Annotated in this window: 115 protein-coding genes (2 of these 115 only partly in view); 70 read left to right on the plus strand and 45 right to left on the minus strand. The window is 66.4% G+C overall.

The window, feature by feature from the left end:
* The 20 genes from DJ029_RS14730 to DJ029_RS14825 form a co-directional block, all read left to right on the plus strand.
* Positions 1 to 349, plus strand: the 3' portion of a protein-coding gene (locus DJ029_RS14730) for a hypothetical protein (protein ID WP_157966390.1). It extends 98 nt beyond the left edge of the window; the window shows 349 of its 447 coding nt (coding positions 99-447); its start codon lies beyond the left edge, outside the window; the stop codon is at positions 347 to 349.
* 1 nt (position 350) lies between these two features.
* Positions 351 to 1397: an NADH-quinone oxidoreductase subunit NuoE gene (gene nuoE, locus DJ029_RS14735; protein ID WP_112323232.1), complete on the plus strand. Its 1047-nt coding sequence runs from the start codon at positions 351 to 353 to the stop codon at positions 1395 to 1397.
* Between the two features lie 50 nt (positions 1398 to 1447).
* Positions 1448 to 2107 carry an NADH:ubiquinone oxidoreductase gene (locus tag DJ029_RS22150; protein WP_232823091.1) on the plus strand — a complete coding sequence of 220 codons (660 nt, stop codon included), beginning with the start codon at positions 1448 to 1450 and terminating at the stop codon, positions 2105 to 2107.
* Positions 2108 to 2233: 126 nt separating this feature from the next.
* Complete coding sequence (locus tag DJ029_RS14745) at positions 2234 to 2473, plus strand: DUF5337 domain-containing protein (RefSeq protein WP_157966391.1); 240 nt, start codon at positions 2234 to 2236, stop codon at positions 2471 to 2473.
* Between the two features lie 3 nt (positions 2474 to 2476).
* Positions 2477 to 3772 (plus strand): NADH-quinone oxidoreductase subunit NuoF, encoded by a 1296-nt coding sequence (nuoF, locus tag DJ029_RS14750; protein ID WP_112323233.1) that lies wholly within the window; start codon positions 2477 to 2479, stop codon positions 3770 to 3772.
* A gap of 109 nt (positions 3773 to 3881) precedes the next feature.
* The gene (locus DJ029_RS14755; protein WP_157966392.1) at positions 3882 to 4289 is read left to right on the plus strand and encodes a DUF5333 family protein; all 408 of its coding nucleotides are present in this window, start codon (positions 3882 to 3884) and stop codon (positions 4287 to 4289) included.
* 158 nt (positions 4290 to 4447) lie between these two features.
* Positions 4448 to 6472: an NADH-quinone oxidoreductase subunit NuoG gene (nuoG, locus tag DJ029_RS14760; RefSeq protein WP_112323235.1), complete on the plus strand. Its 2025-nt coding sequence runs from the start codon at positions 4448 to 4450 to the stop codon at positions 6470 to 6472.
* A gap of 3 nt (positions 6473 to 6475) precedes the next feature.
* Complete coding sequence (nuoH, locus tag DJ029_RS14765; RefSeq protein WP_112323236.1) at positions 6476 to 7543, plus strand: NADH-quinone oxidoreductase subunit NuoH; 1068 nt, start codon at positions 6476 to 6478, stop codon at positions 7541 to 7543.
* Complete coding sequence (locus tag DJ029_RS14770; protein ID WP_157966393.1) at positions 7540 to 7950, plus strand: hypothetical protein; 411 nt, start codon at positions 7540 to 7542, stop codon at positions 7948 to 7950. The genes nuoH and DJ029_RS14770 overlap by 4 nt, the downstream gene beginning before the upstream one ends.
* Positions 7944 to 8486, plus strand: coding sequence for a hypothetical protein (locus tag DJ029_RS14775; RefSeq protein WP_112323238.1), 543 nt, complete (start codon positions 7944 to 7946; stop codon positions 8484 to 8486). Before DJ029_RS14770 ends, DJ029_RS14775 begins: the two co-directional genes overlap by 7 nt.
* Positions 8483 to 8977: an NADH-quinone oxidoreductase subunit NuoI gene (gene nuoI, locus DJ029_RS14780; protein WP_112323239.1), complete on the plus strand. Its 495-nt coding sequence runs from the start codon at positions 8483 to 8485 to the stop codon at positions 8975 to 8977. The genes DJ029_RS14775 and nuoI overlap by 4 nt, the downstream gene beginning before the upstream one ends.
* A gap of 148 nt (positions 8978 to 9125) precedes the next feature.
* A complete protein-coding gene (locus tag DJ029_RS14785) occupies positions 9126 to 9740 on the plus strand; it encodes an NADH-quinone oxidoreductase subunit J (protein WP_112323240.1) in 615 nt (204 codons plus the stop codon).
* Positions 9740 to 10186 (plus strand): hypothetical protein, encoded by a 447-nt coding sequence (locus tag DJ029_RS14790; RefSeq protein ID WP_112323241.1) that lies wholly within the window; start codon positions 9740 to 9742, stop codon positions 10184 to 10186. Before DJ029_RS14785 ends, DJ029_RS14790 begins: the two co-directional genes overlap by 1 nt.
* Entirely contained in the window at positions 10183 to 10488 is a 306-nt protein-coding gene (gene nuoK / locus DJ029_RS14795; RefSeq protein WP_112323242.1) for an NADH-quinone oxidoreductase subunit NuoK, read from the plus strand. Before DJ029_RS14790 ends, nuoK begins: the two co-directional genes overlap by 4 nt.
* A 6-nt stretch (positions 10489 to 10494) precedes the next feature.
* Positions 10495 to 12612, plus strand: coding sequence for an NADH-quinone oxidoreductase subunit L (gene nuoL, locus DJ029_RS14800; protein WP_112323243.1), 2118 nt, complete (start codon positions 10495 to 10497; stop codon positions 12610 to 12612).
* A complete protein-coding gene (locus DJ029_RS14805) occupies positions 12612 to 14147 on the plus strand; it encodes an NADH-quinone oxidoreductase subunit M (protein ID WP_112323244.1) in 1536 nt (511 codons plus the stop codon). Before nuoL ends, DJ029_RS14805 begins: the two co-directional genes overlap by 1 nt.
* A 13-nt stretch (positions 14148 to 14160) precedes the next feature.
* Entirely contained in the window at positions 14161 to 15606 is a 1446-nt protein-coding gene (gene nuoN / locus DJ029_RS14810; RefSeq protein WP_112323245.1) for an NADH-quinone oxidoreductase subunit NuoN, read from the plus strand.
* Positions 15603 to 16355, plus strand: a complete 753-nt coding sequence (locus DJ029_RS14815) for a biotin--[acetyl-CoA-carboxylase] ligase (RefSeq protein WP_112323246.1) — start codon at positions 15603 to 15605, stop codon at positions 16353 to 16355. Before nuoN ends, DJ029_RS14815 begins: the two co-directional genes overlap by 4 nt.
* 12 nt (positions 16356 to 16367) lie before the next feature.
* Complete coding sequence (locus tag DJ029_RS14820) at positions 16368 to 17141, plus strand: type III pantothenate kinase (RefSeq protein WP_112323247.1); 774 nt, start codon at positions 16368 to 16370, stop codon at positions 17139 to 17141.
* Between the two features lie 4 nt (positions 17142 to 17145).
* Positions 17146 to 18813 (plus strand): ribonuclease J, encoded by a 1668-nt coding sequence (locus tag DJ029_RS14825; protein ID WP_112323248.1) that lies wholly within the window; start codon positions 17146 to 17148, stop codon positions 18811 to 18813.
* A gap of 113 nt (positions 18814 to 18926) precedes the next feature.
* Here DJ029_RS14825 and DJ029_RS14830 read toward each other — a convergent pair whose 3' ends face one another.
* Entirely contained in the window at positions 18927 to 21071 is a 2145-nt protein-coding gene (locus tag DJ029_RS14830; RefSeq protein WP_112323249.1) for a DEAD/DEAH box helicase, read from the minus strand.
* Between the two features lie 219 nt (positions 21072 to 21290).
* Here DJ029_RS14830 and DJ029_RS14835 point away from each other — a divergent pair, with 219 nt between their 5' ends.
* Complete coding sequence (locus DJ029_RS14835; RefSeq protein WP_112323250.1) at positions 21291 to 22082, plus strand: ferredoxin--NADP reductase; 792 nt, start codon at positions 21291 to 21293, stop codon at positions 22080 to 22082.
* Between the two features lie 47 nt (positions 22083 to 22129).
* Here the strand turns inward: DJ029_RS14835 and DJ029_RS14840 are convergent, their stop codons facing one another.
* From DJ029_RS14840 to DJ029_RS14850, 3 genes are all read right to left on the minus strand, one after another.
* Positions 22130 to 23167 carry a calcium-binding protein gene (locus DJ029_RS14840; RefSeq protein WP_112323251.1) on the minus strand — a complete coding sequence of 346 codons (1038 nt, stop codon included), beginning with the start codon at positions 23165 to 23167 and terminating at the stop codon, positions 22130 to 22132.
* 64 nt (positions 23168 to 23231) lie between these two features.
* Positions 23232 to 23699, minus strand: coding sequence for a DUF6869 domain-containing protein (locus DJ029_RS22520; protein WP_368854694.1), 468 nt, complete (start codon positions 23697 to 23699; stop codon positions 23232 to 23234).
* Positions 23700 to 23715: 16 nt separating this feature from the next.
* Positions 23716 to 25323: a peptide chain release factor 3 gene (locus DJ029_RS14850; RefSeq protein ID WP_112323253.1), complete on the minus strand. Its 1608-nt coding sequence runs from the start codon at positions 25321 to 25323 to the stop codon at positions 23716 to 23718.
* Positions 25324 to 25730: 407 nt separating this feature from the next.
* Between DJ029_RS14850 and DJ029_RS14855 the strand changes: the two genes are divergently transcribed.
* The 8 genes from DJ029_RS14855 to DJ029_RS14890 all read left to right on the plus strand — a co-directional run bounded on the left by DJ029_RS14855 (position 25731) and on the right by DJ029_RS14890 (position 31546).
* Positions 25731 to 26246, plus strand: a complete 516-nt coding sequence (locus tag DJ029_RS14855; protein ID WP_112323254.1) for a hypothetical protein — start codon at positions 25731 to 25733, stop codon at positions 26244 to 26246.
* A 105-nt stretch (positions 26247 to 26351) separates the two neighbouring features.
* Positions 26352 to 27134: an SDR family oxidoreductase gene (locus DJ029_RS14860; RefSeq protein WP_112323255.1), complete on the plus strand. Its 783-nt coding sequence runs from the start codon at positions 26352 to 26354 to the stop codon at positions 27132 to 27134.
* Positions 27135 to 27243: 109 nt separating this feature from the next.
* Entirely contained in the window at positions 27244 to 28359 is a 1116-nt protein-coding gene (locus tag DJ029_RS14865; protein ID WP_232823092.1) for an ABC transporter ATP-binding protein, read from the plus strand.
* A 253-nt stretch (positions 28360 to 28612) separates the two neighbouring features.
* Positions 28613 to 28840 (plus strand): twin-arginine translocase TatA/TatE family subunit, encoded by a 228-nt coding sequence (locus tag DJ029_RS14870; RefSeq protein ID WP_112323256.1) that lies wholly within the window; start codon positions 28613 to 28615, stop codon positions 28838 to 28840.
* A gap of 48 nt (positions 28841 to 28888) precedes the next feature.
* The gene (gene tatB / locus DJ029_RS14875) at positions 28889 to 29287 is read left to right on the plus strand and encodes a Sec-independent protein translocase protein TatB (protein ID WP_112323257.1); all 399 of its coding nucleotides are present in this window, start codon (positions 28889 to 28891) and stop codon (positions 29285 to 29287) included.
* Positions 29288 to 30214, plus strand: a complete 927-nt coding sequence (tatC, locus tag DJ029_RS14880) for a twin-arginine translocase subunit TatC (protein ID WP_112323258.1) — start codon at positions 29288 to 29290, stop codon at positions 30212 to 30214.
* The gene (locus DJ029_RS14885) at positions 30211 to 31056 is read left to right on the plus strand and encodes an ATP-binding protein (protein ID WP_112323259.1); all 846 of its coding nucleotides are present in this window, start codon (positions 30211 to 30213) and stop codon (positions 31054 to 31056) included. Before tatC ends, DJ029_RS14885 begins: the two co-directional genes overlap by 4 nt.
* Before the next feature lie 73 nt (positions 31057 to 31129).
* The gene (locus DJ029_RS14890; protein WP_112323260.1) at positions 31130 to 31546 is read left to right on the plus strand and encodes a hypothetical protein; all 417 of its coding nucleotides are present in this window, start codon (positions 31130 to 31132) and stop codon (positions 31544 to 31546) included.
* 16 nt (positions 31547 to 31562) lie between these two features.
* Here DJ029_RS14890 and DJ029_RS14895 read toward each other — a convergent pair whose 3' ends face one another.
* From DJ029_RS14895 to serS, 4 genes are all read right to left on the minus strand, one after another.
* Positions 31563 to 32792: a M23 family metallopeptidase gene (locus tag DJ029_RS14895; protein ID WP_112323261.1), complete on the minus strand. Its 1230-nt coding sequence runs from the start codon at positions 32790 to 32792 to the stop codon at positions 31563 to 31565.
* An 80-nt stretch (positions 32793 to 32872) separates the two neighbouring features.
* Positions 32873 to 33520, minus strand: a complete 648-nt coding sequence (locus tag DJ029_RS14900; RefSeq protein ID WP_112323262.1) for a protein-L-isoaspartate(D-aspartate) O-methyltransferase — start codon at positions 33518 to 33520, stop codon at positions 32873 to 32875.
* Positions 33517 to 34305, minus strand: a complete 789-nt coding sequence (gene surE / locus DJ029_RS14905; protein WP_112323263.1) for a 5'/3'-nucleotidase SurE — start codon at positions 34303 to 34305, stop codon at positions 33517 to 33519. Before surE ends, DJ029_RS14900 begins: the two co-directional genes overlap by 4 nt.
* A 125-nt stretch (positions 34306 to 34430) precedes the next feature.
* Positions 34431 to 35723 carry a serine--tRNA ligase gene (gene serS, locus DJ029_RS14910; protein WP_112323264.1) on the minus strand — a complete coding sequence of 431 codons (1293 nt, stop codon included), beginning with the start codon at positions 35721 to 35723 and terminating at the stop codon, positions 34431 to 34433.
* 272 nt (positions 35724 to 35995) lie between these two features.
* Here serS and yajC point away from each other — a divergent pair, with 272 nt between their 5' ends.
* From yajC to rarD, 6 genes are all read left to right on the plus strand, one after another.
* A complete protein-coding gene (gene yajC, locus DJ029_RS14915; RefSeq protein WP_112323265.1) occupies positions 35996 to 36334 on the plus strand; it encodes a preprotein translocase subunit YajC in 339 nt (112 codons plus the stop codon).
* Positions 36335 to 36343: 9 nt separating this feature from the next.
* Complete coding sequence (secD, locus tag DJ029_RS14920; RefSeq protein WP_112323266.1) at positions 36344 to 38005, plus strand: protein translocase subunit SecD; 1662 nt, start codon at positions 36344 to 36346, stop codon at positions 38003 to 38005.
* Between the two features lie 2 nt (positions 38006 to 38007).
* Entirely contained in the window at positions 38008 to 38973 is a 966-nt protein-coding gene (gene secF, locus DJ029_RS14925) for a protein translocase subunit SecF (protein ID WP_112323267.1), read from the plus strand.
* Positions 38973 to 39329, plus strand: coding sequence for an Mth938-like domain-containing protein (locus DJ029_RS14930; RefSeq protein ID WP_112323268.1), 357 nt, complete (start codon positions 38973 to 38975; stop codon positions 39327 to 39329). The genes secF and DJ029_RS14930 overlap by 1 nt, the downstream gene beginning before the upstream one ends.
* A gap of 98 nt (positions 39330 to 39427) precedes the next feature.
* Entirely contained in the window at positions 39428 to 40033 is a 606-nt protein-coding gene (locus DJ029_RS14935) for a superoxide dismutase (protein WP_112323269.1), read from the plus strand.
* Positions 40034 to 40147: 114 nt separating this feature from the next.
* Positions 40148 to 41041, plus strand: a complete 894-nt coding sequence (gene rarD / locus DJ029_RS14940) for an EamA family transporter RarD (RefSeq protein ID WP_112323270.1) — start codon at positions 40148 to 40150, stop codon at positions 41039 to 41041.
* On the opposite strand, the gene DJ029_RS14945 is transcribed toward rarD, so the two are convergent.
* Positions 41025 to 41513 (minus strand): LOG family protein, encoded by a 489-nt coding sequence (locus DJ029_RS14945; RefSeq protein ID WP_232823097.1) that lies wholly within the window; start codon positions 41511 to 41513, stop codon positions 41025 to 41027. The genes rarD and DJ029_RS14945 overlap by 17 nt on opposite strands.
* A gap of 201 nt (positions 41514 to 41714) precedes the next feature.
* On the opposite strand from DJ029_RS14945, the gene DJ029_RS14950 reads away from it, so the two are divergent.
* The gene (locus tag DJ029_RS14950; RefSeq protein WP_112323271.1) at positions 41715 to 43292 is read left to right on the plus strand and encodes a LysM peptidoglycan-binding domain-containing protein; all 1578 of its coding nucleotides are present in this window, start codon (positions 41715 to 41717) and stop codon (positions 43290 to 43292) included.
* Positions 43293 to 43347: 55 nt separating this feature from the next.
* Complete coding sequence (locus tag DJ029_RS14955) at positions 43348 to 45174, plus strand: ABCB family ABC transporter ATP-binding protein/permease (protein WP_112323272.1); 1827 nt, start codon at positions 43348 to 43350, stop codon at positions 45172 to 45174.
* Positions 45175 to 45402: 228 nt separating this feature from the next.
* On the opposite strand, the gene DJ029_RS14960 is transcribed toward DJ029_RS14955, so the two are convergent.
* Both DJ029_RS14960 and DJ029_RS14965 read right to left on the minus strand, forming a co-directional pair.
* Positions 45403 to 48894 carry an efflux RND transporter permease subunit gene (locus DJ029_RS14960; protein ID WP_112323273.1) on the minus strand — a complete coding sequence of 1164 codons (3492 nt, stop codon included), beginning with the start codon at positions 48892 to 48894 and terminating at the stop codon, positions 45403 to 45405.
* The gene (locus tag DJ029_RS14965; RefSeq protein ID WP_112323274.1) at positions 48891 to 49985 is read right to left on the minus strand and encodes an efflux RND transporter periplasmic adaptor subunit; all 1095 of its coding nucleotides are present in this window, start codon (positions 49983 to 49985) and stop codon (positions 48891 to 48893) included. The genes DJ029_RS14960 and DJ029_RS14965 overlap by 4 nt, the downstream gene beginning before the upstream one ends.
* A gap of 276 nt (positions 49986 to 50261) precedes the next feature.
* Here DJ029_RS14965 and DJ029_RS14970 point away from each other — a divergent pair, with 276 nt between their 5' ends.
* Genes DJ029_RS14970 through der form a run of 3 tightly spaced genes read left to right on the plus strand, consistent with a single transcriptional unit; the run spans position 50262 to position 53750 of the window.
* Positions 50262 to 50930 carry a tetratricopeptide repeat protein gene (locus tag DJ029_RS14970; protein WP_112323275.1) on the plus strand — a complete coding sequence of 223 codons (669 nt, stop codon included), beginning with the start codon at positions 50262 to 50264 and terminating at the stop codon, positions 50928 to 50930.
* A gap of 1 nt (position 50931) precedes the next feature.
* A complete protein-coding gene (locus DJ029_RS14975) occupies positions 50932 to 52239 on the plus strand; it encodes an outer membrane protein assembly factor BamB family protein (protein ID WP_112323276.1) in 1308 nt (435 codons plus the stop codon).
* Between the two features lie 50 nt (positions 52240 to 52289).
* The gene (gene der, locus DJ029_RS14980; protein ID WP_112323277.1) at positions 52290 to 53750 is read left to right on the plus strand and encodes a ribosome biogenesis GTPase Der; all 1461 of its coding nucleotides are present in this window, start codon (positions 52290 to 52292) and stop codon (positions 53748 to 53750) included.
* A 115-nt stretch (positions 53751 to 53865) separates the two neighbouring features.
* Here der and DJ029_RS14985 read toward each other — a convergent pair whose 3' ends face one another.
* The 13 genes from DJ029_RS14985 to rpsF form a co-directional block, all read right to left on the minus strand.
* Positions 53866 to 54525 (minus strand): SDR family NAD(P)-dependent oxidoreductase, encoded by a 660-nt coding sequence (locus DJ029_RS14985; protein ID WP_112323278.1) that lies wholly within the window; start codon positions 54523 to 54525, stop codon positions 53866 to 53868.
* Positions 54522 to 55991 (minus strand): amidophosphoribosyltransferase, encoded by a 1470-nt coding sequence (gene purF / locus DJ029_RS14990; protein WP_112323373.1) that lies wholly within the window; start codon positions 55989 to 55991, stop codon positions 54522 to 54524. The genes DJ029_RS14985 and purF overlap by 4 nt, the downstream gene beginning before the upstream one ends.
* A 115-nt stretch (positions 55992 to 56106) precedes the next feature.
* Positions 56107 to 56736, minus strand: a complete 630-nt coding sequence (locus DJ029_RS14995) for a CvpA family protein (RefSeq protein WP_112323279.1) — start codon at positions 56734 to 56736, stop codon at positions 56107 to 56109.
* Positions 56737 to 58119, minus strand: a complete 1383-nt coding sequence (gene radA, locus DJ029_RS15000; protein WP_112323280.1) for a DNA repair protein RadA — start codon at positions 58117 to 58119, stop codon at positions 56737 to 56739. It lies immediately after the preceding gene.
* A 41-nt stretch (positions 58120 to 58160) separates the two neighbouring features.
* Positions 58161 to 58478, minus strand: coding sequence for a hypothetical protein (locus DJ029_RS15005; protein ID WP_112323281.1), 318 nt, complete (start codon positions 58476 to 58478; stop codon positions 58161 to 58163).
* Positions 58475 to 58930, minus strand: coding sequence for a paraquat-inducible protein A (locus tag DJ029_RS15010; RefSeq protein WP_112323282.1), 456 nt, complete (start codon positions 58928 to 58930; stop codon positions 58475 to 58477). The genes DJ029_RS15005 and DJ029_RS15010 overlap by 4 nt, the downstream gene beginning before the upstream one ends.
* Positions 58927 to 59679: an ABC transporter ATP-binding protein gene (locus DJ029_RS15015; RefSeq protein WP_112323283.1), complete on the minus strand. Its 753-nt coding sequence runs from the start codon at positions 59677 to 59679 to the stop codon at positions 58927 to 58929. The genes DJ029_RS15010 and DJ029_RS15015 overlap by 4 nt, the downstream gene beginning before the upstream one ends.
* Positions 59676 to 60470: an MlaE family ABC transporter permease gene (locus DJ029_RS15020; RefSeq protein WP_112323284.1), complete on the minus strand. Its 795-nt coding sequence runs from the start codon at positions 60468 to 60470 to the stop codon at positions 59676 to 59678. The genes DJ029_RS15015 and DJ029_RS15020 overlap by 4 nt, the downstream gene beginning before the upstream one ends.
* A 24-nt stretch (positions 60471 to 60494) precedes the next feature.
* Positions 60495 to 61529 carry an alanine racemase gene (alr, locus tag DJ029_RS15025; protein ID WP_112323374.1) on the minus strand — a complete coding sequence of 345 codons (1035 nt, stop codon included), beginning with the start codon at positions 61527 to 61529 and terminating at the stop codon, positions 60495 to 60497.
* A gap of 65 nt (positions 61530 to 61594) precedes the next feature.
* On the minus strand, positions 61595 to 63070 hold the full coding sequence (locus tag DJ029_RS15030) for a replicative DNA helicase (RefSeq protein WP_112323285.1): 1476 nt from the start codon (positions 63068 to 63070) through the stop codon (positions 61595 to 61597).
* Positions 63071 to 63282: 212 nt separating this feature from the next.
* Entirely contained in the window at positions 63283 to 63909 is a 627-nt protein-coding gene (rplI, locus tag DJ029_RS15035) for a 50S ribosomal protein L9 (protein ID WP_112323286.1), read from the minus strand.
* 11 nt (positions 63910 to 63920) lie between these two features.
* Positions 63921 to 64148, minus strand: coding sequence for a 30S ribosomal protein S18 (rpsR, locus tag DJ029_RS15040; protein ID WP_112323287.1), 228 nt, complete (start codon positions 64146 to 64148; stop codon positions 63921 to 63923).
* Between the two features lie 15 nt (positions 64149 to 64163).
* Entirely contained in the window at positions 64164 to 64553 is a 390-nt protein-coding gene (gene rpsF / locus DJ029_RS15045; RefSeq protein ID WP_112323288.1) for a 30S ribosomal protein S6, read from the minus strand.
* A 258-nt stretch (positions 64554 to 64811) separates the two neighbouring features.
* Between rpsF and fabD the strand changes: the two genes are divergently transcribed.
* The 9 genes from fabD (at position 64812) to DJ029_RS15095 (ending at position 73385) form a co-directional block, all read left to right on the plus strand.
* Positions 64812 to 65747: an ACP S-malonyltransferase gene (fabD, locus tag DJ029_RS15050; RefSeq protein WP_112323375.1), complete on the plus strand. Its 936-nt coding sequence runs from the start codon at positions 64812 to 64814 to the stop codon at positions 65745 to 65747.
* Positions 65747 to 66484 (plus strand): 3-oxoacyl-ACP reductase FabG, encoded by a 738-nt coding sequence (fabG, locus tag DJ029_RS15055; protein ID WP_112323289.1) that lies wholly within the window; start codon positions 65747 to 65749, stop codon positions 66482 to 66484. The genes fabD and fabG overlap by 1 nt, the downstream gene beginning before the upstream one ends.
* Before the next feature lie 198 nt (positions 66485 to 66682).
* Positions 66683 to 66916, plus strand: coding sequence for an acyl carrier protein (locus tag DJ029_RS15060; protein ID WP_112323290.1), 234 nt, complete (start codon positions 66683 to 66685; stop codon positions 66914 to 66916).
* Positions 66917 to 67106: 190 nt separating this feature from the next.
* The gene (gene fabF, locus DJ029_RS15065; protein ID WP_112323291.1) at positions 67107 to 68363 is read left to right on the plus strand and encodes a beta-ketoacyl-ACP synthase II; all 1257 of its coding nucleotides are present in this window, start codon (positions 67107 to 67109) and stop codon (positions 68361 to 68363) included.
* Positions 68364 to 68382: 19 nt separating this feature from the next.
* Complete coding sequence (gene mltG / locus DJ029_RS15070; protein ID WP_112323292.1) at positions 68383 to 69543, plus strand: endolytic transglycosylase MltG; 1161 nt, start codon at positions 68383 to 68385, stop codon at positions 69541 to 69543.
* Positions 69544 to 69973: 430 nt separating this feature from the next.
* Positions 69974 to 71320, plus strand: coding sequence for a DNA-packaging protein (locus DJ029_RS15080; protein ID WP_370445248.1), 1347 nt, complete (start codon positions 69974 to 69976; stop codon positions 71318 to 71320).
* Positions 71321 to 71404: 84 nt separating this feature from the next.
* Positions 71405 to 72583: a phage portal protein gene (locus DJ029_RS15085; protein ID WP_112323377.1), complete on the plus strand. Its 1179-nt coding sequence runs from the start codon at positions 71405 to 71407 to the stop codon at positions 72581 to 72583.
* Positions 72580 to 72825 (plus strand): GTA head formation protein, RCAP_rcc01685 family, encoded by a 246-nt coding sequence (locus DJ029_RS15090; RefSeq protein WP_112323294.1) that lies wholly within the window; start codon positions 72580 to 72582, stop codon positions 72823 to 72825. The genes DJ029_RS15085 and DJ029_RS15090 overlap by 4 nt, the downstream gene beginning before the upstream one ends.
* Positions 72826 to 72836: 11 nt before the next feature.
* Positions 72837 to 73385, plus strand: coding sequence for an HK97 family phage prohead protease (locus tag DJ029_RS15095; RefSeq protein ID WP_112323295.1), 549 nt, complete (start codon positions 72837 to 72839; stop codon positions 73383 to 73385).
* A gap of 14 nt (positions 73386 to 73399) precedes the next feature.
* Here DJ029_RS15095 and DJ029_RS22155 read toward each other — a convergent pair whose 3' ends face one another.
* Positions 73400 to 73579 (minus strand): hypothetical protein, encoded by a 180-nt coding sequence (locus DJ029_RS22155; protein ID WP_232823100.1) that lies wholly within the window; start codon positions 73577 to 73579, stop codon positions 73400 to 73402.
* A gap of 9 nt (positions 73580 to 73588) precedes the next feature.
* Here DJ029_RS22155 and DJ029_RS15100 point away from each other — a divergent pair, with 9 nt between their 5' ends.
* From DJ029_RS15100 to DJ029_RS15165, 14 genes are all read left to right on the plus strand, one after another.
* A complete protein-coding gene (locus DJ029_RS15100) occupies positions 73589 to 74629 on the plus strand; it encodes a phage major capsid protein (protein WP_370445249.1) in 1041 nt (346 codons plus the stop codon).
* A gap of 76 nt (positions 74630 to 74705) precedes the next feature.
* A complete protein-coding gene (locus DJ029_RS15105; RefSeq protein ID WP_112323296.1) occupies positions 74706 to 74996 on the plus strand; it encodes a phage fiber-tail adaptor protein in 291 nt (96 codons plus the stop codon).
* 16 nt (positions 74997 to 75012) lie between these two features.
* Positions 75013 to 75603, plus strand: coding sequence for a head-tail connector protein (locus DJ029_RS15110; RefSeq protein WP_112323297.1), 591 nt, complete (start codon positions 75013 to 75015; stop codon positions 75601 to 75603).
* Positions 75600 to 75935, plus strand: a complete 336-nt coding sequence (locus tag DJ029_RS15115; RefSeq protein ID WP_112323298.1) for a head-tail adaptor protein — start codon at positions 75600 to 75602, stop codon at positions 75933 to 75935. The genes DJ029_RS15110 and DJ029_RS15115 overlap by 4 nt, the downstream gene beginning before the upstream one ends.
* Positions 75932 to 76354, plus strand: coding sequence for a DUF3168 domain-containing protein (locus DJ029_RS15120; protein ID WP_112323299.1), 423 nt, complete (start codon positions 75932 to 75934; stop codon positions 76352 to 76354). Before DJ029_RS15115 ends, DJ029_RS15120 begins: the two co-directional genes overlap by 4 nt.
* Before the next feature lie 21 nt (positions 76355 to 76375).
* Positions 76376 to 76789, plus strand: a complete 414-nt coding sequence (locus DJ029_RS15125) for a phage major tail protein, TP901-1 family (RefSeq protein ID WP_112323300.1) — start codon at positions 76376 to 76378, stop codon at positions 76787 to 76789.
* 2 nt (positions 76790 to 76791) lie between these two features.
* Positions 76792 to 77103, plus strand: a complete 312-nt coding sequence (locus DJ029_RS15130) for a GTA-gp10 family protein (protein ID WP_112323379.1) — start codon at positions 76792 to 76794, stop codon at positions 77101 to 77103.
* Complete coding sequence (locus DJ029_RS15135; protein WP_370445245.1) at positions 77100 to 77312, plus strand: rcc01693 family protein; 213 nt, start codon at positions 77100 to 77102, stop codon at positions 77310 to 77312. Before DJ029_RS15130 ends, DJ029_RS15135 begins: the two co-directional genes overlap by 4 nt.
* On the plus strand, positions 77305 to 77952 hold the full coding sequence (locus DJ029_RS15140; RefSeq protein ID WP_112323301.1) for a phage tail tape measure protein: 648 nt from the start codon (positions 77305 to 77307) through the stop codon (positions 77950 to 77952). The genes DJ029_RS15135 and DJ029_RS15140 overlap by 8 nt, the downstream gene beginning before the upstream one ends.
* A 9-nt stretch (positions 77953 to 77961) precedes the next feature.
* Positions 77962 to 78594: a DUF2460 domain-containing protein gene (locus DJ029_RS15145; RefSeq protein ID WP_112323302.1), complete on the plus strand. Its 633-nt coding sequence runs from the start codon at positions 77962 to 77964 to the stop codon at positions 78592 to 78594.
* Positions 78591 to 79499 (plus strand): DUF2163 domain-containing protein, encoded by a 909-nt coding sequence (locus tag DJ029_RS15150; RefSeq protein ID WP_112323303.1) that lies wholly within the window; start codon positions 78591 to 78593, stop codon positions 79497 to 79499. The genes DJ029_RS15145 and DJ029_RS15150 overlap by 4 nt, the downstream gene beginning before the upstream one ends.
* Positions 79489 to 79914: an NlpC/P60 family protein gene (locus DJ029_RS15155; RefSeq protein ID WP_112323304.1), complete on the plus strand. Its 426-nt coding sequence runs from the start codon at positions 79489 to 79491 to the stop codon at positions 79912 to 79914. Before DJ029_RS15150 ends, DJ029_RS15155 begins: the two co-directional genes overlap by 11 nt.
* A 12-nt stretch (positions 79915 to 79926) precedes the next feature.
* Positions 79927 to 83823, plus strand: a complete 3897-nt coding sequence (locus DJ029_RS15160; protein ID WP_112323305.1) for a baseplate multidomain protein megatron — start codon at positions 79927 to 79929, stop codon at positions 83821 to 83823.
* Positions 83820 to 84527 carry a DUF2793 domain-containing protein gene (locus DJ029_RS15165; RefSeq protein WP_112323306.1) on the plus strand — a complete coding sequence of 236 codons (708 nt, stop codon included), beginning with the start codon at positions 83820 to 83822 and terminating at the stop codon, positions 84525 to 84527. The genes DJ029_RS15160 and DJ029_RS15165 overlap by 4 nt, the downstream gene beginning before the upstream one ends.
* Before the next feature lie 99 nt (positions 84528 to 84626).
* Here DJ029_RS15165 and DJ029_RS15170 read toward each other — a convergent pair whose 3' ends face one another.
* Entirely contained in the window at positions 84627 to 84965 is a 339-nt protein-coding gene (locus DJ029_RS15170; RefSeq protein WP_112323307.1) for a TraR/DksA family transcriptional regulator, read from the minus strand.
* 90 nt (positions 84966 to 85055) lie between these two features.
* Here DJ029_RS15170 and cysE point away from each other — a divergent pair, with 90 nt between their 5' ends.
* Both cysE and DJ029_RS15180 read left to right on the plus strand, forming a co-directional pair.
* Positions 85056 to 85874, plus strand: coding sequence for a serine O-acetyltransferase (gene cysE / locus DJ029_RS15175; RefSeq protein ID WP_112323308.1), 819 nt, complete (start codon positions 85056 to 85058; stop codon positions 85872 to 85874).
* A gap of 178 nt (positions 85875 to 86052) precedes the next feature.
* Complete coding sequence (locus tag DJ029_RS15180) at positions 86053 to 87504, plus strand: DUF2125 domain-containing protein (protein WP_157966394.1); 1452 nt, start codon at positions 86053 to 86055, stop codon at positions 87502 to 87504.
* A 72-nt stretch (positions 87505 to 87576) separates the two neighbouring features.
* Here the strand turns inward: DJ029_RS15180 and DJ029_RS15185 are convergent, their stop codons facing one another.
* The 9 genes from DJ029_RS15185 to tkt form a co-directional block, all read right to left on the minus strand.
* Positions 87577 to 88917, minus strand: coding sequence for a pyruvate dehydrogenase complex dihydrolipoamide acetyltransferase (locus DJ029_RS15185; protein ID WP_112323310.1), 1341 nt, complete (start codon positions 88915 to 88917; stop codon positions 87577 to 87579).
* Between the two features lie 10 nt (positions 88918 to 88927).
* Positions 88928 to 90325: a pyruvate dehydrogenase complex E1 component subunit beta gene (locus tag DJ029_RS15190; RefSeq protein WP_112323311.1), complete on the minus strand. Its 1398-nt coding sequence runs from the start codon at positions 90323 to 90325 to the stop codon at positions 88928 to 88930.
* Between the two features lie 12 nt (positions 90326 to 90337).
* Positions 90338 to 91339, minus strand: a complete 1002-nt coding sequence (gene pdhA / locus DJ029_RS15195; RefSeq protein WP_112323312.1) for a pyruvate dehydrogenase (acetyl-transferring) E1 component subunit alpha — start codon at positions 91337 to 91339, stop codon at positions 90338 to 90340.
* A gap of 85 nt (positions 91340 to 91424) precedes the next feature.
* Positions 91425 to 91877 (minus strand): PaaI family thioesterase, encoded by a 453-nt coding sequence (locus tag DJ029_RS15200; protein ID WP_112323313.1) that lies wholly within the window; start codon positions 91875 to 91877, stop codon positions 91425 to 91427.
* 42 nt (positions 91878 to 91919) lie between these two features.
* Positions 91920 to 92225 (minus strand): FtsB family cell division protein, encoded by a 306-nt coding sequence (locus DJ029_RS22160; RefSeq protein WP_370445246.1) that lies wholly within the window; start codon positions 92223 to 92225, stop codon positions 91920 to 91922.
* Between the two features lie 198 nt (positions 92226 to 92423).
* Complete coding sequence (locus tag DJ029_RS15210) at positions 92424 to 93353, minus strand: class I fructose-bisphosphate aldolase (RefSeq protein WP_112323315.1); 930 nt, start codon at positions 93351 to 93353, stop codon at positions 92424 to 92426.
* A gap of 89 nt (positions 93354 to 93442) precedes the next feature.
* Positions 93443 to 94636: a phosphoglycerate kinase gene (locus DJ029_RS15215; RefSeq protein ID WP_112323316.1), complete on the minus strand. Its 1194-nt coding sequence runs from the start codon at positions 94634 to 94636 to the stop codon at positions 93443 to 93445.
* A gap of 18 nt (positions 94637 to 94654) precedes the next feature.
* On the minus strand, positions 94655 to 94798 hold the full coding sequence (locus DJ029_RS15220; protein ID WP_112323317.1) for a glyceraldehyde-3-phosphate dehydrogenase: 144 nt from the start codon (positions 94796 to 94798) through the stop codon (positions 94655 to 94657).
* A gap of 21 nt (positions 94799 to 94819) precedes the next feature.
* Positions 94820 to 96838, minus strand: a complete 2019-nt coding sequence (tkt, locus tag DJ029_RS15225; protein WP_112323318.1) for a transketolase — start codon at positions 96836 to 96838, stop codon at positions 94820 to 94822.
* A 211-nt stretch (positions 96839 to 97049) separates the two neighbouring features.
* On the opposite strand from tkt, the gene DJ029_RS15230 reads away from it, so the two are divergent.
* Both DJ029_RS15230 and DJ029_RS15235 read left to right on the plus strand, forming a co-directional pair.
* Positions 97050 to 97268, plus strand: coding sequence for a hypothetical protein (locus tag DJ029_RS15230; RefSeq protein WP_112323319.1), 219 nt, complete (start codon positions 97050 to 97052; stop codon positions 97266 to 97268).
* On the plus strand, positions 97268 to 97654 hold the full coding sequence (locus DJ029_RS15235) for a cell division protein ZapA (RefSeq protein ID WP_112323320.1): 387 nt from the start codon (positions 97268 to 97270) through the stop codon (positions 97652 to 97654). The genes DJ029_RS15230 and DJ029_RS15235 overlap by 1 nt, the downstream gene beginning before the upstream one ends.
* A 77-nt stretch (positions 97655 to 97731) precedes the next feature.
* Here DJ029_RS15235 and grxD read toward each other — a convergent pair whose 3' ends face one another.
* The 6 genes from grxD to DJ029_RS15265 form a co-directional block, all read right to left on the minus strand.
* On the minus strand, positions 97732 to 98103 hold the full coding sequence (gene grxD / locus DJ029_RS15240; RefSeq protein WP_112323321.1) for a Grx4 family monothiol glutaredoxin: 372 nt from the start codon (positions 98101 to 98103) through the stop codon (positions 97732 to 97734).
* Positions 98100 to 98294 carry a hypothetical protein gene (locus tag DJ029_RS15245; protein ID WP_112323322.1) on the minus strand — a complete coding sequence of 65 codons (195 nt, stop codon included), beginning with the start codon at positions 98292 to 98294 and terminating at the stop codon, positions 98100 to 98102. Before DJ029_RS15245 ends, grxD begins: the two co-directional genes overlap by 4 nt.
* Positions 98295 to 98537, minus strand: a complete 243-nt coding sequence (locus DJ029_RS15250; protein ID WP_112323323.1) for a BolA family protein — start codon at positions 98535 to 98537, stop codon at positions 98295 to 98297. It abuts the gene before it with no gap.
* Positions 98538 to 98609: 72 nt separating this feature from the next.
* Positions 98610 to 100778, minus strand: coding sequence for a phosphoribosylformylglycinamidine synthase subunit PurL (purL, locus tag DJ029_RS15255; RefSeq protein ID WP_112323324.1), 2169 nt, complete (start codon positions 100776 to 100778; stop codon positions 98610 to 98612).
* 109 nt (positions 100779 to 100887) lie between these two features.
* Positions 100888 to 103092 (minus strand): glycosyltransferase family 92 protein, encoded by a 2205-nt coding sequence (locus DJ029_RS15260; RefSeq protein WP_157966395.1) that lies wholly within the window; start codon positions 103090 to 103092, stop codon positions 100888 to 100890.
* A 197-nt stretch (positions 103093 to 103289) separates the two neighbouring features.
* Entirely contained in the window at positions 103290 to 104201 is a 912-nt protein-coding gene (locus tag DJ029_RS15265) for a LysR family transcriptional regulator (RefSeq protein WP_112323326.1), read from the minus strand.
* 219 nt (positions 104202 to 104420) lie between these two features.
* On the opposite strand from DJ029_RS15265, the gene DJ029_RS15270 reads away from it, so the two are divergent.
* Together DJ029_RS15270 and trhA are read left to right on the plus strand one after the other, a co-directional pair.
* Positions 104421 to 107837: an indolepyruvate ferredoxin oxidoreductase family protein gene (locus tag DJ029_RS15270; RefSeq protein WP_112323327.1), complete on the plus strand. Its 3417-nt coding sequence runs from the start codon at positions 104421 to 104423 to the stop codon at positions 107835 to 107837.
* A gap of 90 nt (positions 107838 to 107927) precedes the next feature.
* Entirely contained in the window at positions 107928 to 108578 is a 651-nt protein-coding gene (gene trhA, locus DJ029_RS15275; RefSeq protein ID WP_112323328.1) for a PAQR family membrane homeostasis protein TrhA, read from the plus strand.
* Positions 108579 to 108584: 6 nt separating this feature from the next.
* On the opposite strand, the gene DJ029_RS15280 is transcribed toward trhA, so the two are convergent.
* The gene (locus DJ029_RS15280; RefSeq protein ID WP_112323381.1) at positions 108585 to 108815 is read right to left on the minus strand and encodes a sulfurtransferase TusA family protein; all 231 of its coding nucleotides are present in this window, start codon (positions 108813 to 108815) and stop codon (positions 108585 to 108587) included.
* Positions 108816 to 108929: 114 nt separating this feature from the next.
* Here DJ029_RS15280 and DJ029_RS15285 point away from each other — a divergent pair, with 114 nt between their 5' ends.
* A complete protein-coding gene (locus DJ029_RS15285; protein ID WP_112323329.1) occupies positions 108930 to 109682 on the plus strand; it encodes a cytochrome c biogenesis CcdA family protein in 753 nt (250 codons plus the stop codon).
* On the opposite strand, the gene DJ029_RS15290 is transcribed toward DJ029_RS15285, so the two are convergent.
* From DJ029_RS15290 to fumC, 3 genes are all read right to left on the minus strand, one after another.
* Positions 109679 to 109915 (minus strand): ribbon-helix-helix domain-containing protein, encoded by a 237-nt coding sequence (locus DJ029_RS15290; protein ID WP_112323330.1) that lies wholly within the window; start codon positions 109913 to 109915, stop codon positions 109679 to 109681. The two genes, DJ029_RS15285 and DJ029_RS15290, sit on opposite strands and share 4 nt — an antisense overlap.
* Positions 109905 to 110069: a DUF4169 domain-containing protein gene (locus DJ029_RS15295; protein WP_112323331.1), complete on the minus strand. Its 165-nt coding sequence runs from the start codon at positions 110067 to 110069 to the stop codon at positions 109905 to 109907. The genes DJ029_RS15290 and DJ029_RS15295 overlap by 11 nt, the downstream gene beginning before the upstream one ends.
* 88 nt (positions 110070 to 110157) lie before the next feature.
* A protein-coding gene (gene fumC, locus DJ029_RS15300; RefSeq protein WP_112323332.1) for a class II fumarate hydratase crosses the window boundary here: on the minus strand, positions 110158 to 110917 show its 3' portion. It continues 635 nt past the right edge of the window; only the last 760 of its 1395 coding nucleotides appear in the window; the start codon falls outside the window, past its right edge; its stop codon occupies positions 110158 to 110160.

A 110917-nucleotide genomic window follows, 5' to 3' on the forward strand; every position in this document is an offset into this window, starting at 1 on the left:
ACCGACGCTTGCGCAGGACGTGGGCCAGATGATGGCCTGCCGCCAGCTTGCCCTGGGCTTCGAGAAGCTTGAGGAAGCGCTGGACATGCCGCCGCCGCGAGGGCCGGGGCAGGTGCGGGGCACGCGGCTTGGCTTTTTCAGCCGCTATCTTGAGACCTACGAAGAAAATCCAGGCCCCGCCGCGGCCGGCGTGTTCGAACAGGCCGGTATCGGCCCGCGCGCGCTCTACGAGGCGGTGGAAGCCTGTGTGACGGACCAGAACTGCGACGAGGATGTGACCGCGCCGCTGCAGACGATAAACGCGAGCTTGCAGGACGCCTGCATGATCGACATGCGAGGAGACAACTGACGTGCTGAGACGTCTTCACCCCGAGCAACCGGAGAGCTTTGCCTTCACCCCGGCCAACCAGGCCTGGGCGGAAGCGCAGATGAAGAAATACCCCGAGGGGCGCCAGGCCAGCGCGGTGATCCCGCTGCTGTGGCGCGCCCAGGAGCAGGAAGGCTGGGTCACCAAACCCGCCATCGAGGCGATCGCCGAGATGCTGGGCCTGGCCTATATCCGGGTGCTGGAAGTGGCCTCGTTCTACTTCATGTTCCAGCTGCAACCCGTTGGCTCCGTGGCCAATATCCAGGTGTGTGGCACCACGTCCTGCATGATCTGCGGGGCCGAGGACCTGATCGCTGTCTGCCGCGAAAAGATCGCGCCGAACCCCCATGAGCTTTCCGCCGATGGCAAGCTGAGCTGGGAAGAGGTGGAATGCCTCGGGGCCTGCGCCAACGCGCCGATGGCGCAGATCGGCAAGGATTATTACGAGGATCTGACCGCCGAAAGCTTCGCGGGCATCATCGATACGCTCGCCAAGGGCGAGGTGCCGCGCCCCGGCTCCTACAACGGGCGCTTCGCGTCCGAGCCGAAAGGCGGGCTGACCTCCCTGACCGAATTCACGGGCGAGGCCGAGAACGCCTCGGTCGCGCGGGCGTTGGAATGGGGCGACACCATCAAGCGCATCACCGGCGACGAAACCCCGGTGCAGGGCGGCAAGGCCAAGCGGCCCAAGGCCCCGAAGGACGATGCGCCGAAAGCGAAGTCCCCCGCGCCGGACCCCGAGGAAAAGATCGCCCGCCCGCCGTCAAGCGGTGACGCGGCGCGCCCCGAGGGGCTGGAAGGCCCGCGCGACGGCAAGGCCGACGACCTGAAGAAGATTTCCGGTGTCGGGCCGAAGCTGGAGTCAGTGCTGCATTCCATGGGCTATTTCCACTTCGACCAGATCGCCGCCTGGACCGAGGCGGAGATCGCCTGGGTCGACGAGAATCTGGAAGGGTTCAAGGGCAGGGTAACTCGTGATAAATGGGTTGAGCAGGCCAATGAACTTGCAGCTGGCAAATCGGAGGTCTGAATAAAAAGCCCCGGCGGCGTTTGGGGTAAGATCCAATGGAGGAGACCCCGATGAGTGACAAGACTTCCCCGGTTCCCCGCACCACGGCCCTGTTTGCGGTCTGGATCATAGCGGGCCTCGCATCTGCGATGTTCGTTGCCATGATGATTTTCTTCGGCGATTTCGGTTACACGGGCCCGGTTTTTCTTGGCCTGTTGATCTGGGGGGGCCTTGGCTTAGTGCTGATGAAGGGCATGGTTGACCTTCCCGCTCCGCCGCCCGTCGGCGCGTTCGACGTGAAGGGCGGCAAGTCCGCCGAGGCGCCCGCGCCGAAAGCCGGTGAGGCGACCAGCGCGGCGGAAAAGGCCGGCCATGCGGTCGGACACGCCGGGGCCGTGGTGAAGGAAAAGGCCGCCGAGTTGGAGGCCAAGGTCGAGGAAGTGGCCCACGCCGCGAAGGCCGCCGTCACCGGGGCCAACGCGGACGAGCCGGGCAAGCCGAAACTGCTGTCCGCCGCCCGTGGTGGCAAGCCGGACGACCTGAAGAAGATAAAGGGCGTCGGCCCGAAGCTGGAGCAGGTGCTGAACGGTCTGGGCGTCTATCACTTCGACCAGATCGCAAGCTGGTCCGACGACGAGGTCGCCTGGGTGGACGAGAACATCGAGGGCTTCAAGGGCCGCGTCACCCGGGACGGCTGGGTCGCGCAGGCCAGCGAACTGGACAAGGGCTGAGGCCCGCACGCTAACGCCGCTGCCCCGGTGGGGCGGCGGATGCATTGACGGGGCCGGCGGCGGCCCTTTTTGGAACACACCCCCAGCGCGGCTGTCGTGCCGGGGCAGAGAGAGACGGGACATCGCGTGCCAGACACGACGAAAGACAGGTCCGACACCGCCGCGCAGAAGGGGCAGGTGCGCCTTGCCACGGTGGTGATCGTGGTGGCTTTCGTGGCGTGGATGGCCGCGTCCGCCATCGGCGGGGCGCTGGGTCTGCCGGCGCGTTTCGCGTTTCTCCTCGATCTTGCCTGCATGGCCGCGCTCATCTGGGCGCTGGTCGTGCTCTACCGGGTCTGGCGTCTTCGTCAGAACAATGGAGTTTAGTCGATGCTTGACGACAAGGACCGTATCTTTACCAACCTCTACGGGATGCATGACCGCAGCCTGAAGGGCGCGAAGGCGCGTGGCCACTGGGATGGCACGGCGGATATCCTGAAGCTGGGCCGCGATACCATCGTGGAGAAGATGAAAGCCTCCGGCCTGCGCGGGCGCGGCGGGGCGGGCTTCCCGACCGGTCTGAAGTGGTCCTTCATGCCCAAGGAAAGCGACGGCCGCCCCTCCTACCTGGTGGTCAACGCGGATGAATCCGAGCCCGGCACCTGCAAGGACCGGGAGATCATGCGCCACGATCCGCACACGCTGATCGAAGGCTGCCTGATCGCCAGCTTCGCCATGGGTGCGCATGCCTGCTACATCTACCTGCGCGGCGAATATATCCGCGAGCGCGAGGCGCTTCAGGCGGCGATCGACGAGTGCTACGACGCGGGCCTTCTGGGCAAGAATGCCGCGAAATCCGGCTGGGATTTCGACCTGTACCTGCACCACGGTGCCGGGGCCTACATCTGCGGCGAGGAAACCGCGCTGCTCGAAAGCCTTGAGGGGCGCAAGGGCATGCCGCGCCTGAAGCCGCCGTTCCCCGCCGGTGTGGGCCTTTACGGCTGCCCGACCACGGTGAACAACGTGGAATCCATCGCCGTCGTGCCGACGATCCTGCGCCGCGGGCCGGACTGGTTTTCCAGCTTCGGGCGGCCGAACAACGTCGGCACCAAGATCTTCGCGATCTCGGGCCATGTGAACAACCCCTGCGTGGTGGAAGAGGCCATGTCGATCCCCTTCGAGGAGCTGATCGACAGGCATTGCGGTGGCATCCGGGGCGGCTGGTACAACCTGAAGGCCATCATCCCCGGCGGCTCGTCCGTGCCGCTTCTGCCGGCGGATATCGCCAAGGAAGCGATCATGGACTTCGACTGGCTTCGCGAGCAACGCTCCGGCCTTGGCACGGCGGCGGTGATCGTGATGGATCAAAGCACCGACGTCATCAAGGCGATCTGGCGGCTGGCCTCCTTCTACAAGCACGAGAGCTGCGGCCAGTGCACGCCCTGCCGCGAGGGCACGGGCTGGATGATGCGCGTGATGGACCGCCTGGTGAAGGGCGACGCGGAGCCCGAGGAAATCGACATGCTGCTGGACGTGACCAAGCAGGTCGAAGGGCACACGATCTGTGCGCTCGGCGATGCGGCGGCCTGGCCGATCCAGGGCCTGATCCGTCACTTCCGTGACGAGATCGAGGACCGGATCAAGGCCAAGCGCACGGGCCGCATCAGCGCGGTCGCGGCGGAGTGATCGGCGATGCCTGGCGCCATGGACGCCTTCGCGGGTGCATGGCGACGGGCGGAATGCTTTGGCAGGCCGGGCACTGTGCGCCGGTAGCTGCGGAATAGGGGACAGAACGATGGGTATTTCCAGGACTGCTTTTCTCTTGCTCGCGGGGGCCACGCTGGGGGCGTGCACGCTGTCCGGCCAGGGCGGGCCGGACCAGGCGCTGGTGGACGTGATCGGCGACAACGCCATCGCCGCCACCGCTGAGCAGCTTTGCGAGGGCAAGACCTATGACAAGGCGGCCGGTACGGCGTCTTACGAGACCGTCTTCGCGGCGATGGAAGGGCGGGGCGCAAACCGCGCGGAAATCTCGGCCCAGTTCGAGCAGGTGCGCAGCGAGCAAAGCGGCGTTGCCAACCGGCTGGCGGGTTTCCGGACCAAGCATGACGTCGGCACTGACGACACCGACGCCTTCTGCGCCGGGATCGATGCGGAAATCGCCGAGGGCAGCCGGATCGGCTCGCTCGTGACGGCGGGATAAAGGGCGGACCACGGCCCCGCGCCTGCGATGAAACCGCCCGGTACCGGGCATTCGCGGTTGCAGCACGGGGCGGTTCGCGGCAATACGGAGCGCGAGGCCGGATCACGGCCCCGCAAGGGATTGAACGGCAGCCATGCGGCGCTGCTGCGGAGAGAGAAATGACAGATCTGCGCACGATCAAGATCGACGGTCAGGAGATTGCCGTCGATCCGCGACTGACCATCCTGCAGGCTTGCGAGGAAGCCGGCGTGGAAATACCGCGCTTTTGTTACCATGAGCGCCTGTCCATCGCCGGGAACTGCCGCATGTGCCTGGTGGAAGTCGTGGGCGGCCCGCCGAAGCCCGCCGCCTCCTGTGCGATGCAGGTCAAGGACCTTCGCCCCGGCCCCGAGGGTGCGCCGCCGGAAATCCGCACCACCTCGCCCATGGTCAAGAAGGCCCGCGAAGGGGTGATGGAATTCCTGCTGATCAACCACCCGCTGGATTGCCCGATCTGCGACCAGGGCGGCGAGTGTGATTTGCAAGACCAGGCAATGGCTTACGGCGTGGACTTCAGCCGCTACCGTGAACCCAAGCGCGCCGCGATCGACCCGGACCTGGGCCCGCTGGTCGGCACGCAGATGACCCGCTGCATCAGCTGCACGCGCTGCGTGCGCTTCATCACCGAAGTCGCCGGCGTGCCCGAGATGGGCCAGACCGGCCGCGGCGAGGACAGCGAGATCACCAGCTACCTGGGACAGATGCTGACCAGCGAACTGCAGGGCAACGTGGTGGACCTGTGCCCGGTGGGCGCTCTGACCTCGAAGCCTTACGCCTTCACTGCTCGCCCGTGGGAGTTGAAGAAGACAGAGAGCATCGACGTGATGGACGCGCTCGGCTGCTCCATCCGGGTGGACACGAAGGGGCGCGAAGTGATGCGCATCCTGCCGCGCAACCACGACGGCACCAACGAGGAATGGCTGGCAGACCGCAGCCGCTACATCTGGGACGGTCTGCGCCGCCAGCGGCTGGACAAGCCCTACGTGCGCCGCGACGGCAAGCTGAAGCCCGCCACCTGGGGCGAGGCTTTAGCCGTGGTCGCCGACGCGATGCGGGGCAAGAAGGTGGCGGCACTTGCCGGTGACCTGGCCCCGACCGAGGCGATCTACGCGCTGCGCGAGCTGGTCTCGACGCTGGGCGGTACGACGGAGTGCCGCACCGACGGTGCGAAACTGCCCATCGGCAACCGCGCCGCTTACGTTGGCACCGCGACGGTCGAGGATATCGACTCCGCCGAGCGGATCCTGCTGATCGGCACCAACCCGCGCAACGAAGCGCCGGTGCTGAACGCCCGCATTCGCAAGGCCTGGACCCAGGGCGCGGAAGTGGCGCTGGTGGGCCCGGCCGTCGACCTGACCTATACCTACCACCACGTGGGCGATGACCGCGCCGCCCTGTCCGGAATCGCCGGGATGGAGCAGGACGACGAATTGCGCGCGCGCCCCTCTCTCGTGATCGTGGGGCAGGGTGCGCTGAGCGGGCCTGACGGCGCCGCTGTGCTGGCGACGGCTCAGGAAATCTGCCGGAACACCGACAGCGGCCTGCTGGTGTTGCACACCGCTGCCGCGCGCGTTGGCGCGATGGACCTGGGCTTTGCGACCGAGGGCGGCATGGACGCGGCCCTGGACGGGGCCGAGGTGGTCTACAACCTCGGCACGGACGAGGTCGACGTGCCCGCCGGGCCCTTCGTGATCTACCAGGGCAGCCATGGCGACCGGGGCGCGCATCGCGCCGACGTGATCCTGCCGGGCGCTGCCTATACCGAAGAATCGGGGATCTTCGTGAACACCGAGGGCCGCCCGCAGATGACCTTCCGCGCCGGTTTCCCGCCGGGCGAGGCGAAGGAAAACTGGGCGATCCTGCGCGCGCTGAGCGCGGAGCTGGGCGCGACGCTGCCGTTCAACTCCCTCGCGGAGTTGCGCGCGGCGATGTTCGAGGCGGCGCCGCACCTGGCCCGGATCGACGAGGTGCCCGCGAATACCTCTGACGACGCGCTTCTGCCTGGCGAGCTGGGCGAGGGTGCGTTGCGACATGCCGAACTTTCCCATTACCTCGGCAATCCGATCGCCCGCGCGTCCAGCGTGATGGGCGAGTTGACGAAACTGGCGGCCGAGCGGCATCAGCCGCTGGCGGCGGCGGAGTAAGACATGGCCGAGTTTCTTTCCACACCCTTCGGGATCTTCGTGCTGATCCTTGCGCAGTGCCTTCTGGTGATCGTGTCGATCCTGGTGGCGCTGGCCTTCCTGATGTACGCCGACCGCAAGGTCTGGGCCGCGGTGCAGATGCGCAAGGGCCCCAACGTGGTGGGGGCCTTCGGGCTGCTGCAATCCTTCGCGGATTTCATCAAGTACATCGTCAAGGAAGTCGTGGTGCCCGCGGGCGCGGACAAGCCCGTGTTCTTCCTTGCGCCGATGATCACCTTCGTGCTGGCGGTCGTCGCCTGGGCGGTGATCCCCTTCAACGAGGGTTGGGTCGTCGCGAACCTGAACGTGGGCATCCTCTATATCTTCGCCATCTCCTCGCTTGAGGTGTACGGCGTGATCATGGGGGGCTGGGCGTCGAACTCGAAGTACCCGTTCCTCGGCTCTCTGCGCTCTGCGGCGCAGATGATTTCCTACGAGGTGTCGATCGGCTTCATCATCGTGGGCGTTCTGATTTCCACCGGCTCGCTGAACCTGAGCGCCATCGTGGCGGCGCAGGCGGGCGACTGGGGCTTCCTGTCCTGGTACTGGCTGCCGCATCTGCCGATGGTGGTGCTGTTCTTCGTCTCCGCCCTGGCGGAAACCAACCGCCCGCCGTTCGATCTGCCCGAGGCGGAGGCCGAGCTGGTCGCCGGCTACCAGGTCGAATACTCCTCGACCCCGTTCCTGCTGTTCATGATCGGCGAACTGATGGCCGTGGTGCTGATGTGCGCCCTGATCAGCCTGCTGTTCTTCGGTGGCTGGTTGTCGCCGATCCCCGGCGTGGCGGATGTGCCGATCCTGGGTGACGGGCTGCACTGGATGGTGCTGAAGATGGGGTTCTTCTTCTTCCTCTTCGCCATGGTGAAGGCGATCGTGCCGCGCTACCGCTACGACCAGCTAATGCGCCTGGGCTGGAAGGTGTTCCTGCCGCTGTCGCTCGGCTGGGTGGTGATCGTCGCCGGGCTGGCGATGTACGACGGCGATGCCGGGAACCTCGGTGGCCTCTGGGCCCGGTGGACGCCGGCGGGGTGATTGCGCGCGCGGCATATGTGGCGGCGATGCTGCTGGCGGCCCCCGCGGGGGCGCAGGACCTGGACGTGATCGGGGGCTGCGCCGCTGCGCCCATCGGCGCGCCCACCTGCGACGGTGAGGCGCTGGCCGAAAACCTCGGGCTTCTGGGCGCGGGGGACGTCAAGGTCTTCTCCAGCTACGGGGTGGAGAGTTTCGCCTTGCTGACGGCCCTGCGCCACGGCGCATCGGCGATCTTCCTCGCCGCGGAAGGCGAGGGCTGTTTCGCCGAGGAGGAGCGCACCGCCGCGCTTGAGATCTGGTCGATCTGGGTCTCGCCCCCGCGCGAGGCGCCCCGGCTGGTCAGCGAGCGCTACGCCATGTTCGAAGACGTGATGGATAACATCGTCGCATTGGAGGTCACATGCTGAAGACAACGCTTGCAACCCTGGCGCTTGGCTTGGCGGCGACGGCTCCGCTTCATGCCCAGGTCAGCCAGGACGAGGACGCCGCCTACAAGCCGCGGCTGAACGCCTGCCTGGTGGACGAGGATTACGCCTGCGCGGTGGACACGCTGATCGAGTTCGGGCGCAGCACGCCGCTGGGTATTGTCGTGAGCCAGGGAAAACCGACGGTTCTGGGCATCCAGCTGTTCGGCTCCATCGACATGGCAAGCCAGAATCTGTCGCCCGCCGAAACGCGGGACCTGGCGGAACGTGCGCTGAACTTCGTCCTCGACAAGCAGCCGGATTCCGGCACCGCCCCGGCGCCCTTCGTGCTGCTGATGGGCGAAGCCTGCCTTGCGCAGGGCGATCTCGACTGCGTGCGCACTGCGATCCAGCCGCTGCAGATGTGGATGGGCGCGGGGCAGATGTACATCAAGACCAGCGCGGAGGGGACAGGCAAGCCCGACACCCAGACGCGCATCATTGAACTTTCCAAAGGTTTTCGGGAGGCAGGCGGATGACCGCTATCGACTGGACACGTGCGACCAGGTATTTCCTGCTCGCCGACATGCTGGGCGGCTTCAAGCTGGGGCTGAAGTATTTCTTCCGCCCCAAGGCGACGCTGAACTACCCGCATGAAAAGGGCCCGCTGAGCCCGCGCTTCCGCGGGGAGCACGCGCTGCGCCGCTATCCCAACGGTGAGGAACGCTGCATCGCCTGCAAACTGTGCGAGGCGATCTGCCCCGCGCAGGCGATCACCATCGACGCGGAACCCCGCGACGACGGTAGCCGCCGCACGACGCGCTATGACATCGACATGACCAAGTGCATCTATTGCGGTTTCTGCCAGGAAGCCTGCCCGGTGGATGCCATCGTGGAGGGGCCGAACTTCGAGTTCAGCACCGAAACCCGCGAGGAACTGTACTACAACAAGGAAAAACTGCTGGCCAACGGCGACCGCTGGGAAGCCGAGATCGCCCGCAACCTAGAGATCGACGCGCCCTACCGCTGAGGCGGGCGCGCGGGCGACGAACAACTTCCGCCGTGGGGCGGGCAAGGAACTATCCGCCTGGCGGGCACGCTTGAGTTGCCGTCGCCGGGCGGATAGGGAACGGACCAAGACCGGCAGGTGATGCGCCGGCAGGAGATAGGGACACACCATGGGCTTTGCTGCCTTCGCCTTCTACATGTTTGCGATCACCGCCGTCGTTTCGGGCGGGCTGGTGGTTCTGTCCAAGAACCCGGTCCACTCGGTGCTGTGGCTGATTTTGACGTTCTTTTCCTCGGCCGGGCTGTTCGTGCTGCTCGGGGCGGAATTCGTCGCGATGCTGCTGGTCATCGTCTATGTCGGCGCGGTCGCGGTGCTGTTCCTGTTCGTCGTGATGATGCTGGACGTGGACTTCGCCGAGCTGCGGGGCGAATTGTCCCGCTACACGCCGATCGGTCTGATGATCGGGCTGGTGATCCTGATGCAGCTGGGCTTTGCCTTCGGCGCCTGGGAAGTGACCGATCTGGCGGCGTCCAACCGTGCTGCGGTGACGCCGGATATCGACACGACGCAGAACACCGTGGCGCTGGGGCAGCTGCTGTATTCCAAGTACATCTTCCTGTTCCAGGCGGCGGGACTGGTGCTGTTCGTGGCCATGATCGGGGCCATCGTGCTGACGCTGCGCCACCGCCAGGACATCAAGCGGCAGGACATCCTGGCGCAGATGTACCGGGATCCGGCGAAGGCGATGGAACTGAAAGACGTGAAACCGGGGCAGGGCATCTGATGGCGCGACGGGCCGCATATGTCCTTGGATTCGGCGCGGCGCTGACGCTGCTGGCCTGCGCTCCAGCGCTGACGGCCGCCGATTGCGCCGGCGCGGGGCTTGCCCCGGTGGACGCCAAGGCCGGGGTGATCGCGCGCGACAGCCACCTGGCAGGGACCGGGCGGCGCGAGATCCGGCGCGACTTCATCGACTGCGCCAGCGGCGCGGGCATCCGCACCACGATTGAGGCGTCCGACGGGCGCGAGACGACTGTAAACCTGATCAGCGAGGTGAACGCGCTGACCGCCAGCGTCCCCGAGGGGCCACGCCTGGCGCAACTGCAAGAAGGGCTGGGCCTGATGGGCATCGCTTTCTCAAGAACAAGCTATGGGGCGGAGACCTGCGGCTGCGCAGTCTTCTATCCGGAACTGCGCGGCGCGAAGCCGGGCTTTAAGGCAAGCACATGATCGGACTTTCCCATTACCTGACCGTGGCGGCGATCCTGTTCGTCACCGGCATCTTCGGTATCTTCCTCAACCGCAAGAACGTGATCGTCATCCTGATGTCGATCGAGCTGATGCTGCTCGCGGTGAACATCAACTTCGTCGCCTTCTCGGCGTACCTGAACGACCTCGCGGGGCAGGTGTTTACCCTGTTCGTGCTGACGGTCGCGGCGGCAGAGGCGGCGATCGGCCTTGCGATCCTGGTCTGCTTCTTCCGCAACCGTGGCTCGATCCGGGTCGAAGACGTCAACGTGATGAAGGGGTAAGGGACCATGGAAACCATCATCCTTTTTGCCCCGCTCGTCGGGGCGCTGATCTGCGGCTTCGGCTGGAAGTTCATCGGTGAAAAATCGGCCACCAACACCGCCACGGGCCTGCTGTTCCTGGCCGCCTTCCTGTCCTGGATCGTCTTCCTAGGCCATTCCGGGGACGAGGTCCGCTCGATCCCGATCCTGCGCTGGATCGATTCCGGTTCGATGAGCGTTGACTGGGCGATCCGCCTGGACACGCTGACGGCCGTCATGCTGGTCGTCGTCACCTCCGTCTCGGCCTTGGTGCACCTTTATTCGCAGGGCTACATGGCCCATGACGAGAACTGGAAGAAGGGCGAAAGCTACAAGCCGCGCTTCTTTGCCTACCTGTCGTTCTTCACATTCGCGATGCTGATGCTGGTGACGGCGGACAACTTGTTGCAGCTGTTCTTCGGCTGGGAAGGGGTTGGCGTCGCGTCCTACCTGCTGATCGGCTTCTACTACCGCAAGCCGAGCGCGAACGCCGCCGCGATGAAGGCCTTCATCGTCAACCGCGTGGGCGACTTCGGCTTCATGCTGGGCATCTTCGCCGTCTTCGTGCTGGTGGACAGCATCCAGTTCGACGTAATCTTCGACTCCGCGCCCGACCTGGCGGCGCAGTCGGTCAGCTTCCTGTGGATGAACGTCAACGCGGCCGAGCTTATCGCCGTTCTGCTGTTCATCGGCGCGATGGGGAAATCCGCGCAGCTGTTCCTGCACACCTGGCTGCCGGACGCGATGGAAGGCCCGACGCCGGTTTCCGCGCTGATCCACGCCGCGACCATGGTCACGGCGGGTGTCTTCCTGGTCTGCCGCATGTCGCCGGTGATGGAATTCGCGCCCGGCGCGCTGACCTTCATCACCGTGATCGGGGCCACCACGGCGTTCTTCGCCGCCACGGTGGGCCTGGTGCAGAACGACATCAAGCGCGTGATCGCCTATTCGACCTGTAGCCAGCTCGGCTACATGTTCGCGGCGGCGGGTGTCGGCTTCTACCAGGCGGCGATGTTCCACCTGTTCACCCACGCCGCCTTCAAGGCGATGCTGTTCCTTGGCGCCGGCTCGGTCATCCACGCGATGCACCACGAGCAGGACATGCGCAACTACGGTGGCCTGCGCCACAAGATCCCGACCACCTTCTGGGCGATGATCATCGGCACGCTGGCGATCACCGGCGTCGGCATTCCGCTGAGCTACGACCTGATCGGCCTGCCCATCGGCTTTGCCGGGTTCGTGTCCAAGGACGCGATCATCGAGGGCGTCTTCGCGGGCGGCTCGGGCTATGCGTTCTGGATGCTGACCATCGCGGCGCTGTTCACCAGCTTCTATTCCTGGCGGCTGATCTTCATGACCTTCTACGGCACCCCGCGCGGCGACGCCCATGCCCATGAGCATGCGCATGAAAGCCCGCGCAACATGACCACGCCGCTGATCGTGCTGGCTGTCGGCTCGATCCTGCTGGGCATGGTCTATTACAGCGGGTTCGTGGGCAAGAAGTCGGAAACCTTCTTCGGCTCGTCCGTGTTCAACTACGCGGCTCAGGCCGAGCATGGGGCCGACGAGGGCCATGGCGACGCGGCTGCTGTTGAAGCTGCTCCGGCGGAAACCACCACGGCCGAAACTGCGGACGCCCATGGCGAAGCGGCCGACACCGCCGATCTGGCGCACCTGGAAGGGCGGCCCTGGGTTCTGCACGAGTATCACTACGTGCCGACCTGGGTGAAGCTCGCGCCGTTCATAGCGATGCTGCTGGGGCTGGGAACCGCGTGGCTGTTCTACATCCGCGACACCTCGCTGCCGCGCCGCCTGGCCGAGGCGAACCCGGGCCTGTACCAATTCCTGCTGAACAAGTGGTACTTCGACGAGGTTTATGATGTCGTCTTCGTGCGCGGGGCCAAGGCCCTTGGCCGCTTCCTGTGGAAAAAGGGTGACGGGGCAACCATCGACGGCGGGATCAACGGGCTGGCGTTGGGGATCATCCCCTTCTTCACCCGGATCGCCGGCAAGGTGCAGTCGGGTTACGTCTTCCACTATGCTTTCGCGATGTTTGTCGGACTGGCGCTTCTGCTGACCTGGGCGCTGCTTGGAGGGTTGGGCTGATGCAAAACCTGCTTTCACTGATCACCTTCCTGCCGCTGATCGGGGCCTTCGTCCTGATGGTCTTCCTGCGGGGCGAGGATGAGGCCGCCAACCTGAACGCCAAGCGCCTGGCGCTGTTCACCACGGTCGCGACCTTCGCGCTGTCGATCCCGCTGATGCTGGGCTTCGATCCGAGCAACCCGGACTTCCAGTTCGTCGAGGAAAACGCCTGGCTGGGCGGCCTGACCTACAAGATGGGGGTCGACGGGATCTCTGTCCTGTTCGTGATGCTGACCACCTTCCTGATGCCGCTGGTGATCGCCGCCTCCTGGGGTGTCGAGCATCGGGTGAAGGAATACATGATCGCGTTCCTCGCACTGGAAACGCTGATGATCGGCGTGTTCTGCGCGCTTGACCTGATCCTGTTCTACTTCTTCTTCGAAGCGGGCCTGATCCCGATGTTCCTGATCATCGGCATCTGGGGCGGCAAGGAGCGGATCTACGCTTCGTTCAAGTTCTTCCTCTACACGCTGCTGGGCAGCCTGCTGATGCTGGTGGCGATGCTGGCCATGTACATGGATGCGCAGACCACCGACATCGTCGCGCTGCTGCGCCATGACTTCGGGACCGAGACGATCAGCCTCATGGGCTTCCAGGTTGTCGGCGGCATGCAGACCATGCTGTGGCTGGCCTTCTTCGCCAGCTTCGCGGTGAAGATGCCGATGTGGCCGGTGCACACGTGGCTGCCGGATGCGCACGTGCAGGCGCCGACCGCAGGGTCGGTCGTGCTGGCGGCGATCCTGCTGAAGATGGGCGGCTACGGCTTCCTGCGCTTCAGCCTGCCGATGTTCCCGGTCGCGTCCGACCTGATGGCGAACTTCGTCTTCACGCTGAGCGTGATCGCGATCATCTACACCTCGCTCGTGGCGATGATGCAGGAGGACATGAAGAAGCTGATCGCCTATTCGTCCGTGGCGCACATGGGCTTCGTGACCATGGGCATCTTTGCAGCCAACCAGCAGGGCGTGGACGGGGCCATCTTCCAGATGCTGAGCCACGGCTTCATCTCTGGCGCGCTGTTTTTGACCGTTGGCGTGATCTATGACCGGATGCATACCCGCGACATCGACGCCTATGGCGGCCTGGTGATCCGTATGCCGGCCTTCGCGCTGATCTTCATGCTGTTCACCATGGGCAACGTGGGCCTGCCGGGGACGTCCGGGTTCGTGGGCGAATTCCTGACCATGTCGGGGGCCTTCCAGGCCAACACCTGGGTTGCCTTCTTCGCCGCCACCGGCGTGATCCTCAGCGCGGCCTATGCGCTGTGGCTGTACCGCCGGGTCGTCTTTGGCGACCTGATCAAGGAAAGCCTGAAGCAGATCAACGACATGACCCGGAACGAGAAGCTGATTTTCGCGCCGCTGGTGGTGATGACGCTGCTGCTGGGGATCTATCCCGCACTGGTGCTGGACGTGATCGGCCCGTCGGTCGAGGCGTTGTTGGATAATTACGAGCTTGCGCTGGCGGAAGCCCAGACGCAGCTGGCAGAGAATTGAGGGGACGGGCACGATGTTTGCCGATGATCTGAATGTGGTGCTGCCCGAGGTGATCCTTGCGGGCTACGCCATGGCGGCCCTGATGTTCGGGGCCTTCTCTCGCAACCACGACGCGGCCTCGCGGATGGTGCTCTGGGTGACGATCGGGGTGATGGCCCTGCTCGGGGTCTGGATCGGCATGGCGCCGGACGACGGGGCGCGCGCGGCCTTTGGCGGCAGTTTCGTGGATGACGACTTCTCGCGCTTTGCCAAGGTGACGATGCTCTGGGGCGGGGCGGTGCTGCTGCTTCTGTCCGACACCTACCTGACGCGCCACGGGCTGATGAAGTTCGAGTACCCGGTGCTGGTCGCGCTGGCGAGCGTGGGCATGATGACCATGGTCTCGGCCCATGACCTGATGGTGCTCTACATGGGGCTGGAGTTGCAGTCGCTGGCGCTTTACGTGATCGCCTCGTTCCGCCGCGACAGCTTGCGCTCGACCGAGGCGGGGCTGAAGTACTTCGTGCTTGGCGCGCTCAGCTCGGGCCTGCTGCTCTACGGCTGTTCGCTGGTCTATGGCACCGCCGGGACGACGAACTTCGCCGGCATCACCGAGGTGATCCGCGCGGGCGAAATGTCCATCGGGATGCTGTTCGGCCTGGTCTTCCTGTGCGCTGGCATGGCGTTCAAGGTCTCAGCTGCACCGTTCCACATGTGGACGCCCGACGTCTACGAAGGTGCGCCGACCCCGGTGACGGGCCTGTTCGCGACCGCGCCGAAGGTGGCCGCGGCGGCGATGTTCGCCCGTGTCGTGCATGACGGCTTCGGTGCGGCTGTACCGGACTGGCAGCAGATCCTGGCGTTCCTGTCGGTCGTTTCCATGTTCCTCGGCGCGATCGCGGCGATCGGGCAGACCAACATCAAGCGCCTGATGGCCTATTCCTCGATCTCCCACATGGGGTTCGTGCTGATGGGCCTGGCGGCGGGCACCACCCAGGGGGTGGAGGCGATGCTGATCTACCTGGCCATCTATGTCACGATGAACGTCGGCGTCTTCGCCTTCATCCTGAACATGAGCCGCGACGGCACGGCGATGCTGGAAATCTCGTCCCTCGGGCTTTACAGCCGCGTGGAACCGGCGCGCGCGCTGTGCCTGGCGATTCTGATGTTCTCGCTGGCCGGTTTGCCGCCGCTGGTGGGCTTCTGGGGCAAGTTCTTCGTGCTGACGGCGGCGGTCGAGGCGGGGCTGACATGGCTTGCCGTGGCCGGTGTGGTGGCGTCCGTGATCGGGGCCTTCTACTACCTGCGCATCATCTACCTGATGTACTTCGGCGAAGCGTCGGACAAGCTGAACGGCGCGATGCCCGCGACCCACTGGGCGGTGCTGGGGGTTTCCAGCGCGGCCATGGTGCTGGGCATCATCAACCTGTTCGGGGTTGAGGCGCTGGCGGCGGCGGCTGCGATCAGCCTCGTCAATTGAGCGACTGGCCGCCGGGCACCGGGCGCCTTGCGCTTGCTACGGTGGACAGCACCAACGCCGAGGCGCTGCGCGGGTTAAGCGCGGGCGCCCCGGCTGCCCCCTTCTGGGTGCAGGCCGACAGCCAGAGCGCGGGCCGCGCCCGGCGCGGGCGGGCCTGGCAGGGACTGTCGGGCAACTTCTTCGCAAGCTACGCGCTCGACCTTGCCGCCACCCCCCCGGGGGAGGCGGCGCTGCGCTCCTTCACGGCCGCGCTGGCGCTGGACGAGGCGTTGCAGGCCGCGGGCGTACCCGCCCACCGCCTGGCGCTGAAATGGCCCAACGACGTGCTGCTGGACGAGCGCAAGCTGGCCGGCATCCTTCTGGAAAGCACCTTGCGCGAGGGGCGCATGGGCCTTGTCGTCGGGATCGGTGTGAACCTGGCCGCCGCGCCGGACCCGGCCACGCTTGAGCCGGGCGCGGTGCACCCGGTCGCCCTTGCGGGCGTGGGGATCAGGATCACCCCCGCGGCCTTCCTGGAGCTTCTGGCGCCGCCCATGGCGCGGTGGGAAGCGTGCTTGCAGGCCGAGGGCTTCGCCCCCGTGCGCGCCGCCTGGCTGGCCCGCGCCGCGCGCCTCGGGCAGGTCATCACGGCGAAACTGCCGACGGAGACGTTCGAGGGCCGCTTCGAGACGGTGGACGCGACCGGGGCAGTCGTTCTAAAGACCGCTACGGGGCGGCGCGCGTTGCCCGCTGGCGAAATCTTCTTCTGAAGGGGGGACGCAATGCTGCTCGCGATCGATGTCGGAAACACGAACTGCGTATTCGCGCTGCATGACGGCGTGCGCGAGCTGGCGTCTTTCCGATGTCGCACTGAACACGCGCGCACGGCGGATGAATACTTCGTCTGGCTGGAGCAGTTGATCCGCCATCAGGACCTGCCGCTGGATATCTCGGATGTCATCATCTCCTCCGTCGTGCCGCAGGTTGTCTTCAACCTCCGGGTGCTGTCGGACAAGTATTTCCACACCCGCCCCATGGTGGTCGGCAAGCCCGAGGTGGCGCTCGGCATCCCCGTCCGGGTCGATGCCGACACCCAGGTCGGCGCGGACCGGCTGGTGAACACCGTGGGCGCTTATGATCGCTACGGCGGGGACCTGGTGGTTGTGGATTTCGGAACAGCCACCACATTCGATGTGGTGGACAGCGACGGCGCCTATATCGGCGGCGTGATCGCCCCCGGCGTGAACCTGTCGCTGAAGGCCCTATCCCAGGCGGCGGCCGCACTGCCTCACATAGACGTCACCCGGCCCGAGCACGTGGTCGGCACCAACACGCGCGCCTGCATGCAGTCAGGCGTTTTCTGGGGATACATCAGCCTGATCGAGGGCATTTGCGCGCGCATCGCGGATGAGCGCGACCGCCCGATGAAAGTGATCGGCACCGGAGGACTTTCCACCCTGTTCGACCAGGGGACGGACGTCTTCGACCATATCGACACCCATTTGACCATTCACGGGCTGGTCTTGATTCATGCCCGAAACAAGGAAGAAAACTGAGTATATGAGCAAAAACGAAAAGCTGACCTTCGTCGCCCTTGGCGGCGCGGGGGAAATCGGGATGAACATGTACCTCTACGGCTACGGGCCGGTAGGGGACCAACGCTTCATCCTCGTGGACGTGGGGCTGACGTTCCCCGACATGGACACGACGCCCGGCGTCGACCTGATCATGGCGGACCCCAGCTTCATCGAGGCGCGGGCCGACCGGCTGGAAGCGATCATCATCACCCATGCGCACGAAGACCACGTCGGCGCGCTGGGGCTGTTGTATCCCAAGCTCCAGGCCCCGGTGATCGCGCGCAACTTCACCGCGCTGATCGCCCGCCAGAAGCTGGAGCGTTCGGGCCTGGACCCGAAGGTGGTGCAGACCGCCCCCGTCTGGCCCGAAACCATGACCTTCGGTCCCTTCACTGTCGGCTTCGTGCCGGTCAGCCATTCGATCCCCGAGGCGAGCGGCCTGGTGATCGACACGCCGGCGGGGCGGATCTTTCACACCGGCGATTTCAAGCTGGACCCCGATCCCCAGGTGGGTGAGCCCTTTGACGAGGAGATGTTCCGCGAGATCGGCGCCTCCGGCGTCAAGGCGCTGGTCTGTGACAGCACCAACGTGTTCTCGCCCCGTCCGGGCCGCTCCGAGGCGGATATCGTCGACCCGATCCGCAGCCTGATGCGCGATGCGAAGGGGCTGGTCGTGGCGACCACCTTCGCCTCCAACATCGCGCGGCTGAAGACGCTGGCCCAGGCCGCCCATGACGAGGGCCGTTCGGTCGTCGTGCTGGGGCGGGCGATGAACACGATGATCCAGAACGGCTTTGCCAGCGGCGTGCTGAAGAACTTCCCGCCCACGGTGGACGTGAAGGAAAGCGACGGCATCGCGCGTGAGAACCTGTTCATGCTGGCCACCGGCTCACAAGGCGAACGCCGCGCGGCGACCGCGCAGCTCGCCAGCCAGAGCTACATGGGTTTCCGCCTGAAAGAGGGGGACACGTTCCTGTTCTCTTCCAAGACGATTCCGGGCAACGAAACCTCCGTCGGGCGAATCCTGAACCTGATGAGCGAGACGGGCGTGACGGTGATCGAGGATGACGACACCTATCACGTGTCCGGCCACGCGAACCGCCCGGACCTGGAGCGGGTGCACGAGCTGCTGAAACCCGCCAATCTGATCCCGATGCACGGCGAGCATCGCCACCTGCGCGAGCATGTGAACATCGCCAACGCCAAGGGTATCAACGCGGTTCTGGCGCCGAACGGTACCATCGTCGACCTGACCGGGGACACCGCGCAGGTCGTCGATCACATCGAAACCGGACGCACCTACCTGGACGGCAAGGTGTTGATCGGGGCGATGGACGGCGTCGTGCGTGAGCGGATCCGCATGGCGACGCGCGGGCATGTGGTCGTCTCCGTCATGATGGAGGCCGACGGCACCCCCGCCGATCGCCCCTGGGTGGATTGCGAAGGGCTGCCCGACCCCCAAAAGGGCGTGCTGTCCGAGTTGCTTGAGGCCGAGATCGACGAGGCGCTGGAGCGTGCGAAGCGCAGCACCTTGAAGGACGACGAGGCGTTGGAAAACCTGGTGGTGAAGGCGGTCCGCATGGAATCCGACCGGCTGATCGGCAAGAAGCCGGTCGTGACCGTGATGATCAATCGCTTCGACGAGGGCTGACAGCCCGCCACCCTGTGGAAAGAAAACGGGCTGCGCCAGGAATGGCGCAGCCCGTTTGCGTTTGGTGAGGGACACGTTGGCGGCCCGCAAGGCAGGCCGCCCGATGCCGAGGATCAGTCCTCGGTGGTTGTTTCTGCGTTTGCAAGGTTTTCGACGACGTCCTCGATCACCTTGGCGGCAGAGGCGCGGGCGCGGGGCTTGCGCACGCGCTTGGGCTTTTCCGCCGGGGCCAGTTCAGGCGTCTCACTTGCCGTCGCCTCGGCCGGGGCCGCGGGCGCCGGGCTTTCGGCGGGCTTTTCCGCGGGGGCGTCGCTTGAGGCGTCACCTTCTGCGGGCGCGGCGTCGGCCTTGGGGGCGTCTGCTTCCGCGTCGGCTTTTGCCGCCTTGGCCTTGGTGGCGCGGGGCTTGCGGGTCCGGGGCTTGGCCTTCTTGGCTTCCGGGGCGGGGGTTTCATCCGCCTCGGGGGCTTTCGCCGCCTCTTGCGTCACATCCTCAGCCGAGGGGGGGGTGTCTGCCTCAGCTTTGGGCTCAGACTCAGCTTCAACCTTGGGCTCAGCCTCAGTCTCGGCCACCGTTTCGGGGGTGGCTTCGGGCTGCGGTGCGTCCTCGGTCTTCTTCTTGCGCCGGCTGCGGGTCTTCTTCGGCTTTGGCGTTTCCTCTGCCGGGGTCGCCTCGGGAGTGTCGATCTCAGTGACCGCGTCTTCCTCCTCCGGCTCTTCCTCTTCCTCGTACTGGGACTTGGCGCGGCTGGCCGCCGCCTGTTCAAGCGAGGGACGCAGATCGCGGGTCAGGAAGGCGGGCACATGATCGCCCATGCCGACGACGCCACCGCGCCCGCCACCGCCACCACCGCCGGAGCGGCCACGGCCACGCCCGCCGCTGCGAGAGGTGTCGCGCTGATCCCTACGGCTGCCCGAGTCGGGCTGACGCTCGGGCTCGGCGGGTTGGGGTGCGGGGGCGGCTTCGGGCTGTTGCGCCTCGGCTGCCTGGTCCGCGCCTGCCTGCTGCTCCTCCGGCTTGCCCTTGGAGGACGAGCGGCTGCGCGAGCGGGAGCGTTTGGGCTTGTCGCCCTGGTCACTGTCCTCGACCTCGGGCGCGGCGGCGGTGTTGCCAAGCGGGCTCGGGATCACGGGAATCGTCTTGCCGACCAGCTCCTCGATCTTTTCGAGGTACTTGTCGTCCGCGGGCAGCGCGAGCGAGATCGCCTTGCCCGAGCGTCCGGCCCGCCCGGTTCGACCGATGCGGTGGACGTAATCCTCGGAATGGATCGGGATGTCGAAGTTGAACACATGGCTCACGGCCGGGATGTCCAGGCCCCGCGCGGCCACGTCGGAGGCGATGAGCAGGCGCAACTCGTTGTTGCGGAAGCCGTCCAGCGTGCGCGTGCGCACCGACTGGTCCAGGTCGCCATGGATCGGACCGGCGTCATAGCCGTGCTTCTTCAGCGACTTGGCGACCACGTCCACGTCCCGCTTGCGGTTGCAGAAGATGATGCCGTTGGTCAGCTTGTCGCCCTCGGCGTCGATCAGGCGGCGCAGGACCTCGCGCTTTTCGCTGTCGGAGCGGTCCCGGCGCGAGGGGCGGTGCTTGCAGACCACCTGCTCGATGGTTTCCGCCGTGGTCGCCTGGCGGGCGACTTCCACCCGCACGGGGTTGGACAGGAATTCATTGGTGATGCGCGTGATTTCCGGCGCCATGGTGGCGGAATAGAACATCGTCTGGCGCGTGAAGGGGGTCAGCTTGAAGATCCGCTCGATATCCGGGATGAAGCCCATGTCGAGCATCCGGTCGGCCTCGTCCACGACCATGATCTCGATACCCGTAAGCATCAGCTTGCCACGCTCGAAATGGTCGAGCAGGCGCCCCGGGGTGGCGATCAGCACGTCCACGCCGCGATCGATCAGCTTGTCCTGGTCCTTGAAGCTGACGCCGCCGATCAGCAGCGCCATGTTCAGCTTCATGTGCTTGGAATAGGTTTCGAAGTTCTCGGCCACCTGCGCGGCGAGTTCGCGCGTGGGCGCCAGCACCAGCGTGCGCGGCATCCGGGCGCGGGCGCGGCCCTTGGCCAGCAGCGTCAGCATCGGCAGCGTGAAGGACGCCGTCTTGCCGGTGCCGGTCTGCGCGATGCCAAGCACGTCACGGCCCTGAAGCGCGTGGGGAATGGCCTGTTCCTGGATTGGGGTAGGGGATTCATATCCCGCCTCGCTGATGGCTTTCAGCACGCGGGGGTCGAGATCAAGCTCGGAAAAAGTCGTCATATGGGCTCTCTGCCTTGTTGCGGCGTTCTGGGCCGCAAAGGTCAGCGCGGCCGGGCCCCCGTATTGGGGCCGCTCGTTTCTGTCGTTTTGTTAGTGCATTGCACCATGAGCGTCAATTGCCGCGTGCGATGTCTGCGCCCGGATGCCACATCCGGGCCGGTTGGACGCGGCGTTTGCGCGGCGCTATACGTGGGGCGGAACAGATAGACAGTGAGCGTGATGGACGTCGTTACACCCAAGGCCCTTCGGGGCGTCGCCAGTCTGAAGGTGGGCGCGGTGCGCCACTGGACGGACAAGACCTTTTCCTTCACCTGTGAGCGCCCGGCGAGTTTCCGGTTCCGCTCAGGCGAATTCGTGATGATCGGGCTGCTGGACGGGGAAAAGCCGCTGCTGCGTGCGTATTCCATTGCCTCGCCCAGTTGGGACGACACGCTGGAGTTCTACTCCATCAAGGTCCAGGACGGGCCGCTGACGTCGCGCTTGCAGCATCTCGAGGCGGGCGATCATATCCTGATGCGCCCCAAGCCCGTGGGCACGCTGGTGCATGACGCGCTGCTGCCGGGAAAGCGGTTGTTCCTGTTTTCCACCGGCACCGGGATCGCGCCCTTCGCCAGCGTGATCCGCGACCCCGAGACCTATGAGAAATTCGACCAGGTGATCCTGACCCACACCTGCCGCGAGCGGGGCGAGCTGGATTACGGCCTGGAGCTGGTGGCGGGGATTCGCAGCAACGAGTTGTTGTCGGAGATCGTGGGCGACAAGCTGACCCACATCCCCACCACCACGCGCGAGAAAAGTGCCCAGATGGGCCGCATGACCGACTGGATTCGCGACGGTCGGCTGGCGGCGGCCACCGGCGGCCCGCTGAACCCGGAGACGGACCGCGTGATGATCTGCGGATCGATGGACATGCTCCAGGACCACAAGGCCCTTTGCGACGCGGCGGGCATGACCGAGGGCGCGAACTCCGAGCCCGGTCATTTCGTGATCGAAAAGGCTTTCGTGGACTGATCTGGCGCTTTGGCGTTTCGGAGGCGCGGCTCTTCCGGGCGGGCCGGTCAGGCGAAGAACTCGTAGGTGTCCTCGGAATAGTCCTGAAGATAGACCTTCGCCCGGTCGATCTCGTCCAGGCCGACGCCCCTGATGATCACCCGCTCGTCATAGCTGCGCCCCGCGCTGTCGGTGCCGGTGCGAATGATCACCGCGTCACCCGCGGCGTTTTCGCGGAAGCGGTGCAGCACGCCATCCTCTGTGAAATTGGCCAGCGTGGACAGGTCGCCCGCGCCGAACATGTCCGCCAGGCTGGTGCGGACCGGCGCGTCGCCGAAGGTCATCGTGTCGTCGATGCTGGCGAAGATCAGCTCGTCCTCGCCGCTGATGAAGTCGCGGATCACGCCGCGCGCTGCCTCGGCAGGGGCAGGGCGGATGGCGTTGAAATCCCAGAATCCGTTGTCGAAGATGAAGTCGTCGTTGCCGTTGCCGCCGAACAGCCGTGCGGTGCCGAACTCGAGCACGATGGTGTCGTTGCCGTTCTGGCCCTTCACGGTCGCGACATTGACCGCGGCTTTCAGGATATCGCGCCCGCCGCCGCCAAAGGCGAAGTTGCGCTCATCGCCGTCGAACTGGGGCAGCAGGTATTCCAGCTCGATCTTGTCCGAGCCGCCGCGTCCGAGGAAACGGCCCTCTCCGATCATCTCCTCGCGGAAGCCGAAGCCCACGATCACGTTGCCAACGTCGTAGCTGATGTAATCGGGGTTGTTCCCGGCGAGCCCCTCGATCGCCGCTTCGAGGTCATAGCCGCCGGTAATGTCGAGGATGCTGGCCATGGAGAACTGGTAGACGATCTGCGGGCCCGATCCGGGCGCGATGTCATCGTCGATCAGCGTGAATACGGTGGTGCCGAGCAAGTAATCGGTCGTCACCTCAAGCGTCAGGGAGCTGTCGCCGCCGTAGGAGGCATATGTCGTCGTGTTGCCAACCAGTTGCTGGAACAGGTACAGGTCCTGGCTGCTGGTCACATCGCCCGAAGTCAGCGCGTCGATGGTGATGAGTTCGATGCGGAATTCAGAGGGATAGTTGAACGTAAACAGCGACATGGTGTGATTCCTCTACATATGAAGAAGAGGCTAACACGAATTTGGGACGGAAAGATGGCCCGCGTCAGCCGTCGGCAGGGGGCTGGGGCGCCCCCTTTTCCATGTCGGGGCCGGGGGCGCGGGCGGCGAGGACACGTGCCCAGGTGGGCTGGTCGATGTCCGACGCCCAGACGCCGCTGAGCAGGTAGCGCATCCGGGCCGAGCGGGCGGCGGTGTCCTCGATGCGTGCGATCACCGCGGGGCCGTGCAGGTTCAGCAGGTCTTCCAGAAACCCGGCGGCGATGGCGCCGGCCTGTTGCTGCGTCTGCGCCACCTTGGCCGCCGTAAGCACGAAGCGCCAGCCTAGCTCGGGGCTGGCCTCGACCAGGGCCGTAGCGCAGTCAGAGGCCCAAAGCCCTGGAATCTCGGCATCGCCGGGAGAGGCGGCAAGCGCGTCGGAAAAAGCCAGGTAGGTGCGGGCGACATGCTCCAGGTCCAGGTCCCGCCCGCGCCGGCAGGGGAAGTCGAGATCCCCGTGGTGCAGTCGGAACAGACCGGGAGCGGGTCGCTCACACCATCATTTCCTTCGTCGCGGTCAGCTTGATGTCGGGGTAATCCCGTTCCACGCGGTCGATATCCCATTGCAGGCGGGTCATGTAGACCGGGTCGCCGTCATGGTCGTTGGCCAGCTGGCCCTTGTTCGCCTTGACGAAGGCATCCACCTTGTCCTGCGGGCCGGAGACCCAGCGCGCGGAGGTGTATTGCGTCGGCTCGAAGCGCACGGGAATGCCGTATTCCAGCTCGATCCGGCTGGCGAGCACCTCGAACTGAAGCTGGCCGACGACGCCCACGATCCAGCCCGAGCCGATGACGGGCTTGAACAGCTTGCTCGCGCCTTCCTCGGCGAACTGGGTCAGCGCCTTTTCCAGGTGCTTGGCCTTCATCGGGTCGGTGGCGCGCACCGATTGCAGCAGTTCGGGGGCGAAGCTGGGGATGCCGGCGAAGCGGATCGACTCGCCCTCGGTCAGCGCGTCGCCGATCCTGAGCTGGCCGTGGTTCGGGATGCCGATGATATCGCCGGCCCAGGCGTCCTCGGCCAGTTCGCGTTCGTTGGCGAGGAACAGCACCGGGTTGGAGATCGCCATCGGCTTGCCCGCGCGAACGTGGGTCAGCTTCATGCCGCGCTTGAAATGCCCGGAGCAGAGCCGCACGAAAGCCACGCGGTCGCGGTGCTTGGGGTCCATGTTGGCCTGCACCTTGAAGACGAAGCCGCTGACCTTGGCCTCGTCGGGGGAAACCTGGCGCTTGTCGGCGGGGCGCACCTGCGGCGCGGGGCCGAAATCGCCGATGCCGTTCATCAGTTCCTGCACCCCAAAGGAGTTGATCGCCGAGCCGAACCAGATCGGCGTCAGCGTGCCGTCAAGGAACGCCTGGCGGTCGAATTCGGGCAGCAGCTCGCGGGCCATCTCCACCTCTTCGCGCAGCTGTTCGAGCAGGTGGGCGGGGACGTGTTTCTCGATCTCCGGATCGTCGAGGCCGTTGATCTTGATACTCTCGGCCTTCTTGTTGCGATCCGACCGGTCCATCAGTTCCAGCCGGTCGTTCAGCAGGTCGTAGGCCCCGAGGAACTCGCGCCCCATGCCGATGGGCCAGCTTGCCGGGGTCACGTCGATCGCCAGGTTTTCCTGGATCTCGTCGATGATCTCGAACACCTCGCGGCTTTCACGGTCCATCTTGTTGCAGAAGGTCAGGATCGGCAGGTCACGCAGGCGGCAGACCTCGAACAGTTTCTGGGTCTGGCTTTCCACGCCTTTAGCGCCGTCGATCACCATGATCGCGGCGTCCACCGCCGTCAGGGTGCGGTAGGTGTCCTCGGAGAAGTCCGAGTGGCCCGGCGTGTCGACCAGGTTGAACCAGTAGTCGCGGAACTCGAAGCTCATGGCCGAGGCGGAGACCGAGATCCCCCGGTCCTTTTCCATCTGCATGAAGTCCGAGCGGGAGCGGCGCGCCTCGCCCTTGGCGCGGACCTGCCCGGCCATCTGGATCGCGCCACCGTAAAGCAGGAACTTCTCTGTCAGCGTGGTCTTGCCCGCATCCGGGTGCGAGATGATGGCAAAGGTCCTCCTCCGGGCAATCTCCGGGGGCAGGGGGGCGGCGTTGTGGGTACGGTCAAGCATGGGCGCGATATAGCGATGCAGCGCGGGAAGGGGAAGGGCGGACGTTCGGGCTTTGCGTGCGCGGAATCAAGGGGCGTCAGCCCCGCCGCGCATCGCCGGCGCGCCCCCTCGCGCTGGCGATTGGGTGAGGTTGGGTGCGGAGGTGGGCGTTTTTCGGGAGGACGGGGATAAACTGCGTTGACCCGGCGTCGGATCGCCACCGCGCGCGCCGGTGATGCCCGGCTTATCTCCCGGTATGCCTGCCCTTCCTGCTCCATGCGCGGAATCAAGGGGCGTCAGCCCCACCGCCTCGACAGGCCGGGTTTGGCGGGCTACCTCTGCTGCTGTCCCTGAACCAACCCGGGAGGTGCGCCTTGATCCGACGACAGTTCCTCTGCCTTGGGGCCGCGAGTCTCGCGGCCTGCACCATGCCTCCGCCACCGGGCACGCCGCCGGAACCGGGGCGGATCGCGGCGCTGTCCAAGGATATCGCGGCGCTGGACCCGGTCATCGACGGGGGCGAGGCCGCGCGGGCGGCGAATGTCGCCTTTCACACCACCTCGAGCCTGGCGGTGGCCTACCAGATCACCGATCCGCCGCTGATCCACAACACGAAGGTGAACCTCGGCCTGCGCCCGCGGGGGCTGTGCTGGCACTGGGCGGACGACATGGAATCGGCGCTGGCGGCGGAAGGTTTCGACAGCCTGGCCCTGCACCGGGCGATCGCGAATGCGGACAACCCGTTTCGTATCGAGCACTCGACCGTGATCATCAGCGCCCGTGGCGCGACGATGTGGCAGGGGATCGTCCTGGATCCCTGGCGCAAGGGCGGTGTGCTGACCTTCGTGCCCACGGGCGCGGACCCGGATTATCGCTGGCAGGAACGCGACCTGGTGTTCGAGGCGAAGGCCCGCGCGCGGGCCCGCCGGGCGGGGCTCGGCTGAGCTGACAGGCACTGAGGGACCGGCGCGACTTGACAGTCGCCCCCTGGCAAGGTCCCTTCCCGGTGACGCCGCGCCTGTCGCGCCAATCGAAGAGTGGAGTATCTGATGGATCTTGGGATCGCCGGCCGGACGGCCATTGTTTGCGCCTCCTCCAAGGGGCTGGGGCTGGGGTGTGCACGGGCGCTGGCCGGGGCGGGTGTCGACCTGGTGATGAACGCGCGGGGCGCGGACGCGCTCGAAGCGGCGGCGGAGGAGATCCGCGCGGGCTTCGGGGTGTCGGTCACCACCGTGGCGGGCGACATAACGGAGCCCCGGTCCCGCGCGGCACTGCTGGATGCGGTGGGCGGGCAGGTCGACATCCTGGTGAACAACGCCGGCGGGCCGCCCCCGGGCCTGTGGTCGGACTGGGAGCGCGAGGACTTCATCAAGGCGCTGGACGCGAACATGCTGACGCCGATCAGCCTGATGAAGGCGGTTCTGCCGGGCATGATCGCGCAGCGCTGGGGCCGCGTCATCAACATCACCAGCCAGTCGGTGAAGGCGCCGATCCCGCAACTGGGCCTATCCAACAGCGCCCGCGCTGGTCTGACCGGCTATGTCGCGGGAACCTCGCGCCAGGTGGCCGAGCACGGGGTGACGATCAACAACCTGCTGCCGGGGATCCACGCCACCGCCCGCGCCCAGAGCCTGGACGAGGCGGACAGCAGCGCGCAGGGTATCTCGATCCACGACGCCCGCAGCCGCCGGGAGGAGAAGATCCCCGCGCGCCGCTATGGCACGATCGACGAGTTCGGCGCGGCCTGCGCGTTCCTCGCCTCGACCCATGCGGGTTTCATCGTCGGCCAGAACATCCTGCTGGACGGCGGGGCGACGAACGCCACGATCTGACAAGCCCTTGATCCCCGCCCCTTTTGCCCCGTCCCGCGCGATCAGGGTTGCGGGGCGGCTTCGGGATTGTTAAGTCCGCAATACCCGAGCAAAACCATCGGATGTTTCCTTGGAACACGCCCAGAACCTGGCCCCGCGCCTGCAAATCGATGATCTTTCGTGCCGCTTTGACGGCATTCCGGTCGTGGATGGCGTTTCGCTTCACCTGATGCCGGGGCAGGTGACCTGCCTGCTGGGGCCCTCGGGCTGCGGCAAGTCGACGACGCTGCGCCTTGCGGCCGGGGTCGAACGGGCGAGCGGCGGTTCCATCCGCATCGACGGGCGCCTGGTCGAGGGGCCGGGCGTGCATCTTGCCCCCGAAAAGCGGGGCATCGGCATGATGTTCCAAGATTTCGCGCTGTTCCCGCACCTGACGGCGGCGCAGAACGTAGCCTTCGGCGCCGGGCCCGCCCCGGAGGCGCGGGTGGCGGACCTGCTGGCGCGCGTCGGGCTTGGCGACAAGGCGGGGAAGTACCCCCACCAGCTGTCGGGCGGTGAGCAGCAGCGCGTCGCGCTGGCCCGCGCGCTTGCACCGCGGCCCAAGGTGATGCTGATGGACGAGCCCTTCTCGGGGCTGGACAACCGGCTGCGCGACGGCATTCGCGACGACACGCTGGCCATCCTGAAGGAAGAGGGTGCCGCCGTCCTGCTGGTCACCCACGAGCCGGAAGAGGCGATGCGCATGGCCGACCAGATCGCGCTGATGCGCGCGGGGCGGATCGTGCAGCGCGGCGCGCCCTACAACATCTACAACAATCCGGTGGATGCGGCGGCGGCGGCGTTTTTCAGCGATATCAATGTTCTGCACGGCGTTGTTAAGGATTTCCAGACGGAAACGCCCTTTGGGAAGTTCTTCTGCCCCAACATGCGCGACGACGTGGACGTGGAGATCATCATTCGCCCCCAGCACCTGAAGATGGATTTCGACCGCCAGGGCAGCGGACCCTTGCCGACCCCCTCGGACGGGGTTCCGGCGCGGGGCGCCGTGGCGCGGGCGCGGTTCATGGGGCACGAGAGCCTGCTGGAAATGCGCATGGAGCATGACGGCTCGATCCTGAAGGCGACGATCCCTGGCGTCTTCTTGCCGAAAGTCGGCACGAAGCTGTGGCTGAGCCTGCGCCGCGACCGCTGTTTCGTCTTTCCCTGCAAGACCCAGAGCCGGGTGCAGGATCCGTTCCTGAACTGACGTCCGGCCCGGTTTCGGGGTGATCCGGCGGAGCGCGCTGGCGCGCGCATTCCCATGAGCCCTTCGGGCGGTTGGGGCGCTGCCCCAAACCCCGGGATACTTGGGGACTTTGGAGAGGGGGGCGCGGTTTTGGCACCGCTTGCGGTAAAATTAGCGGCACGTCCCGCGTTTGGGGGTTTATCCCGGACCGGTGGCGCAATACATAAAGTCTGATGCGGGCGCGTCGTGGCGCCGCTAGTGGAGGAGAAGTCTCATGCTCAATAACATTGGCCTGCCGGGGCTGCTGCTGATTGCGGTCGTGGTTCTGGTTCTGTTCGGCCGGGGCAAGATCAGCTCGCTTATGGGTGAAGTCGGCAAGGGGATCACCAGCTTCAAGAAGGGCCTGAACGAGGGCAGCAAGGAAATCGAGGATGCCGGCAAGGACGACAGCGCCACTGCCGCGCGTGACGTGACGCCCGAGGGCGAGCGCGACAAGGTCTGAGGCGCTTTTGCGTCCAACCTGGATGGGGCGACCTGAGAGGGGCGGGGCATGTTCGATATCGGCTGGCTTGAGTTGATCGTGATCGGGATCGTGGCGTTGATCGTCGTCGGTCCCAAGGATCTGCCCGGCATGTTCCGGACCGCCGGCCAGTTCATGGGCCGGATGCGCGGCATGGCGCGGGAGTTCCAGCGCTCCATGGAGCAGGCGGCGGACGAGGCCGGGGTCAAGGAAGCCGTGGAAGGGCTGAACAAGATCCAGGGCGTGACGAACCCCGTCGGCTCGGCAAAGAATTATGCAAGGAATTTCGCGAAGGACACCGCCGGTCTTGGCGATGTGGAGGCGGCCGCCGGGGATCTGACCGATACCGCCGCCGCAGTCGAGAAATCGACCACTCCCCCCAAGAAGGCGGAGCCTGCGCCCAAGGCGGACAAGGCGGCCGAGAGCTGAATGGCAAAATCTGAGATTGAGGATACGGCGGCTCCGTTGATCGAGCACCTGGCCGAGTTGCGCACCCGGCTGATCCGCTCGGTCGTGGCCTTCCTGGTGGCGATGGTGGTCTGTTTTACCTTCGCGCAGGGTATCCTGGACGTGCTGCTGGTGCCGATCGAGGATGTCATGCGGGACCTCGGCAACCCGAACCCGCAGATGCAATACACCGCGCCGCAGGAGTATTTCTTCACGCTGATCCGCATTTCCATGGTATTCGGGCTGGGCCTGAGCTTTCCGGTGATCGCGCACCAGATGTGGCGGTTCGTGGCCCCGGGCCTGTACCGCGAGGAGAAGAACGCCTTTCTGCCGTTCCTGGTCGCCTCTCCGCTGCTGTTCATCCTGGGGGGCTGCTTCGCGCATTTCGTCGTCACGCCGCTGGCGATGACTTTCTTCCTTGGCTTTGCGGATGCGGCTTCGGTCCTGTCGCGCATTCTGAGCGATCCGCAGGCTGTCGAACTGGTGGACGGCCCGGTCGTGAGCGACAGCGTGGAGATCGTCTTTTTCGGCAAGGTGAACGAGACGCTGGACATCACGCTGAAGCTGATCGTAGCTTTCGGGCTGTGTTTCCAGTTGCCGGTGCTGTTGTCGCTGATGGGCAAGGCGGGGCTGGTGTCCGCCGATGGCTTGCGGGGCACGCGAAAGTACGCGGTGGTCGGCATTCTTGCGCTGGCCGCGATCGTGACGCCGCCCGATGTGATCACCCAGATCATCCTGTTCACGGTTGTCTACGCGCTCTACGAGATCTCCATCCAGCTGGTAGCGGTGATCGAGAAAAAGCGCGAGGAGCGGCTGCGCGCCGAAGGGTATTACGACGACGAGGATGATGAAGGCGGCGTCGACACTGAGGCCGATGCGCCCGCGGAAGACGCGGACAAGGCCCCATGAGCGAGGCCTTGCTGGAACGTATCGCCGAGGCGCTTGAGCGGGTCAGCCCGCCGCCTGCGCCCTTGCCTGCGCTTTCCGCGGCGGAGGCCTTCGTGTGGCACACCGAGCCGGACCGTCTGACGCCGGTTCACGCGGTCAACCGCATCCCGATTGAGCTGCTGGTCGGGCAGGACCGCTCACGTGACACGCTGCTGTCCAACACGCGCCAGTTCGCCGCCGGCTTTGCGGCGAACAACGTGCTGCTCTGGGGCGCGCGGGGAATGGGTAAATCCTCGCTCGTGAAGGCGGCCCATGCGGCTGTCTGCGCCGAGCATCCGGGCCTGAAGCTGGTGGAGATCCAGCGCGAGGATATCCCGAGCATCGGGCGGCTGTTGAACGTGCTGCGCGGCGCCGAGGGCCGGTTCATCCTGTTCTGCGACGACCTGAGCTTCGATCACGACGACAGCCACTACAAGTCGCTGAAGGCGGTGCTGGACGGCGGGGTGGAGGGGCGCCCGGACAACGTGATCCTTTACGCCACCTCGAACCGCCGCCACCTTATGCCCCGTGACATGATCGAGAATGAGCGCGGCTCCGCCATCAACCCCGCCGAGGCGGTGGAGGAGAAGGTCTCGCTTTCCGACCGTTTCGGGCTATGGCTGGGCTTTCACGCCTGCGACCAGGACCAGTTCCTGGCGATGATCCGGGGCTATTGCGACGCGCTGGGGATCGCCATCGACGACGCGACGATGCGCGCCGAGGCGATCGAATGGCAGCAGACGCGGGGCAGCCGCTCGGGGCGGGTGGCCTGGCAGTATGTCACCGATCTTGCCGGCCGACGGGGCGTTTCGATCAGTCTCTGAAGTGTTTCTCGGGGAACATCCGCGCCCGTGGTGTTCGCCTAGAGTGGTCCCAGTCAATTGAGGACCAGTTTTCATGTACGATTATCTCATGAACCTTCAGGCCGGTATCGGCCATTACGAGCAGGCGTTGGCGGCGTATTTCACGGATAGCGGCGCCTGGATGACGGACGCGGCCCTGTCGCTTTACGCGCTGTTCAGTTCGCTGAAGATTCTTGCTTATGTTTCGCAATTCCAGAAGGCGGCGCGGGACGAGAACGGGGCCAGCGCGATTTCCTGCACCACCTGGAGCCTGTTCCTTGCGTCGCACCTGACGAGCATCGGCTATGCGCTGGCCTGTGCGCATGACATCCTGATGGCGGTGGTCTTCCTGGTCAACGCGCTGGCATGCGTGGCGATCCTGGGCGTCGCTCTAGCGAATCGGCGCTCCCATGGGGCGAAGCGGCGCGCTGCGCATCACTTCGCTGGGGCCGAGCAGGGGCGCGCCGCTTAGCGCGCGGCCCTGCGCTTCAGAGGTTCAGGTAGGGGCCGGGGTCCACCGCCGTCGTGCCCTGGCGGACTTCGAAGTGCAGGTTCGGGGTCTTGCCCTCGGCGATCACACCAAGCTTTTGCCCCCGGCTGACCCGGTCGCCCTTTTGCAGGCTGACATCGGTGATCCGGCCATAGACGGTCATCAGGTTTCCGGCGTGGCGTACCAGCACGATCGTGCCGAGCCCGCCCAGCGACTTGGAGATCAGCGCGATCTCCCCCGCTTCGGCGGCGACGACGGGGGTGCCCGCGGCGGCGGCGAAGTCGATGCCCTCGTTCCCGTTCTTCACGCCCGGCTTGTAGGGGTTCAGCACGCTTGCGCCCGCGACCGGCCGCGCCAGTTGCGAGGCCACCGGGGCGGGCGTGGGCGCAGGTTCCGGCTTGGGGGCGGAGGCGGCGGTCCGCTCCGCGCCCAGGTTGGGCGAGGCGGGCACCGCGACGGGGCTCAGGTCCTGGTTCGCGGGCAGCGGCGCCGAGGCGCTTGGCGGCGGGGTGATGTCGGTCGTCGTGCCGGGCGCGTTGGCGGCGGCGGTGCGGGGCAGGCTGTTCGCGCCGTTGATCACCGGGATGAGCAGTTCCTGATTCTGGCGAACCGTCATGTTCCCGTCAAGGCCGTTCCAGGACGCAAGGGCCGTGACCGACACGCCATAGAGCCGCGCGATGGAGAAGGCGGTTTCGCCCGCCTCGACGCGGTGACGGATCGGGTCGATCACCTTGTCGGGCTGGCCGTTCTGGAACGGGTTGACCGCGGTGCCGCGCGGGGCGGTTTCGATTGCACCCGTGGTGATCGCTCCGGTGGACAGGCCACTGGTGGCGATGCCGCCCGAACTGGTCTCGCCAAATAGAGAGGACGCGGTGACCGGGGTGCCGCCGACATCGCGGGGCAGGGCGAAAACCTCGCCCGAGCGGGGGGTATAGGTCAGGGGGACGCCGTTGTGCACGGCGATTTCATCGCCGCTCAGCCCGACGCGTTCGCCCATGGATTGCAGGCTGTCGCCGCGTCGCGCCAGGATCACCTGGCTGGTGGCATAGGTGATGACGCCGCGGCTGTCGGGCTGGGGGCGGGGCAATGTCGGGGCGGCGCCCTCGGCGGGTTTGTCGCCGCCGAACATCGCGGAAAGGGGGCCGGGGCCGTCGCCGCAGGCCGAAAGGCTCAGCGCAAGGGCCACGGCAAGCGCCGGGCGCGCGTGAAATCGGAATCGTTGCGTCATTTGAACCGCCTGTCCATGCTCTGCCGGGGCGCGCCCCCCTTTTCGTGGAAGGTCTTGCCCGAATCCTCAGTCGGGACGGATCAATCTTCGGCCATCCCCTCGATAAGGGGGACGAAACGCACTTCGCCCATGGCCTCGTAATCCAGTCCTGCTTCCGTTTTTACCACTTTCAGCAGGGTTTGCACAGAGTCCGATTGTCCCACGGGCAGCACCATGATGCCCCCGACGCTGAGCTGTGCGAGCAGCGGCGCGGGCGGATCCTCGGCCGCGGCGGTCAGCAAGATTCGGTCGAACGGGGATTGCTCGGGCAGGCCATAGGCCCCGTCCACGGGCATCACCGTGACGTTCGCGCGATCAAGGCTGCGCAGCACCGCCTCGGCGCTGCGGGCCAGGTGGCGATGGCGCTCCGTCGTGTAGACGCGCCGCGCGAGGTGGGACAGCACGGCCGCCTGGTAGCCGGAGCCGGTGCCGATCTCCAGCACCTTGCAGCGTTTGTTCACCTCCAGCGCCTGGGTCATCAGCCCGACGACCGAGGGCTGGGAGATGGTCTGCCCGCCGCCGATGGGTAGGGCCACGTCTTCCCACGCGCGGGCCTTGAACACACCGTCGAGGAAGCGGTCGCGCGGCGTTGCCTCCATCGCCGTCAGCACCGCGTGATCGGTGACGCCGCGCGCACGCAAGGCCAGGACGAACTGCATCCGTGCCTGGGCTTCGGTGTCGATGTTCATCCAAACAGCTCCGTCAATCTGGGCAGGGCCGCGTTGGCGGTCATTTCCGCGCGAAGCGGGGTGACCGTGACGTAGCCGTCCTGGGTTTCGCGTGCGTCGGTGCCTTGTTCCGCCCCGGCGTTGCCGACGCCGCCATGGGTCAGCCAGTAGTACTTGCGCCCGTTCGGCGCGGGCTGGGCCTGCACGCGGAACGGCGGTTCGGGGCGCTTGCCCTGGTGGGTGGTCTTGATGCCCTTCACCTCTGCCGCGGGGCAGGCGGGGAAGTTGAGGTTGTAGAAAACCTCGTACGTCTCGTCGTGCCAGATCGCGCTTTCGATCAGCTTGCGGCAGATCGGCAGCGCGTTGGCGCGGGCCGCCTCGAACGTGTCGTCCAGACGGATGTTGCCGGGGCCGTAATACTGCGAGAGGGCGATGGACTTGATGCCGTGCAGCGCGGCTTCCATCGCGCCCGCGACGGTGCCGGAGTAGATCACGTCCTCGGCCACGTTATGGCCCCGGTTCACGCCGGACAGCACCAGGTCGGGGGGCGTATCGGTCATGATATCGCCAAGCGCGGCGAGGATGCAGTCCGCGGGGGAGCCTTCGACGATGAAGCGGCGCTTTTCCCACTGCTCCATGCGCATGGGGCGGATGTAGGACACGCAGTGGCTTACGGCCGATTGTTCCATGGCCGGGGCGACGACCCAGATTTCGCCGTCCGGCCCTGCAAGATCGGCGGCGAGCGCCTCGGCGACCTTGAGGCCGGGCGCGTTGATACCGTCGTCATTGGTGATGAGAATTCGCATAGTCCTGCCCTTGCCTGTACCGGACAATTACTAGGGCGGGTCTGAATCTGCGTCCAGCGACTGTTGCGAAAGTGGTCCTTGTGTTGCGCGGATGCCGCGCAACACGGGGGCTTGAGGGCGAGGGGTCAGACTAGGACGCCCTCGGCGGTGACGCGGGTCTTGCCGCCGAGGTAGGGGTGCAGGACCTCCGGCAGGTCGATGGAGCCGTCCGCCTGCTGGCCATTCTCGATCACCGCAATCAGGCAGCGCCCGACAGCCAGGCCCGAGCCGTTCAGCGTGTGCACGAATTCCGGCTTCGCCTCGGCCGTGGGGCGGAAGCGGGCGTTCATGCGGCGCGCCTGGAAGGCGCCGGTGGTCGAGCAGGAACTGATTTCGCGGTAGGTGTTCTGACCGGGCAGCCACACCTCGATATCGTGGGTGCGCTCGGCGCCGAATCCCATGTCCCCGGTGCAGAGCACGATGGTGCGATAGGGCAGGTTCAGCGCCTCGAGGATGCCTTCGGCGCAGGCGGTCATGCGGTCGAGTTCCGCGCGGCTGTCCTCGGGTCGGGTGATGGAGACCATCTCCACCTTTTCGAACTGGTGCTGGCGCAGCATGCCGGTGGTGTCCTTCCCGGCACTGCCCGCTTCCGAGCGGAAGCACTGGGTGTGCGCGGTCATGCGGATCGGCAGCTGGTCGGCGGACAGGATTTCGCCCGCGACCGAGTAGGTCAGCGGCACCTCGGACGTGGGCACAAGCCACCAGCCGTTGGTCGTCTGGTAGCTGTCGTCCCCGAACTTCGGCAGCTTGTCGGTGCCGAGCATCGCATCCTCGCGCACCAGCACGGGGACCCAGGTTTCGGTCAGCCCATTCTTGTCGATATGGGTGTCGAGCATGAACTGCGCCAGCGCGCGGTGCACCCGGGTCATGGCGCCCTTGAGCATGACGAAACGGCTTCCGGAAATCTTGGCCGCGGTCTGGAAGTCCAGTCCTTCGGCCGCGCCCGCCACGTCGAAATGTTCCTTGGGGTCGAAATCGAAGTCGCGCGGCGTACCCCAGCGCTTCAGCTCGACGTTGTCATCCTCGTCCTTGCCGTCGGGTACTTCGTCGAGCGGGATGTTGGGCAGGGTCAGCAGCACCTGGTCGAGCTGTTCCTGCTCGATCCGGGCCTTTTCCTCAAGCTCGGCCTGTTCCTGCTTCTTGTCGGCCATCAACTGACGCAGGCGCTCGAACTCGGCGTCGTCGCCGCGGGCCTTGGCGGCGCCGATTTCCTTAGAGGCGCGGTTGCGCTCGGCCTGCGCGGCCTCGGCCCGCTGGATCGCCTCGCGGCGGTGGGTGTCGATGGCGAGGATGTCCGCGGCCCAGCCTTCCTCGCCCCGGCGGGCGAGGGCGGCGTCGAACGCCTCGGGGTTTTCGCGGATGAAGCGGATGTCATGCATGGGACGCGTGCCTTCGGGGCTGATTCAACTGGCGGCTCTATGACATATTCCGAGACGGTAAAAAAGCGGTGACCAGGCGGGGGTGCCTCTGGCGGGGGCCGGTGCGTGAACGGGCGGGCGGGAAACAGGAAAATTCGCGGCTGCTGCTTTACCTCACCCCTCAGGGCGCATAGGTACACCCAACCTTGCCAAGGCAGGGGCGGGCCCGTAGGGTTCGCGCGTTTTCGCAAAAGGGGCCGGTGCAACGGTCCGCACAGTCAAAGGACCATAGCATGTTTGCATCCCCCGCATATGCCCAGGCCGCCGGTGGTGGCGCCGGAGCCGGGCTTGCCGGTTTCATTCCCATCATCCTGATCTTCGGGATCATGTACTTCCTGATGATCCGCCCGCAGCAGAAGAAGATGAAGCAGCATGCCGCCATGGTCGCCGCATTGCGCCGTGGCGACCAGGTCGTCACCCAGGGCGGGCTGATCGGCAAGGTCACCAAGGTCAAGGACGACGCCAACGAGGTCGAGGTCGAGCTGGCCCCCGACGTCAAGGTGCGTGTTGTCCGCGCGACCATCGCGCAGGTGATGAACAAGACGGAACCCGCGGAAGCGGACAAGAAATAAGGGCGCAGCATGCTCCAGTTTCCGGCATGGAAGTCGGTGATGATCTCGCTTGTCTGCCTGGCAGGCATCGTCTTCACCCTTCCCAATGGCTTTTACAACCGAGTTGAGCAGGCCAACGACGCCCGGATCCTGCTGGAGCAGGGGCAGCTGCTGACCCCCGAGGAAGAGGCGGCCGTCGCAGGATGGCCGTCCTGGGCGCCCTCGGGGCTTGTGAACCTTGGCCTCGACCTGCGGGGCGGTGCGCACCTGCTGGTCGAGGTGCGGGTCGAGGACGTCTACGCCGAGCGTCTGGAAGGGCTGTGGCCCGACCTCCGCGACGCGCTGCGCGAGCGGCGCGATACGGTGGGCACCATCCGCCGGGTGGAGCGGGACCCGACCGAGCTGCGCGTGCGCATCGGCAACCCCGAGGCGATGCAAGCCGCCCTTGAGGCGGCACAGGGGCTGACGCAGCCCGTCGTCTCGCTGACCGGCGTGACCAGCCGCAACTACGATGTGCGCGCCGAGGGCGACGAACTGGTCGTGGTGATGTCGGATGCGGAAAAGACCGCCACCGATAATCGCACCATGCAGCAGAGCCTTGAAATCATTCGCCGCCGCGTGGACGAAACCGGCACCCGCGAACCCACCATCCAGCGCCAGGGCACCGACCGGATCCTGATCCAGGTGCCCGGCATCGGCTCCGCCGAGGAGCTGATGGCGATCATCGGGCAGACCGCGAAGCTGACCTTCCACGAGGTGGAGCGCCGAGTCAGCTCCGCGAACGAGGTCGCGCCGGGCGCGATCGTGCTACCCTCGATGGATGAACAGGGCATCTATTACGTCCTGGGCCGCCGCCCCATCGTGTCGGGCGAGGACCTTGTGGACGCGCAGCCCGCGTTCGACCAGAACGGCCGCCCCTCGGTCACCTTCCGCTTCAATCCTTCGGGCGCGCGCAAGTTCGGCGAGTACACCACCAACAACGTCGGCCGCCTGTTCGCCACGGTGCTGGACGGCGAGGTGATCACCGCGCCCCAGATCCGTGAGCCGATCACCGGCGGCAGCGGCCAGATCACCGGGAACTTCAACGTCGAGGAATCGACCCGCCTGGCGATCCTGCTGCGCGCGGGCGCGCTGCCGGCGGAAATCGAGGTGCTGGAACAGCGCACCGTCGGCCCGGAACTGGGCCAGGACAGCATCGACGCCGGGCGCATCGCTTGTATCGTCGCCTTCGTGGCGGTGATGGTGTTCATGGTGCTCAGCTACGGGCTGTTCGGCATTTTCGCCAATATCGCGCTGATCCTGAACGTCGCGCTGATGTTCGCGATCCTGTCGGTCATGGGCGCAACGCTGACGCTGCCCGGCATCGCGGGGATCGTGCTGACCATCGGCATGGCGGTGGACGCCAACGTGCTGGTGTTCGAGCGGATCCGCGAGGAACTGAGAACATCCAAGGGGCCGGCGCGCGCGATCGAGCTGGGCTATGAGAAGGCGTTGTCGGCCATCACCGATGCCAACATCACCACCTTCATCACCGCCGTGATCCTGTTCGCCATGGGCTCCGGCCCGGTGCGCGGCTTCGCGGTAACGCTGGGGATCGGGATCGTCACCTCGGTCTTCTCGGCAATCTTCGTGACCCGGATGCTGGTCGCGTGGTGGTACGGGCGCACGCGCCCCAAGACGATCGAGGTCTGATCATGCGGCTGAGACTGGTTCCCCAGGAAACCAACTGGGATATCTTCGCGCGCTGGAAGCTGTGGCTCGGGATTTCCGGGATGCTGATGGTTGTCGCTTTCGCGTCGTTCATGCTGCAAGGGCTGAACTACGGTATCGACTTCCGCGGTGGCACCACGATCCGCACGGATGCCGAGGCGCCGGTGGACGTTGGCGCTTATCGCGACGCGCTGGTGGACCTGGAACTTGGCGACGTGTCGATCACCGAGATCTTCGATCCGTCCTTCGATGCGGATCAGCATGTCGCGATGATTCGCATCCAGGCACAGGAAGACCAGGAAAGCGTTTCCGCCGAGGTGACCCAGCAGGTGCTGGTCGAGTTGCAGCAGGTGGACCCGACGCTGGTCTTCGCGTCGGTCGAATCCGTCGGGCCCAAGGTTTCGGGCGAGCTGATCACGGCGGCGGTCATCGCCGTGTCGCTCGCCATCGGCGCGGTGCTGTTCTACATCTGGCTGCGCTTCGAGTGGCAGTTCGCGCTTGGCGCGGTGCTGGCGCTTGTGCATGACGTGCTGCTGACGATCGGCATCTTCTCGGAACTTCAGATCCGCTTCGATCTGGCAATCATCGCCGCGCTTCTGACCATCGTGGGCTATTCGCTGAACGATACCGTGGTCGTCTTCGACCGGGTGCGCGAGAACCTGCGCCGCTTCAAGAAGGCGCCGCTGTCCGAAGTCCTGAACCGCTCGATCAACGAAACGCTGAGCCGGACGTTCATGACCTCCGTCACCACGCTGCTGGCGCTGGTGTCGCTGTTCGTGCTGGGCGGGGACGTGATCCGGGGCTTCGTCTTCGCGATGATCTGGGGCGTGATCGTGGGGACCTATTCCTCGATCTTCGTCGCCTCGGCGGTGTTGCTGTACCTTGGGGTTGACCGTGACACGGACGAAAAGTCCAAGGCGGGAACCCAGTTCGCGGACATCGACGCGTGATGAAGCTGACCGAGGTCACATTCCAGGCCGGCCAGCCGGTGGAGGGATACGGCCCCGGCTTCTTCCGACTGGGCGAGCAGGCGCACGAAGGGCCGCTGCTGATTCTGCCCGGCGGCGTCGTTGACGGGTGGAGCGGCCTTTCGGATACCGAGGCGCTGATCGGCGCGCGCGCGGACTACGACGTGCTGCTGATCGGCGTCGGTGCGGAGATCGCGCCGCTGCCCGGCGAGGCGCGGCGCGCCCTTGACGCGGCGGACATTCCCTATGACGTGATGGGCACCGGCCCGGCGCTCAGAACCTACAACGTGCTTCTGGCCGAGGAGCGCCGCGTCGCGCTGGCGGTGCTTCCGGTCTGAACCGATTGCAATAATTTGGGTTTTGGAACCTTTCAAGATCACCAGCGGTTCTATATGAAACCCATGAAGACTGCCCCACAAGAGGAGAGGATCCCGAGATGGCTTTTGAACTTCCAGCACTTCCCTATGCCCATGACGCGCTTGCGGACAACGGCATGTCCAAGGAAACGCTCGAGTATCACCACGACCTGCACCACAAGGCTTACGTCGACAACGGCAACAAGCTGATCGCGGGCACCGAGTGGGACGGCAAGTCCCTTGAGGAGATCATCAAGGGCACCTACGACGCCGGCGCCGTCGCGCAGAACGGTATCTTCAACAACATCAGCCAGCTCTGGAACCACAACCAGTTCTGGGAAATGATGGGCCCGGGCAAATCCGCCATGCCGTCCGAGCTGGAAAGCCGCCTGAAGGAAGCCTTCGGCTCGGTCGACAAGTTCAAGGAAGAATTTTCGGCCGCCGGTGCGGGCCAGTTCGGCTCCGGCTGGGCATGGCTGGTGGCGGAAGCCGACGGCACGCTGAAGGTCACCAAGACCGAAAACGGCGTGAACCCGCTGTGCTTCAACCAGACCGCGCTGCTGGGCTGTGACGTGTGGGAGCATTCCTACTACATCGACTTCCGCAACAAGCGCCCGGCTTACCTGACCAACTTCCTGGACAACCTGGTGAACTGGGAAAACGTCGCCTCGCGCCTGCCGGGCTGACGCCGACTTTCATGACGCTCAAGGGTCCCTCGCACAGCCATGCGGGGGGCCCTTTTTCGTGGCGGCTCGACTTCCCCCGATGGGCGGCGTAGGGGAGGCCGAGGAGGGTCCGTCATGAGCGACAGTCTGAAGGGCGTGGGCGCCATGGTGCTGTGTTGCAGCCTGTGGGGAGTCTCGGCGCTCTATTTCGCCGCGCTGCGCCATGTCCCGGTGGGCGAGGTGCTGTCCCACCGGATGCTGTGGAGCGGGCTATTCCTGAGCGCCGTGGTGGCCCTGTCGCCCCGCCTGCGCCGCGAACTTCCCGAGCTGTTCACCCGCCGGACCGGCACCCGGATCATCGCCAGCGCTGCACTGATCACCTGCAACTGGGGGCTTTACGTCTGGGCGGTGCAGATCGGGCGCGCGACGGATGCGAGCCTTGGCTACTACATCTTTCCGCTGCTGGCCGCCTTCCTTGGCTACCTGCTGTTCGGCGAGCGGTTTACCCGCTGGCAGAAACTGGCGATCGGCTGCGCGCTGCTGGCGGTGGTGATCCTGACGCTGGGCCTTGGCCGGTTGCCGTGGATCGCTGTGGCGCTGGCCAGCACCTTCGCGCTTTACGGGGTGGTGAAGAAGACGCTGAAAGTCTCGTCCTTCCTGTCGGTCACGGCGGAGATCTGGCTGGTCTCGCCCTTTGCCGCCGCCTACCTCGCGTGGCGCTGGGGCGGGGGCAAGCTGGTGGCGGGCAGCCTGCCGGACATGGGGATGCTGATGCTGTCCGTCGTGTTCACCGGGCTGCCGCTGATCTTCCTCAGCTACGCCTCGCAGCGGGTGAACTATGCGACACTGGGCCTGCTGCAATATATGAACCCCACCTTGCAGGCGGCGGTGGCCGTGCTGCTGCTGCACGAGCCTTTCGGCCCGGTGCAGGCGGTGGCGTTCGGGCTGATCTGGCTGGGCGTCGCGCTGTTCGCGTCCGATGTCCTTGTGCAACGCCGCCGCCGGGCGGCGGTTATCGCGCCCGGCTGAGTTCGGCGAGCGTCCCCTCGACGCTGTCCACCACGCGGAACAGCGACAAGAACGAGGCATCGGCGAAGCCGTTCGCGACCTGGTGCTCGATCAGCGCGATCAGCGGGTCCCAGTAGCCGTCGATGTTCAGCACAACGATGGGCTTGCTGTGCAGGCCGAGCTGCGCCCAGGTCATCACCTCGAACAATTCGTCCAGCGTGCCGGGGCCGCCGGGCAGGGTGACGATGGCGTCGGCGTTCATGAACATGACTTTCTTGCGTTCGTGCATGTTCTCGGTCACGACGAAGCGGGTCAGGTCGCGTTTGCCGACCTCTTTGCTCATCAGGTGCACGGGGATCACGCCGAAGGTTTCGCCCCCCGATTTTTGCGCGGCGCGGGCGGTCTGGCCCATCAGCCCCACGTCGCCTGCGCCGTAAACCAGGCGATGCCCGGCATCGGCCAGCGCGGTGCCGAGCGCATCGGCTGCGGCCATGTAGGCGGGCGACGCGCCGGGGCGTGAGCCACAGAAAACACAAACGGACAGCGGGGGCGTGGCGGATGACGGCACGACAGCTCCTTCTTGTAAACTTTGATCGTTTCGCGCATTTTGACGGGGTTGTCGCGGAAAGGCGAGTGTTTCCGACAGTTTGCCGGCAATCCCTGCCACGACCCGACGATACCGCGGAGAATTGACATGTCAGACCAGCATTCGCCAGAGTCGAATCCTTCGGCGAAACCCAAGCGCCGGTTGATCGGGCCGGGGACGATTCTGGCTGCGGTGGTTCTTGTGGTCTTCGTTTTCGGCTTTGTACAGGTGGTCAACCGGATGCCCGGATTGACGGGCCGTTTCGCGCCGAACGAGCCGCCGCAGATCACCGTGCCGCCGGAGGCCCCGGCCACCGCGACCGCGCCGACAAGCGCGCCCGAAACCGGTTCCGCTGAGCAGGCGGCGGCATCGCCCGAGCCAGATTCAGCGGGAACGGCCCCCGATGCCGGGGAATCGGCGCGGGACATGGCGGTTGAGGCACCGGCGGATGACGCTGCCCCCGCGGAACCCGAGTTTGCGGCCGCCCCGTCGGAAGATTCGCAGGATACCGCGCAATCGGCGCCCAAGGACGCTGGCGCCCCGGTGGTGGAGCCGGAACCCGGGCAGGAGGCCGCGTCAGCGGCCGACACAACGGCCCCTGTGGCCAGCGGTGCGCCGTCCACCGGCGGCACGCCAGCGGAGGCAGGCGAGGGCGCTGCACCCGCCGCGCCCGGCATGGCGGAGGTGGTTGCGATCGCCCCGGCGCCGGAGGTTTCGAGCGATGACGCCGCCGGGACTGCTTTGGAAGAGGCTGCGGCGCCAACTGTGGCCACACCTGAGACGCCGGTTGAAGCCCCGGATGCGGCCACGGTTGAAACCGCGGCAGCCCCAGACGCGACCGCGGCAGAGGCAGAGGGCGATGACGCCCCGGCGGCGGCGATGATCGAGCCGACGTTCGATATCATCCGCATCGACGCCACCGGCGCGGGCCTCGTGGCCGGGCGAGCCGAGCCCGGCGCCACCGTCGAGATCTTCGCCGGGGGAACCGAGCCTCTCGCCCGGGTCGAGGCGTCGCTCACCGGGGAATTCGTGGCGTTCATTCAGACCCCCCGTCAGGACGAGGGACAGGTGCTGTCGCTCAGCGCCGCGCTCGGGGCCAGCGCGGTGGCCAGCGAACAGACGATGCTTGTGCTGCCGACTGACAGCGACACCGACGAAGCGCCGCTGATCGTCAGCGCGGAGGCGGGCGAAGTGCGCGTCGTGCAGCCCTCCGTGCTTGGCAAGGTCGATGGCGTCACGCTCGACACCATCAGCTACGACGAGGCGGGCGCGGTGAAGCTTGCCGGGCGCGCCGCCGGGGACGGGCCGATCCGCATCTACATGGACGGCGCGCCGGTCGGCGCGGCCGAGGCCAGCGCGGGGGGCACCTGGGACGCCACCCTCGACGCGGTGAAAGAGGGGCGCTACATCCTGCGCATCGATGCGCTGAACGCGGATGGCTCGGTGTCGAGCCGTGCGGAAAGCCCGTTCCAGCGGGTGTTCCTGACCGATGCGCAGCGCGCCAATCGCGCGCAGATCACGGTGCAGCCGGGCAATACCCTGTGGGTGATGGCGCGGGATCGCTATGGCTCAGGCTTCCTCTATACCCAGATCTTCCAGGCCAATTCCGATGCGATCCGCGACCCGGACCTGATCTATCCGGGCCAGATCTTCACGCTGCCGGCTGAAGAAGACTTCCAGCGCTGACTTGGATTGCCGGCGCTGAGGGCCTACCTGTTGAGGCCATGCAGAAAGAGTCCCGATGAGTGAATCTTCCAACATTGCCAAGGCGGAGCGGCGAGGCGCGTTGCGCACGATCCGCCGGGTGATCCCCTATCTCTGGCCCGAGGGGCAGACCTGGGTAAAGGTGCGCGTGGTCCTGGCGCTGCTGGCGCTGGTCGCGGGCAAGGTGGCCACCGTGTCCGTCCCGGCGTTCTTCGGCGCCGCCGTCGACGGTCTGAGCCCTGAGGGGGCCTCGGCGGACACCGCGATCCTGCTCATCTCCTCCTCGGTGGGGCTGGTGCTGGCTTACGGGGCGATGCGCCTGGCGGGGGTGGGGTTCAACCAGTTGCGCGACGCGGTCTTCGCGCGGGTCGGCCAGCGCGCCCTGCGCCAACTGGCGTTGGAGACGTTCCGCCATATACATGCGCTGTCGCTGCGTTATCACATCACGCGCAAGACCGGGGGGCTCAGTCGGATCATCGAACGCGGGGTGAAGGGCGTGGAGTTCCTGCTGCGCTTCCTTCTGTTTTCCATTGGCCCGCTGGCGCTGGAACTGGCGATGGTCTGCGGCATCTTCGCCTTTGCCTTCGGCATCTCGTACCTCGGCGTCGTGGCGCTGACCATCGCGCTTTACATCTGGTTCACCTTCGCGGTGACCGAGTGGCGGGTGAAGATCCGCCGCCGGATGAACGAGGAGGATACCAACGCCAACCAGAAGGCGATCGACAGCCTGCTGAACTTCGAGACGGTGAAGTACTTCAGCGCCGAGGAGCGGGAGGCGCAGCGCTACGACCAGTCGATGCAGGGCTACGAGGCGATGGCGGTGAAGACCTCGCTCAGCCTTGCGGGGCTGAACTTCGGACAGGCGTTCCTGATAACCTCGGGGCTGGTCGGGGTCATGGTGCTGGCCGCGCTCGGGGTGCAGGATGGCAGCATGACGGTGGGGCAGTTCGTGATGGTGAACGCCTACATGGTGCAGATCACCATGCCGCTGAACTTCCTTGGCACGGTCTACCGCGAAATCCGCCAGAGCCTGGTGGACATGGGCGAGATGTTCGACCTGCTGGACGTGAATCCCGATGTCGCCGACCGCCCCGGCGCGGTGCCGCTGGAGGTGCGCGGCGGGCGGATCGCCTTCGAGGACGTCGATTTCGGTTATGACGGCGAGCGGCCGATCCTGCGCGGGCTGTCCCTGACGGTGGAGGCGGGGCAGACCGTGGCCGTCGTCGGGCCCTCCGGCTCGGGCAAGTCGACGATCGGGCGGCTGCTGTTCCGCTTCTACGACGTGGACGGCGGGCGGCTGTGCATCGACGGGCAGGACGTGCGCGACGTGACCCAGGTCAGCCTGCGCGGGCAGATCGGCGTCGTGCCCCAGGATACGGTGCTGTTCAACGACACCATCGGCTACAACATCGCCTATGGCCGCCCCGGCGCGACCCAAGCTGAGGTGGAAGCGGCGGCACGGGCGGCGCAGATCCATGATTTCATCACTTCGCTGCCCGATGGTTATGACACCACGGTTGGCGAGCGGGGGTTGAAACTGTCCGGGGGCGAGAAGCAGCGCGTCGGGATCGCGCGCACGCTCTTGAAGAACCCGCCGATCCTGTTGCTGGACGAGGCGACCTCGGCGCTGGACAGCGAGACGGAGCAGGACATCCTGGAAAGCCTGCGCGCCATGGGGCGCGGGCGCAGCGTCATCACCATCGCGCATCGGTTGTCGACTGTGGTTCATGCGGACCAGATCATCGTCCTGGAGAAGGGCGAGGTTGCCGAGCGCGGCACCCATGACGAGTTGCTGGCCCTGGGGGGCAAATACGCGCGGATGTGGGATCGCCAGCAGGCGGGCGAGGAAGAAGCGGCGGCCTGAGGACGGGCCCCGCCCGCCAGGGCGTAGGCGTCGTTCTTGCGTGGGCGTTTGGCGCAGGTGTCGGTATGGCGACGGCCCGGACCGGCCCTTCCAAGGCCGGAGCGCTGCCCGCGCGGTGGATATTTGGAGACTTTGGAGTTTGGGCGTGACGCCCAGCCGTGCGGGCGGCTGGGCGGGGTGTTTATCGGTGTCGCCGCGCGGCCCCGGTGGCGGGGCCGCGCGGTTGGTTCATTCGGCCGCGCGGGGCGGCTGGTTGGCCAGGGACATCGGGCGGGGGGCCGTGTCCCACTCGATATCCTCTGCCGGCGCGCGGTGGATCGCTTTTTCCAGCGCGAGGTCGCGGCGCAGGGCGCTTTCGTCGCTGCGGAGCAGCGCGAGCGCGCGCATGGCCGCGCCATAGGCCCCGCGCGTCGCCCAGACCCGCACCGCGAGCAGGGCCGGGGTCACCACCAGCGTCAGCACCGTTGCGAGTCCGAGGCCGAAGACCACCGCCGTGGCCAGCTGTTTCCACCAGAGCGAGGTGGGGCTGTCGATCGTGTAGCCGCCGTTCACGAAGTCCACCGACAGGCCCAGCATCATCGGCGTGAGGCCGGCCATGGTGGTGGTCGTGGTCAGCAGGACCGGGCGGATCCGTGCCTCGGCGGTGCGGGTGATCGCCTCCAGCCGTGGCATGTAGCGCGCGTATTCCTGGTAGGTGTCGATCAGAACGATGTTGTTGTTCACCACGATCCCCGCCAGCGCGACGATCCCCGTGCCGGTCATGATGACCGAGAAGGGCTGGCCCATGACCAGCATCCCGATCAGGGAGCCGGCGACCGAGAACACCACCGCCAGCAGCACCAGCACGGAGTTGTAGATCGAGTTGAACTGCGCCAGCAGGATCACGAACATCAGCCCCAGCGCCCCGGCGAAGGCCTTGGCGAGGAACTGGAAGCTTTCCTCCTGGTCTTCCTGCTCGCCCGTCCATTCCCAGGACACGCTGGCTGGCAGGGGGCTTTCGGCCTCAAGCCACTCGGTCAGCTTGCCGATCTCGGCCGTGGGGTTCTGCCCCTCGGTCACGTCGGCCTTGATGTCGAAATAGCGTTCGCTGTCGATCCGGTCGATCTGTGCGAGCTTCGGCACCGGCTTGCGTGAGATGAAGTTCGACAGCGGCACCAGCCCGACGTTCGTGCGCACCCGGAGTGTGTCGAGGGTGGAGAGCACGCGGTCCTTTTCGGGCAGGCGCACGCGGATGTCGATTTCATCGTCCGAGCTTTCCACGCGCATGGTGTCGAGGGTCAGGCCTCGGGTGACCAGCTGCACCATTGCCCCGACCGTGGCGACATCGGCGCCGTAGCGTCCGGCAGCTTCCACGTCCACGTCGATCTGCCAGTCGATGCCGGGCAGGGGGCGGGTGTCTTCGATGTTGGTAAGCGTCTCGGTCGCTTCGAAGTGGTCGCGCACGATGCCGGTCGCGTCCAGCAGGTCCTGCCAGTCGCTGCCCTTGAGGCGCAGGAACACCGGCTTGCCCTGGGGCGGGCCCTGGGCGAGTTCCTGAAGCTCCGCCTCGATCCCAGGCACTTTCTCCAGTTCGGCGTTGACCACGGCCAGGATGGACGAGCCCTTGCCCGCCTCGCCCTGGTCGTAGCGGGTGGCCCAGGGGTCAAGCTCGATCTGGACCTGGCCGATGGTGTCGCTGGGCCCGCCAGCGCCGGGGCCCTGGGTCAGCCCGCCGCTGCCGGCGAAGGCGAAGACCGAGTCCACGCCGGGCTGTTCGAGGATGATCTGCTCCACCTCGCGCACCAGTTCGTCCTTTTCGGCAAGGCTGAGGTTGCCGCGCGCGCGCACGTAGGCGATGGCGCGCTCCGGCTCGGTTTCCACGAAGAACTCCACGCCGTTGTTGTTTTCCCCGAAGTAGCCGAAGACGCTGATCACGAAGAAGATGACGGCGGCGACGGACACGAAGGGCATGACCGGGTTGCCCGCGATCAGGAAGATCAGCCGCCCGAAGGGGCTGCGGCGGTAGCCTGCGCGCGCCGTCTTTTCCTTCGGGGCAGGCAGCAGCGCGCCGCCGAACAGCGACAGGCCGAGCCAGCTTGCCAGGAACAGGACCGCGCCGGGCAGGATCTGCGCGCCGCCCGGGGCGAAGAGCATCAGGAACCCCTGGTAGAGCCCCGCGAGCGGGATCAGCGTCAGCACGGCGCGCGCCATCAGCGGCAGGGAGTTGCGCAGCGCCGTGGTGCCCCGGTTGAGCGCGCGCGACATGCGCCCGGCGACGCCGCCGACCACCGGCAGGTAGATCAGCGCCACGATCAGCGAGGCGAAGAGCACGAAGATCAGGGTCACGGGCAGCGCGCCCATGAACTCGCCCGCCACCCCCGGCCAGAACAGCATCGGCAGGAAGGCGCAGAGCGTCGTCGCGGTGGAGGAGATGATCGGCCAGAACATGCGCTTGGCCGCCTCGCGGTAGGCGGTCATCGGGCCGGTGCCGGAGCGGATGCGCTTGTCGGCGTATTCCACCACCACGATGGCCCCGTCCACCAGCATGCCCACGGCCAGGATCAGGCCGAACATCACGATGTTGGAGATCGAGATCTCGAACACCGCAAGGGTGGCGAAACACAGAAGGAAGGACGTCGGGATCGCGAAGCCGACAAGCAGCGCGGAGCGCACGCCAAGGGCGGAGAGCACGACGATCATCACCAGCGCGATGGCCGTCAGCACCGAGGCTTCGAGCTGGCTGACCATCGAGGCCACCTCTTTCGAGGTGTCCATGGAGAAGTTGACCGTGATCGCGTTCTGCAATTCCTGCGGCCATTCGGCGACGGATTTCTCGACCCGTTCGCGCACCTCGGCGGCGGTGTCGATCACGTTGAAGCCCTTGCGCTTGGAAACCTGCAACGCGAAGGTCGTCTCGCCGTTGTAGCGCGCGGTGCTTTCGGCATCCTCGAAGGTCAGGCGGATGTCGGCCAGGTCGCCAAGGCGGATCAGCCGGTCACCGTTGACCTTCACGGGCAGGTCCATCACGTCCTGCGGGCTGTCGAAGGCCGAGGGGATCTTGACGGAGAAGGCGCCGGTCGCGCCCTCCACCTCGCCCGCGGCGATCAGCTGGTTGTTGTTGCGCACCACGTTGACCAGTTCGCCCGCGGTGACGTTGTAGGCCTCCAGCTTCAGCGGATCGATCAGCACCTCGACCATTTCGTCGCGCCCGCCGGCAAGGGCCGCTTGCAACACCGGGGCCAGGCTTTCGACGTCGTCCTTCAATTCCTTGATGACGCGGATCAAAGTGCGTTCGGGCACCTCTCCGGAGAGGGAGACGACGAGGATCGGGATTTCCGAGAAGTTCAGCTCGTTTATCGAGTACTGGTCCGCGCCATCGGGAAAGCGCGCCTCGGCGTTGTTCATCGCGTCGCGCGCTTCGGCCAGGGTGGCCTGCTTGTCCCAGCCGAATTCGAACTCCAGGAAGATCCCGGCATAGCTTTCGGAGGCTACGGCGGTCATCTTGTCCAGCCCGTCGAGGTCGCGCAGCTCCTGCTCCATCGGTTTCACGAGCAGCTTCTCGCTGTCCTCGGCGGAAATGCCGGGGAAGGGGACCGAGATGAACAGCGCCGGGATCTCGATATCGGGCTCGCCTTCCTTGGGCAGCCCGACATAGGCGAAGGCCCCGGCCGCGATGGACAGGACAACGAAGGCGAGGATCATCCGCGCCCGTGAGGACGCCCAGTCGACGATGCCGGTCATTGGGACGCCTCTCTGTAGGTCGGGATGATCGGCCGGCCGTCACGGACGAAGTCCTGGCCGACGACGATCACGTCCGCTTTTTCCGGCAGCCCGCCCACCCAGACGCCGCGCGCATCGTCGCGGATCAGGGTGACGGGCATGAAGCGGGCGCGCCCGTCCTCGGCCGTGCGCACGCCCAGGATGCCATCGTCGTTCAGCGTCAGCGCGGATTGCGGCAGCAGGTGGCCGGTTTCGCCCTCCAGCCCGATCAGGATCTCGGCGGTGACGCCGTCGCGGATCGAGCGGTCGGGGTTGGGCACCTGGACTTCGACGCGGAAGGTGCGCGTGATCTCGTCCGCCGAGCGGGACAGAAACGTCACCTGGCCCGAGAGCACCTGGCCGGTGACCAGCCGCGCCCCGGCGGGGCTGCCGACGGTGAGCTTCTCGATATCCTGCTCGGGCACGAAGCCGACCAGCACGATCGGATCGAGCGAGATCAGCGTGGCGCAGGCGCCGCCCGGCTGCATCAGCTCACCCAGTTCGGCGGTGTTGGTTTCCAGCAGGCCATCGAAGGGGGCGGTGATGGTCAGCCGGTCGAGTTCCGTCTGAGCCTGTTCCACGCGCGCCTGCGCGCTTTGCAGCGCGGCCTGCTTGGTGATGGTGTCGGTTTCGGCTGAAAAGCCGCGCTCGGCCAGTTGCTGGGAGGTGCGCAGCTGCGTCTCTGCCTCGCGCAGGCGGGCCTGTGCCTCGGCCAGCGACGCTTCACGCGTGCCGGGCGCGAGTTCGCACAGCGTGTCGCCGCTGGCGATGCGCGTGCCCTTGGCGATCGGCTCGGAGATGACGAGGCCGGTCGTCTCGGCGCGAATCTGCACCTTGCGCGCGGCTTCCGTGCGCCCCGACAGCACGATGCCGCTTTGTACCGGCGCGGCGCGCGAACTCATGACCACGACCGAGACCGGCCCGTCCGCGCTGCCCACCGGCGGCGGCGCGGCCTGTTCTTCCGCCTCTGGCGCGGCGCCATTTGCGAACGCGGTCAGCGCGTCGCGTTCAAGAATAACCGCGTAAAGGGCAAGTGCCACCAGAAGGGCGGTGAGCAGAGGCAGGAATCGCATTGGTCCGTCCGTTCATGTCGTGCCCGCGCCGGGGCTTTGTTCGCTACAAGATGTTACGCCTGCAATCCTGCGCCGGATGACCGGCGGGTCAGAAACCTTGCTGCAATGTAAGCGGTTATTACTTACGCATCAATCGTCGTGTCAATTCACAGTTGCGCTGGCGGCGGTCTGAACTGTTCAACGCCGCCCGATGGACACGCATCCGGGGCTTTCGGGTTGGCAATCGCGGCCCGGGCTGTTTAATGTCGCGCTCCAACGTACAAGAGGTTTTTTCCCGTGTCCCAGCCTGATTCCTTTCTTGATGAGGTCAGTGAAGAAGTGCGCCGCGACAGGATGGTGCAATTCTTCCGGCGCAACGCGATCTGGATCGCGCTTGGCGTGCTCGTGATCGTCGGCGGCGCTGCCTTCCTGGAATGGCAGAAGGCCAGCCAGCGCGCCGCGGCCGAGGCGCGCGGCGATGCGATCTGGGGCGCCTTCCAGCAGGAGGACGCGGCCGCGCGCGCCGCCGCGCTGGAATCAGTGGAACTGGTCGGGGCGGATGGCGATGCGCTGGCCAAGCTGCAACTGGCGGCGGCGCACCTGGACGCGGACGACCGGGATGCCGCCGTGGCGGCGCTGACCGCGGTGGCGGTGAACGGGGATGTCTCCGAGCCGCTGCGTGACGTGGCGCGGCTGAAGCTGGCCGGTGCGGCGCGCGACATGGACAGCGCCGAGCGCCTGGACGTGCTTGAGCCGATGCTGGTCGAGGGGCACGCGATGCGCGGCCTCGCGCTGGAGCTGCGCGCGATGATCCGGCTTGGCGACGGGGACCGCGCCGCCGCGATCGAGGATCTGAACGCCATCGGCAACGACGCCCGCGCCCCCGCGCAGCTGCGCGACCGCGCGGAACAGATGCTGGTCATTCTGGGCGCCGGGGACACCACGACGACGACAACGGACGGCTGACATGAAATTCCGGCACGCCTGCCTTCTTCTGACCCTTGGTTTTCTTGCCGCCTGCGCGGAGCGGGAGCTGATCCTGCCCGGCGAGCGGGAGGATGTCCGCCCCCCCGCGGAGCCGGCGTTGCTGGCCAACCCGGACGCGCGTGCGCCCGGGCTGCGGCTGCCGCCGAGCCGGCTGAACGCGGAGTGGACCCATCTGAACGGCTCGATCGGGCATTTGCAGACGCCCGTCCAGCTTGGCGCGGACCTGTCGCAGGCCTGGGTGGCCGAGGTCGGAAACGGCGGCGGGCGGCGTGAGCGGATGACATCCTCGCCCATCATCGCGGGGGGCGTGGTCTACACGCTCGACGCGGCGGCGACGGTGACGGCGGTTGCGCAATCCAGTGGCCAGGTCCTGTGGCGCGCCGAGCTGACGCCCACGGGCGAACAGCCGACCGAGGGGTTCGGCGGCGGGTTGGCGTTCGACAAGGGTATCCTCGCCGTGACCACGGGCTTCGGAGAGATCCTGCGCCTCGACCCGGCCAATGGCGGGATCGTCTGGCGCACGAAGCTTGAGGGCGCGGTGCGCGCGGCCCCGACGCTGAGCGACGGGCGCGCGGTGGTCGTGGCGCGGGGCGACCTGGCCTATGGCATCGACCTGGCAGACGGCGCCATCGCCTGGCGTCTTGAGGGCGTGGGCACCGGCGCAGGCTCGCTCGGTGGGGCAAGCCCGGCGGTGCGCGGGCCGGTGGCGATCATTCCCTTCGTGACCGGCGAAGTGCGCGCGGTGCTGGTGCGCAACGGGATCAGCGTCTGGTCGGCCTATGTCACGGGGGGGCGTTCGGATCTTGTCCGCTCGACGATCCGCGATATCTCGGGCGATCCGGTGATCGATTTCGATATCGTCTACGTCTCCAACCAGGCCGGGCAACTCGTCGCGCTGGACCGGCGCTCGGGTGAGCGGCTATGGACCGCTGGCGAAGGCTCCTACGGGCCGGCGGTTCCGGTCGGCGGCTCGGTCTTCGTGCTTTCCGACGCGGCGGAACTGGTGCGGCTCGACGCCTCCAGCGGGGCGGTGATCTGGCGCCAGCCGTTGCAGGAATGGGAACGCCCCGAAAAGCGCCGCCGAGCGGTTCCGCACTTCGGCCCGCTGCTGGCGGGGGGGCGGCTGGTGGTTGCCTCGGGCGATGGATTGATCCGCAGTTTCGACCCGGTGGACGGGCGATTGCTGGACGCGGTGGAACTGCCCGCCCCGGCCGCATCGCATCCGGCGATTGCAAGCGGCACGCTTTTCGTGCAAACGCGCGACGGGCGGCTGGCCGCCTACCGTTAACCCGGCGCGGGGCGCCCAAGTGCGCGCCCCAGCCAAGCGAGGCCATAGGCATGACTTTCACTGTAGCGATCATCGGCCGGCCCAACGTCGGCAAGTCGACGCTGTTCAACCGGCTGGTCGGCAAGAAGCTGGCCCTGGTCGACGATCAGCCCGGCGTCACCCGCGACCTGCGGGAAGGGGCCGCGCGGCTGGCGGACCTGCGCTTCAAGGTGATCGACACCGCCGGGCTGGAGGATGCCACCGATGAAAGTCTGCAAGGGCGGATGCGCAAGCTGACAGAGCGCGCGATCGGCATGGCGGACGTCAGCTTGTTCATGTTCGACGCCCGCACCGGGATCACCGCGACCGACGCGGCGCTTGCCGATCTGCTGCGCAAGCGCGAGGCCCCGGTCATCCTGCTGGCCAACAAGGCGGAAGGCAACGCCGGGTCCAGCGGCGCGCTGGAGGGCTACAGCCTGGGGCTGGGCGATCCGGTGCAACTGAGCGCCGAACATGGCGAGGGGATGCACGACCTCTACCTGCGGCTGATGCCGCTGCTGGATGCGCATGAGCCGGTCGAGGCGGAGGGCGACATCGACGTGGATGTGGATGTCGACCTCGATACCGATGGCGAAGGGAACACCGGCGCCGGGCTGCGCCCGGGACGCCCGATCCAGATCGCGGTGGTGGGCCGCCCGAACGCGGGCAAGTCGACGCTGATCAACAAGATACTTGGCGAGGACCGCCTGCTGACCGGCCCGGAGGCCGGGATCACGCGGGATTCTATCAGCCTGGAAATCGACTGGGACGGGCAGCCGTTCCGGATCTTTGACACTGCCGGTATGCGCAAGAAGGCGCGGGTGCAGGAAAAGCTTGAGAAACTGTCCGTCTCGGACGGGCTCAGGGCGGTGAAGTTCGCCGAGGTGGTGGTGATCACGCTGGACGTGACCTCTCCGTTCGATCAGCAGGATCTGCGGCTTGCGGACTTGGCCGAGCGCGAGGGGCGCGCCGTGGTGGTCGCGGTCAACAAGTGGGATCTGGAGACCGACAAGTCGAACACGGCCCGCCGCCTGCGCGAAGATTTCGCGCGGTTGCTGCCACAGCTTTCCGGCGCGCCGCTGGTGCTGGTGTCCGGCCTGACGGGGCAGGGGCTGGACAAGCTGCGCGCGGCGATCCTTTCCGCCTACAAGGTGTGGAACGCGCGGATTCCGACGGCGCAGCTGAACCAGTGGCTGGCGGGCGAGGTGGCGGCGCATCCGCCCCCGGCCCCCGGCGGGCGGCGCATCAAGCTTCGCTACATGACCCAGGCAAAGACACGCCCGCCGGGCTTCGTCGTCTTCGCCTCGATCCCCGAGGCGGTGCCGACCGCCTACAAGCGCTTCCTCGTGAACGGGTTGCGGCGGGATTTCGACCTGCCGGGCACGCCGATCCGCCTGTTCCTGCGTGGCGGCAAGAACCCTTACGAGGGCAAGAAGGTCAAGCAGATGTCCGCCCTGGACAAGCACAAGAAGCCGCGGCGCGGGCCTGAGTAGGCCTTGCGCCCAGCTTCCATCATCCCGCGCGCGGGGCCAGTGGTGGCCTCCGGCGGGGATATTTGAAGACTTTGGAGGGTGGGGGCGCGTAAGGGGCCCCCGGCGCAGCCCGTGTTCAGGCGGTGATGCCGAGGGTGGTCAGAAGGCGCGCGGCTTCGGTTCCGGTATCGGCGAGGTCGTCGCGGTTTTCGCCGGGATAGAAGCGCGCCCGCAGCGCCGTGGGCATCGGGGCGGGGGTGTGGATCGTCACCTCGGGCCCGATGGTGCGGGTTTCCGCCGCCCAGCTTTCGAAAAGCGCGCGCCCGGCCGCCTTGCTGGCGCCATAGGCCGAGAACAGCGGCGCGCCGGCGCGATCATCGGCGATATAGACGGCGCGGCCTTTTTCGGCGGCTTTCAGTAGCGGGTCGCACATGGTGATGAGCCGCTGTGTCGCGCGGAAATTGGTGGCGATGGCACCGTCGAGGTCCTTCGCGGCGGTCATTTCCGCGGGCGCGCAGGGTGCGGCATGCGCGGCGGCGTGCACCAGCAGGTCCAGTTTTCCCCAACGATCGAAAATGGCGCGCGCCATGCGGGCGAGCCCGTCGTCATCCGTGATGTCGAGCGGCACGAGGGTGCAGGAGCCCGGCGTCGCGTCGATTGCATCGGCCAGATCCTCGAGCCCGCCGGAGGTGCGGGCGAGGGCGATGACATGGGCGCCGGTTTCGGCCAAGGCGAGAGCGGTGGCGTAGCCGAGGCCCCGCGAGGCCCCGGTGACAAGGTTGATCGCTTGGGTCATTCGGCGGCCTTCAGCTCGAAACCCTTGTCGATCATATCAGCGGGGCGCACGGGGTATTCGCCCGAGAAGCAGGCGTCGCAATATTGCGGCTGTTTGTCATCGCGGCCGGTTTCCTCGCCGCAGGCGCGGTAGAGACCGTCGAGCGAGACAAAGGCGAGGCTGTCCACGCCGAGGTGCTTGCGCATCTGGTCGGGCGACATGGTGGAGGCGAGCAGCTTGTCCCGCTCGGGCGTATCGACGCCGTAGAAACAGGGCCATTGCGTCGGCGGGCTTGCGATGCGGAAGTGCACCTCTTTCGCGCCAGCATCGATGATCATTTCCTTTATCTTCTGGCTGGTTGTGCCGCGCACCACGCTGTCGTCCACCAGTACGATCCGCTTGCCCTTGATCAGGGCGCGGTTGACGTTGAGCTTCAGGCGGACGCCCATGTTGCGGATGTGCTCGGCCGGCTCGATAAAGGTACGCCCGACGTATTGGTTGCGGATGATCCCCATGGCGTAGGGGATGCCGGATTCCTGGCTGAAGCCGATCGCCGCCGGGGTGCCGCTGTCGGGCACGGGGCAGACGAGATCCGCCTCGACCGGGGCCTCGAGCGCGAGCTCCACGCCGATCCGGCGGCGGGTTTCATAGACGGAGTGCCCGCCGATCACGCTGTCGGGGCGGGAGAAATACACATGCTCGAACACGCAGAAGCGGGGCTTGCGGCGCTGGAAGGGGAACACGGATTCGATGCCGGCCTCGGTGCAGATCACCATTTCGCCGGGCTCCACCTCACGCAGGAATTCCGCGCCGATGATGTCGAGGGCGCAGGTTTCCGACGCCAGGACCCAGCCGTCTCCGACGCGGCCCAGCATCAGCGGGCGCACGCCCAGGGGGTCGCGCACGCCGATCAACTTGGAGCGGGTCTGCGCGATGATGGAGAAGGCGCCTTCGACGCGGCGCAGCGCGTCCTTGATGCGTTCGGGGATGTTCTTCTGGATGGAACGCGCCATCAGGTGGATGATGCATTCCGTGTCGCTGGAACTCTGGAAGATGGAGCCACGCTCGATCAGCTCGCGGCGCAGCTGTTCGGCGTTGGTGATGTTGCCGTTGTGTGCGATGGCGCAACCGCCCATGGCGAATTCGGCGAACAGGGGCTGCACGTCGCGAATCTGCGTCTGCCCCTTGGAGCCGGAGGTGGAATAGCGCACGTGGCCGATCCCGAGGGTTCCGGGCAGGCCGGCCATCACGTCGGCCTTGGTGAAGTTGTCGCGCACGTAGCCGAAGCGGCGCACGCTGGCGAAGCCGACTTCGGGGGCGTAGGTGACGATGCCGCCCGCTTCCTGCCCGCGATGCTGGAGCGCATGCAGGCCGAGGGCGACGAACTGCGCGGCGTCGGTGACGCCGATCACGCCGAAGACGCCGCATTCCTCGCGCAGTTTGTCATCGTCAAAAGGATGGGCGGGGTTGGTGATTTCTTGGGGCATGTCGCTCCGCAGGCAATGGCCGCTGTCGCCCCGCATATAGGGCGTCGTCACCGGATTGTCACGCGGGGTTTGCCCGGTTTTCCGGGTATTTTCGGGCGCGGCCGGTTGAGTCGGGTTACTGGGTGTCGGTTGCCGCTTCTGGCGACGTTTCGGCTGCCTCGGGCGGCGTTTCGGCTTCCTGCACGGGCTCGCCCGAGCAGGGGCGGGTCAGGTCGGCGTAGCGCGCGGCGATCCAGGCGGGGGCATCCTCGGGCAGCGACTCGGCGATCTTTTCCTGGCTTTGGGCGAGGATTTCGACGGTGCGGCTGTCCTCGACCATCGGCATGCCTTCGCCGCCGGCGATCAGCCGGTCATAGACGATCAGCGCGACGATAATGAGCAGGACCCCGCGGGCAAGGCCGAACAGGAACCCGAGGCCACGATCAAGTGGGCCGAGGGCGGAGTTTTCCACCGCGCCCGAGATCAGCGGCGTGAAGATGGAAACGACGATCAGCGCGCCGATGAACACGATGCCGAAGGCGGCGATCATGGACAGTTCGCAATTGGTGCCGATGATGTCGCTGACGATGGGAATCTCGTTCATCAGCGGTTCGAGGTCGGGCGCCCACACGAAGGCGGCGACCGCGGCCACGACCCAGCCGACAATCGAAAGAACCTCGCGCACGAAGCCGCGCGAATAGGCCAGGAGTGCGGACACCACCAGCACGAAAAGGACACCGCCATCGACGAGCGTGAAGCCTTCCATCTAACCCTCTTCCTCCAATTGCCGGTCCTCTATGGCACCAAAAACATCGTCAATAAACCCCTTAAGGGCGGCGGACTGCTGGATGGAAAGGGGCGTGTTGTCCAAAGGCTTCAGTGACTTCGGGATATGGGCCGCGCCAAAGCCGAGCTTTGCCGCCTCGCGCAGGCGGCTTTCGGTCTGGGTGACGGGACGCAGCTCTCCGGTCAGGCTGATCTCTCCGAAAACGACAGTGTCGCCGGGCAGGGGCTTGTCGAAGCGCGCGGACAACAGGGCGGCTGCAACGGCAAGGTCGGCAGCGGGCTCGCCGATACGCAGGCCGCCGGCGACGTTGAGATAAACGTCGAACCCCGCGAAGGCGATGCCGCAGCGCGCCTCGAGCACGGCGAGGATCATGGCAAGCCGTCCCCCGTCCCAGCCCACGACCGAGCGGCGCGGCGTGGCCAGCGGCGAGGGGGCGACCAGCGCCTGGATTTCGACCAGGACGGGCCGTGTGCCCTCGATCCCGGCGAAAACGGCGGTTCCCGGGGTGCGGTTCGCCCGATCGCCAAGGAACAGGGCCGAGGGATTGGGCACCTCGGCAAGGCCCGCGCCGGTCATCTCGAACACGCCGATCTCATCCGCGGGGCCGAAGCGGTTCTTCACCGCGCGCAGGATCCGGAACTGGTGGCCGCGCTCACCCTCGAAGTAGAGGACGGTGTCGACCATGTGCTCGACCACGCGGGGGCCGGCGATCTGGCCGTCCTTGGTTACGTGGCCGACAAGGATGACGCTGACGCCGCGCCGCTTGGCGAAGCTGGTCAGGTCATGGGCGGCGGCGCGCACCTGGCTGACGGAGCCGGGGGCGGCGCCGATCTGGTCGGACCACATGGTCTGAATCGAATCGATGATGGCCAGCGCGGGGCGCGTCTTGTCCAGCGTCGCGATGATATCGCGCAGGTTGGTTTCTGCGGCAAGTTGCAGCGGCGCGTCCGACAGGCCGAGCCGCGCGGCGCGCATGCGCACCTGCGCCGCCGCCTCCTCGCCGGTGATGTAGATGACGTCCTCGCCGAGGCGGGCGAAATCTGCCGCCGCCTGCAACAGAAGGGTCGATTTGCCGATTCCGGGGTCGCCCCCCACCAGGATCGCCGAGGCGGGGACGAGGCCGCCGCCGAGCACCCGGTTCAGTTCCGAGATGCCGCTGGACGTGCGGGTCAGGGGCGCGTCGGTCGCATCGAGCGTGGTCAGCTTCACGGAGGTGCCGCCAGCGGTAGGGCGAGGGCCCGTGGTCAGCACGGCTTCTTCGGAAATAGTGTTCCATTCACCGCAGTCGTCGCAGCGCCCGGCCCATTTCTTGTGAACCGTGCCGCAGACAGAGCAGATGAAGCGAGAGGAGGGTTTTGCCATGCCACAGCGATACGGCAGAGCGGGGGCGAAGGAAAGACCGCTCAGCCCCCGAACGGCAGGCCGAGCGCCACGACCAGGCCAAAGCCGCTTTGCACCAGCGGCAGCAACCGGTTCCAGCGCGATTCGAGTACGAAGGCGAACAGCCCCGCCAGCACGCACAGCCCGCCGGTCAGCCGCGCCAGCACCCAGAGCTCACTGGACAGGCAAGCCATGATGGCGATGGTCAGCCCCGCCGCCAGCAGGTGCGCGAGGCGCAGCCGGCCTGCTTGGCGGAACGCCTGCACGGCGGAAAAAAGCGTGGCGGCGAAGATCAGCGCCGCTACGATGATCCCTAGGAACAGGGTCACCACCTGCGTCATCGCGCGGGGCCCTTCGAAAGGTGTGTGACGAAGATGGAGACCAACACGCAAGCGGTGAAGAACCACAGCCCCCAGGCCGGTTCCACCCGGCCCACGCCGACGTCCTTGGCCAGCAGGATGTAGACCGCCACAAGGAAGACATCCGCCATGGCGAGTTTCGACAGGATGCCCAGCAGCGGCAGCGCCCGGGGCTTCAGCGCGCCCCAGTGGATCAGCGCCAGCAGCGCGGTTTTTAGGAGCGGCGCGATCATCGCGAAGAAGGCGACCAGAAGGGCGAGGGCGAGGTCCTCCTCCCACAGGGCCTGGATGCCGGTGATGACGGAAATCTCGTCCAGGTCGAAGAACGGCAGCAGCCCCGCGCGCGCCAGCGGCGCGAACCAGGCGAGGGGGAACAGGACCAGGAGCGACAGGTTCAAGAGCCGCAGCGCCAGCTCTCGGCGGGCGGGCGTCATCTGACCGCCTCGATCGGGCCGGTGGCGCTGCCGGTGATGAACTGGTCGAGGTAGGGATCGCCCGAGGTTTCGAGCCGGTCGATCGGGCCGGTCCATTGCACGATGCCGTCGTGGATCATGGCGACCTTGTCGGCGATGGCGCGCACGGAGCTCATGTCGTGGGTGATGGTGATGGCGGTCGCGCCCATCTCCACCACGATTTCGCGCACCAGCTCGTTGATGACGCCGGCCATGATCGGGTCCAGCCCGGTGGTGGGTTCATCGAAGAAGATGATCTGCGGATCGGCGGCGATGGCGCGGGCCAGTCCGACGCGCTTCTGCATGCCGCCCGAAAGCTCCGCCGGGAAAAGGTCGGCGGTTTCCGCGCTGAGCCCGACGCGGCGCAGCTTTTCAATCGCCACGTCGCGCGCCTCGCGTTTGGACAGGCGGTCACGCCCGCGCAACAGGCGAAAAGCGACGTTCTGCCAGACGTGCAGGCTGTCGAACAGCGCGCCGCCCTGGAACAGCATGCCGAACTGGGACAGGAACGCCTCGCGGTCGCGCCCGATGCGCTTGTCGTCGACCTCGATCGTGCCGCTGTCGGGGGGGATCAGGCCGAGGATGCATTTCAGCATGACAGACTTGCCGGTGCCCGAGCCGCCGATGATCACCATGCTCTCGCCCTTGGGCACATCCAGGGTGATGTCGCGCAGCACCGGCTTCGTGCCGAAGGATTTCGCGACATGGGAGAGGCGGATCTTCGGGGTCATGCGGAAAAGAAGACCTCCGTCAGCAGGTAGTTGGTGGCGAGGATCAGGATCGAGGCGGTGACGACCGCGTTGGTCGTGGCCTGGCCCACGCCCTGCGCGCCGCGCCCGGAGTTGTAGCCGTGATAGCACCCCATCAGCGCCACGATGAAGCCGAAGGCCGCCGCCTTGACGAGGCCCGAGATCACGTCGCCCGCCTCGAGGAAATCGACGGTGTTGTGGATATAGGCCGCGCTGGAAAACTCCAGCCGTCCTACGCCGACGAGGTAGCCGCCGAATATGCCGATGATGTCGCCGACGGCCACCAGCAGCGGCAGCGACAGGGTCGCGGCTAGCACGCGCGGCACGACAAGGTACTTGAACGGGTTGGTGGAGAGGGTGGTCAGCGCGTCGATCTGCTCGGTCACGCGCATGGTGCCGATTTCCGCCGCGATGGAGGCGGAGACGCGCCCCGCCACCATCAGCCCGCCGAGCACGGGGCCAAGCTCACGCACCATGCCGATGGCGACGATGGAGGGCACGACCGATTCCGCGTTGAAGCGAGCGCCGCCCGAATAGATCTGCAGCGCCAGCGCACCGCCGGTGAACAGGGCTGTCAGCCCCACCACGGGCAGCGAGAAATAGCCGATGCGCAGCAACTGGATGCCCAGCTCCCTCGGGTAGAATGGCGGGCGCAGGATGTGGCTGATGGTGATCGCGCCGAACATGACGAGGTGGCCGACCGCGCCGCACAGCGCGAGGACCGATCGCCCGATGGAGGCCAGGAAATCGTCGATCAGGCGGAGAAGGACCATGACAGCTTTCACGAAGGGGCGGCGTCAGCCCGCTATGTAGACGCGTTCGTAGCGCGCGCCAAGGGAGGTGAGGATTTCGTACCCGATGGTGCCGGCCGCGTCGGCAAGATCGTCGACGCCCTGGAGGTCATTCAACAGGAACAGGGAGTCCGGCGCAGTGGGAAGGTCGGTCACATCCGCCGCCAGCAGGTCCATGGAGATCCGCCCGATGGCAGGGCAGCGCCTGTCGCCCGCGAACAGGCTGACGCCGCCGCTCATCGCGCGGATCAGCCCGTCGGCATAGCCCACGGCCAGCGTCGCGACGCGGCTGTCGCGCTCGGCGACCCACGCAGCGCCGTAGCCCACGGATTCGCCCCGGCGGACGGTGCGGGTCTGGATCACTGGTATCTCAAGCTGCACGACCGGGCGGGCGGCGGTGAAGGGCGCGCCGCCGAATAGGCCGACGCCGGGGCGGGTCATGTCGAAATGATACGAAGGCCCAAGCAGCGCGCCCCCCGTCGCGGCCAGCGAGCGCGGGATGCCGGGCAGTCCGGCGGTCATCTGCTCGAACGCGCTGCGTTGCGCGGCATTCTGCGGATGCTCCGGCGCATCGGCGCAGGCGAGGTGGCTCATCACCAGCGACAGCTCCATCCCGGTGAGGTCGAGTGCGGCCAGGTCCTCTGCCTCAAGCCCGAGGCGGTTCATGCCGGAATCGAGTTGCAGCCCGCAGGGCGCGCCGGGGTGGGCGGCGCGATACGCTGCCACCTGCTCGGGGCTGTTCAGCAAGGGGCGCAGCCCGGCTTGTTTCACGGCGGGTCCGGCCCCGGGCATGTAGCCGGAAAAGACATATATCACGGGGGCTTGGCCGATGACGCTGCGCAGAGCAACCGCCTCGTCCAGGGTGGCGACGAAGAAGGTGCGCGCCCCAGCCGTTGCCAGCGCCCGTGCTACCGGTGCGATGCCAAGGCCGTAGGCGTCGGCCTTAACGACGGCGCCGGTCTCGACCGAGCCGAGGCGGTTGAGCGCCGTCCAGTTCGCGGCGATGGCGCCGAGGTCTATGGTCAGGGTCGGGCGTAGCATGAAGCGCAGGTTGCCGGTTTCAGCGCCCCGTGCAAGCGGCATCTGCCCTTGCACGGGAAATGCGCTTAAAATTCGTCCGCGCCGCTCTGGTAGGCTTTGGCGAGGTTGGAGAAGCGCGTGAAGCGCCCCTCAAACGCCAGTTCGACCGTGCCGATGGGGCCGTGACGCTGCTTGCCGATGATGACCTCGGCCTTGCCGTGCAGGCGGCCCATTTCCTCCTGCCAGGCCATCATGGCCTCCACGTCATGCTCGCCGGGTTTTTCGCGTTCCTTGTAGTATTCCTCGCGGAACACGAACATCACCACGTCGGCGTCCTGCTCGATCGAGCCGGATTCACGCAAGTCGGACAGCTGCGGGCGCTTGTCCTCGCGCGATTCGACCTGGCGCGACAGCTGCGACAGGGCGATCACGGGGACGTTCAGCTCCTTCGCGATGGCTTTCAAACCCTGGGTAATCTCGCTGACCTCGTTCACCCGGCTGTCCTTGGCCGATGCGGGGCGCACGAGCTGAAGGTAGTCCACGATCACCACGTCGAGCCCGTGCTGGCGCTTCAGGCGGCGGGCGCGGGCGGCAAGCTGGCTGATCGGCAGGGCGGGGGTGTCATCGATGAAAAGCGGGCAGGCCTCCAGCGACTTGGCGGCTTCCACGAAACGGCGGAACTCCTCCTCCGTCATGTCGCCGCGGCGGATCTGCTCGGACGGCACCTCGGCCGCTTCTGACAGGATCCTCGCGGCGAGCTGCTCGGCCGACATTTCCAGGCTGTAGAAGCCGATCACGCCGCCGTTCACCGTGCCGTCGGACCCGTCGGGGCGCTTGCCCTTGCGATAGGCCTTGGCAATGTTGAAGGCGATGTTGGTCGCGAGCGACGTCTTCCCCATGGAGGGGCGACCGGCGAGGATCAGCAAATCCGAGGGGTGCAGACCGCCCAGCTTCTTGTCGAGGTCGGCCAGCCCGGTGGACACCCCGGCAAGGCCCCCATCGCGCTGATAGGCGGCGTTCGCTACGTTAACCGCGTCGGTTACTGCCTTGAGAAAGCTTTGAAAGCCGGAATCGACGCTGCCTTGCTCCCCGAGCATGTAGAGCTGTTGCTCCGCCTCCACGATCTGTTCGCGGGGTTCGCTGTCGGGGGTGACGGTCGCGGCCTTCAGCGCGATTTCCTCGCCGATCTCCATCAGGCTGCGGCGCACCGCGAGGTCATAGATCAGCTGCGCGTAGTCGCGCGCCGCGAAGATCGAGATCGCCGCCCCCGCAAGCCGGGCGAGGTAGGCCGGCCCGCCCAGTTCCGCGAGGCCAGGATCATCCTCCATGAAGGCCTTCAGCGTCACCGGGGAGGCGAGCGCGTTCTTCTGGATCCGCGCGGCGGCGATCTGGAAGATTCGCGCATGCACGGGGTCATAGAAGTGCGACTCGCCAACCACCGAGGCGATCCGGTCATAGACCTCGTTGTTCGTCAGGAGCGCGCCGAGAAGCGCCTGTTCTGCTTCGATATTGTGGGGATGAGCGCGGGTTTCCGCCTCGATGCCCGCGGTGCCGTCTGCCATTTTGCTGCTCGCTTTCTTGTCCCCGTCGGGGAATTGGTAGCATTATGCCACAGGACGAGGGGCATGTGAAAGACGGGGATAACGGGGAAAGCGGGGGAAGTACCGGATCTGGCTTGAAATTAATTTCCGCCTCCGGCGCGACGCCGCCGCGTCACGAAAAAGCCCGCGCAGGGGTGTGGCGCGGGCTCTGGGAACTTTGCTGAAAGCGGGGGTCAGCCGCGCTCGTCAGCCTCGTCGTCGGACTCACCGCCCGAAGTGACGATGGTGTCATCGTCGTCCAGGGCTGCGGCGCCGACTTCGTCAAACAGCTCGGCGATGTCGAACTCGGCTTCGGCGTCTGCCTCGGCCTGCAGGTCCTGGATCGACTTGCCGGAGGCCTGAAGCTCGGCTTCTTCCTGGCTGCGCGCGACATTGACCGCGATGTTCGCATCCACCTCGGGGTGCAGAACGACGGACAGGCCGTGGATGCCCAACTCCTTGATCGGCTTTTCAAGACGCACCTGCGCCTTGTCGACCGAGAAGCCCTCGGCGGTTGCGGCTTCGGCGATGTCACGGGGCGTGACGGAGCCGTAGAGCGCACCCGCGTCGGAGGCGGAGCGAATCACGACGAAGGTCTGATCGTTCAGACGCGCCGCCAGCGCTTCGGCTTCCTTCTTGGTCTCGAGGTTGCGCGCTTCAAGCTGCGCACGCTCTGCCTCGAACCGCTTCAGGTTGCCTTCGGTGGCGCGCAGCGCCTTGCCCTGGGGCAGAAGGTAGTTGCGGGCAAACCCCTGCTTGACGGAGACAACGTCCCCCATCTGGCCGAGTTTCGCCACGCGTTCGAGAAGTACGACGTCCATCTCAGCTCTCCTTAACGCACAGCATAGGGCAGAAGAGCGAGGAAACGGGCACGCTTGATCGCACGGGCCAGCTCACGCTGCTTCTTGGAGGATACGGCGGTGATCCGCGAGGGAACGATCTTGCCCCGCTCGGAGATGTACCGCTGCAGCAGTTTCACGTCCTTGTAGTCGATCTGCGGCGCGTTCTGGCCGGAGAAGGGGCAGGACTTGCGACGGCGGAAAAATGGTTTGGCTGCCATGATTTATGTCCTTCCTCAATCCCGACGGGGGCGGTCGCCCCGGTCACGGTCACCACGACCACCGCGGCGCTCGTCCTTGGCGGCTTTCGCCTGGAGCACGACCGAGGGGCCTTCTTCGTGGGCGTCGACCTTGATGGTCATGACGCGCATCACGTCGTCATGCAGACGCATCAGGCGCTCCATTTCCTGCACGGCAGGCGACGGGCTGTCGGACCGCAGGAAAGCATAGTGGCCCTTACGGTTCTTGTTGATCTTGTAGGCCATCGTCTTGAGGCCCCAGTATTCGTGATCCTTCACGGTGCCGCCGTTGTCGGTCAGCACCTGGCCGAAGTGCTCGATCAGCCCCTCGGCCTGCGCGTTGGACAGATCCTGCCGCGCAATGAAAACATGCTCGTAAAGAGCCATATGTCTCACCATTTTCCAGCACGCTTCACCATACGACATTAACTCTTCCCGTGTCGTATCCGAGAGGCGGTGCGTTCATCCGTTCCCGGGAAGAGAAGCGGCCTTATACGCCCTCGACCACCAATTGCAAGCCTGCGGGCCCGTTCCCCACTTTACTCCATCAAATACTCCCGCCGGAGGCTCCGGCGCTTGCCGGGGAAGCTGTGGGAGGATAGTCCTTGGCTCGCACGCCAAATGAGCGAAGAACAGGGGAACATCATGTCACGCGCATTCGTATTTCCGGGGCAAGGCGCCCAGACCATCGGCATGGGCCGTGAACTGGCCGGGTCCTATCCGGCTGCCAAAGAGGTGTTCGAAGAAGTCGACGCGGCGCTCGAACAGAAGCTCAGCACGTTGATATGGGAAGGCGATATCGAGACGCTGACCCTGACGGAGAACGCGCAGCCGGCGCTGATGGCGACCTCGATCGCCGCGATGCGCGCGCTGGAGGCTGAGGGCATCGCCGTTGACTCCGCTGCCTATGTCGCCGGGCACTCGCTCGGCGAGTATTCCGCGCTGTGCGCGGCGGGGGCGCTGACGCTGGCGGACACCGCGCGCCTCTTGCGCACCCGCGGGCGCGCGATGCAGGAGGCCGTTCCCGTGGGCGAGGGGGCGATGGCGGCGATCCTCGGGCTCGACCTTCAGGCGGTCAAGGCACTGGCGGCCGAGGCGGCGGAGGGCGAGTGTCTTGACGCGGCCAATGACAACGATCCCGGCCAGGTGGTGATCTCGGGCGCGAAGGCGGCGGTCGAGCGTGCGGCGGGCATGGCGAAGAGCCGTGGCGCCAAGCGCGCCCTGATGCTGCCGGTCAGCGCGCCGTTCCACAGCGCCCTGATGGCCCCGGCGGCGCGGGTGATGGCCGAGGCGCTCAGCCACGTCGATATCGAAGAGCCGAAGGTCCCGCTGGTGGCCAACGTATGCGCCCACGCGGTGACGGACCCGATGGTGATCCGCAACTACCTGCTGGACCAGGTGACCGGCGCCGTGCGCTGGCGTGAAAGCGTCCTTTACATGTCCGGCAAGGGCGTCATCGATTTCGTGGAAGTCGGCGCGGGCAAGGCGTTGATCGGCATGATCCGCAGGATTTCCCCCGAGGCACGGGTCCGGGCCGTCGGCGTTCCGGCCGATGTCACGGCCATGGCAGGAGCAGAATGATGTTTGACCTTACGGGCAGGACCGCGCTGATCACCGGCGCTTCGGGCGGAATCGGCGGCGCGATCGCGCGCGCGCTGCATGGCCAGGGCGCGACGGTTGCGCTTTCGGGCACGCGGGTGGACCCGTTGCAGGCGCTTGCGGACGAGCTGGGTGAGCGGGCCCACGTGCTGCCCTGCAACCTGTCCGACGCCGAGGCGGTGACGGCCCTGCCCAAGGACGCCGCCGCTGCCATGGGCGGGTTGGATATCCTGGTGAACAATGCCGGGCTGACGCGCGACAACCTGTTCATGCGCATGTCCGACGAGGAGTGGGACGCGGTGATCGACGTCAACCTGACCTCCACCTTCCGGCTTTGCCGTGGCGTGCTGCGCGGCATGATGAAGGCGCGCTGGGGGCGGATCGTGAATATCAGTTCGATCGTCGGCACCACGGGCAACCCGGGGCAGGGCAACTACGCCGCCTCAAAGGCGGGCATGGTGGGCATGTCCAAGTCGCTGGCGCAGGAAGTGGCCAGCCGTGGCGTGACGGTGAACTGCATTGCGCCCGGTTTCATCACCACGGCGATGACCGATGCGCTGAACGATGCCCAGAAGGAGAAGCTTCTTGGCGCGATCCCGGCGGGGCGGATGGGAACGGCGGATGAAATTGCCAGTGCGGCGGTGTATCTTGCATCCGATGAGGCGGCCTACGTGACCGGCCAGACGCTGCACGTCAACGGCGGCATGGCCATGATATGACGCGGTTTGGCCGCTAGCGTCACTTGTATGCATTAGCGTTTGCCATAACTTGAGAGTGTGCTATAGCGCCCCGGTAATTGCCGAGGGATTTCTGGCGCTGGAGCGACGCGACATTAGATGCGCCGCTTACGCGGGTGACCCGCAAGAAGAAACACAATGAAACCCGCGAAGTCGGGGCTGGAAGTATGAGGAGATACCATGAGCGACGTCGCAGAACGCGTGAAGAAGATCGTTGTCGAGCACCTGAGTGTGGAAGAGGACAAGGTAACCGAGAACGCCTCGTTCATCGATGACCTGGGTGCCGACAGCCTGGATACCGTTGAGCTTGTGATGGCCTTCGAGGAAGAGTTCGGGATCGAGATCCCCGACGATGCCGCTGAAACGATCCAGACGTTTGGCGACGCGGTGAAGTTCATCGACGGCGCTTCCTGATCACAGGCAGCTTTCGGACAAAAGGCACCCCGCTTCGGGGTGCCTTTTTTGTTGCGGGATGGCGTCCCGCCACAACGACAGGCCAGGGAATGCGGCGGCGAAAACCGCCCACCGCCTTGCCTGTTCGGCCTGCGGATCATATCAGTGACATCTGCGGTCAGGGTTAACCGGGAAACAAGAGGAATTGCGCATGAGAAGGGTAGTCGTAACGGGCCTGGGGCTGCTGACACCGCTTGGTTGCGGTGTCGAGGAAAGCTGGAAGAAGCTGGTGAGCGGCACGTCCGCCGGTGGCGCGATCACCCATTTCGACGCGAGCGCCCTTGCGACGACCTATGCCTGCCAGATCCCTTACGGGGACGGCACCAACGGCACATTCCGCCCCGAGGACTGGGTCGAGGGCAAAGACCTGCGCAAGATGGACAAGTTCATCCTCTACGGGATCGCCGCCGCCGAAATGGCCGTGAAGGACAGCGGCTGGGCCCCGACCGAGGAAGAGGATTTGCAGCGCACCGGCGTGATGATCGGCTCGGGCATCGGCGGGATCGAGACGATCGCCGAAACCGCGCTGACCCTTCGGGACCGCGGCCCGCGGCGCGTGTCGCCCTTCTTCATCCCCTCGGCGCTGATCAACCTGGCTTCGGGCCAGGTGTCGATCCGGCACGGCTTCAAGGGTCCGAACCATTCGGTCGTGACCGCCTGCGCCACCGGCGCACATGCGATCGGGGACGCGGCGCGCCTGATCATGCTGGACGATGCGGACGTGATGATCGCGGGCGGCGCGGAATCCGCGATCAACGAGATTGGCATCGCCGGGTTCAACGCCTGCAAGGCGCTGTCGACGAAATATGCCGACTCGCCCGAATCCGCCTCCCGCCCCTGGGACAAGGATCGCGACGGCTTCGTGATGGGCGAGGGCGCCGGCATCGTCGTGCTGGAGGAGCTTGAGCACGCCAAGGCGCGCGGCGCGACCATCTATGCCGAGGTGACGGGCTATGGCATGTCTGGCGACGCCTACCACCTGACCGCCCCCTCCGAGGATGGCGATGGCGGGTTCCGCGCGATGCAGGCCGCGCTGAAGCGCGCGGGCCTGAACGCGGGCGATATCGACTACGTCAATGCGCATGGCACCTCGACCATGGCGGACACGATCGAGCTTGGCGCCGTGACCCGCCTGATGGGCCCCGCGGCGGAAAAGCTGACGATGTCGTCCACCAAATCCTCCATCGGGCATCTTCTGGGGGCGGCGGGTGCGGTCGAGGCGGTGTTCTGCATCCTGGCGATGCGCGACCAGGTGGCGCCGCCGACGATCAACCTGGACAATCCGGCGGTGGAAACGGTTATCGACCTGGCCGCCAAGCAGGCGCGCGAGCGTAAGATCGACCACGTGATGTCGAACTCCTTCGGATTCGGCGGCACCAATGCCGCCCTCGTGCTGAGTCGTTTCTGAATTGGCCCGGGAGAAACGCATGAGCCGCCACCTGGCCGCGAACGGACTGACGTTCCTGATCGTGACGCTGGTCCTTGTCGCGGGTCTGTTGGAGTGGGGCCGCAGCCAGTTCAGCGCCCCCGGCCCCCTGACCGAGTCGACGGTGGTGGAGGTGCCTTCGGGCGCGAACCTGAACGAAGTCGCGGCGCTGCTGGCGGATGCGGGGGCGATCACCTCTCCTCTGGTGTTCCGGATCGGCGCGCGCTGGGGCGGCGAGGACGAGTCGCTGAAGCTCGGTTGCTACGATGTCCCGCCGGGCGCGTCGATGGCCGAGGTTCTTGACCTCGTCACCAACGGCAGCGCGGCGCAGGCCTGTTTCCAGGGAACCTTCGTGATCAACAACCGCGGCACGCGGGTGCGGGTCGTGGATGCGAAGACCCCCGGCGATACCACGCCGGTGGAGTTGGACGAAGGCGTCGAGGCGATCAATGCCCAGTTGCGTGAAAGCGGCGCGGTCAGCCTGCGGGTGTCCGTCGCCGAGGGCCTGACCGTGCGCGAGGTGCTGCTGGGGCTTCAGTCGATCCCGTTCCTTGACGGCGACATCGAGACTCCACCAGCGGAAGGCATGATGGCGCCCGACACCTACAACTTTTCCAACGGCGGGAATCGCGCCGCGCTGGTGGCGCAGATGGTCACCACCCAGGAGCGCCGCCTGGCCGCCGCCTGGGAAGAGCGCAATCCCGACGTGCCGCTGGAGTCCGCGGAAGAGCTGCTGACCCTCGCCTCCATCATCGAGAAGGAGACCGGCGTCGCGGCGGAGCGTGGCCTGGTGGCCGCGGTTTTCGTGAACCGGCTGAACCGGGGCATGCGCCTGCAGACCGATCCCACGATCATCTACGGCGTGACCCGCGGGCAAGAGGCGTTCGACCGCCCGATCCGGCGCAGCGACATCGACGGCGTGGCGGAACGCAACGCCCATGGCGCGGTGGAGTACAACACCTACCAGATCACTGGCCTGCCGCCGGGTCCGATCGCGAATCCCGGTCGCGCCTCGCTGATGGCGGCGGCGAATCCGGAGGAATCCTCCTACCTGTTCTTCGTCGCCAAGGGCGATGGCACGCGGGAGCACCTGTTCGCGGAAACCCTTGCCGAGCATGAGCGCAACGTGGCCGATTACCGGCGTTTGCAGTCGAACAACTAGGGACCGGCCGGCGGGCGCGCGTACAACCTGAAGTTTTATCTTGACTTTGCGTACGCCTCTAGGTATAACTCTGTCCAAGATAGCAGAAATGGGCGCGGGCCGGGTTTTACCCCGGCGCCGCGCCTTTTGTTTTCCACATCAGACCAAAGGTTCGTACCCTACATGACTGACCGGTTGCCTGTGGGTAATGCGGAGGCCGAGGCGCGTCTTGTTCAGGCGCGTCGGGTCTACGCAGAGATCTTTCGTGCTTTGCAGGCTTCCTTGGACAGGCTGCATGAAGAAGGGGAGACGGTCGCCGATGCACGGCACCGTCAGGATTTGTACCGGGCTCATCTGAAGCAACTTCAGTCGGTCTTTGAGATAGAGGGCTCCCTTGATACATTTGGATCCACAGCCGCGGGAAACCGCATCGACCTCGACGCTGCGCGGGCTGAAATCCGTGACAGACTTGCTCGGCTCCGCCAGCGCGGAGGAGGCGGAAGCGTTTCTGGCCTCGCTGAGTGACAACGCGCTGCTGGCGCTGCCGTTCCTGTTCGAGCACTGGGCCCATCGCGGCCACCAGCTGGCCCCCGAGGGGGACTGGCACACCTGGGTGGTGCTCGGCGGGCGCGGGGCGGGTAAGACGCGCACCGGGGCGGAATGGGTGCGCGCGCAGGTCGAAGGCGCGACACCCGAGGCGCCGGGCAAGGCGCGCCGGGTGGCGCTTCTGGGCGAAACCTATGACCAGGCGCGGGACGTCATGGTGATGGGTGATAGCGGCATCCTTGCCTGCTCGCCTCCCGATCGCCGCCCGGACTGGCAAGCGAGCAAGCGCCGGCTGGTCTGGCCGAATGGGGCGGAGGCGCAGGTGTTTTCCGCCCGCGACCCGGAAGCGCTGCGCGGCCCCCAGTTCGATGCGGCCTGGGCGGATGAGCTGGCCAAGTGGCCCAACGCGGAGGACGCCTGGGACATGCTGCAGTTCTGCCTGCGTCTGGGCGACGACCCGCGCGCCGTGGTGACGACGACGCCGCGCTCGGTGCCCTTGTTGCGCCAGTTGCTGGACGAGGCGGGGACGGTCAAGACCTCCGCCCCGACGGAGGCGAACCGGCTGTTCCTGGCCGAAAGCTTCCTTGAAAAGGTGACGAGCAAATACGGCGGCACCCGGCTGGGCCGGCAGGAGCTGGACGGCGAGCTGCTGACCGACACCGAGGGCGCGTTCTGGCGCATGGAGATGCTGGATGCCGCGCGCCTGAAGGCCGCCCCTCCGCTGGACCGGATCGTGGTGGCGATCGATCCGCCCGCGGGCAGCAAGGCGAGTTCGGACGCCTGCGGGATCGTGGTGGTCGGGGTCACTACGCAGGGGGCGCCGCAGGACTGGCGCGGCTACGTGATCGAGGATGCGACGATTTCCGCCGCGTCGCCCACCGAATGGGCGGATCGCGCGCTTCAGAAGATGCGGGAGTATAACGCCGACCGGTTGGTGGCCGAGGTCAACATGGGTGGTGATATGGTGACCTCCGTCATCCGCTCACGCGATGCGATGGTGCCGATCAGCACCAAGCGCGCGCATGTGGGCAAGGCCGCGCGCGCCGAGCCGGTGGCCGCGCTGTACGAGCAGGGCCGTGTACACCATGTCGGTGCGCACCCCGCGTTGGAAGACCAGATGACGCAGATCACCCGCGCGGGCTTTACCGGACAGGGCAGCCCGGACCGGCTGGATGCGCTGGTCTGGGCCCTGCACGACTTGATGATTGAACCGGCGGCGCATTTCGTTGCGCCGCGCGTGCGCGCGCTCTGAGCGCTGCGCCGGCCCCGTTCGGGGCCACCTTAGACCGGCGGTAGGGCCGGTCCCTCAGACCAGATTTCAGGAGCGATGGATCGCATGGTGTTCAAGCTGTTTCAGACGGCCCGCAGAGGCGTGGCCGAAGAGAAGGCCTCGGCCGTTGGCGCGGTGGTGGCGGTACATGGCGCGGGCCGTGCGGCCTGGTCGCCGCGCGATACGGTGTCGCTGACGCGCACTGGCTTCTTGCAGAACCCGGTGGGCTTTCGCTGCGTGAAGATGATCGCCGAGGCCGCCGCCGCGGTTCCGGTCGTGCTTCAGGACAGCCAGCGGCGCTACGACGTGCATCCCTTGCTGGGCCTGCTCGAGCGGCCCAACCCCGGCCAGGGCCGCGCCGCGCTGTTCGAGGCGCTGTTCGGCCAGTTGCTACTAAGCGGTGACGGCTACCTCGAAGCGGCGGGTGAGACGCTGGACGGTGGCCCGGCGGAGCTGCATGTGCTGCGCTCGGACCGCATGAAGGTGATCCCCGGCGTGGATGGCTGGCCGGTCGCCTATGAATACGCCGTGGGGGCGAAGAAACACCTGTTCAACATGCGCGAGGGGCTGCCCCCGGTCCTGCATGTGAAGAACTTCCACCCCCAGGACGACCACTACGGGCTGAGCGCGATGGCCGCGGCGGCGGTGTCCGTCGATGTGCACAACGCTGCGGCGCGCTGGTCCAAGGCGCTGCTGGACAACGCGGCGCGCCCCTCTGGCGCGATCGTCTACAAGGGCGCGGACGGGCAGGGACAGCTGGGCGCGGATCAGTACAGCCGATTGCGCGACGAGTTGGAGCTGAATCACCAGGGCGCGCGCAACGCGGGCCGCCCGATGTTGCTGGAAGGGGGGCTGGACTGGAAGCCCATGGGCTTCAGCCCCTCGGACATGGAGTTCCACAAGACGAAGGACGCCGCGGCGCGGGAAATCGCGCTGGCCTTCGGCGTGCCGCCGATGCTGATGGGGTTTCCGGGCGACAACACCTACGCCAACTACCAGGAAGCGAACCGCGCATTTTACCGCCTGACGGTGCTGCCGCTGGTGGGCAAGGTGCTGGCCGCGATCAACGGCTGGCTGCCGGATCGTTTCGGCCCTGAGCTGCGCCTTGGCGCGGACCTCGACGGGATCCCGGCGCTGGCGGCGGAGCGCGAGGCGCAGTGGCGGCGGATCTCGGACGCGGATTTCCTGAGCGCGGCGGAAAAGCGGAGCCTGCTGGGCTTGCCGCGCCTGGCGGACGACGCATGAGCGAGCGCACGACCCGGGTTGGCGGGTCCCGTTTCCTCTATGAGCCGTTCGATGCGAACACGGCCCGGATCGAGGCGCAGGAACAGGTCAACCTCGAGCGCTGGGGCTCACTGGAGCGGCGCCTGAGCCGCATCGAGGAGCTGCTCGACCGGGTCGAGCGGCGCATGTGGCTGGCCGTGACGGGAATGGCCGGCTTCCTGGCGGCGCAGGTCGCCTATTCCCTTTTGATGAACTCGCAATGATTGGACACCGCATGACGCGATTGCAGAGCTCGACGATGCTCGAGACGAAATACTGCGCGCTGGGTGAGGACCTGGCCCTGACGGATTGCGCGATCGAGGGCTATGCCAGCCTGTTCGGCGCCACCGACCAGGGCGGGGACATCGTGCAGCCCGGCGCCTATGCCACCAGCCTGAAGTCTCACCGGGGCGCGCGGCGCAACGTGAAGATGCTCTGGCAGCATGACCCCACGCGGCCCATCGGCGTCTGGGACGAAATCCGCGAGGACGCGCGCGGGCTGTACGTGAAGGGGCGCATCCTGTCCGAGGTGCAGGACGGCCGCGAGGCGCTGGCCCTGCTGGAGGCGGGGGCGATCGACGGGCTGTCAATCGGCTACCGCACGATCCGCGCGGAGAAGGCCGGCACGGGCCGCAAGCTGCTTGAAATTGATCTTTGGGAAGTATCGGTCGTGACGTTTCCGATGCTGCCCGAGGCGCGGGTGCAGGGGGCCGATGACGGCCACGACGCACTGGCGCAGGACCTGGCGGAGGCCTTCGCCGCCGCCAGGGCGATGCTGGCGTGACAGGCGCCTTTTATTCAACCGACATCAAAAAGGAACGCTTGATGCACGAGAAGGAAACCAGGGGCCGGGCCAGCGACAGTCTTTCGCCGCGCCTTGGCGCGGGCCATGAAGTCAAGACTGCGATGGCTGGATTTCTGAGTGATTTCAGTGATTTTCGCAACGACATTAAAACCCAACTCAAAGAACAGGATCACCGTTTGACCATGCTTGACCGCAAGACCATGACCGCACAGCGGCCCGTATTGTCCGCCACCGCGGAGGCGGATGTTCCGCACAAGAAAGCCTTCGGCGCCTACCTGCGCAGCGGCGACGACGACGGCCTGCGTCACCTGGAGATCGAGGGCAAGGCGCTGAACGCCTCGGTCTCGGCTGAAGGTGGGTACCTGGTCGATCCGCAGACCAGCTCGACCATTTCGGGGGTTCTGCGCGATGCCTCCTCGATCCGGGCGATCGCCAATGTGGTTGCGGTGGAGGCCACGGCCTATGACGTGCTGGTCGATCACAATGACTTCGAGCATGGCTGGGCGACCGAGGCGGCGACCGCCACGGAAACCGGCACGCCGCAGATCGAGCGCATCTCGATCCCGCTGCACGAGCTGTCGGCGCTTCCCAAGGCGTCCCAGCGGCTGCTGGACGACAGCGCCTTCGACGTGGAAAGCTGGCTGGCGACGCGCATCGGCGACAAGTTCGCCCGGGCCGAGGGCGGGGCGTTCATCACGGGCGACGGGATCGACAAGCCGACCGGGTTCCTCAGCTATGCGACGGTGGACAACGACAGCTGGACCTGGGGCGCGCTCGGCTACGTGGCGACGGGGGCCGCGGGCGACTTCTCGGCAACGGAGCCGGCCGATGCGGTGGTCGACCTGGTTTACTCGCTCGGCGCGCGCTACCGGGCCCATGCGAGCTTCGTGATGAACTCCAAGACCGCCGGTGCGGTGCGCAAGATGAAGGACGCGGACGGGCGTTTCCTGTGGTCCGACGGCCTGGCCGCGGGGGAACCGGCGCGCCTGATGGGCTACCCGGTGCTGATCGCCGAGGACATGCCCGACATCGCTGCGGACTCCACCGCCATCGCCTTTGGCGATTTCGGCGCGGGCTACACCATCGCGGAACGTCCGGACCTGCGCATCCTGCGCGACCCGTTCAGTGCCAAGCCGCATGTGCTGTTCTATGCCACCAAGCGGATCGGTGGCGACGTCAGCGACTTCGCCGCGATCAAGCTGCTGAAGTTCGCGGTCAGCTGATCCGACCCTGACCCATGAACCTGCGGGGCGCCCTGGAAACGGGGCGCCCTTTTTCGTCAGCACGAGGAGGACCGCGATGAGTGGCTACATCTTGAAACCGGAAGCCGTGGACGCCGTGGCGCAGATCGACTGGGCCGAAGGCTACCTGGAGCCGGGGGAATACGTGGATGCCGACCTCGGCTGGCAGGTGACGCCGGCCAGCGGGCCGGGCGACGCGCGGATCGTCGAGCAGTTCTTCGACAACGTGCATTCCGTTGCGCGGCTGAGCGGCGGCGTGCCGGGGCGGATCTACGTGGTGAGCGCCGGGGCGCGCACCAACACCGGGCGCGCGCTGGAACGCGCGCTGACGCTGCGCATCGCGGCCTGAGCAGGGGGAGCCTGACATGAACCTTGTTGAAACAAGCACCGTTGGCGCCGAACGCATCCCGGTGCGCGCCTTTGCCGATCACCTGATGCTGGGCAGCGGTTTCGAGGATGACGGCAGCCAGGACGCGCTGCTGGAAGGCTACCTGCGCGCCGCGATCTCGGCGGTGGAGGCACGCACGGGCAAGGTGCTGCTGTCCCGTGGCTTCACCTGGGACGTGACCCGCTGGTTCAGCCCCGAGCGGCAGGGACTGCCCGTCGGCCCGGTCAGCGCGCTGGAGGCGATCACGCTGGTGACCCGCGCGGGGGATGAAGTGCTGGTGAACCCCGCGCGCTATGGTCTGCGCAAGGACCTGTTCCGCCCCGAGATCACGGCGGACAGCCTTCCGTCGGTCCCCGTGGGCGGTATCGCGCGGATTGCCTTCACCGCCGGTTTTGGCCTGGACTGGCGCGACGTGCCCCCGGACCTGGCGCAGGCAGTGATGCTGCTGGCAGCCGGGAACTACGAGGCGCGCACGGCGGAGTCCGGAGCGCGCTCGTCCATGCCGTTCCAAGTGCTGGCGCTGATCGAACCCTACAAGACCGTGCGCCTGCTGGGAGACGTGCTGTGAGCGCGGGGCGGCGGCGCAAGCTGATCCTGGAGCAGCGGATCGAGGTTCCGGACGGCATGGGGGGCGTCAGCCACAGCTGGCAGGCGCTTGGGCAGTTGTGGGCCGACATGGCCCCGCGCCGGGGGCGCGAGGAACTGGTCGCGGAACGGGTAAGTGAGCGCGTACCCTGGACGATCTCGGTCCGGGGGGCGGCGGCGGGTAGCCCGCAGCGCCCGAAGCCCACGCAGCGGTTCCGGGACGGGACCCGGGTTTTCAACATCATAAGCGTGGCGGAGGCGGACCCGGCGGCGCGCTACCTGCTCTGCTCCGCGGAAGAAGGGGTGGCGGTATGACCTATGCGCTTTCGACGGCCTTGCAGGAGGCGGTGTTCACCGCGCTGACGGGCGATGCGGCGCTGATGGCGCTGGTGGGCCAGGATATCTATGACGCGCCCCCCCAGCTGGCCCCGGCGGATGTGCCCGAGCTGCACGTTACCCTGGGCGAGGAGCGTGTGCGCGACGGGTCCACCAAGACCAGCCGGGGCGCGGTGCATGATTTCAGCGTCACGGTTCATGCGCGCACCGAGGGGTTTTCCCGCCCCAAGGCGGCGGCCGCGGCGGTGTGCGAGGCGCTTCTGGATCGCGATCTGCCGATGGCGCGGGGGCACCTGGTGAACCTGCACATGATCGAGGCGCGCGCCGAACGCGGGGCGGCCAACGCGCCGCGCCGCGTGCGGCTGCGGTTCCGCGCCGTCCTGCAGGACAGCATTTAACTCATTGAAGGATAAGCAAAGATGGTAGCGCAGAAGGGCAAGGACCTGTTGATCAAGATCGACATGAACGGGTCCGGCAGTTTCGAGACCGTGGCAGGCCTTCGCGCCAGCCGCATCACGTTCAACGCGGAAACGGTGGACATCACCAACCTGCAAAGCACCGGCGGCTGGCGGGAGCTTCTGGGGGGCACGGGGGTGCGCTCGGCCTCCATCTCCGGCTCGGGGGTGTTCCTGGACGACGCCACGGACGAGCGGGCGCGGCAGATCTTCTTCGACGGCTCGTTGCCGGTGTTCCAGGTGATCATCCCCGATTTCGGCATCGTGGAGGGGCCGTTCCAGATCACCTCGATCGAGTATTCGGGGAACCATGACGGCGAAGCGGTCTACGACCTTGCGTTGGCCTCGGCCGGGGCGCTGGCGTTCACGGCGATCTGATGGTGGCCAATCCCTATCGTGGCGAGGTGTCGCTGGTGGTGAACGGAGAGGCGCGGGTGATGCGCCTGTCCCTCGGCGCGTTGGCAGGGCTGGAGGAGCGGCTCGGCAGCGGCTCGCTGGTGGAGCTGGTCGAGCGGTTCGAGGCGGGGGCGTTTTCCGCCGTCGACCTGCTGGCGCTGCTGGCGGCGGGGCTGGACATGCCGCTCTCGGATGTCGCGGCGGCTGAGATCGAGGGCGGTGCGATGGCCGCCAGCCGTGCGGGCGCGCGGCTGCTTGCGGTGACCTTCGCGCTGCCCGAGGCGGACCCCGCGTGAGCCGTATCGCCTGGGGCCCGCTGATGCGCCTTGGCTTGCAGGACCTCGGCCTGAAACCGGCCGAGTTCTGGGCCCTGACCCCGGCGGAACTGATGCTGATGGCGGGGCTGGACGGCGCCGTCGCGGCGCGCCCGACGCGGGCCGCCCTGGGCGAGCTGATGCGCGCTTATCCCGACACCCAGAATAGGACGGAGGCCGAGGATGGCTGATCTGGAAGACGATTTCGCCCGGCTCGAGGGCACGATCGCGGGGCTCGAAACCTCGCTCAACGGGGCGGAAAGCATGACCACCGCGTTCCGCAGCGAAATGCAGGAGGTGACCTCCTCCATGCGGGTGGCCAGCCAGGATGCCTCGGCGCTGAGCCGGACGCTGGGGACCAGCCTGAAGTCTGCAATGACCGGGCTGATCCTGGACGGGCGCAACCTGTCTGCCGCGCTGAGCGGGGTGGGGCAGCGTATTTCGGGCAGTGTGCTGAATGCGGCGCTGAGCCCGGTCACCGGGGCGATCAGCCAAGGGGTTAACTCGCTCTTTGGCGGATATTTCGCCAAGGGCGGGGTGATCAACTCCGGCCAGGTGCAGCGCTTCGCCTCTGGCGGGATCGTGGACGGCGCAACGTCTTTCGCGATGCGCGGCGGCAAGCGCGGCGTCATGGGGGAGGCGGGGCCGGAGGCGATCATGCCCCTGACGCGCGGAGCGGACGGCAAGCTGGGCGTGCGCGGCGGGGGCGGCGGCAACGTGCAGGTGACGATGAACATTTCAACACCCGACGTGGCCGGGTTCCAACGCTCGCGCAGCCAGATCGCCGCGCAGGTGGCGCGGGCGATCGGGCAGGGGCGGCGCAATCAATGAGGTTTCTCCATGAGTTTTCATGAAGTCCGGTTTCCGGTTTCCCTGTCGTTCGGGTCCGTCGGCGGCCCGGAGCGGCGCACGGAGATCGTCACCCTGAACAACGGTGCGGAGGAACGCACCACCCCCTGGGCGCATTCGCGGCGGCGTTACGATGCCGGTTTCGGGATGCGCTCGCTCGACGACCTGGAGGAACTGATCGGCTTCTTCGAGGCGCGCGGCGGGCAGCTCTACGGGTTTCGCTGGCGGGACTGGACGGACTACAAGTCCTGCCCCCCCTCGCAGACACCCGATCATGGGGATCAGACCATCGGTCATGGCGACGGCGAGAGGCGCCTGTTCCAGCTTAGCAAGACCTACTGGTCGGGCGACGTGTCCTACACCCGCCCGATCACCAAGCCGGTGGCCGGGACGGAAACGATTTCCATCGACGGGGACGACCGGGTCGAGGGCGTGGACTACACGCTCGACCATATGACGGGCGTGGTTGTTTTCGCCGCCGCCCCCCAGCCCGGTGCGCCGGTTCAGGCGGGCTTCGAGTTCGATGTACCCGTGCGCTTCGACACCGACCGGATCGAGGCGAGCGTCGCAGGCTTCCAGGCGGGCGAGGTGCCGTCTGTTCCGGTGATCGAGGTGCGGGTATGAGTGGCGCGGACAAGCTGCGCGCCCGCCTTGGCGAGGGTACGACGAAGCTGGCGCGCTGCTGGCGGATCACCCGCAAGGACGGGCGTATCCTTGGCTTCACGGACCACGACTGCCCGCTGGAATTCGACGGGCTGCGTTTCGAGGCGGGCGCGGGCATCGACGCCGGGGCGTTGGAACGCTCCACCGGGTTGAGCGTGGACAATGCGCAGGCGCTCGGCGCGCTGACGTCGGACCGGATCACTGAGGGGGATATCCTTGCCGGGCATTACGACGGCGCCGAGGTGGTCCAGTGGCTGGTGGATTGGAGTGCGCCCGAGGCGCGGATCATCCTTTTCAAGGGCTCCCTCGGGGAGGTGCGCCTGTCGGGCCATGCCTTCGAGGCGGAGCTGCGCGGGCAGGGCGAGGTGTTGAACCAGCCCCTTGGCCGGGCCTTCCTCAAGACCTGCGATCGGGATCTTGGCGATGCCGCCTGCGGAGTCGACCTGGGCGACCCGGCGTATGCGGTGGAGGCGGAGCTGACCTCGGCCGAAGGGCAGCTTGTCCTTGGGTGGAGGGATACGGCGGATTATGCCGACGGTTGGTTCACGGGCGGTGCGCTGACCTGGCTGTCGGGGGCGAATGCCGGGCTGCGCGCATTGGTGCGCGCGGACCAGGGGCGCGGCGCGTCGCGCAAGGCGATCCTCTGGTCGGAGGCGCGCGCGCCGGTGGCCGTTGGCGATAGGGTGCGGCTGGTCGCGGGGTGTGACAAGCATCTGTCGACCTGCAAGGCGAAGTTCGCCAATGTCCTGAACTTCAGGGGCTTTCCGCATATCCCCGGTGATGACTGGGTAACGGCGTACCCGCGCAACGGTTCTGCGCATGACGGCTCGGTGCTTCGCTGGGAAGAGTTTCGCCATGAGCGCTGAGATCGTGGCGCTGGCCGAAAGCTGGATCGGGACGCCCTATGCCCATCAGGCCAGCCTGAAGGGGGTGGGCTGTGACTGCCTCGGCCTTGTACGGGGCATCTGGCGCGCTCGTTACGGGGCCGAGCCGGAGGCGGTTCCCCCCTATACGCCCGACTGGGGCGAGCCCGCGGGGCAGGAGATCCTGCTTGCCGCGGCGGCGCGCAGCCTGGTGCCGGTGGCAAGCGGCGACATGGCGCCGGGCGATGTACTCGTCTTCCGCATGCGGGGGCGGGGCATCGCGAAACATCTTGGCATCCTGTGCCGCGAGGGCGCGGATGCGTCATTCATTCATGCCTACAGCCGCGTTGGCGTCGTGCGTTCGCCGCTTGGGCAGGCGTGGCGCGCGCGTCTTGCGGCTGCGTTCCGATTCCCCTGACAGGAGAGCAATATGGCAACTGTAGTTCTGGCGGCCGCCGGTGGCGCGCTTGGCGCATCGGTCGGGGGGGGGCTGCTCGGCCTGTCCTCCGTCGCGATCGGCAAGGCGGTGGGGGCGAGCCTGGGCGCGGTGATCGATCAGCGCCTGTTCGGTTCCGGCGCGCAACCGGTGGAGGTGGGGCGGCGCGACATGCTGCGCCTGACCGGCTCGACCGAGGGGGCGCCGATCGCCCGCCTCTGGGGGCGGATGCGGGTACCGGGCCAGATCATCTGGTCATCGCGCTTTCTGGAGGACGTCACGACCACCGGGGGCGGCAAGGGCGCGCCCAGCGCCCCCGAGCGGCGGGAGTATTCCTATTCGGTCAGCATCGCCATCGCGCTGTGCGAGGGGCCAATCACGCGGATCGCCAGGGTCTGGGCCGATGGGCAGATCATCGACACCTCGACGCTGAACATGCGCGTCTATCACGGGGACGCGGCCCAGTTGCCCGATCCGCTGATCGCCGCCAGCCTGCCGGAGGGGGAGGCCCCCGCCTATCGCGGCACCGCCTACGTGGTGATCGAGGACCTGGCGCTGGGTGCCTATGGCAACCGCATTCCGCAGTTCAATTTCGAGGTTCAGCGCGCGCCCGAGACCGCCGATAGCACCATGGCGCGTTCCGTGAACGCGGTGGCGCTGGTCCCGGGGACCGGCGAATACGCGCTGGCGACCGAGCCCGTCAGCTTCGAGATCGAGAAGGGCCACACTAAGGTCAGCAACGTGAACAACAATGCCGGGCGCACGGACATCGACCTGTCGGTGCAGGCGTTGGTCGAGGAGGTTCCGGGCTGCGGGGCGGTGTCGCTCGTGGTCAGCTGGTTCGGGTCCGATCTGCGTTGTGCGGAATGCTCGATCCAGCCGAAGGTCGAGCAGAGTGAGCTGGACGGCGTGGAAATGCCTTGGCGTGTCGCCGGTGCGACCCGCAGTTCGGCCGAGGTCGTGCAATATGTCGACGGCCGGCCCGGTTTCGGCGGCACACCGGCGGATGCGTCTGTCGTGCAGGCGATCCAGCGTTTGCAGGCGGCGGGGCAGGCCGTGATGTTCTATCCGTTCATCCTGATGGACATCCGCGCCGGAAACGGGCTGACCGACCCCTGGAGCGGCGCGGCGGATCAACCCGATGTGCCCTGGCGGGGGCGGATCACCGCATCCATCGCGCCGGGACGGGCCGGCTCGCCCGACAAGAGCCCCGCAGCAGGCGGGGAGGTGGCGACATTCTTCGGCAGCGTGCAGCCCGGTGACTTCGCGATCGTGGAGGACGCGGTTGTCTATTCCGGCCCCGCGGAGTGGAGCTATCGTCGTTTCATTCTGCACTATGCCTGGCTCTGCAAGCTGGCGGGTGGCGTGGACGCGTTCTGCATCGGCTCGGAAATGCGCGCGCTGACGCAGCTGCGCGACGGGCCCGAGAGTTTTCCCACGGTGGCGCAGCTGAGGACGCTTGCGGCGGAGGTGAAGGCGATCCTGCCGGGCACGAAGATTTCCTACGCGGCGGACTGGTCCGAGTATTTCGGGTATCAGCCGGGCGATGGCAGCGGCGACGTGTTCTATCACCTCGACCCGCTCTGGGCGGACCCGGCGGTCGATTTCGTCGGTATCGACAACTACATGCCGCTGTCGGACTGGCGTGACGGGTCGGACCACGCGGACGCGGCGGCGGGGACGATCCATGACCTCGACTATCTGCGCGGCAACATCATGGGCGGCGAGGGCTACGACTGGTACTATGCCTCGGCGGAGGGGCGCGACGCGCAAATCCGTATACCGATCGAGGACGGTGCCTACGACGAGCCCTGGACGTATCGCTACAAGGATATCGCGAATTGGTGGTCGCGCTTTCACTGGAACCGTATTGGTGGTGTGAAGCAGGCAAGCCCGACGCCCTGGCAGCCCGAGGGAAAGCCTATATGGTTCACCGAACTCGGCTGTCCCGCCGTGGACAAGGGGACCAACCAGCCCAATGTCTTCCTGGATCCGCAATCTGTCGAGAATGCCTTGCCGCATTACAGTACCGGCGGCCAGGATGAGTTGATCCAGGCGCGCTATCTTGAGGCGATGCACAGCTTCTGGGGCGCGGCGGAGAACAACCCGATCTCGGACGTGTATGCCGGGCCGATGGTGGACATGTCCCGCGCCTTCGTCTGGGCCTGGGACGCGCGGCCCTGGCCGGATTTCCCACAGCGTCTGGACGTCTGGGCAGATGGGCTGAACCATGCGCGGGGGCACTGGATTTCCGGGCGCACGCACCTGGTCGAGCTTGGCGATATCGCGCGCGAGATTTGTGGTCGCGCGGGGCAGCTGGATATCGACACCCGCGCGCTGGGCGGTCTGGTCCGGGGCTACCTTGTCAGTGGCGCGGAGTCGGCGCGCGAAAGCCTTCAGCCCCTGATGCTGAGCTACGGTTTCGACGTGTTCGAACGTGAAGGGGGCTTGCATATGCGCAACCGGACCGGCATGGCGACCCGGGTGCTGGACCAGGGGCAACTGGCGGTTCGCGATGCCCGGACCCCGGCCTATGAATTGTCCCGGTTGCCCGAGTCCGAGGTGCCGGCGCGCGTACGCGTGCGTTTCGTCCACCCCGGGAAGGACTTCCAGTCGATCACGGCCGAGGCGCAGATCGCAGGGGCCGAGGCGCTGTTCACCGCCGGCTCGGACCTGTTCGTTTCGCTGAGCCATGAGGAAGGTGCGCGGGTCGCAGCACGGTGGTTGTCGGAGACGCAGATCTCGCGCGATCAGGTCAGCTTCCATCTGCCCCGCTCGGACATGGACCTGGAGCCGGGGGACGTCGTGACGCTCGACGCGGGGGGCCAGCAATCGTCTTTCCGCATCGACCGGGTCGTGGAAACCACCCTGCGAGAGGTTGAGGCGACACGGGTCGAGGCGGCGATCTATGCCCCGGAGCCGGTGATCCCCGAGCTTATCGTGCGCCGCGGCCAGAACCAGTCGGGCCAGCCCTATGCCGAGGTGATGGACCTGCCCCTACTTCGGGCGGAGGATACGGCCCACGTACCGTTCGTTGCGGCCACCCATGAACCGTGGGAGGGCGGGTTGTCGATCTACACCGGCGCGCAGGACCATGACTACGGGCCGCCGGTCGAGCTGGCGGTGTCCTCCATCGTCGGAACGACGCTGAGCGACCTTGCTGCCGCTGCGCCGGGGCGCTGGTCCGAGGATGCGCTGGAGGTGCGGATCTCGGGGCGGGAACTGCTGTCGCGCAGCGCGCAGGAGGTTCTGAACGGTGCGAACACGCTCGCCGTCCGCGCGGCGGGGGCCGCCGACTGGGAGGTTATCCAGTTCCGCGACGCGGAGCTTGTCGGGCCACGGCAGTACCGGTTGAGCGGCCTGTTGCGCGGCCAAGCGGGGACCGAGCCCCTGATCCCTCCGATCCTGGCGGCGGGGGCGGACATCGTGCTTCTGGATGGCACGCAGCCGCAACTGCCCCTGTCGCTGGACCAGGTCGGGCTGGAGCGGCACGTTCGTGTCGGCCCGTCGGGGGAAAGCTATGCCAGCCCCCGGTACCGGCACCTGGTGGTCGAGCCGCGGGGCGTCGGGCTGCGGCCCTATGCGCCGGCGCATCTGAGGGCCACGACCTCCGGCGGGGATGTCAGCCTGAGCTGGGTCCGCCGCAGCCGGTATGGCGGCGACAGCTGGACCCTGTCCGAGGTGCCGCTGGGCGAACAGCGTGAGGCGTACCTGGTGACCATAGAGGCCGGTGGCACGACCCTGCGCCAAATCGAGGTTGCTGAGAGCGCGTTCCTCTACACGGCGGCGATGCAGGCGGCGGACGGGGGCGGGGGCGGCTTCACGGTTTCTGTCGCGCAACTCTCCGCCAGTTTTGGCCCCGGATTTTCAACAAGGATCGATATTCCATGAGCGAGACTTTCCAATTCCAGTTGCCGCTGCTGGCCGGTGGCCAGGCGCAGAAACATGTGACCGTGAACGAGGCGCTGGCGCGGCTCGACGCGGTGGCGCAGTTGCGCGTGATCAGCGACCAGGTCACCGCGCCCCCAGCCGCCCCGCAGGACGGGGCCGCCTATATCGTCCCGCCCGGCGCTGGTGGCGCCTGGGCGGGGGCTGCGGGGCAGATCGCGCTGTTCGCCAATGGCGGCTGGGTGATTGTGACACCGAAGGCCGGGTGGAGTGCCTGGTGCGAGGCGACCGGCCGCCGGGTCGGTTTCGACGGGCAGGGCTGGATCCCCGACGCCGGGGTCATCTCTGCCAGCGGTGCGGCGTTCCTGTTCCGGATTGATGAAGTCAGCCATGATCTGGCGCCGGGGACCAGCAGCACGGTTTCGGCCGCCATTCCGGGCGGTTCGGTCGTCTTCGGTGTCTCGGGCCGGGTGACGGAGGCGATCACCGGCACGGTCAGCAGCTGGAGCCTTGGCGTCAGCGGGTCGGGCAACCGTTACGGCAGCGGCCTTGGCACGGGCCTCGGCTCATATGCGAACGGGCTGACGGGCACGCCGATCACCTACTACGGCGCCGAGGACCTGGTGCTTTCCGCCGACAGCGGTTCGTTCAGCGGCGGCCAGATGCTTCTGGCGGTTCATTCCCTGTCGTTGGTGCCGCCGCGATGAGCCCGGCACGGTTGCTGGCACAGGCGTGGCGCGCATGGGCTCGCCGGCGCGCATGCGGGCGCATCCATCGCTTCGTGCCACGCTAGAACGCGGCGGCGGTCAGCCCCGCATGCAGCTGATGCAAAGCGTCAGCGCGGGGTTCATCGCAAGGCGGCGATGGTCGATCGCCTCCCCGCAGTCGGCGCAATAGCCGAACTCATCCGTCGCGGCCCGCTTCAACGCCAGTTGCAGGCGGGCCCGTTCGGCCGCGCGGCGCGCATGGGTCGCCTTGGCCATGGCCTGCTGCTGAAGCGCGTCCATCCGGCTGAGCCGCCCGACGCTTTGCTGATCGAGCACAACCGTGCCGCGATTCCCGGCGGCGACGGCGTCCTCATCGTCGAGGGCGCGCAAGCGCTCACGGATCTGTTTCTCGAATTCCTGGCGTATCTCGGGTTTCATGGGCAATCATGTTACTGCTTGAATTCGAGTCGGAAAGGCACGATTTGACGGGCGTCGGGCATTCCCCCGGCACCAAGCGAGGAGATAGCCATGGCGCAAGGTGCTGCGAAACTTGAAGAAGTGGATCCGATCTGGTCCCGGATCCGGACTGAAGCCGAGGAAATCACGAGGCGCGAACCCTTGATGGCGTCGCTCGTCCATTCGGGCGTCTTGTATCACAAGACCCTTCAAAGCGTGCTGAGTTACCGCCTGGCGCAGAAGCTCGCCTCCGAAGAGATGTCCGAGCTGATCCTGCGCGAGATCATGGACGAGGCCTACGTGGTGGAGCCGTCGTTGGTGGGGGCGGCGCGGGCGGACATGCTGGCCGTGTTCGAGCGCGACCCGGCGTGCCATCGGCTGATCCAGCCGCTGCTGTTCTTCAAGGGGTACCAGGCGTTGCAAGCCTATCGCCTGTCGCATTACCTGTACGAGCGGGATCGCAAGGACCTGGCCTATTTCATCCAGATGCGCAATTCCGAGACGTTTGGCGTGGATATCCACCCAGCCGCCCGCATGGGGCAGGGGATCATGATCGACCACGCCCATTCCATCGTGATCGGGGAAACCGCTGTCGTTGGCGACAACGTCTCCATGCTGCATTCGGTGACCCTTGGCGGGACCGGCAAGGAGGATCATGATCGTCACCCCAAGATAGGCGATGGTGTCCTGATCGGCGCGGGGGCGGCGGTCCTCGGCAATATCAAGGTCGGAAACTGCTCGCGGATCGCCTCGGGCTCGGTTGTGCTGAGCGAAGTGCCCCCTTGCAAGACCGTCGCCGGAGTTCCCGCGCGGATCGTGGGCGAGGCGGGCTGCTCGGAACCGTCCAAGTCCATGGACCAGCTTCTGAAGGACGAACTTCCCACGATCTGACCGATCGGCGGCCGCGTCCCGCGAACGCGGCCGCCAACCTTTCCCACCCGTTTGGGGACGGTCCTTTCCCCGGGGTCACCTGTGACAAACCGGACTTGCAGGTACGGGTTTCATCGTCGAGACTGCGGCGCGAAATCATTTGAGGACCGATATGACATTCCCGAGAACTTCCATCGTTATGGCACTTGCCCTGGCGGCACCGACCGGTGCCTTTGCCCAGATGACCCCGCAGGACTACCTGGAAGAGATGGCCGCGCTTTATGCGGCGCAGGGCATGAACTTTTCCTATGCCTCGGCAGAAGAAAGCGGCGATGCGCTGATTGTGAGCGATATCGCGCTGTCCATGGACAACGAGCAAGTGCAGACCACCATCTCGTTTGAGGAAATGACAATCCGGCCCACGGCGGCGGATGGCTACGACCTGGAGGTGGAGGCCAGCCCGGATTACATCGGCAGCGTCACCACTGTGACCGAAGGCGAGGAATTTGCTTTCGATTTCGAGGTGACGGCGCGTGGCTTGTACCGCGTCGGCGGGCCGGAAGACTCGCGCAGGATGGAACTGGAGTATCCCGAGGTCTCGCTGAGCTACCATATAGCCACTGGCGCGCCGGAAGATATGCCGCCGATGGATGTGAGCGCGACGCTTCGCGACCTGACCGGCAACTTTAGTTATGCGCTGGGCGCGATGACCCAGACTTATGACATTGCAGCCGCCAACTTTGGGGTGAGCATGTCAATGGAAGAGGCCAGTGGTCATTCGGTCGGCATTGAGCTGAGCTATGATGACGTGACGATGACCGGCGCTGGCCCGATCACGAACATGAATGACAGCAGCGGCATGTTCGCAGCAGATACCGTGTCTTCGTTCGAGCTGCGCGCCGCGACTTCAATGTTGGACATGACCGCGACCGAAGACGGGGCTGATACGGATATCCGGGTGGAAGGCGGGGCTTCTTCGCTTGCAATGGAGATTGGCGACGGTGTGTTGGACTACGCCATCGCTCAGGACGCCATGAAGGTGAACGTATCGGGGGCCGCACTTCCCATGCCCCCGGTCGAGGTTTCGATCGACCGTTTGGACACACGGTTCGCCATGCCGATGTTGCCGACCGATGATGCCAAGGACATGGCGCTTCGCCTGAATATCGAAGGGCTGACGGTTGATGAAGCGCTCTGGGCGATGGTCGACACCGGGGGAGCCGTACCGCGCTATCCCGCGAACCTCACGCTGGATGTGACCGGCATGGGCAAGGCGCTGGTCGACATGACCAGCGGCGATCCGGAGGCGATGATGGCCGGTGGTATGCCCATGGAATTCGAGAGCGTGACGCTCAACACGCTGCTCATGTCCTTCGGCGGGGCCGAGGTCACCGGCTCGGGCGAGGCGACGATCAACAACTCCGGCTTCATGCCGATGCCGGTTGGCGGGATCGACTTCCGCCTGGAAGGTGTGACGACTCTGGCAGGCAAGCTGGTGGAAACGGGGCTTTTGCAGCAGGCGCAGGTGATGCCGTTGCAGATGATGCTGGGCATGTTCGCCAAGCCGACAGGCGAGGCCGACACCTTTGAAAGCCGGCTGGAAATGACGGCCGAGGGCAACATCCTGGCCAACGGCGTTCCGCTGCAATAAGCGGAACGACATTCGCAGATACGAAAAGGCCGGGCAGTACGCCCGGCCTTTTTTGTGTTTCTGGCGCTGGATTTACGCCAGCATGTTCATCGGGTCTTCGAGGTAGCCTTTGATCGCGGCCAGGAACTCGGCCCCGAGCGCGCCGTCGATCACCCGGTGATCGACCGAGAGGGTCACCGACATCACCGTTGCGACCTCGACCTCGCCCTCGGCATTGACGACGGGCTTCTTCACCCCGGCACCCACCGCCAAGATCGAGGCATGGGGCGGGTTGATGACGGCGTCGAAATTCTCGACCCCCATCATCCCGAGATTGGAAATCGCGAAGCTGCCGCCCTGGTATTCGTGCGGCGCGAGCTTGCGCTCACGCGCGCGGGCGGCGAGGTCCTTCATCTCGGACGACAGCTTTGACAGGGTCTTGCTGTCCGCATCGCGGAGCACCGGCGTGAACAGACCGCCTTCGATGGCGACGGCGACGGCCACGTCCGAGGGCTTCAGCTTCAGCACCCGGTCCCCGGCCCAGACGGCGTTGCAATCCGGCACGTCCTGAAGCGCCAGCGCGCAGGCCTTGATGATGAAGTCGTTCACGCTCAGCTTCACGTTGCGCGATTCCAGCGACTTGTTCAGCTGGGCGCGGAACGCCATCAGGGCATCCAGCTTGATATCCCGGCGCAGGTAGAAATGCGGGATGGTCTGCTTGGCTTCCTGCAGCCGCGCCGCGATGGTCCTGCGCATCCCGTCGAGGGTGACTTCCTCGTACTCGCGATCCGCATACATCTTCGCCACGACCTCGGCCGACATGCCTTGCACGGGGGCCGCGGCCTTGCCGGCGGGCGCTGCGGCCTGCGGGGGCGGGGCCTTTGCTGCACCGGGCTCGGCCTTTTCAACGTCCGCCTTGACAATCCGCCCCTTGGGGCCCGTGCCCTTGATCTGCGTCAGGTCGAGGCCCTTGTCCTTGGCGATGCGCCGCGCCAGCGGGCTAGCGAAGAGGCGCGTGCCGTCGGAGGTTTCGGGCGCCGCCGGGGCAGGGGTGGCGGGTTTGGCGGAGGCCCCGTCTTGCGCCGGGGCCGCCTTCGCTCCCCCGTCGGCGGCATCTGCCGCCTCAGGCGCGGGGCTGCTGTCGCCGGACCCGGAGGACGCGGGCGCATCGCCGATGTCACCGGCACTTTCGCCGTCTTCCAGCAGCACCGCGATCAGGTCATTCACCTTCACGCCTTCGGTGCCCTCGGGCACGACGATCTTGCCGACAGTGCCTTCCTCGACCGCTTCGAATTCCATCGTGGCCTTGTCGGTCTCGATCTCGGCCATGATGTCGCCGGAGGCGACGGTGTCGCCCTCCTTCACCAGCCACTTGGCCAGCGTGCCTTCCTCCATGGTCGGCGACAGGGCGGGCATCAGTATGTTGATGGGCATGTCGCTCTCCTTACCGGTAGGTGACGGCTTTGGCCGCCTCGATGACTTCCGCGGTGGTGACCAGCGCCAGCTTTTCGAGGTTGGCGGCATAGGGCATCGGCACGTCCTTGCCGGTGCAGTTGATCACCGGGGCGTCCAGATAGTCGAAGGCTTCCTGCATCAGCGTGGCCGAGATATGGCCGCCGATGGAGCACACCGGCCAACCCTCTTCCACGGTGATGCAGCGGTTCGTCTTCTTGACCGACTCGATCACCGTCGCCGTATCCATCGGGCGGATGGAGCGCAGGTCGATCACCTCGGCCGAGATGCCTTCCTCGGCCAGAGCGGTCGCGGCTTCAAGCGCGTAGGTCATGCCGATGCCGAAGGAGACGATGGTCACATCGGTTCCCTCGCGCCAGATCTTCGCCTTGCCGATGGGAACGGTGAAATCCTCGATCTCGGGCACCTCGAAGGAGCGGCCGTAGAGGATCTCGTTCTCCAGCACCAGTACGGGGTTGGGATCGCGGATCGCCGACTTCATCAGGCCCTTCGCGTCCGCCGCCGAATAGGGCTGCACGACTTTCAGGCCGGGGACGGAGGCGTACCACGCGGCGTAATCCTGGCTGTGCTGCGCACCCACGCGCGCCGCCGCGCCGTTGGGTCCGCGGAACACGATGGGCGAGCCCATCTGACCGCCTGACATGTACAGCGTCTTCGCGGCCGAGTTGATGATCTGGTCGATCGCCTGCATCGCGAAGTTCCAGGTCATGAACTCCACGATCGGCTTCAGGCCCGCGAAGGCCGCGCCGACACCGATACCGGCGAAACCGTGCTCTGTGATCGGCGTGTCGATCACCCGGCGCGCGCCGAACTCGTCCAGCAGGCCCTGGCTGATCTTGTACGCACCCTGGTACTCGGCCACTTCCTCGCCCATCAGGAACACGTCGTCATTGGCGCGCATTTCCTCGGCCATGGCGTCGCGCAGCGCTTCGCGCACGGTCTGGGTCTTGAAGGTGGTGCCTTCGGGGAACTCCGGCTCGGCCGGGGTCGGGGCGGCCATCGGGGCGGCGGGCACGGTTGCCGCCGGGGCCTTGGCGTGGGGTGTGTCGTCTTCCTTGCCCTTGTCGTCCGCCTTGGTTTCCTCGGCCTTGGCAGCCCCGCTGTCGGGCGCGGCGGAGGCGTCGTCGCCCTCTTCCAGCAGGACGGCGATGGGGTCGTTGACCTTCACATTCTCGGTCCCCTCGGCCACCAGGATCTTGCCCATGGTGCCTTCGTCCACCGCCTCGAACTCCATCGTGGCCTTGTCGGTCTCGATCTCGGCCAGGATCATGCCCGATTCGATCGTGTCGCCCTCTTTCACCAGCCATTTGGCCAGGGTGCCTTCCTCCATCGTGGGGGAAAGGGCGGGCATCAAAATATTGGTCGCCATATTGACAGCCCCTTATGCGTAAATGTCGGTGTAGAGTTCTTCGACAGCCGGCTCCGGGCTGTCCTGGGCGAACTGGGCGGCCTCGTTCACGATGGCCTTGATCTCCTTGTCGATCTCTTTCAGCTCGTCCTCAGTGGCGTGCTTGCCGGTCAGCAGGATGTCGCGCACGGCGTTAATCGGGTCACGCTCGTCGCGCATCTTCTGCACCTCCTCGCGGGTGCGGTACTTCGCGGGGTCGGACATGGAGTGGCCGCGGTAGCGATAAGTCATCATCTCCAGGATGTAGGGGCCGTTGCCCGCGCGGCAGTGCGCGGTGGCCTTCTCCCCGGCGGCCTTCACGGCCAGAACGTCCATGCCGTCGACCTGCTCTCCGGGAATGCCATAAGCCTCTCCACGGACGAACAGGCTGGGCGATTTCGTCGCGCGCTTGGTCGAGGTGCCCATGGCGTACTGGTTGTTCTCGATCACGAAGACGACCGGCAGGTCCCACAGCTCGGCCATGTTGTAGGTCTCGTAGACCTGGCCCTGGTTCGCCGCGCCGTCGCCAAAGTACGTGAAGGTGACGTTGTCGTTGCCCCGGTACTTGTTGGCGAAGGCCAGCCCCGCGCCCAAGGGGACGTTCGCGCCGACGATGCCGTGGCCTCCGTAGAATTCCTTTTCCTTCGAGAACATGTGCATCGAGCCGCCCTTGCCCTTGGACAGCCCGTCCTCGCGCCCGGTCAGTTCCGCCATAACGCCCTTGGGATCCATGCCGCAGGCCAGCATGTGGCCGTGGTCGCGATAGGTGGTGATCCGCTGATCCCCGTCCTTCGCTGTGGCCTCGAGCCCGACGACGACCGCTTCCTGGCCGATGTAGAGGTGGCAGAACCCCCCGATCAGGCCCATGCCGTAGAGTTGTCCGGCCTTTTCCTCGAACCGGCGGATCTGAAGCATTTCCTTGTAGAAATGCAGCAGCTCTTCCTTGGAAGCATTCGGTTTCTTCGCGCGTGGGCTGCGCTTTGTTCCGGTCGCCATGCAGTTTCCCTTCCGGCAATGGTTTAACACTTAACGATACGACTATACGGAGCCGCTTCTCGAAAATCCAGAGCAACCGTGCGGATTAGTGTGCCGCATCACTGGCGCCCTGTCTTGCAGGCATCACGATCAGCGTCGCCGTCATCGTCGCGATCAGTCGCCTGTCGTCGCTTTCCGCCTTCGCTTCGGCCACCATGATCCGGCGTCCGGGCTTGATCACCTGGCCCGAAACATCGAAGCGTTTCGCGCTGGCGGGGGCAAGCAGGTTGGTCTTGAACTCGATGGTCAGGATTTCAGCGCCTTCCGGGATCAGCGAGAAGGCGGCATACCCACAGGCCGAATCCAGCACCGAGGCGATGGCCCCCGCGTGCAGGTAGCCGTGCTGCTGGCCGAAGTCGGCATTGAAGGGCAGGGCGAGCGTCACCTTGCCGGGCGTCACCGTCTCCAGCGTGGCGCCAAGGCTGGCCATCATCGCCTGGTTGGCGAAACTGGCGCGAACCGCCTCGGCATAGTCGAGGTTGGGTGGAGTGAAATCCATGCGGACAGGATGCCCGTCACATCCGCCGCACGCAACAGGGGATCAGCGGATGATGATCTCGTCCGCGCGGGCCAGGCCCAGCACCTTGCGCGCCTGTTCGTCCAGCAGGTCCAGGTCCAGGTATTCCGTGGACAGGCGGCGGGTGCGGTTTTCCAGCACCGCGCGTTCTGTGCGAAGCACTTGCAGCTCCCGCTCCAGCTTGACGGCCTGCGCCTCCACCTGAAGGCGGCGGAAGGTGCCGTAGTCGCCCTGCACGGCGGCATAGGTGAAATAGGAAATCGCCCCGATCACGAGGATCGAGAAGATGTAGCCGAAAAACCTTGATCGGGACGCCTGGGGTTCGCTCACTGCTATCTGCCTGGTTCGCACTCTTTGCGGTGCAGGCTCAGCGTGACATGTCTGACGGGCAAAGTGAATCCCCCAAAAAAGATGATTCGCGCCGCGCCGGGATTTCTGTGACATTTCCGCAAAGGCCGCGGGGGCCGCAGGGGGCGGGCCGTGCCGCCCCCCGGATCATCTTTTGCCGGTTGGTACCGGGGGCTGGCCTCAGGCCTTGCCCTTGTAGATCTCGACCAGCTTGGCCAGCATCTCCAGCGCCTCGCCACGCTCGCGCTGGAACGTGTTGCGCCCGATGATGGAGCCGTTGCCGCCCCCGTCGCGGATCGCGCGCGCATCGTCGAATACGCCCTCAGCACCCTTCTTCGACCCGCCGGAGAAGACGACCAGCCGACGCCCGTTGAACGACGAGCGCATGACGTCCGCCACGCGTGCCGCCTGAGTCGAGATGTCGATCTTCTCGGCCTCGTAGACCTTCTTCGCCTCAGGCAGGCTCAGGTGGTCGGTGCCCAGCTTCACTTTGATGATATGCGCACCCAGCAGGGCGGCGATCTGCGCGGCATAGGCGCCGATGTCGGCCGCCGTCTCGCCGTCCTTGTCCAGCGCCTCTCCGCGCGGGTAGGACCAGATGACCGTGGCGATGCCCTTGGCGGCGGCTTCCTCGCGCATGGCGGCGATGTCCGAGAACATGTCCAGCGCGGCGGAAGAGCCGGGATAGATCGTGAAGCCGATGGCCGAGCAGCCAAGGCGCAGCGCGTCATCGACGGAGCCGGTGATCGCCTGGGTTTTCGGCGCGTCGGACGGGATCAGCGAGTTGGCGGAGTTCACCTTCAGGATCGTCGGGATCTGCCCGGCAAAAGTGTCCGCACCCGCTTCGATCATGCCTAGCGGCGCGGCATAGGCGTTCAGCCCCGCGTCGATCGCCAGCTGGTAGTGGTAATGCGGGTCATAGGCCGCCGGGTTCGGCGCAAAGCTGCGCGCAGGCCCATGCTCGAACCCTTGGTCGACGGGCAGGATGATCATCTTGCCGGTGCCGCCAAGCTTGCCGGTCATCAGGATACGGTTGAGGTTCGCCTTCACGCCGGGCGTTTCGCCCTCGTAATTGGACAGGATTTTCTGGACGACTCGCGTCGATTTCATCGGGTTCTCCTAGGGCCAGAGGTTACTGCCCCCGGAGTTACCCGCAAGCCCGCGCGTGGTCAACGTGCCAACCCGTCATGGTTGAACGTTCAGCCCTGCGTGAGCACCGCGACACCGGGCAGGGTCTTGCCTTCCATCCATTCCAGGAAGGCGCCCCCGGCGGTGGAGACATAGGTGAAATCCTTTGCCGCGCCGCTGCCGTTCAGTGCGGCCACCGTGTCGCCGCCCCCCGCGACCGAGATCAGCTTGCCGCCCCGGCTGAGTTCTGCCGCAGCGGCGGCGGCAGCGTCCGTCGCCTTGTTGAAGGGGGCGATCTCGAACGCGCCGAGGGGGCCGTTCCAGACCAGGGTGCGCGCCTTGCGGAACCGTTCCACGATGGCGGCCACCGCGTCGGGCCCGGCGTCCAGGATCATCGCGTCGGACGGGCACTGATCGGCCGGCACGACTTCGTTCTCAGCGCCAGCCTTGAATTCCCGTGCGACGACGACGTCGGTGGGCAGCAGGATTTCGCAGCCGAGGTCTTTCGCCTTGGCGATCACCGCGCGGGCGGTTTCGGCAAGGTCATGCTCGCACAGCGACTTGCCCACGTCATGGCCCTGCGCGGCCAGGAAGGTGTTGGCCATGCCGCCGCCGATGACGATGGTGTCCACCTTCTCGATCAGGTTGGTCAGAAGGTCCAGCTTGGTCGAGACCTTGGCCCCGCCCACCACGGCGACAACCGGGCGATCCGGCGTGGACAGCGCCTTGTCCAGCGCTTTCAACTCCGCCTCCATCAGGCGCCCGGCGCAGGATGGTAGCAGATGCGCGATGCCCTCGGTCGAGGCATGGGCGCGGTGCGCGGCGGAAAAAGCGTCGTTGCAGAAGATATCGCCAAGCGCGGCAAGCTGCTTCGCGAAATCCGGGTCGTTGGCTTCCTCGCCGGGGTGGAAGCGGGTGTTTTCCAGCAGCAGGATCGCGCCGTCCTGAAGGTTTTCCAGCGCCTCCGCCGCGACCTCGCCGACGCAATCGGTCGCGAAGGCGACGGGATGGCCGAGTTCGTCCACCAGCGTCTGGCGCGTGATCTCAAGGCTCATCTCGGGCACGACCTTGCCCTTGGGGCGGCCGAAATGCGCCAGCAGCACGACTGTGCCCCCGGCGGCGATGATGGCGTCCACGGTGGGCTTGATGCGGGTGATCCGGGTTGCGTCCGTGACCGCGCCGTCATCCACTGGCACGTTGATGTCGACCCGGGTCAGCACCACCTTGCCTGCCAGATCCATATCGTCGAGTGTTTTCCAAGCCATTGCTTTTCTTCTTTCTTCCTACCGCCAGAAGGCCATCCACGTGGTCACCCTGATCAGCGTCTTGCCGAGGAAGGTCACGGCCTGCTGATCGTAATATGTCCGATCCACGTAGAAGGCGAGCACGGCCAGTGCCACCACGAGGAGCGCAGTCCAGATCTTCATGCCGCGCTCCTCATTTGTCTGTCAGAGCCGCGCTTCGGCTTCTGCGACGACGGCCTCGGCGGTGATGCCGAAGTGCTCGTACAGCTCCTTGATCGGAGCGGAGGCGCCGAAGCTGTCCATGCCGACGAACCCGGCCTTCTTTTCAGAGCCGCGCTCACCCAGAAGCCAGCGGTCCCAGCTCTGGCGGATGCCCGCTTCGATCGCGATGCGCACGGTGCCGCGCGGCAGAACGCGGGCGCGGTACTTCTCGTCCTGCTGGGCGAACAGCTCGTGGCAGGGGACGGAGACGACCCGCGTTCCGATGCCCTTGGCTTCCAGCATGTCGCGGGCGGCGAGGGCGATCTCCACCTCGGAGCCGCTGGCCATCAGTACGACCTTGCGCTTGGCGTCGCTCTCGGCCAGCACGTAGGCGCCCTGGGCGACCAGGTTCTTCATGGTGTGCTTGGTGCGCACCGTGGGCAGCCCCTGGCGGGACAGCGCCAGGATGCTGGGCGTGGAGTCCGATTCCAGTGCGATCTGCCAGGCTTCGGCGGTTTCGACCACGTCGGCGGGGCGGAACACGTTCAGGTTCGGGATCGCACGCAGTGCCGAGAGATGCTCGACCGGCTGGTGCGTCGGGCCATCCTCGCCCAGGCCGATGCTGTCATGGGTCATGACATAGGCCACGCGCTTGCCCATCAGGGCCGACAGGCGGATCGCACCGCGCGCGTAATCGGTGAAGACGAGGAAGGTGCCGCCGTAGGGAATCGCGCCGCCATGCAGGGCGATGCCGTTCATCGCCGCCGCCATGCCATGCTCGCGGATACCGTAGTGGACATAGCGCCCACCGCGGTTGTCCGGATCGAACACGCCGAGGTCCGGCGTCAGCGTGTTGTTTGAGCCGGTCAGGTCGGCCGAGCCGCCGATGGTTTCGGGGACCGCCTTGTTCACGACTTCCAGCGCCATTTCCGACGCCTTTCGGGTCGCCACCTTCGGCGCGCTCTCGCTCATTTCCTTCTTGAAGGCGCGGATGTCGCGCGCCAGCTTCGCGGGCAGGGTGCCGGCGATCATGCGCTCGAACTCCTCGCGACGGCGGGCGCCAAGGGCGTCCACGCGTGTCTGCCATTCCGCACGGGCGGCGGCGCCGCGCGCACCGATGGCGGCCCAAGCATCGCGGATGTCCTGCGGGATTTCGAACGGGCCGTGATCCCAGCCGTAGGCGGCACGGGTCAGGGCAATCTCATCGGCGCCGAGCGGCGCACCATGGGCCTTGGCCGTGTCCTGGCGGTTCGGCGCGCCGTACCCGATGGAGGTCTTGCAGGCGATCATCGCCGGGCGCGGGCTGGCCTTGGCGGCGTTGATCGCGGCGTCGATCGCCTCGGGGTCGTGGCCGTCACAGGCGAAGACGTCCCAGCCGCTGGCCTTGAACCGTTCGCCCTGGTCGGTGATGTCGGATTTCGACACGGCCCCGTCGATGGAGATGCCGTTGTCATCCCACAGCACGATCAGGCGGCTCAGCTTCTGCATGCCCGCAAGCCCGATGGCTTCCTGGCTGATGCCTTCCATCAGGCAACCGTCGCCTGCGATCACGTAGGTGTGGTGATCCACCACCCGGCGCGAGAAGCGTGCGGCCAGGCTTTCCTCAGCCATGGCGAAGCCCACGGCATTGGCCAGGCCCTGGCCCAGCGGGCCGGTCGTCGTCTCGATCCCCTTGGCGTGGCCGTATTCCGGGTGACCGGCGGTCTTCGCGCCGAGCTGGCGGAAGTTCTTCAGCTCGTCCAGCGTCATGTCCTTGTAGCCGGTCAGGTGCAGCAGGCCGTAGAGCAGCATGGAGCCGTGGCCCGCTGACAGGATGAAGCGGTCACGATCCGCCCAGTCCGGGGCAGAGGCGTCGAACTTCAGGTGTTTCTCGAACAGCACCGTCGCGACATCGGCCATGCCCATCGGCATGCCGGGGTGACCGGAGTTGGCGGCTTCCACCGCATCCATGGCCAGCACGCGCAACGCGGCGGCTTTGGCGAAGTGTTCGGGGTGGCGGGTGCGCAATTCTTCGATAATCACGGGGAGGTGCTGCCTTCTCTCAGAGGGTTCCGGTGCCGGGGTCCTCCCCGACTGGCTTGTGCGCACTGATACCCGATCGGGGCGAAGTTTCAAGCGCAAGCCGTGTCACAGGGTTGCAAATAAGGGATGCAGAGCCGTCTGTTTCTGCGTTAGGTTGGGCCGAACACCGACCAACACCCGCGACGGGACGACCCAAGTGAAGGGGCACGACATGTCAGATCTGCAAAATCTCGCAAACCGGCTTGAGGCAGCCCTCGGCAAGCTCGAGGCCGCGAAAGGCGCCGGAGGAGAGAACACCTCGGCCCTTGTTGCGGAAAACCAGGCGCTGACCCAGAAGCTGGACGCCATGCAGGCTGAGCGTGACAAGGATCTCGCCCAGCTCGACAAGCTGATCGCGCAATTGAAACCCCTGCTCGAGGAGGCCGTCTGATGCCCGAGATTCAACTGGACATCGGTGGGCGCAATTTCCGCGTCGCGTGTGAGCCGGGGCAGGAAGACAACCTGCGCCAGGCCGCCGCGTTGCTGGATACCGAGGCGACCACGCTGCAGGACGCCATCGGCCGGGTGCCCGAGCCGCGGATGCTGCTGATGGCGGGGCTGATGCTCGCCGACCGCACGATCGAGATCGCGCAGCAACTCCAGGCGGTTCAGGAACACAACGATGCCCTGCGCTCCGCCGCCGCCAACGAGGAAAAGCGCGCCGCCGCCAATTCCGCCGGTGCGGACGCGGTGCGCGAGGCCCGGGCGCGCGAAGAGGCCGCCGTTTCCCTGCTGAAGCAGACCCTCGAGCGGGTGGAGCGTCTGGCGGCGAGCTGAGGCGCGCGCCAGGCCAAGAAAAAACGCCCCGGCCAGATGGCTCGGGGCGTTTTTCGTTCAAGCGATCACGCGGCCAGTCAGGCCGGCTGGTTCGCTTCGCGGATCTTTTCCGCCGCTGCCTTGTCGAAGCTGACGCCGGCGCCGGAAAGCAGGTCGTCCAGCTCACCCGACAGCGTCATCTCGACCACGATATCGCAGCCGCCGACGAATTCGCCCTTCACGTAGAGCTGCGGGATGGTCGGCCAGTCGGAATAGCTCTTGATGCCTTCGCGGATCGCGTCGTCAGCGAGGACGTTCACGTCCTTGTAGGCGACGCCCATGTAGTTCAGCACGCCCGCCACCTTGGAGGAGAAGCCGCATTGCGGCATCTGGCTGGTGCCCTTCATGAACAGGACGACGTCATGGGTCTCGACATCGGATTTGATGCGCTCGTGTGCGGTCTCGCTCATTTGGTGTCTTCCTTCTGCTTGCCGGGGTGTCCCGGCGGTGTGCGTTCGGGGGCGGCCCCGGTGGTGGTCGGCGCTTCCAGCGGGCTTTGCGGCATCTCGCCCCAGGTTTTCCGGCGCAGCCGCTGCAACATCAGCAGTCCGCCTACGACAATCGCGCTGCCAAGCAGCAGCAGACCTTCGACGGGAAGCACTCAGTCAGCCGCCCGAGTCGTCAGGGCCAGGGCGTGCAGCTCTCCGGCGGGGCCGTCCATCTTGCCCTTCAGCGCGGCATAGACCATCTGGTGCTGCTTCACCCGGCTCAATCCCTTGAATTCGGACGCGACCACGGTGGCGGCGTAGTGGTTGCCGTCCCCGGCAAGATCCTTGATGTCGATCTGGGCTGTCGGGAAGGCATCCCGGATCAGTCTTTCAATCTCTGCTGCTTCCATGGCCATGGGGGTCAGAAGCTCCTCGTCGTCCGGTTTCAAGTGAATCTAGGGCTGACCCGGGCCGGGTGCAAGCCGGGCTCAGGAAACAATCCCGAGAAGCGCGTCGCGATGCGCCTGCCGCAAGTCCGCGAGAGCAAGGCTGGAGGGGCCGAGCGTGACGCGATCGCCCCCCATCTGCCCGGCGCGCCGTGCGGGAACGCCCGCCGCTTTGGCCGCGTCAAGAACCTGCTCCACCTTGTCGGAGGTGACCGCCAGCACGTAGCGGCCCTGATCCTCGCCGAACAGGGCGGGCAGGGTGGCGGCCTCCAGCGATACGCCGATGTCGCTTGCCAGCGCCATTTCGGCGGCGGCCACGGCCAGACCGCCGTCGGCGATGTCATGGGCGGCCAGCAGCAGGCCCTTGGCGGACAGCGCCAGCACCAGCTCGCCCGCGGCGCGTTCGGCCACAAGGTCCACGGCAGGCGCATCGCCGCCAGTATCCTTCAGGACCTCCGCCGCGAAGGCGCTGGCGCCCAGGTGCTGCCCCTCGGGGCCAAGGGCGATCAGCACCGCGCCCTCGGGGGCGGCGGTGGGGATCATGTCCGCGATCTCACGCAGCAGGCCCACCGCGCCGATGGTCGGCGTGGGCAGGATCGGCTGGCCGTCGGTTTCATTGTAAAGGCTGACGTTGCCCGAAACGACGGGCGTGCCCAGCGCGGTGCAGGCCGCGCCGATGCCTTCGATGCAGCCGACAAGCTGGCCCATGATGCGGGGCTTCTCGGGGTTTCCGAAGTTCAGGTTGTCGGTCACTGCCAGCGGTGTCGCCCCTGTAGCGATCAGGTTGCGATAGGCTTCCGCGACGGCCTGCTTGCCGCCCTCCACCGGGTTCGCGCGGCAATAGCGCGGCGTCACGTCGGCGGTGAACGCCAGCGCCTTGTTCGTGCCATGCACCCGCACCACGCCCGCATCGGCGCCCGGCGTGCGGATGGTGTCCGCGCCGACCATGGTGTCATACTGCTCCCACACCCAGGCGCGTGAGCCGTGGTTCGGCGCGCCCATCAGCGCCAGCAGCGCCTCTGCCGGGTCCATGTCCCGAACCGGGCCAAGCGCCGGCGCGGGGGGCGAGGCTTCCCAGGGGCGGTCATACTCGGGTGCTTCGCCCGACAGCGCCTTCAGCGGCAGGTCGCCCACCACCTCGCCGTTCAGGCACAGCAGGAAGCGATCCTCGGCAATGGTTTCGCCGACGATGGCGAAGTCGAGGTCCCATTTCTCGAACACCTCGCGCGCCACGCCCTCGCGCGCGGGGTCGAGGACCATCAGCATCCGTTCCTGGGATTCGCTCAGCATCATCTCGTAAGGGGTCATAGCCTTTTCGCGCACCGGCACCTTTTCCAGGTCCAGCCGGATGCCGAGGTCGCCCTTGTCGCCCATCTCCACAGCCGAGCAGGTCAGCCCGGCGGCCCCCATGTCCTGGATCGAGATCACTGCCCCCGTGGCCATCAGCTCGAGGCAGGCTTCCATCAGGCGCTTTTCGGTGAACGGATCGCCGACCTGCACCGTCGGGCGCTTGGCCTCGATCCCGTCGTCGAATTCTGCGCTTGCCATGGTCGCGCCGCCGACACCGTCACGCCCCGTCTTCGCGCCAAGGTAGACGACCGGGCGCCCCACGCCGCTGGCGGCGGAGTAGAAGATCGCGTCCGCATCGGCCAGCCCGGCGGCGAAGGCGTTCACAAGGCAGTTGCCGTTGTAGGAGAGATCGAAGCGCAGCTCGCCACCCACTGTCGGCACGCCGAAACTGTTGCCGTATCCGCCGACGCCCTCGACCACGCCCGCCAGCAGGCTGCGCGTCTTGGGGTGGCTCGGCTCACCGAAGCTCAGGGCGTTCATCGCCGCGATCGGGCGCGCGCCCATGGTAAAGACGTCGCGCAGGATGCCGCCGACCCCGGTCGCCGCGCCCTGGTAGGGCTCGATGTAGGAGGGGTGGTTGTGGCTCTCCATCTTGAAGATCACCGCCTGGCCGTCGCCGATATCCACGACGCCTGCGTTCTCACCGGGGCCGCAGATCACCTGCGGGCCCTCGGTCGGCAGGGTGCGCAGCCACTTCTTGGACGACTTGTAGGAACAATGCTCGTTCCACATCGCCGAGAAGACGCCAAGCTCCGTCCAGTTCGGGTCGCGCCCCAGCAACGTCTGGATACGGGCGTATTCATCAGGCGTCAGGCCGTGGTCTGCAATCAGCTCCGGCGTGATCTCGGGGTCGGGACGCATGGGCACAGTCGCACTCCGCTATGGTCAGGTTTGGCTAGGGTCTGGTTGTGGCCCTGATACGAAAGGCGGGCGGGAAGGGAAAGCGCGAAATCGCGCCGAACCTCTTCCCTCAAGGGCGCTGCGCGCGCGGGGCGGCCTTGCGATGCTTTTCCAGCAGGGCGCGCAATTGCGCCAGCGCGTCGCGTCCGGGGCGGCCGAGCGCGGCGATTTCGCCCATCGTGACTTCGGCCGCGGCGGTGTCTCGGGCGAAGACCTGCGCCTGGCCGATTTCCAGCAGGCGCTCGGCACTCCAGCGCTTGTGGCGCGGAAGGAAGTGGCGCGTCGTCACCCCGCGGAGCAGGTCCACCCGTGCCGCCTGCGCCGCGCGCAGCGCAGCGGCCCTGGCGCCCGCGCCGTCCCCCGCCCGGCGCAGCACCCGCGCGTGCAGCATCTGCGAGACGAAGACGAACGGTTCACGCGCTGCAAGGGTCGCGGCGGGGGCTACCGCCTCCTCGAACCGCGCCAGCGCCGTCAGCGCGTTGGCCTGCGCGCGCAACGGCAGGCGGGGCGGAACGCTGTGCAGCCCGCAGGGATCGAAATAGACGCGGAAGCTTCTGCTCTGGCTGTCGTAATAGGCCCTTTGGCGCGGAAGCGGTACGACGGTGTCCAGGGTCAGGGCCAGCAGCTTTCCGTAAAGCCGCACCGCCGCCTCGTGATCCTCGGCCGCGGTGTGCAGCCGCGCCTGCACCAGCAGGGCGCCGGGTTTGTCGGGGCAGAGCGCCAGCGCGTCGGAAGCCAGCGCCTGCGCCCGCTCGGGGGCGGCGTCCGTGGCAAGATGCGCCAGCAGCATCAGCCGATCCGCCGCAAGTTCGGGGGCTTCGGGTGGCGGCAGGGCGGCGATCCGCTCCAGCGTGGCGATCCGCTGATCGGCGGGGGCCGAGGCGGCGAGCACCTCCTGCGCGTTGGGATCCTCCGGGGCCAGCGCGAAGGCGCGCTCGGCATGGGCGCGCATTTCCTCGGGGGCGTTGAACTCGCGCTGCGCCGCCATGGCTTGGGCGATCCAGTAGGGCGCGGCGTCGGGGTCGTGCTCTGCCGCCTTCGCGATGGCCCGCGCCTCCCGGCTCAAGGCCAGTTCGGGCCGGGCCTGGCGGGCAAGGGGTGGGCTGCACAGCGCCGGCGCATCCTCTGCGAAAGCCGCGCGCATCGCGTCGCGCAACGGCACCACCTGGCGCGTGGGCGCGAAGGGCATCGCCCAGGTGCGCCGCAGCATGCGCCGGCCCACCGCATCGATTGTGACGGCGGTGTTGATGCCGCGGAAATGCCCGAAGGACACGTCCTCGCTGTCTGCATCGGGGATCATCCCGGCGATGTCATGTACCATCCACTGGGCGTTCGGGGGCAGCTTCGCCGGGGCGACGGCCCATTTCGGCTCGCAATGCACGGGGACGCTGGTGCGCAACTCCTGCCAGAAATCCCGGTGGCGGGGGGCGCGTCCGCGGCGGATCGGCAACGGCTCGATCCAGCGGCCGGTGTAGCGCAGGAACCCGGTCTCGGAGGTGGTCACCCGCTCGAAAACTGAGGGGCCAGAGGTGTAAACCAGCTCGTCGATATCCGCGTTCACCACCGCGTCGGCCTGCGCGAACAGCCGCTGCCAGGCGTGATCCAGCATCGAGGTCTGGCAGAAGTTGCTGTCGAACACGCGCCGGGTTGCGGGCATCCGGTGATCGTTCGGCCCGTAAGGATAGGGCCAGGGAACAACCGCCACGTCCACGCCGGTGCCCTCAAGCGCGCTTGCCAGCGCCTCGGGCGTGTAGCGCCGCGAGCCGTTGTCGTAGATCACCGCCGCCGTCGCCCCCTGCGCGCGGACGTGATAGGTCACCCAGTCCCGGATCCATTGCAGGTCATTGTCGCGCGACAGCGTCGTGATCGCGCGCGCGCCCGCGAAGCGCGCCTGGATCGCCGGGGCCGGGGCCACCTGCCAAGTTCCGGCGCGCGTGGCGATGCGCAGGCTCTCGCAGCCCTCTGGCACGCGGATCACCAGCCGTTCGGTCAGCGCGCGCGGCTCTACCCGGAAGGGGCAGGGGCTGCCATCGGGCAGGGCGGTGATGCGGATATCCAGGTCGTCCAGCAGGTTGAACAGCGGCGGGCAGATCGCGATCAGCTCACATGGGTCCCCGCTGCGGAACAGGTCGTAGATGACGGTGCGGTCGTCGAACTTCTGCCCGTAGCTTTCATGCCGAAGCGCGCGGGGCCGCGGCGCGAGCCGCCGGATCGGAGACTCCTCGGGCAGGATGAGAGCTGAGGTCTGGATCAGGGGGGGGTATTCACGCGCCATGTCAGACGAAGCTGTGGGCAAAAAAAAGGCCGAGCACAAGGCTCGGCCCAAGTCCAACAGGGAGGTGAGAACGCTCAGCGTCCTCGCAATCATAGATAGGGGATCGGGCCGCCTGAGGCAATGAAATCAACGTCCCGCTCCGCGCATACCCGCCATAATGGGGGCGCATAGCTGCAAATATGCAACAAGAGGTCGCGTCAATGGTCAACATCGATCATTGAGCCATAGTGCTTTTTAAAAGTACTGATCTCTTCAGTTATGAAGTCGCGGAAGGCTGCGATCCTCTTCGATTGCCTCAATTCCTCTGGATACGCCATGTATACTGGAATCGTCTTGCTTCTTTCGCCTGGCAGTACATTCCGAAGCTGGGGGAAGTCCGCTATAACGTAGTTCGGCAGCGCCCCGATCCCCAGTCCGTTCAGGGTTGCCTGAAGTATACCGAAGTAGTTGTTCACGGTCAGATGGCTTGTCTGATGCGCCGCGAGGATTGGCGACATCCAGCTTTGCCCCGCGCTCACCTGGCGGCTCGCCATGCTTTGGCTGATGATGCGGTGCGCGGTCAGATCCTCACGGGTTTTCGGTTCCCCGCGCAGCTTGAGATACGCCTCGCTTGCGTAGAACCGCATCGACACATCCATCAGGCGGCGGCGGATCAGGTCCGCCTGGCTGGGTTCCTTCATGCGGATCGCGACATCGGCCTCGCGCATGGGCAGGTCTAGGACGCGCTCCTCGAGGATCAGGTCGATCTTCAGGTTCGGGTACTTCTCGTACAGCCGGCCAAGGCGGGGGGCCAGCCAGATGGTGCCGAAGCCGGTGGTCGTGGTGACCCTGAGCTCGCCATAGATCGCGTCGGCGCTGTCCTTGATCCGGGCGGTCGCCGTCGCCAGGCGCTTGCGCATCGACTGGGTCGCATCGAACAGCAACTCGCCCTGTTCGGTCAGGATCAGCCCCCGCGCGTGGCGGTGGAACAGCGTCACGTTCAGGCTTTCCTCCAGCGCGCGGATCTGGCGGCTGACGGCGGACTGGCTGAGGTGCAGCGTGTCGCCCGCATGGGTCAGCGACCCCGCGTCCGCCACCGCGTGAAATATCCTCAGTTTATCCCAGTCCATGTTTTGGGCCACGTCGTTAACCTTCAAGTGATGGGCACAGGCGATTTCCGGTGCAAGAACACCATATCGCACGGGCCAGTTTTGTAGTCTTATTGCTATAAAAACCCCTAAGGAAAAGCATTCTTTCTTTTTGCGCCGCTTTTCCGGGGCTGTGATGATTCCGCTTTGTGGGTCAATGCTGCTGACCTATAATGTTCGAAATACCTGGGAGGGTTTTTCATGAAACTGGCCGATGTCTCACTGCACGACAGGTTCGACCTTAACAAGCGTCAGGTTCTGCTGAGCGGGGTTCAGGCGCTGACCCGCCTGCCGATGATGCAGAAGCTGCGCGACAGCGCGGCGGGGCTGAACACGGCGGGCTATGTGACGGGGTATCGGGGCTCTCCGCTCGGCGGTGTGGACCTCCAGATGATGCATGCGAAGCAGCAGTTGGACGCCCATGACGTGGTTTTCAACCCCGGCTTGAACGAGGACCTGGCCGCCACCGCGCTTTGGGGTACGCAGCAGGCCCATTTGCGGGGCGAGGGGACGCACGACGGCGTCTTCGGCCTCTGGTACGCCAAGGGCCCCGGGGTTGATCGTTCGGGTGACGTGTTCCGCCACGCGAACATGGCCGGCACGGCCGAGCATGGCGGCGTGATCGCCTGCATGGGCGACGATCACACCGGCGAAAGTTCCACCGTGCTGCACCACTCGGAATTCGCGCTGGTCGATGCGCTGATGCCCATCCTCAGCCCCGCCGGCGTGCAGGAGGTGCTGGACTACGGCATCCTCGGCTGGGCGCTGTCGCGCTACTCGGGCTGCTGGGTGGGGCTGAAATGCGTGAAGGACACGATCGAGGTGTCCGAGGTGGTGGACGGCGATCCCCACCGGATCGAAATCAAACTCCCGGACGACTTCGAGATGCCCGAGGGCGGCATCAATATCCGCCTCGGCGACACCCCCGTCGCGCAGGAAGCGCGGCTGCACGACTACAAGCGCTTCGCCGCGGAAGCCTTTGGCCGCGCAAACAAAATCGACAAGCGCGTTCACGGGCGGGCAGGGGCGAAGATCGGCATCGTCTCCTCCGGGAAGTCCTGGCTCGACACGATCCACGCGCTCGACCTGCTGGGCTTCGACGCTGACGCGATGGAGGCCAACGGCATCACCACCTACAAGATCGGCATGGTCTGGCCGCTGGACATGACCAGCTTCCGCGCCTGGGCGGACGGGCTGGACCTGATCATCGTGGTCGAGGAAAAGCGCAAGCTGCTGGAAGTCCAGATCAAGGAGGCGATCTTCAACGACCGCCGTGGCCGGCGCGTGATCGGCTGGAAGGACGAGCAGGGCAACACCGTCTTCACGGTCAAGGAGTCGCTCGATCCGGTCAAGATCGCCGACAAGCTCGGCCATCTGCTCAGCGCCGAGGGTATCGCGCCCGACACCATGCGCGCGGCGCAGGCGAGCATCGAGTCCGCGCTGAACAGCTCCAACGCCCCGGCCATGGCCGAGCGTCTGCCGTGGTTCTGCTCGGGCTGTCCGCACAACACCTCCACCCGCCTGCCAGAGGGCGCGCGCGCCTACGCGGGCATCGGCTGTCACTACATGGTGCAGTGGATGGACCGCGAGACGTCGGGCTTCACCCACATGGGCGGCGAAGGCGCGAACTGGATTGGCGAGGCGCCGTTTTCCAAAAGAAAGCATATATTCCAGAACCTTGGCGATGGAACTTACAATCACTCCGGCGTCCAGGCGATCCGCGCCGCCCTGGCGGCGGGCACCACGATCACCTACAAGATCCTCTACAACGACGCGGTGGCGATGACCGGCGGCCAGCCCAATGACGGGGGCCTCTCGCCCGAACAGATCAGCGCCGAACTGCTGGCCATGGGCGTCAAGAAGGTCGTCGCCGTCTACGACCCGAAGGAAGAGCCGGACCCCGCCGCGTTCCCCAAGGGCGTGCCGCTGCGCCCCCGGGATGAGCTGATGCAGGTCCAGAAAGAGATGCAGGAAGTCGAGGGCGTCTCCGCCATCGTCTACATCCAGACCTGCGCCGCCGAAAAGCGCCGCCGCCGCAAGCGCGGGCAGTTCCCCGATCCTGACCGCCGCGTCTTCATCAACCCCAGTGTGTGCGAGGGCTGCGGCGATTGCGGCGTGCAGTCCAACTGCGTCTCGATCCTGCCGCTGGAAACGCGGCTGGGCCGCAAGCGCAAGATCGATCAGTCCTCCTGCAACAAGGACTACTCCTGCCTGAAGGGCTTCTGCCCCAGCTTCGTCACCGTGGAAGGTGGGCGCATCCGCAAGGAATCCGCGAAATCCCTCGCCATTCCCGACTTGCCGGATCCGGCGGTTCCCGCGATTGTCGGCACCCATAACATCGTGGTCACCGGCGTCGGCGGCACCGGCGTCGTCACGGTCGGGGCCCTTCTCGGCATGGCCGCCCACCTGGAGGGCAAGGGCTCCGGCGTGATGGAGATGGCGGGCCTCGCGCAGAAGGGCGGTGCCGTGCACATCCATTGCCGCATCGCGAACAAACCCGGAGATATCAACGCGGTACGCGTCGCGGTTGGGGAAGCGGACGCGCTGATCGGCGGCGATATCGTGGTTGCCGCCAGCCCGAAAACCCTCTCGCTGCTGTCTCGCGGGCGCACCCGCGCGGTGGTCAACACGGCCGAGATCATCACCGGCGAGTTCACCCATAACACCGAATTCCACCTGCCCACGGACCGGCTGACGCTGTCCTTGCGCGGCCGCATCGGGGACGAAGCACTGAGCGCGCTGGACGCGACCCGCCTTGCCACCGAAATCCTGGGCGACGGGATCTACGCCAACGTGCTGATGCTCGGCGCGGCCTACCAGTCGGGCCTGATCCCGCTGAGCGAGGACGCGCTGCTGCGCGCGATCGAGATCAACGGCGCGGGTGTGGAGGGTAACAAGGCTGCCTTCGCCTTGGGCCGCTGGTCCATCGTCGCCCCGGCGGAGGTGGCCACCCACCTCCGCCCTCGCGCCGCCACCACCGAGGAAACCCTTGAGGAGGCGGTCGAGCATCGCGACGCGCTGGTGCAGGCATACCAGAACCGCCGCCTGGCCAAGCGCTATCGCAAGCTGGTCGCACGCGCCGCGCCATTGGGCGAGGATTTCGCCATGGCCGTGGCGAAATCCTACCACAAGCTGTTGACCTACAAGGATGAATACGAGGTCGCGCGGCTGCATCACGAAACCCTCAAGACCGCCATCGACCAGGAGTTCGAGGATGTGAAGTCTCTGCACTTCCACCTGGCCCCGCCGATCCTGGGCCGCAAGGATGCGGATGGTCACCCCGTGAAGTCCGAGTTCGGCCCCTGGATGATGCGCGCCTTCGGAATCCTGCGCCATTTCAAGGGGCTGCGCGGCACAGCGCTCGATCCCTTCGGGCGCTCGGACGAGCGGCGCATGGAACGCGCCCTGATCCGCGAGTATGAAAGCGACATCACCGCCCTGATCGAGGATTTCCCCGCGGATCATGCGGATATCGCCATCGCGATTGCCGAATTGCCAATGCAGATCAAGGGCTTCGGCCACGTAAAGGCCGCCACGGCCACCGCCGCCGCCAAGCGGCGCGAGGAACTGCTGGCGGGGCTGCGCAGCGTCCCGCCCGCCCGGGAGGCAGCGGAATAAACGCTTCGTCACACAATATTACGAAGCCGTGACAGAGTGTTAGCAAGTTTTGTGATATACTGAATGAGGAGCTGCGCCAGGAGCAGGTCGATGAAACACGTGCGCAAAGGATACACGCCCGCCGAAAAGTTTTCGGATGCGACGATCCACATTCTGGGCGTGACCTGGGCCCTGGTCGGCGTCTTCGCCCTCATCCCCCTTGCCGTGTTCTGGAGCGGGGAGCGCAGCGTGATCCTCGCCACCATGGTTTACGGTCTGTGCATGCTGGCCATGCTCGCCGTGTCCGCCACCTATCACATGAGCCCGCCGGGAGAGTGGCACGAGCTGCTGCAAAAGCTCGATCACTCGGCGATTTATATAAAGATCGCAGGCACATACACGCCGTTTGCAATCCTGTCCGGGGCGCCGGTCTGGATGCTTGTCATGCTGCTCTGGGGGGGCGCGTGCATCGGGATCCTGTTGAAGATGCTGGCCCCCAACCGGTTCATTCCCCTGGCCCTCGGGCTATACATCGCCATGGGTTGGTCAGGGGTGGCGGTGGGCGAATTCGTCGCCGCGCTGCGCCCAGAGGCGCTGTACCTGATGCTGTTCGGGGGCGTGCTCTATACCGGCGGGGTCGTCTTCTTCCTGTGGGAAGATCTGCCGTTTCACAAGACGATCTGGCACGCGCTGGTGCTTCTGGCCACGGTGCTGGTCTATGCCGCGCTGGTGACGGAACTCGCCGGGGCGCGCACCATCTGACGCCTCTCAGCCCTTTTCGATCCACCAGAGCTGGCGCGGAAATCCGTCGTCCTGGCTGTGCAGTACGACGTGTCCCTGTTCGGCGCAGAAATGGGGCACATCGATCAGCGCGGCGGGATCGTCCGTCACCACCTCCAACACCTGGCCGGGCGCAAGCGTGCCCAGCCGCTTGCGGATCTTCAGCACGGGCAGGGGGCAGAGCAGCCCGGCGGCGTCCAATGTGTCGTCCTTCTTCATGGGGATCAGAAACCACCCGCTGTAACGAATGTCCACGGATATGTGACAGCCCGTCACGTGACGCGCCCCAGTGCAACCGCTAAGGGTGAGCGAGGACTTCATACAGGCAGACCCATGTTCGGCATCGACGTCATCGACAGCTCCCTTCTTCCGGCCCTGTTCGTCGCGCTTTTCGCGGGCGTGCTGAGCTTTTTGTCACCCTGCGTTCTGCCCATCGTGCCGCCCTACCTGGCCTATATGGCCGGGACCACGGTGCCTGACGTGCAGACCCGGCGCGGCGCGGACCCGAAGGTGGTCACGGCGGCGCTGTTCTTCGTGCTGGGGCTTTCCACGGTTTTCATCTTCCTTGGATTCGCGGCCTCCATGGCGGGGCAGGCGCTGCTGCAATACCAGCGCGAGATGGCCATCGCCTCGGGCATCGTGATCCTGGTTTTCGGGCTGCACTTCCTGCACGTCTTCCGCATCCCGCTGCTGGACCGCGAGGCGCGCCTGGACGCCCGCGATGGCACCGGCACCGCCATGGGCGCTTATGTCATGGGCCTGGCCTTCGCCTTTGGCTGGACGCCCTGCATCGGCCCCGTTCTGGGCATGATCCTCAGCCTTGCCGCGCAAGAGGATACGGTGGGGCGCGGCGTGGTGATGATGGCCAGCTACGCCATCGGCCTTGGCCTGCCGTTCCTGCTTGCGGCCATCTTCCTGAACCGCGCCCTTGGCGCAATGGGCCGCCTGCGCGCCCACATGGGCACGATCGAGCGTGTGACGGGCGTCATGCTGCTGGTGGTGGGCGGAATGCTGGTGACAGGTCTGTTCAGCACATTTTCCTACTGGTTGCTGGAAACCTTCCCCGCCCTTGGCCTGATCGGTTAAGGGGCGGGCTTCGGGCGATACCAGTCGAGCACGTACAGGCGGATCGCCCCGGCAAGACCGGCCTCCACCCCGCGGGCGGCGTCGATTTCCGCGGCCAGCACGTTGATCGGCTTCCCCTGTTCTTGCGCGATGGCGCGAAATGCATGCCAGAACGCATCCTCCAGCGAAACGCTGGTGCGGTGTCCCTTCAGCGTGAGGGAGCGTTTCTTCGGCAATCCATAGTCAATGCTCATCGTCATCCCGCCGGTGCGCCTCCAGGCGCTTTTGCTCCAGCTCGGCGTTCGCCTTGTCCTGGCGGCTGGGCGTGGGGGAGGTGACCTTGTCCCGCGCTTCGGCGCGTTTGCGCTGCTTCTTCGCGCGGCGCAGGTTGATGACCTTGCCGCTCATGACAGGTGCGCCATGCGGAAAAACGGGCCGCCGGAATGGCGACCCGTGGCGCGCGCAAGACGGCGCGCGATCATGTCAGAGTTCCGACTCAGTCTTTCGGTCCCAGCATCTGGTCGGGACGCACGACGCGGTCGAAAGTTTCCTCGTCCACGAAGCCCAGCGCGATCGCTTCCTGTTTCAGGGTGGTGCGATTCTTGTGCGCGGTCTTAGCGACGGTGGTGGCGTTGTCGTAGCCGATTTCCGGCGCCAGCGCGGTGACCAGCATCAGGCTTTCCCACATCAGCTGGGAAATCCGCTCTTCGTCGGCTTCGATGCCGTCCACGCAGTTGTCGGTGAACGCGACGCTCGCATCGCCCAGCAACTGCATGGATTGCAGAACGTTGTAGGCCATCATCGGCTTGTAGACGTTCAGCTCGAAATGCCCCTGGCTGCCGGCGAATCCGACGGCGGCGTCGTTGCCCAGCACATGGGCGCAGACCTGGGTCAGGGCCTCGCACTGGGTGGGGTTCACCTTGCCCGGCATGATGGAGGAGCCGGGCTCGTTTTCCGGCAGCATCAGCTCGCCCAGGCCGCAGCGCGGACCAGAGCCGAGCAGGCGGATGTCATTCGCGATCTTGAACAGGCTCGCGGCCACCACCTTCAGCGCGCCCGACATCTCGATCAGCGCGTCATGGGCGGCCAGCGCCTCGAACTTGTTCGGCGCGGTAACGAAGGGCAGGCCGGTGATCTTCGCCGCTTCCGCCGCGAAGGCTTCGGCAAAGCCGGTCTTGGTGTTCAGCCCGGTGCCCACAGCGGTGCCGCCCTGCGCCAGCGGGTAGATGTTGCCGAGCGCGGCTTCCACGCGCCTG

The sequence above is a fragment of the Oceanibium sediminis genome (assembly GCF_003265325.1).
GTDB classification, from domain to species: domain Bacteria; phylum Pseudomonadota; class Alphaproteobacteria; order Rhodobacterales; family Rhodobacteraceae; genus Halovulum; species Halovulum sediminis.

Excerpts from the sequence above, each read along its gene's own strand:
- DJ029_RS22150 (WP_232823091.1), top strand. The coding sequence starts at position 1,448 with ATGAGTGACAAGACTTCCCCGGTTCCCCGCACCACGGCCCTGTTTGCG.
- nuoF (WP_112323233.1), top strand. The coding sequence starts at position 2,477 with ATGCTTGACGACAAGGACCGTATCTTTACCAACCTCTACGGGATGCAT.
- DJ029_RS14755 (WP_157966392.1), top strand. The coding sequence starts at position 3,882 with ATGGGTATTTCCAGGACTGCTTTTCTCTTGCTCGCGGGGGCCACGCTG.
- nuoG (WP_112323235.1), top strand. The coding sequence starts at position 4,448 with ATGACAGATCTGCGCACGATCAAGATCGACGGTCAGGAGATTGCCGTC.
- nuoH (WP_112323236.1), top strand. The coding sequence starts at position 6,476 with ATGGCCGAGTTTCTTTCCACACCCTTCGGGATCTTCGTGCTGATCCTT.
- DJ029_RS14775 (WP_112323238.1), top strand. The coding sequence starts at position 7,944 with ATGCTGAAGACAACGCTTGCAACCCTGGCGCTTGGCTTGGCGGCGACG.
- nuoI (WP_112323239.1), top strand. The coding sequence starts at position 8,483 with ATGACCGCTATCGACTGGACACGTGCGACCAGGTATTTCCTGCTCGCC.
- DJ029_RS14785 (WP_112323240.1), top strand. The coding sequence starts at position 9,126 with ATGGGCTTTGCTGCCTTCGCCTTCTACATGTTTGCGATCACCGCCGTC.
- DJ029_RS14790 (WP_112323241.1), top strand. The coding sequence starts at position 9,740 with ATGGCGCGACGGGCCGCATATGTCCTTGGATTCGGCGCGGCGCTGACG.
- nuoK (WP_112323242.1), top strand. The coding sequence starts at position 10,183 with ATGATCGGACTTTCCCATTACCTGACCGTGGCGGCGATCCTGTTCGTC.
- nuoL (WP_112323243.1), top strand. The coding sequence starts at position 10,495 with ATGGAAACCATCATCCTTTTTGCCCCGCTCGTCGGGGCGCTGATCTGC.
- DJ029_RS14805 (WP_112323244.1), top strand. The coding sequence starts at position 12,612 with ATGCAAAACCTGCTTTCACTGATCACCTTCCTGCCGCTGATCGGGGCC.
- nuoN (WP_112323245.1), top strand. The coding sequence starts at position 14,161 with ATGTTTGCCGATGATCTGAATGTGGTGCTGCCCGAGGTGATCCTTGCG.
- DJ029_RS14820 (WP_112323247.1), top strand. The coding sequence starts at position 16,368 with ATGCTGCTCGCGATCGATGTCGGAAACACGAACTGCGTATTCGCGCTG.
- DJ029_RS14825 (WP_112323248.1), top strand. The coding sequence starts at position 17,146 with ATGAGCAAAAACGAAAAGCTGACCTTCGTCGCCCTTGGCGGCGCGGGG.
- DJ029_RS14830 (WP_112323249.1), bottom strand. The coding sequence starts at position 21,071 with ATGACGACTTTTTCCGAGCTTGATCTCGACCCCCGCGTGCTGAAAGCC.
- DJ029_RS14835 (WP_112323250.1), top strand. The coding sequence starts at position 21,291 with ATGGACGTCGTTACACCCAAGGCCCTTCGGGGCGTCGCCAGTCTGAAG.
- DJ029_RS14840 (WP_112323251.1), bottom strand. The coding sequence starts at position 23,167 with ATGTCGCTGTTTACGTTCAACTATCCCTCTGAATTCCGCATCGAACTC.
- DJ029_RS14850 (WP_112323253.1), bottom strand. The coding sequence starts at position 25,323 with ATGCTTGACCGTACCCACAACGCCGCCCCCCTGCCCCCGGAGATTGCC.
- DJ029_RS14855 (WP_112323254.1), top strand. The coding sequence starts at position 25,731 with ATGCCTCCGCCACCGGGCACGCCGCCGGAACCGGGGCGGATCGCGGCG.
- DJ029_RS14860 (WP_112323255.1), top strand. The coding sequence starts at position 26,352 with ATGGATCTTGGGATCGCCGGCCGGACGGCCATTGTTTGCGCCTCCTCC.
- DJ029_RS14870 (WP_112323256.1), top strand. The coding sequence starts at position 28,613 with ATGCTCAATAACATTGGCCTGCCGGGGCTGCTGCTGATTGCGGTCGTG.
- tatB (WP_112323257.1), top strand. The coding sequence starts at position 28,889 with ATGTTCGATATCGGCTGGCTTGAGTTGATCGTGATCGGGATCGTGGCG.
- tatC (WP_112323258.1), top strand. The coding sequence starts at position 29,288 with ATGGCAAAATCTGAGATTGAGGATACGGCGGCTCCGTTGATCGAGCAC.
- DJ029_RS14885 (WP_112323259.1), top strand. The coding sequence starts at position 30,211 with ATGAGCGAGGCCTTGCTGGAACGTATCGCCGAGGCGCTTGAGCGGGTC.
- DJ029_RS14890 (WP_112323260.1), top strand. The coding sequence starts at position 31,130 with ATGTACGATTATCTCATGAACCTTCAGGCCGGTATCGGCCATTACGAG.
- DJ029_RS14895 (WP_112323261.1), bottom strand. The coding sequence starts at position 32,792 with ATGACGCAACGATTCCGATTTCACGCGCGCCCGGCGCTTGCCGTGGCC.
- DJ029_RS14900 (WP_112323262.1), bottom strand. The coding sequence starts at position 33,520 with ATGAACATCGACACCGAAGCCCAGGCACGGATGCAGTTCGTCCTGGCC.
- surE (WP_112323263.1), bottom strand. The coding sequence starts at position 34,305 with ATGCGAATTCTCATCACCAATGACGACGGTATCAACGCGCCCGGCCTC.
- serS (WP_112323264.1), bottom strand. The coding sequence starts at position 35,723 with ATGCATGACATCCGCTTCATCCGCGAAAACCCCGAGGCGTTCGACGCC.
- yajC (WP_112323265.1), top strand. The coding sequence starts at position 35,996 with ATGTTTGCATCCCCCGCATATGCCCAGGCCGCCGGTGGTGGCGCCGGA.
- secD (WP_112323266.1), top strand. The coding sequence starts at position 36,344 with ATGCTCCAGTTTCCGGCATGGAAGTCGGTGATGATCTCGCTTGTCTGC.
- secF (WP_112323267.1), top strand. The coding sequence starts at position 38,008 with ATGCGGCTGAGACTGGTTCCCCAGGAAACCAACTGGGATATCTTCGCG.
- DJ029_RS14930 (WP_112323268.1), top strand. The coding sequence starts at position 38,973 with ATGAAGCTGACCGAGGTCACATTCCAGGCCGGCCAGCCGGTGGAGGGA.
- DJ029_RS14935 (WP_112323269.1), top strand. The coding sequence starts at position 39,428 with ATGGCTTTTGAACTTCCAGCACTTCCCTATGCCCATGACGCGCTTGCG.
- rarD (WP_112323270.1), top strand. The coding sequence starts at position 40,148 with ATGAGCGACAGTCTGAAGGGCGTGGGCGCCATGGTGCTGTGTTGCAGC.
- DJ029_RS14945 (WP_232823097.1), bottom strand. The coding sequence starts at position 41,513 with ATGGCCGCAGCCGATGCGCTCGGCACCGCGCTGGCCGATGCCGGGCAT.
- DJ029_RS14950 (WP_112323271.1), top strand. The coding sequence starts at position 41,715 with ATGTCAGACCAGCATTCGCCAGAGTCGAATCCTTCGGCGAAACCCAAG.
- DJ029_RS14955 (WP_112323272.1), top strand. The coding sequence starts at position 43,348 with ATGAGTGAATCTTCCAACATTGCCAAGGCGGAGCGGCGAGGCGCGTTG.
- DJ029_RS14960 (WP_112323273.1), bottom strand. The coding sequence starts at position 48,894 with ATGACCGGCATCGTCGACTGGGCGTCCTCACGGGCGCGGATGATCCTC.
- DJ029_RS14965 (WP_112323274.1), bottom strand. The coding sequence starts at position 49,985 with ATGCGATTCCTGCCTCTGCTCACCGCCCTTCTGGTGGCACTTGCCCTT.
- DJ029_RS14975 (WP_112323276.1), top strand. The coding sequence starts at position 50,932 with ATGAAATTCCGGCACGCCTGCCTTCTTCTGACCCTTGGTTTTCTTGCC.
- der (WP_112323277.1), top strand. The coding sequence starts at position 52,290 with ATGACTTTCACTGTAGCGATCATCGGCCGGCCCAACGTCGGCAAGTCG.
- DJ029_RS14985 (WP_112323278.1), bottom strand. The coding sequence starts at position 54,525 with ATGACCCAAGCGATCAACCTTGTCACCGGGGCCTCGCGGGGCCTCGGC.
- purF (WP_112323373.1), bottom strand. The coding sequence starts at position 55,991 with ATGCCCCAAGAAATCACCAACCCCGCCCATCCTTTTGACGATGACAAA.
- DJ029_RS14995 (WP_112323279.1), bottom strand. The coding sequence starts at position 56,736 with ATGGAAGGCTTCACGCTCGTCGATGGCGGTGTCCTTTTCGTGCTGGTG.
- radA (WP_112323280.1), bottom strand. The coding sequence starts at position 58,119 with ATGGCAAAACCCTCCTCTCGCTTCATCTGCTCTGTCTGCGGCACGGTT.
- DJ029_RS15005 (WP_112323281.1), bottom strand. The coding sequence starts at position 58,478 with ATGACGCAGGTGGTGACCCTGTTCCTAGGGATCATCGTAGCGGCGCTG.
- DJ029_RS15010 (WP_112323282.1), bottom strand. The coding sequence starts at position 58,930 with ATGACGCCCGCCCGCCGAGAGCTGGCGCTGCGGCTCTTGAACCTGTCG.
- DJ029_RS15015 (WP_112323283.1), bottom strand. The coding sequence starts at position 59,679 with ATGACCCCGAAGATCCGCCTCTCCCATGTCGCGAAATCCTTCGGCACG.
- DJ029_RS15020 (WP_112323284.1), bottom strand. The coding sequence starts at position 60,470 with ATGGTCCTTCTCCGCCTGATCGACGATTTCCTGGCCTCCATCGGGCGA.
- alr (WP_112323374.1), bottom strand. The coding sequence starts at position 61,529 with ATGCTACGCCCGACCCTGACCATAGACCTCGGCGCCATCGCCGCGAAC.
- DJ029_RS15030 (WP_112323285.1), bottom strand. The coding sequence starts at position 63,070 with ATGGCAGACGGCACCGCGGGCATCGAGGCGGAAACCCGCGCTCATCCC.
- rplI (WP_112323286.1), bottom strand. The coding sequence starts at position 63,909 with ATGGACGTCGTACTTCTCGAACGCGTGGCGAAACTCGGCCAGATGGGG.
- rpsR (WP_112323287.1), bottom strand. The coding sequence starts at position 64,148 with ATGGCAGCCAAACCATTTTTCCGCCGTCGCAAGTCCTGCCCCTTCTCC.
- rpsF (WP_112323288.1), bottom strand. The coding sequence starts at position 64,553 with ATGGCTCTTTACGAGCATGTTTTCATTGCGCGGCAGGATCTGTCCAAC.
- fabD (WP_112323375.1), top strand. The coding sequence starts at position 64,812 with ATGTCACGCGCATTCGTATTTCCGGGGCAAGGCGCCCAGACCATCGGC.
- fabG (WP_112323289.1), top strand. The coding sequence starts at position 65,747 with ATGTTTGACCTTACGGGCAGGACCGCGCTGATCACCGGCGCTTCGGGC.
- DJ029_RS15060 (WP_112323290.1), top strand. The coding sequence starts at position 66,683 with ATGAGCGACGTCGCAGAACGCGTGAAGAAGATCGTTGTCGAGCACCTG.
- fabF (WP_112323291.1), top strand. The coding sequence starts at position 67,107 with ATGAGAAGGGTAGTCGTAACGGGCCTGGGGCTGCTGACACCGCTTGGT.
- mltG (WP_112323292.1), top strand. The coding sequence starts at position 68,383 with ATGAGCCGCCACCTGGCCGCGAACGGACTGACGTTCCTGATCGTGACG.
- DJ029_RS15085 (WP_112323377.1), top strand. The coding sequence starts at position 71,405 with ATGGTGTTCAAGCTGTTTCAGACGGCCCGCAGAGGCGTGGCCGAAGAG.
- DJ029_RS15090 (WP_112323294.1), top strand. The coding sequence starts at position 72,580 with ATGAGCGAGCGCACGACCCGGGTTGGCGGGTCCCGTTTCCTCTATGAG.
- DJ029_RS15095 (WP_112323295.1), top strand. The coding sequence starts at position 72,837 with ATGACGCGATTGCAGAGCTCGACGATGCTCGAGACGAAATACTGCGCG.
- DJ029_RS15100 (WP_370445249.1), top strand. The coding sequence starts at position 73,589 with ATGCTTGACCGCAAGACCATGACCGCACAGCGGCCCGTATTGTCCGCC.
- DJ029_RS15105 (WP_112323296.1), top strand. The coding sequence starts at position 74,706 with ATGAGTGGCTACATCTTGAAACCGGAAGCCGTGGACGCCGTGGCGCAG.
- DJ029_RS15110 (WP_112323297.1), top strand. The coding sequence starts at position 75,013 with ATGAACCTTGTTGAAACAAGCACCGTTGGCGCCGAACGCATCCCGGTG.
- DJ029_RS15120 (WP_112323299.1), top strand. The coding sequence starts at position 75,932 with ATGACCTATGCGCTTTCGACGGCCTTGCAGGAGGCGGTGTTCACCGCG.
- DJ029_RS15125 (WP_112323300.1), top strand. The coding sequence starts at position 76,376 with ATGGTAGCGCAGAAGGGCAAGGACCTGTTGATCAAGATCGACATGAAC.
- DJ029_RS15140 (WP_112323301.1), top strand. The coding sequence starts at position 77,305 with ATGGCTGATCTGGAAGACGATTTCGCCCGGCTCGAGGGCACGATCGCG.
- DJ029_RS15145 (WP_112323302.1), top strand. The coding sequence starts at position 77,962 with ATGAGTTTTCATGAAGTCCGGTTTCCGGTTTCCCTGTCGTTCGGGTCC.
- DJ029_RS15150 (WP_112323303.1), top strand. The coding sequence starts at position 78,591 with ATGAGTGGCGCGGACAAGCTGCGCGCCCGCCTTGGCGAGGGTACGACG.
- DJ029_RS15155 (WP_112323304.1), top strand. The coding sequence starts at position 79,489 with ATGAGCGCTGAGATCGTGGCGCTGGCCGAAAGCTGGATCGGGACGCCC.
- DJ029_RS15160 (WP_112323305.1), top strand. The coding sequence starts at position 79,927 with ATGGCAACTGTAGTTCTGGCGGCCGCCGGTGGCGCGCTTGGCGCATCG.
- DJ029_RS15165 (WP_112323306.1), top strand. The coding sequence starts at position 83,820 with ATGAGCGAGACTTTCCAATTCCAGTTGCCGCTGCTGGCCGGTGGCCAG.
- DJ029_RS15170 (WP_112323307.1), bottom strand. The coding sequence starts at position 84,965 with ATGAAACCCGAGATACGCCAGGAATTCGAGAAACAGATCCGTGAGCGC.
- cysE (WP_112323308.1), top strand. The coding sequence starts at position 85,056 with ATGGCGCAAGGTGCTGCGAAACTTGAAGAAGTGGATCCGATCTGGTCC.
- DJ029_RS15180 (WP_157966394.1), top strand. The coding sequence starts at position 86,053 with ATGGCACTTGCCCTGGCGGCACCGACCGGTGCCTTTGCCCAGATGACC.
- DJ029_RS15185 (WP_112323310.1), bottom strand. The coding sequence starts at position 88,917 with ATGCCCATCAACATACTGATGCCCGCCCTGTCGCCGACCATGGAGGAA.
- DJ029_RS15190 (WP_112323311.1), bottom strand. The coding sequence starts at position 90,325 with ATGGCGACCAATATTTTGATGCCCGCCCTTTCCCCCACGATGGAGGAA.
- pdhA (WP_112323312.1), bottom strand. The coding sequence starts at position 91,339 with ATGGCGACCGGAACAAAGCGCAGCCCACGCGCGAAGAAACCGAATGCT.
- DJ029_RS15200 (WP_112323313.1), bottom strand. The coding sequence starts at position 91,877 with ATGGATTTCACTCCACCCAACCTCGACTATGCCGAGGCGGTTCGCGCC.
- DJ029_RS15210 (WP_112323315.1), bottom strand. The coding sequence starts at position 93,353 with ATGAAATCGACGCGAGTCGTCCAGAAAATCCTGTCCAATTACGAGGGC.
- DJ029_RS15215 (WP_112323316.1), bottom strand. The coding sequence starts at position 94,636 with ATGGCTTGGAAAACACTCGACGATATGGATCTGGCAGGCAAGGTGGTG.
- DJ029_RS15220 (WP_112323317.1), bottom strand. The coding sequence starts at position 94,798 with ATGAAGATCTGGACTGCGCTCCTCGTGGTGGCACTGGCCGTGCTCGCC.
- DJ029_RS15230 (WP_112323319.1), top strand. The coding sequence starts at position 97,050 with ATGTCAGATCTGCAAAATCTCGCAAACCGGCTTGAGGCAGCCCTCGGC.
- DJ029_RS15235 (WP_112323320.1), top strand. The coding sequence starts at position 97,268 with ATGCCCGAGATTCAACTGGACATCGGTGGGCGCAATTTCCGCGTCGCG.
- grxD (WP_112323321.1), bottom strand. The coding sequence starts at position 98,103 with ATGAGCGAGACCGCACACGAGCGCATCAAATCCGATGTCGAGACCCAT.
- DJ029_RS15250 (WP_112323323.1), bottom strand. The coding sequence starts at position 98,537 with ATGGCCATGGAAGCAGCAGAGATTGAAAGACTGATCCGGGATGCCTTC.
- purL (WP_112323324.1), bottom strand. The coding sequence starts at position 100,778 with ATGCGTCCCGACCCCGAGATCACGCCGGAGCTGATTGCAGACCACGGC.
- DJ029_RS15260 (WP_157966395.1), bottom strand. The coding sequence starts at position 103,092 with ATGGCGCGTGAATACCCCCCCCTGATCCAGACCTCAGCTCTCATCCTG.
- DJ029_RS15265 (WP_112323326.1), bottom strand. The coding sequence starts at position 104,201 with ATGGACTGGGATAAACTGAGGATATTTCACGCGGTGGCGGACGCGGGG.
- DJ029_RS15270 (WP_112323327.1), top strand. The coding sequence starts at position 104,421 with ATGAAACTGGCCGATGTCTCACTGCACGACAGGTTCGACCTTAACAAG.
- trhA (WP_112323328.1), top strand. The coding sequence starts at position 107,928 with ATGAAACACGTGCGCAAAGGATACACGCCCGCCGAAAAGTTTTCGGAT.
- DJ029_RS15280 (WP_112323381.1), bottom strand. The coding sequence starts at position 108,815 with ATGAAGAAGGACGACACATTGGACGCCGCCGGGCTGCTCTGCCCCCTG.
- DJ029_RS15285 (WP_112323329.1), top strand. The coding sequence starts at position 108,930 with ATGTTCGGCATCGACGTCATCGACAGCTCCCTTCTTCCGGCCCTGTTC.
- DJ029_RS15290 (WP_112323330.1), bottom strand. The coding sequence starts at position 109,915 with ATGAGCATTGACTATGGATTGCCGAAGAAACGCTCCCTCACGCTGAAG.
- DJ029_RS15295 (WP_112323331.1), bottom strand. The coding sequence starts at position 110,069 with ATGAGCGGCAAGGTCATCAACCTGCGCCGCGCGAAGAAGCAGCGCAAA.